The following is a 115343-nucleotide window of genomic DNA, read 5'->3' on the forward strand; positions in this document are numbered from 1 at the left end:
CAGGAAGAGTTAAATGCGTTAAGACTTCGGAGGCTGCATCTACTTTACAGGCAATTCCGCAATAGAAAGTAATTTGTCTAATAAACTGCTGCTAATGTAGCATTCAATGTTGTTTAAGAATATGGTATATTTTAGAATAAATAGTTACATGGCTGACGCCACTCAGCCTTGTAACTTATTTTATATTGATTACTCATAAACCTTTTTACATAAAGGCTTTTTTCCTATATAATATAAATAAAATCTATATACAGAAGAGGAAAAATAAATGGAAATTATTTTGCTTATATATGTGACAGTTATTGGAGTAGTTATTGGTTCCTTTTTAAATGTATGTATTTATCGTATTCCGAAGGAGGAGAATATAGCTTACCCTCCATCACATTGCGGCAGTTGCGGTAAGAGACTGACGGCAGTTGACCTTGTTCCTGTTTTCAGTTGGTTATTTCTTAAGGGTAAGTGCAGGTATTGCGGCAGTAAGATATCGCCAAGATATGCCATTGTTGAGTCTTTAACGGGACTTACTTTTGCGCTTTTATATAATAAATTTGGAATTTCAGTAGATTTACTATGTTCCGCTTTTCTTATGTCAATTCTCATAGCAGTATTTTTTATTGATATAGACCACAGGATAATACCTGATGAACTGGTTGTTGCAGGACTTGTGGCAGGAGGTATTACAATTATATATAACGCTTTTTTCCCTATGAAGATATTTGGTGAAGGGGGAAAGTGGTGGGATCCTATACTTGGAATGTTTGCCGGTTCGGTTACGTTGTTGGTTGTTGGGTTAATAGGAATGTTAATTTATAAAACTGATGATGCAATGGGGGGCGGAGATATAAAGATATTTGCTCCGATAGGTATTTTCCTGGGATGGAAAATGACCTTTATTGCTTTGTTGGCATCTATTGTTCTAGCAGGGTTAATAAGCCTTATTCTGGTTATCATAAAGGTAAAGGGCAGGAAAAGTACTATCCCATTTGGACCATTTATTGTAATGGGCACTCTAATTACGTATCTTTATGGCTGGGATATTTTGAAATGGTATGTCAGCAGTTTGCTTTTCTGATATTAAAGCTTTCAATAAAATGGCTATATAGATAACGAACACCGAAGGTAAATCTATATAGCATTTAAACGTTATCTAATTTATATGAAAAACATCCTTTAAATTTAGTTTTAGAGTTTTTCGTCTATATTATTTTCAAAAAATTATTATTTAAATTATTAATTTGTACGATATAGTTTTTAGAGATTGAGGAGAATATAGTTTTTTTGAGAGATAAAAAGAATAATCGGCAGGAGGATTATACTATGCCCCAAATTAAAAATTATATGGAAGAAATAGTCTTTTCTTTAATGAAGGAAGTTTTGGATGATATAAATGTCTGCAGCTGTGAAAAGTGCATTCTCGATATAGCAGCAATAGCGTTAAATGATCTGCCTTCAAGATACATTGTAAGTGAAAGAGGCGAACTGTATTCTAAAGTAAATTCTTTGAAACAGCAGTTTGAAGTGGATGTAATAGCAGCTATTACAAAGGCTGCTGTGCTTGTCAAACGTAGACCCAGACATGAGTAAATTAAGGCCCAAAGTAAATGAAAGCCCAAAGTAAATGAAAGCTGTGAACTTAAAATGAGGAGCTATTTTATCTTTCAGTTTGGAGTGAGAGCTTATGTTTATGAAGAAATACCTTGCCATTGATATAGGAAACAGGAAAACTAAAATTGTCCTTGGCGGTATTGAGAAGGATAAAATAGTTGTGGATAATTATTTTATTACAGATACACCAACAGGAATAATGGAAGATGGAAAAATCACAAATCTTAATGGCCTCATTGCTATGCTTAAGGATTCCCTTAAGAAGGGGAAGATAAGAGGTAAGCATTTGGTTATGAGTATAACAGGTACAGGGATTATTACAAGGGACATTCAGTTACCTAAGTCTACAGATGAAGAATTGGAAAAAATTCTGGGGTTTGAGGCCCAACAATATTTTCCGGTTGAACTTGATAATTATATATTGGACTTTAAGGTTCTAGAAGAAATAGATAGCGGGGATGGTGTCTTCAATAGGGTTCTGCTGGTAGCTGCTCCTGTAAATCAAGTGGATGAGTTTATGAAAGTTCATAAAAGGCTTAATAAGGAAATTGAAGCTATAGATATACCTGCTAATAATATTTGCAAGGTACTTTTCGGTGAAGCATACGTGGGAAAAGAGCTTAATGGTAAAGAATTACCTCATGAATTTGCAGTTTTAGATTTGGGAGCTAAGACTACAGGCGTGTACATTTTCTCATCCGGTAAGTTAAAATTCAGCAGGATTTTATTAAATGGAAGCGGTGACATTGACGACCTGATTGCAAGTCAATTAAATGTCGATTTTTCTAAAGCGGAAGAAATAAAAATCATGGTAGGGAATCTAATTGCCGATGATGACCTTATCAATCCTAATAGTGAAGATGCTAAAATAAGCAACTTAATCAAGCCAGCTGTAAATAATCTAATGAGTGATATTAATAGATTCATAGAATTTTATAACAGCAGAAGTACCGGAAACAGGCTTGATAGGATTTTTCTTTGTGGAGGAGGAAGTAAGTTAAAGGGGATAGATATTTATTTCAGAACTTATTTTAATATTCCCGTTGAATTTTTAGACCCTCAAAAATTTGTACTTTACAAGGGACATAAAAAAATGGAGGAGTTTAGTGAAGATTTTGTTTTACTTGTAAATGCATTAGGATGCCTTGTGAGAAGTTAGGAATGTTTAGAAATATAACTTTAGGTGTTTCTTAGTCTTCTATCATGTAATTATTTTCGGGATGAGCGTAAAAAATATATTTAGTGTAGGGATGTATCACTATGAAGAAAATAGGGAAAAAAGGTACAACATTAGTTGAGGTCATCGCTTCACTTGTTATTGTTGGTATTATACTAACTCCGATTACAAGCATATTTTATATGGGTTACAAAAATTATTTTGTAGAAAATGACAGAATGACAGCCCAACAGGCAGCAAAAGATGTTTTGGAGATAATAACCAAAGACTTGAGGTTTTATGAAAATAAATATACTGAAGTAGATGCGATAACTGGGAAATCTTTGATAATAAAAGATGGTACTAATTTTCCAGGGGACGAGATAGTGTATTCCTTTGATGAAGGGCAAAAAATGATTTTAAGAAATAATGTTGCTTTATTAGAAGACAACACTATTTTGATAACTAATTTTTCAGTACAGGAAATAAAATTATCAGACTATGATAGTAGTTTGATAAAAATCAGTGTTACTGTTAAGTCTGGAAAAAGCGATGAAATTAATATGGAAGGCAGTTATAGAAGAAAATATAAATAGCCTAAAGTCGGAATTTGAGGGTGTGAGGATCATTTGAAGGACCTAAATCTTGTTCCTAAAAGTTATATCCTTAAAAGAAAAAAGCGCAAAAAAATGGTTTTCTATGGTCTTTTTAGTGTGGTTATTGTTGCTGCAATAATTGTTATAGTAGCGATACCTGTATTAAAAATACAGAGCTTGAAAAGTAGACTGGCTTTTTTGGATCTGAGTGAGAAGGAGGCAAGCAAGTACATAGAAACCGAAAATGAGTTTAATGTGGTTAGGAATATGTATTTGCAAAGGGAAAATGAGGCTAAAAGGCTTTCAAAGTCCGGCGTAGATATGTTAAAGATAATTGAGAAGCTGGAGAGCTACCTGCCAGATAGAATTTTTATACAAAGTATGGTTGCGAACAAAGCTGGAGATGGTCAGGTTGAGATCACTATAAGAGGGATTGCTGAGTCCGAAGAAGAAATTGCTACATTTTCCGATTATATATCAAAGGATGAATATTTTAGCGGTATAAATATCGGGTCTGTGAGTAATATGTATACCGCCGGCAGCAAAAAAGGTGATAATGAATTGAAAAACGACGGGCAAAAAGATAGTAAATCATCTTATAGTTTTGATGCAATAATATATTTAACAGCCGGGAAGTGATAATTGTGAAAATTTCTTTGAACGATAAAAGGGTTTTTATTATACTTGGCTTTTTAGGATTGGCTGTAATTTATTATAACTTTTTTTATTTAAACCAGCAAAAAGATATAAAAGAGTATATCAAAAATATCGAATACTATGAAGAAAACAGCAAAGGTAGTGACGGTGCTGCGTTAAGGGTTGCAGGAATTGACACTGAACTTAAGATATTTAACGAGAAGATGAAAATTCTGAGGAGTATGTTTCCCCCAGAAATTACCCAGGAAAATGTATTGATTTTAATAAAAAAGTTTTCAGAGGAATCGGGGTTTATAATTAATAATATAGCTTTTTCAGAAGTCAAAGCAGTCAGTGGAGATACGGCTACTAGTGCTTCAAGTAATACTGCTTCGAGTACTGTTGCTGAATCAAATACGGATACAAAATCGAAGGCTGATGATAAATCAGAAGCAAGTGCAGGGTCAGAGACGAATACCCAATCTACAGGTATCATAACGACCCAAGCAGCTAGTGTTGTTTTAAATGATAAAAGGTTTATAAGTGCCCTTGATTCATTAGGCATAGCTTATGGACAAACTATAGAAGCTAGCTCAGCCAGGGTTTCTATTCCGGATGGAAAAGGATTTTCATTAGGTATTAGTATTAGTGGGACAAGCAGTAATAAACAATTGAAGGATTTTCTAAATAAGATGAAGAACTTTAAAAACACGATTTCTATAAATAATGTTCAAATTAACAGCAATAGCGAAGATGAGCTTTTGGTTAATATGGAAATTGAGTTTTTTGGAATTGCAGATAAAAAAGCTGCATTGCAGGAGGATTTCTTTGATGTTAAATGGACTCCTTTGGATCCTGGAGGCAAAAATGATATTTTTAAACCTTATGAAGGATATATGGCACCTGGCGATAAATCAGCAACCACAAACGTAAACGACAAAAATGAAGCGCAAAATATTGAAGAACAGTTGGAAGGTTATGACTTTTCGATGAGAGTACTATCTTTTGGTGCTGATATGGCTCCTCCAACAGTATCTTTTGTTGGGAAAAGTGTACTTTCAAATGAAAGTACGATGCCAATCGTTTATGGTGATAATAGGGATAACGAAAATGTAGATATATATCTTGAAACTAAGGATGGAAAGTTTTACTGTAAATTTAAAACGGACCATGAGGCGTTCCCTGAAATGACCTACGTGAACCTTGCGCAGTTTAAACCATCGGGAAATGAAATAAAGATGCTTATTGATTCAAGCAAAAGAGTGTCAACTAACGATAATGCTGGGGTCACAATTACAGTAACAAACAAAACTCAAAAAAATATGGTTATTGATGTTGTAAATGATGATGATAATAGGCCTAGAGTCGTTATCAATAAAAGTGGAAATAATTCTATAATTAATTATAAGTAAGGAAGCCCATTTGGGTCAAATAAGGCTGGAACGTGAGATTATAGCCGAAGTTATGTTTTCAGCATACCAATAAAAACGTCTTTATATATTGATATCTTTGATGATAGGGAGATGGAAAATGAAAGCTAAAGGTATTTTCACACACCTATCTAAATTATCCGCAAATAAAAAGGGCTTAACGTTGATTGAAGTGATTGTATCTATTGGGATACTGGCTATTGTAACCGGTCCTTTTTTGGGTACAATTATTCTTTCAACACGAAATAATGCTTATTCCGAGCAGGTTCTTAAGGCTTCGGAATTATCGCAAACAGTAATGGAAGAAATCAAGTCAAAGCCTGATTTTTTAGATATTGAGGCTGTTTCAGAAGCTGATGCCAAAACTACGGATTATAAAGAATACTTGATGGAAGATGATTATAGGGTGATGTACAAAATTATAAAAAAAGAAGGAACTATATCATCGTTAAGTGGGACATACAATTTTCCAGAAATAAGTGATATACCTGATAGCAATTTAAACTTTTCGGTAAACTCGGGAAATGTTTATTTAAACCGTGTATCTTACAACTTAAACTTTGAGCTTGTTCCTGTAAATTACTTTATTGATATAAGCGAAGCAAGCGGAATATGCACTTATAAGTTTTATGATGAGAAGGGGTCTTATTTTCAGACAGCAGAGCTCTTGAATGTGACTGAAACAGACCCGATAAAAATCAAGATTGAATATTTAAATGGCAGTGAGGATATTTTTAAGTTAAATGTAAACCTGAATAAGGTTAGTGAGAATAGAAAGGTTATTTTTTACGTTGTTAATGATGAAGGAGATAGCCTGCAAATAAAGAATGTGGGGACGAGACCATTTTATCAATTTGATGAGGTAGGTACCAACTGTGAAGAATACTATAACGTACTCTTTAAGATTGAATTGATTGTAGAGTATAAAGGCCAGGAGTTAAATAAAATGTTATCATATGTAAAGAAAATCAGGTGATTTATATGTATGTCAGGTATTTGCTCAAGTCCAAAAAGGGTTCAACACTGATACTAACCATTCTGATAATTATAGTGATGTCTTTACTTGGAATTTCTCTTATGGCAGTAACTCTGAGCTCAATGAAAATGAGCATTTTTCATAATGATCTGGAAAAGGCTTACTCCCTAGCCGAAGCTACTGCGGAAGAAATAATCAGTAAAGTTGATCAAAAAGTTGCTGATATTCAGGAAGCTTCAAGGATTCAGGCTTCTGATGACTTGAGGGAGCAGATAAAGTATAATCCGATTTCCTTGAGAGATCCAGAAGGAAATATATCTTTAGAAACATCTGACCCTAATAATGTGTCAAAACTGGAGCAAGAATACGAATTAAAATATTTTACATACTTTAAAGATAGCTTAGTTACACAATTTGGTGCAGTAAACAATACTGACAAGATGAAAGAACTTCTTGGCACAGAAGAAATTGATGCTGATGGAATCACTGTTTTTAAGGAGTTAGCAACTGGCGATGGCAGGTTGATTTTTAGATCGGCCCAATTTGATAGTGCAAACTACACTTTAAGCATAAGGGTTGGCGGTTTGTATAACGGCTATGAAAAGGACATTGATGTTGTTTTGAACCTTTTGGCAGAACCTGATGATACACCGTACCAGCCGATAGTACAGTCAAGAATAAAAAATCCTGTTAAGTACGATATTTTAAAGAAGGCTATTGTGACAGAAAAAAATCTTATTGCTACAGGTGGAAATGTTACTGTTACAGGAGATGTTCTGAGCTTTGGAACAGTTCCGGTAGTTGATGACACACTTCTTCCAAAGGATAGATTTGAAGATTGGACTGCAAATTGGAACAGATATGGTGGAATTATGGTTGGAATGTGTCAGGATGCAGCGGATGTATGTGCTGAGATGGGGTTTGATTCAAGTAGGACAGGTACTAATAACTATGGTTCATTGACTATAAACGGTAATGCTTCTACCATGGGTTATATACATTCTCTCTATAGTACAAGTATTAATCCTTCAAGTATATCAATCACTGGGGACTCTTATGCAAGGTCTTTAAGATCAGAGAAAAATTCAAACTATTCGACTCTTAATCTAAACAACTTATCGACGCTTGACAACCTTCAAATTGATTCAAATGGTACAGTGGTAAACATAAATGGCGTATATAAGGGCCTGGTAGATACATCACATGTTATCGACGGAAGCGGCAGTTATACAGTGGCAACTGAGGATGAACTTGTTCCTAAAAGGACAAGCAGTGTAATTGTTAATGGGGACTCAATTTTAAACTTTATGGATGCAATATATATTGGTGGAAGTACTTTTTTTAAGAATCTGTTAGATGGCAGTGAGTTCCCTTATATGTCTGGAATATCTGCACTTAAATCAACTATGAGGATAAGCAATGCCTTTACGAAAGATGATCCTTCAAACCCGGAAAACAAAATATTCTGGTATGAGGGAGGGAGTTATATTGATCCTTCAGAAACAGCTAGTTTTAAGTCTTATTCAAATGGTTCTGTGCAAATGATTTCAGGAAGAGCATCCAGGCCAGACTATTTTCCACTTATTAACCGTGCGATGCATTTTAAAAAAGTTTGGACTGATCTCTGGTTGACTGACATTAATGGAATTTTTCCTACATATGTAAATGCTGACAGTATAAATATAATGGGTAATGGGATTACTGCTGATGGAAAACTTAGAGGTTACTCAAATGGAGTAATTATTGCAAATGGGACTGTATATGACAGCTATCAATTTGAGGAAATACATGATCCGTCATTATTTCACATAAATGTTCAAAAACCTGCTATTAAAGCATATTATAATCAGATTAGCGGTCTCTTAAGTGACTCCTACAATTCTGAATACACTAGGCTGAATTTTGCGGCACCTACCAAAAACATCAATAACTACATAGACAGCAACTTTGTCGGGACAAACATGATAGTTGCCAACAAGCCCTATGTAAGTTCAAATTCTGATTTGGGGTTTGTCTATTATGGAAATAAAGATGTAGAAATTAAAGAGTCCGGAGGAAATTGGTACATAAACAGTGAGATTATGCCGATAACCAAGGGGATAATTTATGTCGATGGAAATATTTATATCGACGGTGGTTTTGACTTTACAGGTACTTTATTAGCTTCAAAGAACATTATATTTTTGGGCGATGCAAATGTTACATATGATGAAAGTGCAATAGATGCACTACTTAAAGCAGATGTAAACATAAATGGCTTCTTTGGTTTGCTTACATATGAAATACCTGATGAGACACTTGAAAGTCAGAGGATATCTACAAAGAATACCAGGATAGAAAAATGGAATGAAATTAAGTAGGTTAAAGGTGATGGTTGCATGTTTAAGAAAACAAAAGTTGTAATTGTAATTTTAGTTTTTGTACTGCAGATGGTGATGCAGTTTGAATTCATTGGTACAACATCGTATGCTGCTAATACAGGAATTATAAGGGTTGAGTTTTTTAATAGCAACACATCTGACTCGATAAACACTATATACCCTAATTTTAGGGTTACAAACTTAGGGAGTACTTCTTTAGATCTTTCCAAAGTAAAACTGAGATATTACTACACAATAGATGGTGATAAAAGTCAAAACTTCTGGTGTGACTGGTCATCAGTTGGCAGTTCAAATGTTACAGGGACATTTATGAAGTATGTTACACCATATACTAATGCTGATTATTACATTGAGATAGGATTTAAAAGTGGAGCGGGATATCTGACTTCTGGGTCTAACATTGAGGTAAAATCAAGGATTGCAAAAACGGACTGGAGCAATTATAGTCAGAAAAATGATTATTCATTTAATTCGTCCGCTTCAAATTATGTTGAGTGGAATTATGTAAGTGGTTTAATTGATGATATAGAAGTATATGGAATTGCACCGGGTGAACTTTCGTCAACGTCAACACCTAGCATAACACCAACGCTAACATCAACACTAACACCACCAACAACAATACCGACCGTGACTCCAACTTCATCTTCTACGATTTTAAAGGTTGAGTTTTATAATGGAAATACCAGCGCAACTATAAATACTATATATCCTAATTTTCGGATAACTAACTTAAGCAGCTCTTCAATTGATCTTTCCACAGTAAAACTTAGGTATTATTATACAATCGATGGTGAAAAAAAACAAAGCTTTTGGTGTGATTGGTCAACAGTAGGAAGTGCAAATGTAAATGGTACGTTTACGAAACTAGCAACATCATATACTACAGCAGATTATTATATGGAAATTGGATTTACTAGTGGAGCTGGATATCTGACTTCAGGGTCGAGTATTGAAGTTAAAACAAGGTTTGCTAAAACAAATTGGAGGGATTTTACACAGACGAATGACTATTCATTTAATGGAACTATAACATCTTATACCGAGTGGAATTATGTAACAGCTTATGTTGATAATTCTCTTGTGTGGGGAATTCCACCTGATATATTTTATGCCACTCCAACACCAACAGCTACTCCAACGCCAATACTTACGTCAACACCAACAGCCACTCAAACTCCAACCCCAACTGTAACACCTATTGTGACAACAGCACCGCAAAGAGAAGCTGGTGCATGGTATATGTTTGATAGTACAATCACTGGTTCCACTACCTTATCCAAAGATTATAAAGGAAATTATGGAAATGCAACCTTGAATTCAGGTGCTATTATTACTTCTGGGCGGAATAGAAATGGTTTGTCTTTAGATGGTGTTAATGATTATGCCAGCCTTCCTTCAGGTATTGTTAGTTCGTATGGTGATTTTACCATAGCTACATGGGTTAAGCTTGATACTAGTAGCAATTGGCAGAGGATATTTGATTTTGGTAATAATACAAGTTCCTATATGTATCTGTCTCCCAATTGTCCTGATGTATCTGCTAAAGGGGTTAAATTTGCAATAACCACAGGTGGAGGATGGTCTGAACAGACTATTTCATCAGGATACAATCTGCCAATAGGTGTGTGGAAGCATGTTGCAGTGACTTTGTCTGGTAATACAGGTATTTTATATATTGATGGAGTTGAGGCCGGAAGAAACAGCAGTATGACCTTAAAGCCATCCAGTTTAGGCAGCACTTCAAATAACTATATAGGAAAATCACAGACTAGCTCCGACCCATATTTGGACGGAATGATAGATGATTTTGTAATCTATAACAGGGCATTAAGTGATTCTGAGTTAAAGACCCTTGCAGGTTCTGCAACAAGGATAAATGACTCGGATTCAGGAATAGTTTACAGCTCAGGCTGGAGTTATAAATCTGGCAGATCAGGCAGTGATTATCTTTATGACGTGCATGATTCTGATTCGGCAGGCGGAGAAGATTATTTTGAGTATACATTTAGAGGTACAGGTGTAAATTTTATTGCTCCGAGATATAATGGGAATTCAGATGCTGCTATATATATTGATGGAGTATATAAGAAAACCATGTCAATGAGCGGTGCTTCAAATTATATTTCTCAAACGGTAACTTATAGTATACTGGATTTGACCCCCGGAACACATACAATTAAGGTTTCATGTTATAACAATACATGGGGAGTTGCTGATGCCATTGATATCTTGTGCAGTAACCAAACACCAACGGATATAGTGCTGCCAAATACAACTATAGAGGAAAATATTCCGGCTGGTACAATGGTTGGTAATTTAGGTACCATTGACTTTAATTCTGAAGATACATTTACATATGCACTTGTATCGGGAGAGGGGTCAACTGATAATGCGAGTTTTAGTATAGCTGGCAACCAACTTATGATTTTGGGCAGCCCTGATTACGAAACCAAAAACAGTTATTATATAAGGTTACGGACTACTGATGCAGGTGGGCTTTACTATGAGAAGGCATTTATAATATCAGTTACAGATGTAGTTGAGGCAACACCAACGCCAACAACAACTGCAACACCTAAGCCTACAGCAACTCGTACACCCGGACCAAGTCCTACGATTGGACAAGGAAGCGGTCTAAGAGGGGAATACTATGACAATATGGATTTTACGAATATAAAAGAAGTCAGAATTGACCCTGAGGTAAATTTTGACTGGGGTGCAGGGTCACCAAGTTCATACATCGATAAAGATACCTTTTCGGTAATATGGATAGGCAAGGTACAGCCGTTATACTCGGAAGAATATACTTTCTATACAATTTCAGATGAAAGTATAAAGCTATGGGTAAACGGTGTTCCTCTGATAGATAACAGTATAGATCATACATCAACGGAAGACTTTGGAATTATAGACCTTGAAGCCGGGCTAAAATACGATATTAGAATTGAGTATCATGAAAAAACTTCAAATGCTGTGGCACAGCTTTTATGGTCAAGCCCAAGCCAGGAAAAAGAAGTTATACCTAGAACACAATTATATCCACCTAAAATGTTCACTGCACTGGAACACTCAGTCAGAACTGTTGGCAATGATTTTGCCATCGGGGACTATGTACCTGTACGGATGAAGATACAAGTTTTATGGTCTATAGATAATCCTGTGATAGGCCTGGATTTGAATGTGCGCAAACCGGATGGCACAGCTAGCGGATTTATTTTAAAAGAAATTATGTCAGGGTCTAGTATCAATAAAAATATGTTTAGAGTATATGTGAACGGATCAATTGTGGGCCAAACAGGGTTTACTGTCTGGACTGAAGGAACAGGAAGCGATAGAAAACTTAAAGTTAAGGTGTTAAGAAGTTTTACACAAAATAATGTGCTCCAAATAGATTATATTGTTAAAGCTACGGCATCTACTGCTGTGTTTAATATGGGAATAAAAGAATATTTAGATGCTAATTCACTGAACAATGTTAACATGAAAATTTTCTATGAAATAAGCGAATGGGATGATTTAGGCCTTGTAATTTCTGAAGCTTATTCCAAAGACTCAACACTAGATTCTAGTGAAAAGAGTAAATTCCAAGCTGATATAAAACTGGAAGATCCGATACTTCTTGAATAAAAAGCCGAAGTAATATTTTCAGCTTGAAGACTACTATCTAGAGTTTTGAAACCGCCTTATATTGGAGTATGTGATTACAGTACTTAAACCAGTAATGTAATCACTCTACTCCTTTTCTATTGTGCATGATTTTTTAAATATAGAATATTAAAATTCTCCTTAAGTTTTATTAAAATTAAATATTCTGTTTTAAAAGTATATAAGTTTAGTTATAATAAGCTTATAATTCTTAAAGCAGACAAAAAGGTGGATGCAAATGATAAGATTTGGACCTTCAGGAAATTCGGAAAGTTTTTATGAACAGGGATACAAATCCTCTGTTCAAATGCCTGCGTGGCTTTGTGATATGGGCCTTAATGCTTATGAATATCAATGCAGCAAAGGAATAAAAGTTAGTGAGTCCACAGCGAGAAATATTGGAGAAGAAGCATCTAAAAACGGCATATACTTGAGTATTCACGCTCCTTACTATATAAATATGGCAAGCGAAGAGGAAGAAAAGAGAATTAATTCCAAGAGGTATATTCTTGAAACTTTAATTTGTGCTAAATGGATGCGAGCAAAAAGAATAGTAGTACATACAGGTTCTTACAGCAAGGTGGACAAAAAGTGGGCGCTTAAGATGGCTTGCGAAGTTATGAAAGAGGTTTTGGGAGAGGCAAAGGAAAGCGGTCTTGATGATGTGGGTATCTGTCCTGAAGTTTTGGGAAAGCAAAATCAGCTAGGTTCGCTTGAAGAAATAATTGAAATATGCAAAATTGATGAAAGCCTTATCCCAACTGTTGATTTCGGGCATATTCATGCGAGAGGGCTTGGGATTCTTAATTCAATTGAAGATTTTGAAGCAGTATTGAATACAATTGAGAACGCGTTAGGCTTTGAGAGACTTAAGAATCTGCACTGCCATTTCAGCAGAATTGAGTTTACCAAGGGTGGAGAAAAAAGACATTGGACTATCGATGATATTCAATTCGGCCCTGAATTTGAATATTTGGCTGAGGCTATATATAAAAAGAAAATGGAGCCGGTTATAATTTGTGAGTCCAGAGATAATATGGCGGAAGATGCGCTTAAACTAAAGAAAATATATGAAAATGTTGCGGGGGATAGAAAATGAAAAAAATATTAATCATTAACGGGCCGAATTTAAATCTATTAGGAACCAGAGAAAAAGCTGTATATGGAAACGAAACACTTGAAGATATAGCTAGAAAGACAAACCTTGAGGCTCAAAAGCTTAATGTTGATGTGGACTTTATCCAGACAAACCATGAAGGTGAAATCATTGACAGGATCCATGAGGCAAGGGGAAAGGTTGATGTTATAATAATCAATCCTGGAGCATATACTCATTACAGTTTAGCAATACGAGATGCTATAAAAGCTGTTGAGATACCTGCAATTGAAATTCATTTGTCAAATATTCATGCAAGAGAGGAATTCAGGAGTCATTCGGTTATTGCTCCGGTTTGTGTGGGGCAAATCTGTGGCTTTGGAAGTATCAGTTATATTTTGGGACTAAATGCGGCAGCAATGTTATAAAAACAAGAATCTAATTTAGGGTGATATAATGGCTAATCAAATTCAAATTGAAAAAAGACTTAAAGAACTACGCAGCAAATTAAAGAAAATGGGATTGGATGGTGCATTGATTACAAAGAGGGAGAATTATATATACCTGTCCAATTTTACTGGAACATTTGCAAATTTGCTTATTACTCAGGAAAAAGCAATGCTTGTTACCGACTTCAGATATGTTGAACAGGCAAGAAATGAAGTTCCGTCATATGAAATAATCCAATTTCAGGGGAATTTGGCTACAACTTTAAATGATCTGTTAACATCACACGGCGTCAGAAATCTTGGATTTGAAGAAGATTATATGACCTTTAAGACCTATGATGATCTCGGAAAGAAGCTTGGTAGCAGCAAACTTGTACCTTTAGACGGAGCTGTTGAGTTACTGCGGATTATTAAGGATCAGGATGAGGTTGAAGTAATCAAGGAAGCGGTGAGGGTTGCAGATGGTGCTTTTTCTCATATTTTAAAGTTTATAAAGCCTGGAGTAACTGAAATAGAAGTAGCTTCCGAGATCGAGCATTACTTTAAAAAGCAGGGTGCAAGAGGTCCATCCTTTGATACAATTGTTGCATCAGGTGTAAGGTCAAGTCTTCCTCATGGAGTTGCATCCTCAAAAGTCATTGAAATGGGAGATGCTGTTACTTTAGACTTTGGAGCTATTTATAAAGAGTATTGTTCAGACATGACGAGGACGGTTTTTGTTGGACAGCCGAAGGACGAACTAAAAAAAATATATGGCATTGTATTAAAAGCGCAGAAAGCCGCGCTTATTGGTGCTGCAAAAGGTCTCAAAGGCAAGGAAATTGACCGGATTGCAAGAGAGGTTATAGCCGAAGCCGGATTCGGTGAGAATTTCGGTCACAGCCTTGGTCATGGAGTAGGTATTGAAATACACGAAGAACCAAGACTTTCACCGCAAAGTATTACCGAAATGAAAAACGGCATGGTAGTAACTGTTGAACCGGGAATATATGTAAGTGGTCTGGGTGGCGTGAGGATAGAGGATATGATAGTAATTAATAATGATAAGCCATTAGTATTAACAGGTTCTACAAAGGATATGATAGTACTTTGATGCTTATCAGTATTACAGATTTTTGAATATACGTAGTATTAAAATGTATTTTAGTTGCTTATGGTCTACAAACTGGAATTTATAACATTTTCAGAACGTTTTTGTGACGAAATTAGCATTATTTTTCTTCATAAGAAACTTTTTCTTGAAATTAGCTTGATTTTATTTTAATATAAACTAGGAAATAATTATTTTGTATTTAATACTGATATAATATTAAACATTTATTGATCTAATAATTTTTGGAGGGATAATTTAATGATTACTGCTGGTGATTTTAGAAACGGCGTGACTTTTGAACTTGACGGAAATATCTTTCAAATAGTTGAGTTTCAACATGTTAAACCAGGAAAGGGAGCAGCTTTTGTTAGAACAAAACTTAAGAATATTGTAACAGGAGCTACAGTTGAAAGGACTTTCAATCCAACTGATAAAATGCCTAAAGCTCACATTGAAAGAAAGGACATGCAGTATCTTTACAGTGACGATGATTTTTACCATTTTATGGACGTTGAAACTTTTGAACAGATGCCGATAGGAAAAGCTAATGTCGGGGATGCTCTTAAGTTTGTAAAAGAAAATGAAGTTGTAAAAATATTGTCTCATAAGGGAAATGTATTTGGTATTGAGCCTCCTACATTTGTTGAACTGAAAATAACTGAAACTGATCCAGGTTTCAAGGGTGATACTGCTACAGGTGCTACAAAGCCTGCAACTGTTGAAACAGGAGCAGTAATAAAAGTTCCTTTATTCGTTGATAACGGTGATGTTATTAGAATAGATACCCGTACTGGGGAGTATATGGAAAGAGTTTAATGGGTATAATAAATCAGGAAGTTGAAGGTTCAAGACTGTTCTGATTATTGATGTGTATTATGCTTAAACAGAAATAAAATTTCTTGCTAAATAAAAAGTAAAGGAGAAAACCTATGAGCTTTATTAAAGAAAGGGTTGCTTACCTAAAAGGATTAGCAGAAGGAATGCAGATAAGTGATGCAACAAACGAAGGCAAGCTATTGAGCTCCATAATTGACGTATTGGATGATATGGCTCTTGCTATCGATGATATGGAAGAAGTTCAGGAACAACTTGGAGAACAGGTAGACAATATGGATGAAGATCTTGCAGAAGTAGAAAGAGTTCTTTTTGATTGTGAAGAAGAGGATGAAGACTACGATGATGGTATTCTTGCAGAAGTTGAGTGTCCACATTGTGGTGAGATAATCGAACTTGACGAGGACATGCTTGATGAAGAAGCAGAATCCTTCGAGTGTCCGCATTGCGGAAAAGATGTAGCAGTTGAATGGGATTGTGACTGTGATGATTGCTGCGATCATGATCACGAATAGTACTTATAAATAAAAAAAGATATGTTAAGCAACTTGCTTAACATATCTTTTTTTAATGCCTAAGAAAGTGTATTTCTTTCTGGCATCAAAAAAGTCTACCGAAAGGCCGTTTGCTACAGAGGAATACCCCAGCTATAAATCGGCGAAGCCGACTTTTTTATATTAGGAAATTGCAAAGCAAATGTCTTATAATCTCGAGGGCTGAATGCCTCTCGGGATTTTTTTACGACTCTTTCGAACAAAGTGAAAGAGGCAAAAGCGAAGGTGTTCGATAAGATACCCCCGAGCTTTTATTTTTTTTGTCATACAATTGGACAAATTATAATATTAATTTATATAGGTATTTAAGAGCGAATGGTATCAGGCGAAAGTCAGTATATTAGGGAGGGAATCCGTTATGATTACCAAAGACAAGCAAGTTATCAAAATGGACGAAGTTAATAATTTTGAGAGGGACATATTGAAGTTTATTTCACAGGACTTGAGAGGTATGATAAGAAAAGTTTCCATAAAGGATTTGATATGCCTGGAAGAGATAAGATTCAGGGTGAACAGGCCGGTAATGCTTCAGAATTCCAGAGGAAACTTTTTTTTGGATTCAGAGGGTGGGTTGACAAGCAAACCAATCAATCCAGTACTAGTAACACAGGAACAGATAATAAAAACATTGGAGCTTATAAGTGAAAACTCCATATATGCTTTTCAGGATGAGATTCGAAACGGATTTATTACCCTAAAGGGAGGTCACCGTGTAGGTATAACCGGAAGGGTAGTACTAGAAGGAACTCAGATAAAGAATATAAGGGATATATCAGGACTTAATATGAGAATATCTAGGGAAGTATACGGATGTTCATCGAAAATCCTCAGATACATCGTTCAAGGGGACAATGATGTCTACAATACACTGATTGTATCACCTCCAAAGTGTGGTAAGACTACAATATTAAGAGACTTGGCGAGGAATTTAAGTGATGGTGTAGATGGATTTGCAATTAGAGGTTTAAAGGTTGGAGTGGTTGATGAACGGTCGGAAATTGCAGCATGCTTTAAAGGATCGCCCCAAAAAGAGGTTGGTGCTAGAACAGATGTACTGGATGCATGCCCCAAACAGCTTGGAATGTCTATGATGCTAAGATCAATGTCTCCTGATGTTATTATAACAGATGAAATAGGATGCAATGGTGACAAAGAAGCTTTAATGCAGGTCCTAAATGCAGGAGTGAAGATTATTACTACAGCCCATGGGTTTAATATTTCGGAGCTGAAGATGCGCAAAGAAGTTCTTGGCATGATGGAAGAAAAGGTATTTGGAAGATTGATTGTGCTAAGCTGTAAGGATGGCCCTGGGACCGTAGAGGAAGTGCTGGATGGAAGCAGTATGAAGTTTTTGTATAGGAGAGACCAATTATGTTGCTAAAGTTAGTTGGTAGTCTGATTGTATTGGTAGCTTGCAGTCTTTTGGGATATTCACATGCAAATACTTACGCCAAAAGGCCGGGAGAACTTAAAGTCCTTCAATCACTGCTTCAGATTTTTGAAAATGAAATAAGTTTTTTATCAAATGTGCTTGAGGATGCTTTTTTGAAAGTACATAAATGTACTGACAAAAGTGTGGGCGTTTTTTTTGAAGCAACGGTTCGGAACCTGAACGATGGTCTTTGCGCCAGCGAGGCATGGACAAAGGCTATTAAGGAAAATATCAACAAGACTAACTTGAATTCTGAAGATGAGAATATAATTATTTCCTTTGGCAATATGCTGGGAAGCTCTGACTTAGAAGGACAGATCAAAAATATTCATTTAACAGTGAGTCAACTGAAAATTCAGGAACAAAAAGCTGAGGAACTAAAAGTCAAGAATGAGAGCATGTATAAGAATTTAGGTGTCCTGGGAGGTCTGGCAATAATTATACTATTGTTCTAAATTAAAAGTTTTTCTGAATATATATAACTTGTACAAAGAAAAAACACAAGGAGAAAGATTAAATTATGGATATAGAATTAATTTTTAAAATAGCAGCTATAGGAATACTGGTTTCTGTGTTAAATGCTTTGCTTAACAAGTCAGGAAGAGATGAACAGGCAATGATGACAACACTGGCAGGCCTTATAGTAGTACTTATGATGATAGTCAAGGAGATAGCAAATCTATTTGATACGGTCAAGACGTTATTTCAGTTTTAAAGTTAAAGGTGATGATGCTAGTGGATATACTACAGATAATTGGGTTGGCGATTGTGGCAACGGTAATTATAGCGATACTTAAAGTGCAAAGGCCTGAGATTGCAATACAGATAAGTATAGCGACAGGAATAATTGTATTTACCATGATTTTGGGGAAGATAACTGCAGTGATTGAGCTTTTAAACAGCTATGCAACAAAGGTTAATATAGATACTATTTATTTCTCAACACTACTGAAAATTATAGGGATAGCGTATATTGCTGAATTTGGAGCAGAAGTGTGTAAAGATGCAGGAGAAGGTGCGATAGCGTCAAAAGTTGAGCTTGCAGGTAAAGTAGTAATTATTGTTCTGGCAGTTCCAATAATAACTTCTCTGATGGACTTAATTATAAGTATCATGCCATAGAAAATCGTATACAGTGAACGGATGGGATAAAATGTTAACAAACAAAAGCAAAACTATTTGTGTGGTTACAAGAATAATTATTTTATTGACATCAATATTTATACTCTGTGCTTCTTTTCCTATTGTGGTTTATAGTGAGGAGGCAATTACAGAGGACGAAATAATTGAACAGCAGGCGGGGACTGATGAAGTGAAGTCTGTTGAAGACAAGCTTGAGAATATTGCAGATGAAGACTTTAGTGAAATAATGCCTGGATATGATCCGGAAAATCTGATAAAGGATGTTGCAAAGGGAGAGTTCAAATTCGATATATCAGGCATTTTTAACAGGGTTTTGATGTTTTTATTTAAAGAGATATACATAAATATTGATATATTGATAAAGCTCGTAGTCTTAGTAATTATATGTGCCGTTCTTAAGAACCTGCAGGCATCCTTTATGAGTAAAAGTGTTGGGGAACTTGCATTCTATGTGTGCTATATAGTTATGGTTTCTGTATTAATGGTTAGCTTTAGCAGTGCGCTCAAGACAGGTATGGAAATAATCAATGCAATGGTGAATTTTATGTATGCATCCATACCTGTACTTATAACCTTACTGATATCAGGGGGGAATATAACATCGGGAGGAGTGCTGCAGCCTGTACTTATAATGATTGTACAATTTACTGCTACAATCATCAAAACCGTTTTTATTCCTCTTATAGTTCTGTCAACCATTATATCAATAGTTGATAATATTTCGGAAAAAATGCAGGTTGCAAGGCTGGCTGCCTTTTTAAAACATATTACTACATGGTCTTTAGGATTTATACTTACTATATTTGTTGCAGTTGTATCACTTCAGGGCTCATTAGGGGCAGTAGTTGATGGCGTCACAAGTAAAACAACCAAGTTTGCAATAAGTGCTTTTATACCTGTAGCAGGAAAGTATCTCGCAGATGCAGCTGATGCTGTTATTGGATGTACTTTGCTTATAAAAAATGGAGTTGGGGTTGCAATTATGATTGGGATAATATCAATTAGTGTTATACCAATAATAAAAATTTTAGCGATTATAGTAATGTATAGGATGGCATGTGTTCTTTTAGAGCCTGTATCTGATAGCAGAATTCTTAAGTGCATTGGAGAAGTAGCTGGTTCAATGACTTATATTCTTGGTATTGTGGCTTCGGTAACATTTATGTTTCTCATAACAGTAACAGCTTTAATTACTGCAAGCAATTTAAGTGCCATGATGAGGTAGTTGGATATCAATAAAATCTTAGGGAATTAGAGTAATTCTGTTGTATATTATTTTACTTTCAAATTCCCTAAATAAAACTCTTTGCGGAGGATACAATGATAGATTTTTTAAAAGACTGGTGCCTAAATATAGTAACTCTTGTAATCTTTATTGTACTTTTGGAAATGCTCTTGCCGTCCGGCAAGATGAAAAAGATGATAAATCTGGTTTCCGGGCTGATTCTTGTAATTGCGCTGATAAATCCTGTTCTTGGTCTCCTGAAAAAAGGAGTTGACCTCGAAGATTTTCAAATGGCAAACAGCAATTTTATCGATAAAAAGGAGATAATGGTAAACAGCGAAATGATAAAGGAAGAACAAACAAAGCAGATTACAAATGTATATAGAAACAAGGTTATAAACCAATTGGAGGGTATAGTAAAAGAGGTTAAGGGAGTTTCGGATGCAAAGGCTGATGTTATTATAAATGAGGATTATTCAACAGAAAATTTCGGAGAGGTAAAAAAGGCATATATTACTTTAAAACTTGGGGAAGATGATAAAGATGCAAAAACTGTTAAAACTGTAAAAGTTGTTAAAACTATCGGTAAAGTTTCAGTTAATACTAAGAAAACTGACGACAGAGAAAAAACATCAGAGAAAAGAATTGATAATGGGTTGAAGGCACAGATTGAAGAAAAAATTGAAAAAATATTAAATATACAGAAAGAGAATATAATAATTTCTCTAGAGGAAAATTAAGGAGGGCAAAATGGATAAAATTAAAAATATCATCGAATATTTTAAGAAAATGTTCAAGGCTGAAAACAACAGTAAAATTGGAGAAAATCTGGTTATTGTGATAATAATCGGAGTTATAGTTATTATAGCCGGAAGCACATTTTTTGGAGGAGGAAGCAAATCCAAAAAGGGTAATACTGGCCAGAGTACAGAGGAAAATAACCCTGGGAATGCCAAGGAGGTTTCAAAGCTAGGTGTGACAGATGAAAAGACAGATATTGAGAAGAGTATTGAGGGAATTCTTTCACAGATAGGCGGGGCCGGAAAAGTAGATGTATTGGTGACTTATGTATCAGGCAAGGAAATAGTTCCCTATTCTGATATTAAGAAAAGTGATGACGTAACGGATGAAAAGGATAGCACAGGGGGGACACGAAAAATAAATCAGAGCTCTTATGAAAGTGAAATTGCTTATGAGGATAATGGTAATGGAGAGAAAAAGCCAATAATTGTGAAGGAACTGCTGCCAGAGGTTAAGGGAGTGGTAGTAGTGGCAGATGGAGCCAGTGATGCGGTTGTTAAAGAAAAGCTAGTAAATGCAGTAAAGGTGCTTCTTGGAGTACCTATACATAAGATTCAGGTTTTTGAAAGGAAAGGAAATTAAACCTATACATAAAAAATTTCAAAAAATAGATATAAATGAGACAAAATTGCAATATATATTATAAAAAACTTAAAAAATGAAGGGGGATTCCTTGATGATGGTTTTTAAAAGAAAGCAAATTGTGGTTTTATCATTGGTTATGATGATAGTAATAGCAGGGTATTTACAATACAGCTATAAGAAAAGCAGTATTTCTGTGAGTGAAATAGCAGACAGCGATTCTCCAAGACTTGGTGAAGCAGTTTATGTAGATAACACTGAGGTGCTAGATAATGAAGTAGCTGAAACAACTGGGGATACAGCTAACAAAGATATCAAAAAGGAAGACAATAAAAAAGAAGACAATAAAAAAGAAGACAATAAAAAAGAAGATAACAAAAAAGAAGATAACAAAAAAGAAGATAACAAAAAAGCAGATAGTAAAAAAACTGTTCAAGCATCAAAAGTGGCAAATGATTTTTTTGCACAGGCAAAAATGGATAGAGATGTAACAAGAGGTAAAAATAAAGATGAACTTCAAGGTATAATAGGAGATCCTGAATCAAGCAAAGAGCTTAAGTCGCAGGCTAATGATAAGATGTTGGCGATAATAGATAGCTCTGAAAGAGAAATGGCAATAGAAACACTGATTAAAGAAAAAGGTTTTAGTGATGTAGTTGTGTTTGTGGCAGATGATGGAAGTCTTGATATCGTTGTAAAAACACAAAGTCTTACAGATGCAGAAGCAACACAGATTGCAGATATTGCTGCAAGACAGGCAAATGTATCGATTGCTAATATTCATGTAAGAGATATTTTTTGATTCGAGAAATTTGTAAATAAGTGTTAAAAAATAAACTTCGGCTATAATTTGTTGATATCAATGCACTGTGGTGATATAATATCTGTGTATCAGGCTTCTTACATGATACTACAGGGAGGGAAACCGGATGGAAGAAATTGTCCAAGGTAATAATGATGAAATAGGAAATGTTAAAATATCTGAAGAGGTTGTTGCTATAATTGCGGGGCTCGCTGCTATGGATGTACCAGGTGTTGCAGGTATGAGTGGCGGAATTGTCGGCGGAATTGCAGAAATCCTTGGACGAAAGAACTTATCAAAGGGAGTAAAAGTCGAGGTTGGAGAAAAAGAAGCTGCCGTTGATTTATATATTATAGTTGAATATGGTTGTAGGATTCCTGATGTTTCTTGGGATATACAGGAGAAAGTTAAAAATGCTGTTGAGACTATGACAGGACTTGAAGTAATAGAAATAAACATTCATGTTCAAGGTGTGAACATAGAAAAGGACAATAAAAAAGAGATTGTCGAGGAAGTTTCGAGGGTTAAGTAAATTCTACGCGACTGTATGTAATTATTACCTTTTTTTAATATTAGAGGAAGTTGCGGTTTACTTACCCTAAAATTTAAATTAATAACCCTTCTAGGGTTTATTTTTTTCCAAAAATAAAATATAATATTATTGTATAAATATATGCTATTGAGTGTTATTTTGTATTGTTTGAATTTGGTAATATAAATGTATGAATAGAATATTGCTAAAAAATGTAGTATAAAAGTTTAATTTTTTATTAACAATTGTAGTATTACTGTTTTCTAAAACAAAAGAAAAATGTGAAGAGGTGACAGATTACTTATGAATATTATTTTTAGGACGATTTTGGCAATCTATGCTTTTTGCCTGACAGTGGTATCTGTGATATTAATGGCTATGACATTAAGGCATGATTTGTTTACAAGCATAACAAGTTATATCAATGAATATGTTCTACCAAACAGGGCTTCAAATATTCTCATGTTTATGATTGAATTGATATTCTTTTCACTAAGTATAGTTTTCTTGTTATCGGGAGTCAAAAGTGAGAAAGAGAAAAAATTTATCAGCAAGGTTAACAATGTAGGAGAAATCAGGATATCACTCAATACTATTGAAAACATAGCTTTGGCAGCGTCTCGCAAATTCAATGGTGTAAAGGAGACGAAGGCCTATGTTAACAAATTAGGAGAAGATGTTTCAATATATATCAAGGCAGTTGTATTAGCTGATATTCATATCCCAACCCTGTCAGAAGAGCTTCAAAACAAGGTGAAGAAAGCTGTTGAAGAAACTTCCGGTATCAATGTTACAGGAGTAAAAGTTTCTGTAGAAAATGTATATACCGGGTACAAATCGAGGGTTGAATAGGAGAGGTATATATTATGAGTTGGGAAAAGTTGCTTGCTTTCTATAAAGCACATTTTGGAGAAATAAACGGTGCCTTAGGCGGATTAATATTTGCATTGTGTACTCTTATTGCTGGATTTTTTCAGACATTGTTTATTGCATTATGTGTATTAATAGGTTATTATATTGGAAAAAAGATTTCGCAGGACAAGGACTATTTAAGAAATTTGTTGGATAGAATATTACCGCCGGGTACATATAGGTGAATTTATGGTAAAATGAATTAATAATATCTATCATAAATTTGCTCACACTAATTGAGGAGGTACAAGGTTAATGGGAAGAAGGGCAGCCAGGGAAATTGCAATGAAGCTCGTGTATCAGTTGGAGATTCAAAAGGACTCCAGGGAAGAGCAGATAAGGCAGACCCTCGAACAAGAGAATGTAACTGAAAATGATACAAACTATATTACTGATGTTGTAGAAGGTGTATTTAAGAACCTCGAACAGATAGACAAAACTATTGAGATGTATTCAAAAGGCTGGAAACTCTCAAGAATTTCAAAGGTTGATTTGTCTATTTTAAGGCTTAGTATATATGAGATAAGTTTCAGGAATGATATTCCGTTTAATGTATCTGTAAATGAAGCAGTTGAGTTGGCTAAAAATTATAGTGGCGAAGAAAGCAGCTCATTTATTAATGGAATATTAGGTAAGGTTTCAAAAGTAAGTGTTTTGCCTAGTGAGACAGACAATATGTAAAAATATTAGAATTTTTACAACCCACCTTATTAAGGTGGGTTGTTGTGATAGAAATTATCTTAAGAGTGCATTTTTGACATTGTGAAGAATTAAAACTTGTAATGTTGAAAAGTATTAGATACAAAAAATTATATTAAAACGGCTTTAGGTGAGCGCATGCTGGAAACTTTAACTGGTGCTTTTGAAAATATATTATCAGTATCTTTGGTAAACAGGTACATTAAGGAAATCATATCAAGGGATATGATCCTTTCAAACCTTTGGGTAAGAGGTGAAGTTTCCAACTTCAAAAATCATTCCTCAGGGCATATGTATTTTACACTTAAGGATGAAAACAGTCTAATTAAGTGTGTTATGTTCAGGACACAAAACTCTTATTTGAAGTTTATGCCCGAGAATGGTATGAAAGTTATAATAAGAGGGTATGTTTCACTGTTTGAAAGGGATGGTCAGTATCAGCTTTATGCCGAGGAAATGATCAGTGACGGTGTAGGCAATCTTCATATTGCATTTGAACAGTTAAAAAAGAGACTTTCCGAGGAAGGCCTTTTTGACAACAGTTTTAAAAAGCGCATACCTTTCATGCCGGGTTCAATCGGAGTAGTAACTTCATCAACTGGGGCAGTTATCCGTGATATAATTAATGTTCTTGATAGAAGATTCTATAATGCCAATATTAAAATATTTCCTGTAAAAGTTCAGGGAGCAGGTGCTGCTAAAGAAATAAGCAGGGCTATTAATAAACTAAATGAGCTTAAATGTGTTGATGTTATAATAGTTGCAAGAGGTGGGGGATCTTTAGAGGAGCTCTGGCCTTTTAATGAGGAAATTGTTGCAAGAAGCATATTTAACTCTAAAATTCCTGTAATATCGGCAGTAGGCCATGATACAGACTATACAATTTGTGACTTTGTTGCAGATGTACGTGCTCCAACTCCATCGGCAGCTGCAGAGATAGTAATGCCTGAAAAGCATATGCTGGTTAACAGGATAAGTGAACTTGAAATTAGATTTCGAAGTGCATTATTAAGAAATGTTAAAATAAAGAGAAAGAGACTTGATGAACTTAAGAATGCAGCCGTTTTCAGACAACCCTATGACCGGGTATATCAGGAGAGAATGAAGCTTGATATACTGAATAAGGACCTTAAAAAGGCATTCTTAGTAAAAAAGGAGAGATCAAGGTCAAGACTCCAGTTTCTTATAGGAAAGCTTGATGCCTTAAGTCCTCTGACCATATTATCAAGGGGTTACAGCATTGTGAAAGCTGCGGATGATAAACACGTAGTTAAGTCTATAAATGATGTAAGGGCAGGGGAGCAAATAGAGGTTAACTTGGAGGATGGAAATTTGGAGTGCACAGTAAATAGTGTGAAGGGTAGGTAGGAGTTAGTTATGGCTAAGGAAAAGAAAAATTTTGAGAAGTCTCTAGGTGAACTTGAAGACATCGTTGAAAAGCTTGAACGAGGTGAAATGTCACTTGATGAATCTATAGAGATATTTCAAAAAGGTGTTACCCTTTCAAAAGACTTAAGTAAAATGCTCGATGAGATTGAGAAAAAAATAACCGTACTCGTGGAAAATGAAAACGGTGAAGTAAAAGAAGAAGATTTTATTAAGTGATATTTTAGGTATTCCTAAGTATTAGCTTGATAAGACGGGGGATAAGGATGAATTTTAAAGAAAATCAGCAACGTTATGCAGACCTTGTAAACGCATTTTTGGATAACTACGTAAAGGAAAATGACTTGTTGGAAAAATCGGTTTACAGTGCAATGAGGTACAGTCTTTTAGCAGGAGGAAAAAGGCTTAGACCAGTTCTTGCACTTGCAGTATGTGAATTACTTGGCGGGGATATAAACGAGGTTATGCCGTTTGCCTGTGCTATTGAAATGGTTCATACATACTCACTTATACATGATGACCTTCCAGCAATGGACAATGATGACTTCAGAAGAGGGAAACTGACAAACCACAAGAAGTTTGGTGAGGCAATAGCTATTTTGGCTGGTGATGGTCTTTTAAACCTTGCCTTTGAGTTGATGATTGAAAGCACGGCAACAGATAATTGTAATAATGCTGTACAAAAGGTAAAGGCTATGTCCTATATTGCAAAATCATCTGGAATACATGGTATGATTGCGGGTCAGGTAATAGATACAGAATCAGAGAATAAAGAAGTTGCCTACGAAACTCTTGAGTATATGCATAAGTGTAAGACCGGTGCATTAATAAAAGCTCCTGTTGTTTCCTCTGCAATTATTTGCAATGCGTCTGAGGAGGACCTTCGAAGTTTGGAAGCATATGCCGGGAATTTGGGTTTGGCCTTCCAGATAAAGGATGATATACTGGATGTTGAAGGAAGCACAGAAAAGCTTGGAAAGAAGGTAGGCAGTGATGAGTCCAATAAGAAGACAACTTATGTAAGCCTTTATGGACTTGAAAAATCAAAACAAATGTTAAGGGAAACTACTGAGGAAGCAATAAAAAATATCGGAAAATTTGGTCCAAATGCTAATTTTTTAAGAGAACTTGCAGAATATCTAATTGTGAGGGAAATGTAATTATTAATTAAGGAATTTGAAAAACAAGTGTCCTATTATCGAGAGGGGTTAAATGCCCCTAGGTTTTCATTTTTGGGTTACAGGGGGATTTGAACAGGTGGAGATAGTAAATGCGATACTGCACAACAAAGCTATAACAGTACCGGCTTTTGCTTGGTTTTTGGCACAGCTTCTAAAAGTTATTAATGTCCTTTTAACTAGTAAAAAGATTGATTTTACCAGATTTGTAGGTTCTGGAGGTATGCCCAGTTCACATTCGGCATTTATTGTATCACTTGCTACTGTTATTGGTAAAATTAAAGGATTAGGTTCAGCGGAGTTTGGTATGGCAATAGCGGTAGCTTTGATAGTTATGTATGATGCGGCTGGGGTTAGAAGAGCTGCAGGCAAGCAGGCAAAGGCATTAAATCAGCTTATTTACTCACATAACGATAATATTAACTTTGATGAAAAATTGAAGGAGTTATTGGGGCATTCTCCTTTCGAAGTAGTTATGGGTGCGTTTTTAGGAATTATTATGGGAATTTGGCTTGGATAGTATGGATAAATATTGTATTTCCTTTGATGAAGTAAAATTAAAGAGTTTATAATACAATTAAATACAGGAGCATATGGAATAAAATCAGGGCATTAATAACTATAATACTATTGCCGCAAAATAAAAGCTTTTATTTAAGGTTAAAGGGGATATATAGATTATTGCGATTCTTTATCCCACAAAATTTGTATGGTATAATAATTACTTGTTATACAAATTATTCAATTTTTTCGGTCTAGTACTTAAAAAATTGCTTAATAATCAGGGTGGCGCAGTATTCTAGTCAGTACTGCCGGTTCTGAAGACGGGCCTAAAAATCCGTTTAAGGGCACATCGATGAAGTTCCTTGTGTTGGCTTGTTACGCCCAGTAGTGGGCTGATGCTGGGAGTTAAGGTTTAGGGGCGATCTGCAATGGCATGCGGGCGTTGACCCCTCTACCGTGGAGACCCTACCTTGTGGAAGAAAAGACACTGTGAGCATTTTTGCTCATTAATGTGCCACCTCAACCACGAGAAGGGAGTAAACCTGTTAGGCGGTTCCGTTAAGGTGCTGTGAACAGAGTAGCCTGCCTTGAGTGAAGTTGGTGGATAATGGTCAGGTGTACAAGTATTGGCCGATACAAGTACACTAAAGCAGTTTGAAACCACCTTTGCAAAAGAGGCTAGGAATCGGTCAGACTGTCGGGGAAAACTCCTAGACTGTTCTGTTAAGAGATACACTGGGGATTGCAGTGTGGACTAAGTGGTAATCAGGCCCCACTATTGGAAACAATGTGGCGGTTGGTTTAAAGGGAAACCGCTGATTTGGCGACATTTCAGCACCAACTGTGGAAACCATGCCTGACCTAAGCCGCAAAATTTACTCAGTGTATTTCCACCCTGTATTTAATTAGGATATCCAAATGTAAAGCAAATACAGTTGGTTATCTATATATGTATTTTGTGAGGATTGTAGTGAATCTATTCATTTACTTGACATTCGGAGGGAAGCTTGGTGGATGACAATTATAAACATCCTGCAAATGAAAGAAAAGTAAAGTTTCGAGCCAATGTTGTAGGTTCAAAAAAAGAAAACAGAAGATGGGTCATTTTTGTAACATTACTTACGTTTGTACTATCTTCAAGTTTATCGATTATATCCTCAACACTTTTAGAAGATGCGCATATATACATATCGTTTCTTATAGTGCTTATTATAATACTGATTGGTATTGTTTTTGATATTATAGGCATAGCGATGACGGCCGCAGATGAAACTCCATTTCATGCCATGGCATCGAGGAAGATGTATGGAGCAAAACAGGCTATTAAGCTAATAAGAAATGCCAACAAAGTTTCCAGCATATGTAACGATGTTGTAGGTGATATATGTGGTGTTATCAGCGGTGCTGCCAGTAGTTTTATAGTGGTAAAAATTGCGATGGGATCAAGCAGTACGGCAGAAACACTTGCAAGCATTGGAATTACCGGTACAGTTGCATCTCTGACTATTGGGGGAAAGGCCATCGGCAAGACAGTAGCAATAGAGAAAAGCAATTATATCGTTTATAAAGTTGCTGTAATATTAAAGTTTTTAATTGGAAGAATAAGCTATATAAAGTTTAAGCCTAAGGCGAAAAATAACCGAAAGTGAGATGAAACCTATTTGGCTAACTTTTTGGACAAAGTTAACTCACCAGATGATGTAAAAAAGCTCAATCTGGAAGAACTAAATGAATTGGCTGCTGAGATAAGAATGTTTTTGATTGAAAAGGTATCGAAAACAGGGGGACATCTTGCATCCAACCTGGGTGTAGTAGAGCTGACTTTAGCTCTTCATCGTGTATTTAATTCACCTACTGACAAGATTGTCTGGGATGTTGGTCACCAGTCTTATGTTCATAAAATAATTACAGGAAGAAAAGATAAATTTGATACGTTAAGAAAACTAGGAGGGCTATCGGGTTTTCCAAAGGTAAATGAAAGTGAGCATGACTCATTCAATACGGGCCACAGCAGCACTTCTATTTCTGCTGCTCTCGGAATTGCAAAGGCACGGGACTTGAAAAAGGAAAATAACTCGGTAATTGCTGTGATTGGAGATGGAGCCCTAACTGGGGGGATGGCGTTTGAAGCATTGAATAATGCAGGGCGTTTCCCTAATAATTTTATTGTAGTTTTGAATGACAATGAAATGTCTATTTCCAAGAATGTAGGTGGGCTATCCAAATATTTAAGCAAGATAAGGACTGAACCATTTTACTTTAAGGTTAAAGAGGATATTGACCTTATGTTAAACAAAATACCTGCAATTGGAAAAAGTGCTGCGAAAGCACTTGGCAGGGTTAAGGGATCAATTAAGTACGCAATAATGCCGGGAATAATTTTTGAAGAACTGGGATTTAAGTATTTAGGTCCTGTCGATGGGCATAATATAACAGAACTTGAAAAGCTGTTAACAGTGGCAAAGGGAATTAAAGGTCCTGTGCTTTTACATGTATCAACTCAGAAGGGAAAGGGGTATACATATGCTGAAGAAAACCCTCATGTTTTCCATGGAATTGCTCCTTTCGAGATTGAGACGGGTGAAGTAATTTCACACGGGGGACCAGGCTATTCTGAAATCTTTGGTCGCGAGCTTTCCAAGATAGCCCAAAATGATGAAAGTGTCGTAGCAATTTCAGCAGCAATGCCGCATGGAACAGGATTGGAGCTCTTTTCTAAGAAGTTTCCGGAAAGGTTTTTCGATGTAGGTATTGCAGAACAGCACGCGGTTACTTTTGCAGCTGGACTTGCCAGAAGTGGTATGAAGCCTGTTGTTGCACTATATTCTTCATTTTTGCAAAGGGCATATGATCAGGTACTTCATGATGTTGCAATACAGAATCTCCATGTTGTATTTGCTATAGACAGAGCCGGAATTGTAGGCGAAGACGGAGAAACTCATCAGGGGATATATGATATATCCTTTTTAAGTCATATTCCTAATATCACTATTTTGGCTCCATGTGACTACAACGATTTTACTCAGATGTTAAAATATGCATTAGAAGAGCATAATGGGCCGATTGCAATAAGGTATCCAAGAGGGAGAGGGCCGGAGAAGCTTATTGATACACCCAACGTTAAGTATGGACAATCCGTTCTTGTACGTGAAGGCAATAACATAACCATTGCTGCAATTGGAAATAAGCTGGAGACAGCACTAAATGTAGCTGATATGCTTGAAAAGCTGGATATTTCTTGCGATGTAATATATTCGAGGTTTATCAAACCTATTGATACAAACCTTCTTCTAAATTCTGCTATCAAGACAAGGCGTGTCATAACCATTGAGGATAATGCTATAGCGGGTGGATTTGGAAGCAAGGTGCTTGAGACAATGAATCAGAAGGGAATAAATATAAAGACTAAGATGTTTGGATATCCTGATCAATTCATACCTCATGGTTCAAAAAACGAACTTCAAAGCATATACAGGCTTGAAGAGCAGTCAATAGTGAATGATGTACTCAAGATAGTAAACAAGAGCAGAGTATAATATAGAATGCCTATTTTTTAGAAATTTGGAGGTTTGATTTTGAAAAAGGAAAGACTTGATGTCTTGCTTGTAAGCAAGGGACTTTTTGAAAGTAGGGAAAAGGCAAGAAGTTCAATAATGGCAGGTGTTGTTTTTGTATGTGGCAACAAAGAGGACAAGCCTGGGGTAAAGGTTGATGTGGATTCAGAGATTGTGATAAAAGAGAATGTACATCCCTATGTAAGCAGGGGAGGCCTGAAACTTGAAAAGGCGATAAGATCTTTTAATATAGATTTAAAAGGCAAGACAACAATGGACATAGGAGCTTCAACAGGAGGATTTACCGACTGTATGCTAAAGAACGGGGCAGCAAAGGTCTTTTCTGTAGATGTAGGATACGGCCAGTTGGCGTGGGAGCTAAGGAACGATGAACGCGTCGTATGTATGGAACGTACCAATATCAGATATGTTGAACCCCAACAATTGGGGACGTTGGTTGATTTTGCATCAGTTGATGTTTCGTTCATTTCACTAAAGAAAGTAATTCCTGTGGCAGTTAAGCTGCTAACCGAGGAAGGCGAATTGATGTGCTTGATTAAGCCACAGTTTGAAGCAGGCAGGGATAAAGTAGGCAAACATGGTGTTGTAAGGGATCCGAAGGTTCATGAAGATGTTATAAAGGATATTATCAATTTTTCTTTGGGAATCGGGCTTAAGGTAAGGGGATTGGATTTCTCACCTATAAAGGGGCCTGAAGGGAATATTGAGTATCTTATTTATCTTAGTAAGAAAGATGGCAGAGATGATTTAGAAGGTTTATATAATGATTCTGTTTATGTTGTTGAGAAGTCTCATGAGTTGTAATTAAGTATGAAAAAGCATTAGTGTAAAAAACTGCATCCTAAAGTGCAGTTTTTATTTTTTTTATAAGGGAGTAGAAATAAAAACAGTGAAAAATATAATTCAAGATAGGAATATAATTTCAGTAAATAAGCTAAAGATCTTTATAATTAACAGTCTTTTTAACTGTTGTTAATTTAGGCTTAACCAATAGCTTTTAATATAAGTGCATGAAATGTAGAGTTGATTATAAGAAGGAGGAAGTATATGTATAGGTTTGTAACAATGAGGTGCAGGTGCTGTGGTACTGTAATGTACAACTTGCCAGAAAATGAAATTAAAAAGATTAGGCATATAAATTTAGTTTGTGAAGATTGTGTTGAACATAATAACACTGAAATTTCCAACATTATAAATGATTCAGAATGTTTAATATACAATGGCAAAGGTTCTAAATGTAAACTTTTAGTTGATTAAAATTTCACTTATTGAATGCGCAAAAGTCTTATCCAAAACATTTCAGGGAATTTTCGATTTTCATCGTCCGAAATTATGAATTTTTTATTTCAAGTTTTATTCTAATCTATTATCATATTCCAAAAAAGTATTAATGCCAAAATATTATAGATATAGCAAGTATTCAGAGCAATTTTACAAAGATTTAAAAGTAACTTAACAAATTCTAACAGAAAACCAATAAGTTTTTTATAAAGAAGTAGTATTATGCAAATAAATAATTAATAAGGAGGCAAAACAATGAAAAATGAAACTAAGAAGAAGATAGGAGCTGTAGCGATTGGAAGCATATTGGTGATTTCAGCATTCGGAGCGCCTGGTATATATGCACAAAGAAAATCAATAGATTATACGGGCAAATGGGTAACTGGTGATTTCCATACACATACCTTTCTGACAGATGGCAGTGAAAAGGAAGAAGAAGTGGTAAAAAATGCTTTTAGCAAATATGGTTTGGATTGGATGGCTAATTCTGAACATGGTGGAACTTCTAAAAATGATCCATTTGGAAATGCTTTTCCTTCACCGGTTTCACGTTGGATTACACTAAGCTACTATTCTTATCCTATTATTAGCGCGCTTAGAGAAGAATACTCCAATAAAAAGCTTATACAAGGTGTAGAGTGGAATGTTCCATCCCATGAGCATGCTAGTGTGGGAATCATCTCCACCGGACCAGCAGCGATTAGTAATTTTGAATACATTTTTGATGCGAGTGATAAAGATACAAGCAGATCAAATGAAGGAATAACCAAGAATAATACAACTCATGAAGATGCAGTTGAAGGAGCAAAATGGCTGGAAGATAATTATAAAGATTCAAGCTATTTCATTCTAAACCACCCATCGAGGAAGCTTAAGTACTTAGTAACGGATATTCGTGATTTTAATGATGCTGCACCAAATGTGGCTTTCGGATTTGAAGGAATCCCTGGACATCAAAAGGAAAGCAGTCGTGGCGGTTACGAGAGTAGTGATAATAAGGCAAAGACTTATGGCGGTGTAGACTATATGGTAGCAAAAGTTGGCGGGCTATGGGATTCACTTTTAGGTGAAGGCAGAAATTTTTGGGTATTTGCCAATTCTGATTTTCATAATACTGACGGTGATTTCTGGCCTGGTGAGTATGAAAAAAACTATACTTTTGTTACAGGCAATGACTATAAGTCACTGGTTTCAGGATTTCGCTCAGGTAATTCCTTTGCTGTTGAGGGAGATTTAATCAATGGATTGGAATTTAGTGTTCAGAAAAATAAGAAAAAAGCGGTAATGGGAGAGAATTTGAAAGTATCAAAAGGTGACAATATACAAATCACAATAAGATTCAAAAGCCCGAAGTGTAATAACAATGGTGATAAGGTCAATGTGGATCATATTGATTTGATTGCAGGTGATGTGACGGGTAAAGCTAGCCCAGGTACTTACGGATATAGTAAGGATACTAATGAAACAACTAAAGTTATTGCAAGGTTTAGTGCAAAGAATTGGAAAAAAGACGATAGCGGATGGATTACTATTAAATATAATGTGAATAATATTGATAACAGTAAGTACTTTCGTTTAAGGGGGACCAATCTTGGTGTTGGGGTGGCTAATGAAACAGATGCTGAAGGTAATCCATTATGTGATGAGTTAGTTGGTGCAAATAATGCTAACAAAGCTTATGCTGATTTATGGTTTTATTCTAATCCAGTTTTCGTTTCAGTAAAGTAATAATATTATATTTAAGCTATGTGTTTGCTCAAGGGGAGGATAATATGATAAGCAAGTATTTAGAGAAAAGAGTTGAATTGGACTTATGTGAATTAATGAGGACTTCAAGCAAGATTCAATTAGAATACTATTTGGTTGAAAGTGAATATGATCAGAGATATGGTTATAGAGAAGACAAAGCTTATGGGGTAGAGATCAGCAAGAAAGAAAGAGATAGCTATGCTGAAAGTGAAACAGTTACGAATCTGTCCAATAGCAAGGAAAAGACTCAGGGGATATTAAGTATATTGGCAAGGAATACAGTAACACCTGTTCAACTTTTGTTCGTATTGGACGAGCTTATTGAATTATAAAAAATATGCACATTGAAAAAAGAGCGAAATGCTCTTTTTTTAGCTAAATTTATATAAAAGGAGAGGAGTGAAGAGTATGAAAGATTATATGGTGATTAATGCCAAAATTGTAACACCCCATGAGGTTATTAATAACGGGTGCGTTCTTATTAGAAATGGAATTATAGAATGTATAGAAGAATGTTGCAGGTCATATGTTCGGTCAGGTTCAACTGTATTTGATGCAAAAGGTAAGTGGCTTTTGCCTGGAATAGTTGATTTGCGCAGTGATGTAATTGAAAAAGAAATGGAACCTAAACGGGGGGTTTTTATGCCTCTAAAAATTGTGCTTTTTTCTCTGGAGAACAGGTTCTTATTACACGGAGTTACTTCAATTTATCACTCCTTAACAGTTAATGATGTAAGTTCAAGTTCAGATGTTCACAATACTGATGGAGTTTTTTCCAATATAAAAGGAATTAATAATTTAAAAAGGTATGGACTTTTAAGGCATTTTGTAAATGCAAGATATGATATTACTGGTAAGAAGTTTTGCCCAAAACTAATGGAAGTGGTAGATACTGGGAATGTAAACGTAATCTCGTTTGTTAATCATAAGGATGAATATGAAGAAAGAGTCAATAAAGATGTGGAAAAAACAAACGATCCACAACTATTGGATTTTATTGATTTGTTGGCTGAGAAGGCAAAAAAACATAAAATACCTATTATGACATACTATGATGATTCGCATGAAGAAATTGTATTAATGAAAAGCGATGGGGTTACAATAAGTGAGCTACCGCTTGATTTCAAGTCTGCAGAAAAAGAAGGGCAGTATGTAGTTGTTGGAGCACCAAACATTGTCAATGAAGATATGAATGCTGGAAATATGCGTTATGTTGATGCAGTTAAGAGTGGAGGTGCAAATATTCTCTGTTCTGATTATGTTCCTTCATCAATTATTCATGCAATATTTGTTTTGCATTATAAACATGGAATTAATATGTATAGTGCAGTAAATATGGCTACCCTAAATCCGGCTAAAGCCGCAGGTATTGATGATAAATTAGGCTCTATTGAGTGTGGAAAACAGGCTGATTTAGTCCTTGTAGGTGATAGAATACCTTTTGTTGAACAGATGTTTGTAAACGGAAAGAGAATTTTATGTATGGAGCGAAATAACATGATAAATCGACAATTATGGGCTACCGTTTAATCATTATTGTTTTTTTGCATTGCCAATCCGTGAGAGACTGTAGTTAGGATATGGGCACTAAAAATTATTGGGATTAACTTGCAGATATACTAGCAATTGAGTTGAACATATAATATAATTTAACTGTAATTCCATAAATATTTATTTATAAAACTAGGGGGGTATTTTTATGTGTAAAGTGTTAAAGGTCGGGTCTTTAATACTAACTGTCGTCATGCTTTGCCAACTTTTTGCGTCAATTCCATTATGTGCAGAAGGGCTTTACGGTGATTTAAACAGTGACGGTTCAGTAAATTCAATTGATTTTGCTTTACTAAGAGGATACTTGGTTGGAACAAGCAATGGCTCGCAGGGAACTGACTGGGAAAAATACGCTGATATATATCAGGATAACTCTATTAATTCACTTGACTTTGCAATTTTAAGAAGATATTTGTTGGGGATGACTAAGGTATTACCATTTATACCGGGTACATCTAACGTTACACCGAGCCCTACTCCAACAATATCATCAAGTCCTACTCCACAAGAGGAATGGATTCCTTATATCCCACAACCGGAAGATGTTGCTTTAAGTCTTGTAATAGATTGTTCATCCGGATCATATTTAAATGCCAAAAGATACATACAGGCAAACATAACCTTCCCTGATGGAGGATACAGAATTGCGGATGAAGGTCAACTTGTGTCTTCCACATCGGATTCTTCTCAATTTAATTACACAACATCAGGAGTAAAAATCGAGAAATATGTTGGACCTAACCCAGTAACACATGCTCTTATGAGTAAACAAATAAAGTATCAATTAGACGATACACTGAGTAAAAGAAATTATTTTAATTTCATAGTATATGATACAAGTGTTACTGAGTTCTATTTCACCAGTGATTCAGTTATAGCTCCAACACCTGTTCCGTTTGGTGCAACAGTTAATAAGAACTTTGTAGATGGAAATACCAAGTTTGCTGCAGATCTTTTTAAGAAATTCAGTGAAGAAGATTCGTGTAAAAACGTATTTTTCTCACCATTTAGCATATCTATGGCTTTATCAATGGTATACCAAGGTGCAGGTACTACTACTAAGGATTCTATTGCAAAAGCGCTTAATTACACGGGAATGAGTAATGAAGAAATTAATCAAAGTTATATAGATCATTTGAAATACTTCAAAAACTTATATCCTCAGGTTGAACTGAATGTTGCCAACTCAATATGGCTCAGGGAAGGCTTTGAAGCAAAAGAGAGCTTTATATCAAAAAACCAGGAAGTCTTTAATGCACAATGTTCTTACCTTGATTTCTCCGATCCTTCTTCATGTGATGTTATGAATAAGTGGATTTCTGATGCAACAAAAGGAAAGATAAGCAACATGGTTGAACCACCTATCCCTGCAGAAACTGTAATGAACCTTATAAATGCGATATATTTTAAAGGTAACTGGACAGATCAATTTGATATCAGTCAAACAACAGAAGGCACTTTTACGAATATCAATGGTAAAAAAGAGACAGTACAAATGATGCATAAATTCGATGATTACAATTATGCTGAAAACGATGAATTCAGAGCTATTGAACTTCCATATGGTTCAGGAAGTATTTCGATGTACTGTATTCTTCCTGAAGCCAGTAATGTAAACGATTTTATTGCTGAATTTGATAATAATAAGTGGACTGAAATAAAGAGTAAGCTTTCACATGGGTCAGATATTAATTTAAGTATTCCGCGCTTTAAGTTTGAATACAAACCTCAAAATGTGAAACAGAAACTAGCGGATTTAGGCATGGGTGAAGCGTTTTCAAGAAATGCCGATTTCTCCGGAATTGGCGAAAATGTTTGGATAGACAGTGTAACACACAAAGCTGTAATTGATATAAATGAAAAAGGAGCAGAGGCTGCAGCTGTAACAATAATAGGATTATTTGGCTCGGGAATGCCAAACTCCTTTATCGCTGACAAGCCATTTATGTTTATAATTGCAGATAACGTAACCGGTACTATTCTCTTTATGGGTAAGGTTGTTGATTTTTAGGAGAGTGCCTTTGATTTAGAAAGGACACATTGAATTTATCAGTGTGTCCTTTTACTTAAATTTGATGCAATGCTTCCAAACTTGATAAAAATATATTTGATACGACCTAAAAGAAGCTTGTTAGGTGGGGAGTTGAATTATAAATTCTGTTCCCTTACCAACCTCACTACTGACTTTAATGTCTCCATTATATAAGTTAACAATGTGCTTTACTATTGAAAGTCCTAAACCTGTGCCTCCCATGTCTCTAGACCTTCCTTTGTCAACCCTGTAAAAACGTTCAAATATTCTCGGTATATGATCAGGAGGTATACCAATTCCGGTATCTTTAACGGAAATTACAACTTTTCCTCCGACCCTTTGGGCATCAACTGTTACTGAGCCGGTTGGAATATTGTATTTAATTGCATTATCAACAAGGTTTAATACTAGTTGTTTCATTCTGTTTCTATTTGCTTTAATTAGTATTTTTTCATCTACAGTGTTATTGAGAAGTACATTTTTCTCAATTGCTATATTTTCCATAACTTCAAACACACCATCAATAATAGATTTTAAACTAAAGCTTTCCAGGTCAGTGTCGCTAAGTTTGTTCTCAATTTCAGACAAAGACAGAATATCGTTTATTAATTCATGAAGCCGCTCGGCTTCGATATCAATAATATCTAAAAATCTTTCAGATACATCAGGCTTATTGATAGCGCCGCTTTTTAGAGTTTCAATAAATCCCCTTATTGAAGTAATCGGAGTTTTGAGTTCGTGTGTTACATTTGAAACAAATTCAGTTCGTAGCTGCTCAAGCTTTCTTATCTTTGTTATGTCTTGAATAGATATAATCCATCCGGAGTTGCTAAGACTATCGTTTTTAGGCCTTATAGGTGATGTTTTAATGAGTAGAACTTTTTCGTCAAATGTAATTTCGGATTCAAGAGGAGAGTTTTGCTCTACAGATTCTTTTAAAATAAGGTTTAACCGGTTATTTCTAATATGGGCTGATAGGATATCACTGGTAACTTTGGCGTTTTTGTCCATGTTAAAAACGTCAAAGGCAGCAGGATTAATTAATATAATCTTATTGTTACTATCAACTGCAACGATGCCATATGTAATGTTTTCAACTATGGACTCAACTTCAACTTTTTTATTGTTAAGGTTAAATATTGTTTTTTCAAGTTTTGAAGCCATTTCATTAAATTGAAGAGCAAGCTGGCCTAATTCATCATTTGAAGTCAATAGTATTCTCTTTGAATAGTTTCCGTTAGATATTTCTTTTGAAGCATGGACTATATCATTAAGCGGCCGTATCAATGACTCTGCTATTCTTGAAGAAATGAATACAGTTAAAATCAGCGCTGATAAAATTATCAGGATGGAATAGAACCAAGCCATTCTGTCGATAATATTTAGCTGAATGAGTGGGACGGAAACCCGAACGATGACTTTTAATTGCTTAACCGGAATTGTCATATATAATAAATCAGAGTTTATTGTTGTACTGCTGCGAATATCCTTTCCAATACTTCCTTTTATAGCTTCTTGAATTTCTTTTCTAGTAGAATGGTTCTCCATTTTAGTATAATCAGCTTCAGAATCTCCTAAAACATTTCCGGAATAGTCTATGAAAGTCACTCTAAGATTATTATCTGGGTAACTGCTATTTTGATTTTGATTGCTCGCAAAGTCTTTTGCGATAAAGTTATAATCAATCATAGATTCATCACTTAAGTTCAACAAATAGTATTGTATTGAAAAGCCTATATTTTTAAGCTTGTTTTCAACCTCAGATTTGTAGTACTTTTTAGAAATTTGAGAAGTAAAAATAACTGTAAGGGTTAAAACAATTGCTATCAAAATCAAATAATATTTAAAGATTTTCTTCTTCATACTTTATCCTCTTTATCGCTAAATCGGTATCCTACACCTCTGACGGTTTCTATATACACAGGTGAATTGTCGTCATCCTCGATTTTTTGTCTTAGATATCTTATATGTACATCTACAGTTCGTGTTTCGCCATAATAGTCAAAACCCCATATTTTCTCTAAAAGCAATTCACGTGACAGGACTATTCCTTTATTTAAGATCAAAAGTTTCAATAGTTCAAATTCTTTATAGGTCATTTCAATGAGTTGTTTTTCTTTATAAACTTCATGTCTTGCAACGTCTATTGTTATTTTGCCAACTTTAATTTTTTCAGGGTTAGTTTCAACTGAATCTGCTTGCCGTCTGAATATAACTTTTATTCTTGCAATAAGCTCTCTTACGCTGAAGGGTTTTGTAATGTAATCTTCGGCACCAAGTTCTAGGCCTAAAACCTTATCAAACTCATCATTTTTTGCAGTCAACATAATGATGGGTATTTTTTTTAGTGAAGAGCTTTCTTTAATTCTCCTACAAACCTCAAGACCATCAATACCCGGCAGCATTATATCCAAAAGAAATAAATCCGGTTTCATGTTTTGACATTCACTGAGCATAGTCTCGCCACTATCAAAGCATTTAACATCATATCCGTTTTCTTTTAAATTAAATCCAATTAATTCCTGAATGTGTTTTTCGTCCTCAACAACATAAATCAACTTTTTTGACATATATCCACCATCCTGTTATCTATGCGTATCAAGAAAGTTTCTTGATACGGCAATTGACAAGTCTTTATTTACAGATATCCCTATTTCGTAGTTGAATTATTTCATTCAGCTTGATGAGAATCCCTGGCCAAATGATCATGTTCGCCTGTTACGTTATAAACAACCCATTCTCCGATGTTTGTAGCGTGATCAGCCATACGTTCAAGATATTTTGCGATTAGTATGAAATCTATAGCCTGTTCAACTGATCCAGGATCATTTTTAATAATATTTATAAGTTCAAGTGTTATTTTCATAAACAAATCATCAACCTCGTCATCACTATTGCATACAAATTTAGCGAGATCAATGTCCTGCTTAATATAGGCATCAATTGATTTGTTAACCATATGTTTTGCAAGCTCAGCCATTTTGGGAATATCTATTAACGGCTTGATATATTTTTCATTGGCCATCCGTAAAGTTATTTCAGCAATATCTGCTGAATGGTCAGCAATTCTCTCCATATCGGTAATAATCTTCAAAGCAGCACTTATAGTCCGTAGATCTTTAGCCAGAGGCTGTTGACGGGCGATAAGGTTCAGACAGCGCCTTTCTATTTTTTTCTCAAGATCATCAATAACATCATCATTCATAAATATTTTTCTTGCCAGCTCTATATCCTGCTTTTTTAAAGCAATTATGGTGTTTTCGATAGATTCTTCTACAAGGCTACCCATCGATATCATATCCATATGCAATTCTTCAAGCTCTCTATCAAAAAAACTTCTTGTCATAAACTTTCACATCTCCTTAAAATGTTATGTATAAAGGGGTAAATGAAATTTTACTTCCGATCTTTACAGGGCCTATTTGGAATAAATCTTGAGGAAGTTGTTATTTCATTATCCTAGCCGAATCTACCTGTAATATAATCCTCAGTTCTTTTATCTGCTGGAGTACTGAATATCTTTTCCGTACTGTCATATTCCACAATTTCTCCAAGCAGAAAGAACGCTGTTTTGTCGGATATACGGCCTGCTTGCTGCATATTATGTGTAACAATAATTATAGTATAATTACTTTTTAGTTCTTCTATTAAGTCTTCAATTTTCAAAGTTGACAGGGGATCGAGTGCTGAAGTGGGTTCATCCATCAACACTACATCAGGTTCTACTGCTAACACTCTTGCTATACATAGTCTTTGCTGCTGTCCTCCCGATAGTCCTAAAGCACTTTGCTTAAGACGGTCTTTTACCTCATCCCAAAGTGCCGCACCTTTTAAACTTTTTTCAACAATTTCGTCAAGCTTTGATTTTGACTTTATACCATGTATTTTAGGCCCATATGCAATGTTTTCATATATTGACATTGGAAACGGATTGGGTTTTTGAAATACCATGCCTATCCGTTTTCTTAATTCAACTATATCATATTCCTTATACACGTTCAAACCATCGAAGTAAACATCTCCCGTAATTTTAACACTTGGGACCAAATCATTCATTCTGTTGAGTGACTTCAAAAATGTAGATTTACCACAGCCCGAAGGCCCAATCAAAGCAGTGACTTGCCTGTCAAAAATATTTATATTTATGTTTTTTAATGCGTGACTGCTCCCGTAAAACAGGTTTAGGTCTTTGGCAGATACCTTTATTTTATTATTAACCATCTTGCTGACGTCCTTTCCTTGCTTTATTATGTTCCTATAGTAGATTTTTTTATTCTTTTTGCTATTAAACTGGTAATAGAATTGATTATTGCAACTGTAATTATAAGAATTGTTGCAGTTGAAAAAGCTTCTTCAAATGAAAGCCCTTCTTTTGCCAGCATATACAAATGGACAGACAGCGTTCTGCCTGAATCCATAACACCTTGTGGAAATTTTGCAACCATACCTGCAGTAAGATATACAGCGGCTGTTTCGCCAACAATTCTACCTATGCTAAGTATAACTGAGTTCAGTATACCTGGAATTGCACTTGGTAGTACGACTCTGATGATAGTTTGAAGTTTGGTTGCACCTAAAGCAAGACTTCCTTCCCTAAAAGATACGGGTACAGTTTTGAGTGCTTCTTCCGTTGTTCGAATTATTGTTGGAAGAACCATAATACTTAAAGTTAATGCTCCCGCTAAAAGTGAAAACCCGAACTTTAGGGAAGTCACAAAAAAGATAAATCCGAACAGTCCGTAAATTATCGAAGGTATTCCTTGTAGTGTTTCTGTTGCAAAACGAATCAGCTTGAGTATCTTGCCAGGTTTTGAGTATTCTACAAGGTAAATGGCAGAAAATATACCTATAGGTGTTGAGATGATTACAGACAATAAAACTATATATAGAGTATTTACAATCATTGGCAAGATTCCGTGTTTAGTTCCTTTGTATTGGGAAAAAACAAAATCGAGGCTCAGGTGGCTAATTCCATTAATTAAAATGTATATAAGAATCCAGGCCAATATGCCTACTGTTATAAGCCCACAGAGCCAAATAAGTGCTTTTAAAAATCTATCTTTTATCTTCCTCATCTTCAATTGCTTTCACCTGCCTTGCGGATAAATACATTCAGGATAATATTCAAGATCATGATAAATATAAACAGTACAACTCCTGTAGCAAAAAGTGATTCCTGGTGTAGTCCCTGTGCATATCCCATTTCGATTGCAATGTTTGAAGTAAGGGTCCTGGCGCGGTCAAAAAGGGAATTGGGAATTTGAGGTGTATTTCCGATAACAAGAATTACAGCCATTGTTTCGCCAATAGCTCTTCCCATGCCAAGTACAATTGCTGCAAAAATACCAGATTTTGCAGCCGGTAGAATAACTTTAAAAATAGTCTCAATATGTGAGGCTCCCAATGCCAGAGAACCTTCTTTATATTCTTTGGGAACAGCTCTTATTGACGTTTCTGATATACTTACTATTGTGGGGAGTATCATTATTCCGAGAATAATAATTGCTGCTAACAAGCTGTTACCCCCGCCTCCAAAATTTCTATCAATTAAAGGTACTAAAACAATAAGTCCAAAAAATCCATATACTACAGATGGAATTCCTGCCAACAGATCAACTGCTGGTCTTATTATTCCAGAAAGTCTTTTAGGTGAAATTTCTGCTAGAAGGACTGCTGTCATTAATCCAATTGTAACACCTATCAAAGTGGCTCCAAGAGTGACCATCAGAGACGACAATATCATTGGAAATATGCCAAACTTACCTTCAAGTGGTTTCCATTCCATACCGAAAATAATGTCCGTTAAACCTACTTTAAAAAAAATAGGAATACCGTTTGCAAAAATAAAAACAGTTATAATAATAAGTGATAGTATAGAGATAAGAGAACATATTAAAAATGTTTTTTCTGTCAGTGTCTCAAATATTGATTTGTATTTTTTATTTTTGTTTTTAACGCTGGCATCCTTATCTAGGTACATTGGGGCATTTATTGACTTGTTATCTGAATGTTCAGCTATTTCATTTATTGCCATTAATATATCACCAACCAATCTAAAGCTTTATTGCACAACTAATTCTTAGTTTTTTAATTGTTAAAAATATTTTACCAAAGATAAAGTGTATGGGTTCTACCAATCTATATTCGAATACCCCCTGACCTTTAAATTTGGAACAGGGGGAGGAGGTATTTAATTGATTAAATTGACTTATTTAACTGAAATATAGTCCTCTGATACTACTTTTTGACCTTCTTCACCAAGAATGAAATCTAAGAACTCTTTTGATTCTTTTTTTGCCTCACCCTTAGTTAACATAAGAAATGGTCTTGATATTGAATATTTACCTAATTTGACGTTTTCTTCAGTGGCTTCCACACCATCAAGTTTTAACTTCTTAACCTTTGTTTCATCTACCATACCTATGGACATATACCCGATTGCGTTGTCTTTACCTGCAACATTTGCCATAACAGATCCATTACCCTCTGCTACAAGGGCATTAGCAACTACTAAGGATATTGTTTTATCGCCCTCTTTTTTCTCAAGTTTCAAAAGTTCTTCGAAAGCTCCACGAGTTCCAGAGCCTGCTTCACGGCTTACAACAATAATTTCCTTATTATCACCGCCAACTTCACTCCAGTTTTTTATTTCACCTTTGAATATTTTTACAATCTGATCTTTTGTTAAATCTCCAACTTTATTATTAGAACTAGCTATAACGGCAATACCATCAAGTGCGATTGTTGTTTCAGTTAAGTTCCATGCTTTTTCTTCAGTTTTAAGCTCCCTGGATGATGTACCGATATCACAAGTACCATCATTTACTGCTTTAATTCCAGCCGTTGATCCGACACCTTGTATTTCTATATTTACTTGAGGCTGGCTTTCATTATATTTTTCTGCCAACTTTTCAGCTAATGGCTGGACAGATGTTGAACCAACAATAGATATTTTTGAAACATTGCTTTTGCTTTGGCCTGCACATCCTGTGAGAACCAATGTACTGCATAGTGCTGCTACAGCTAATTTACAAATCACATTTCTTTTAATAATATTGTTCATTATTTCACCCCTGATATTTTCTGATTTTATAATAGTATTCATTATTTCCTCCCATTTATTTTTTATGATTTTATATTAATAAAGCGAGGTTAATGCTAAATTAAGGTACTGTTAAATTTATGTTAAGGGTTTTTAGTGATTCATTTTTAGTATTGAATAGAATCAATTGTTTGGCGGGGTAAAAGAGTAAACATAATAAAAATGAGGTGGCTAAATGCTAAATGCCACCTCATTTTTGAATAATCTATTTAGAATTCAAAGTGCTGGTTGGTTTCTTTCTTGAAAACTCTGGAGCTTCTTTAATAGCACCCCCTAGAACTTTAACTGCTTTATGAAGCATTTTGCTGGATTCTTTAGATAATTTCAGGGGTTTATCACCAACATCATTCCAGCCTTTTATTGACAAATCATCCGGTGGTAACTCAAGCTGTTCCCAATTTGCAAACAGGCGGCCCCAGTCGGAATTCAAGATTTCCCTGACTCTGCTGTAATGACTTGGATACCAGTAAAAATCGTGATAAAGAACACTTGCAATATAAGACCATGGAGCTAGTACAGTCTTCAAAGACCATTCCATAGGTTTTTTTAGAGGTCCCCAATATATAAGGTGCTGACCTTTGCTAGCTAGGGTCATCTTCTCAAATGGTCCTACAAAGTTCCATTTTTCATTTAAAGCATCAAGATCACCAACTATTTCAATATCTTTTACATCGCCGCAGCCAAGCCCGGCATCGTGAGCAAGACGAATAAACTTACAATCCTTTAGGGGATCAAATCCCATTAATTTTGCTGCAACAGCATCGATTGCCACCTGGTCAGCTGAGGCCAGTGTAACATTTTTTACATGGGGGATCATGCAGCGAGGTCCCGGGCCATCACCGGCAAAGGTTCCATCCATAACAGCAAAAACGCCGCGATGAATCTTTTTTTGTATCATTAACAGATCTACCAAAGTCTCGTGGATAACGGGGTGAGTCCAATGCCTGCGTTCGTTTAACAGTCCTCCGAAAGCATTCTTCATAGCACCTGTAGTTGTTGTGAAAACATGAGTTTTTACAGTAGGAAGGTGTATGATGTTTTCGCCAATAAATCTCTTAGGAATCGAAAATCCCTTAGGATAAACTTCATTTAGGCACAAAAATTTCTTTGTAAGGTCACCAACAGCTTCTCTTATATCAATCCATTCTTCACCTTCATATAAATGGACATTTCTAAGCCCATGCGATTCTATTACATTAATCTGTTTATTTTCTCTTTCTCCCAGATGAGAGTCGATTACAACAGTTCTATTGTGGCAGCCATGAATCAGATCTTTGTTAAAGCCATCCTTCTTCATAGCACGAATAACACCTTCAAGCTGCCAGGGTGTAGTTGAACTGCCGGGGTAGAAGAAATGCCAGCTTATATTGATCTTCAGTGCAGTATCAACTTCTTTGTCAATATAGTCCTGATAGTTGGCAAGATTCATCAATCTATGATAGTCATCAATAACAGTAGCAGGGTTTGTTTTTATTATAGCAACACGTGACTTTTTCATTTGTAATTCCTTTCATCTACTTTTTATAATACAACTATGTATTATATCATATCCTTTAGTCTGCTGGTACATGTAAAAGCATGGATTTTTAAAATTTAAAAAACAACTCCCGCTATTTTTGTCGGGCTTATCAAATTCTATAAGCCCTAAACAAAATAGTGGGAGTTTCTTGTCATAACAGAAGCTATATTTTCAGCATTCCTAATCTTCTAAAAAGGTTTGTAAAGTGTAACTGGATCCGCTAAAATCCGAAGTTGAATCTTTTTTTGCAGGCGTTCCTTTAACTAAAATATAATATGTACCTTCTTTTAAATCACTTGTGATCTTCTGAACAACAGTATCAACTTCAGTAGCTTCCGAGCTTACGCATATTTCATTTCCGTCCTTATCTAAAAGGGTCATGCTTATCTTACAAGAATCCGAGCCTGAATACATATAGTCGAAAGATAAAGCAAAAAGAGATATCTTTCCGGCTTTGTTCAAGGTAAAGGAATAATAGTCTATATCCTCATTATCAATAAAACTGCCCTCTAAAGACTGGTTTGGAATGACTTCGTTAGCTGTCCCTAAATTATTATTAGGTTCAAATTCTTCAGCAGAGCTTTCATAATAGTTTAGACTGTCTAATGGAATAACACATGCTGAAGCGAAAAGCTTTTTAACACTATTGATTGGTACTGCAAAGTTGATATTCTGTGAATAAAGAATAGTCATACTGGTAATACCAATAACATCCCCATAGGAGTTAAATAGAGGACCTCCGCTGCTGCCGGGAGATATTGAAGCACTTGTCTGTATATAGTCAATTCCAAACATGTTTCTTATACCACTCACAATACCGGTTGTTACAGTATTCTGAAATTCCAAAGGATTACCAATTGCTACTACATCTTCGGCTAATTCAATCTTGTCAGAATCACCTAATCTCACAACAGGTAAGTTGGTAGCGTCTTTTAGCTTCAAAATTGCAATGTCTTTCAATATATTATAGTTGAGCAAGTAATCTACTTTATATTCTGTATTGTTGTTCAAGGTACATGTTATAGATGAAGCACCTGAAATTACATGAAAGTTTGTTACGATAATTCCGTTGCTCTTAATATTAAATCCACTTCCGGAGGCAAGTTGTTCGCCATTTTCATCAAAAGTTTTTATAAATGCAACGGCATCCTTGTTTTTAGCAATTTCCTTAGCACTTAAGGTGGTAGTACCTGTAGCTGTAGAAGACAATACAATTGGTTCTGCCGGATAAGTTTGATTTTTAGGCAAAGTTATTAATATATCTTTCAAAGGTGCCTCAGCATCAAGTCTTTGTTTAATAGATCCTTCAGTGTTTACCCTATATTCCTTTCCACTTTCAGTAAGAATTTCGCTATAATAAACCCAATTGTCAGTAACTTGGAAACTTCCTTCAACTCCGCTACCTATAGTTTTTCTGGTGCTTAAATCTTCCTTTAACTTGTAGAGGTTTTGAATAGTACTGTTATAATAGAGCCAACCGTCATAATAGTTTATACTGTCGATTGAACCACTGACAATTAACTCTTCATTCTGTCCATCTATTCCAACCTTATAGATACCTGAATCATAGCCCTCGCCGATAAAATAGAGCCAGTTTCCAGCCTTAGTTATGTGCATATCTGATCCGTATACATAAGAAAGTTCTGCTGAGTCTGAACCATTTGTTCTTATTTTCCAGAGTGTGTCAGTACTGGTCTTTTGGAAATATATCCAGCCGTCATCGACAATCATATACTTCATTGGGAGGTCGCTTATCTTACGTTCACCTTTACTATCAAGCCTGATTTTATAGGGCTTGTTTCCATCGCTGACATTTATGTAGTATATCCAATCGCCAACGACATTAACATATTCTACGATATCTTCGGAGAGCCTTGTAACTGAGCTTCCGTCTAATTTCATTTTGTAAAGCCTTAATTTATCTTTTTCAGGAAGATAAAATGAGCTGGAATAATATATCCAATCACCCACAATATTAAGATAGTTAACAGAATTTTCACTTATTTGAACTTTCTCAGAACCATCTTTTTTGATCTTCCAGAGACCTTTTTTATACATAGAAGTATAAATCCAGTCATCTTTTTCGCATATAAATCCACCATTGGAAATGTTTCCTGTAGTATTACCACGTAATTCTTCACTGCTGTTTGGTGATATGGTAACGGTTTTAGTGCTGTTGTTCCAATCAACATTAGCACCTAAAGATTCACTAATAAACCTGATAGGAACAAATGTTTTACCATCAATTATTTTAGCAGCTACTTCCAATTGAATGGATTCATCATTTAAATATGCTGTTTTATTGCCAATCTTCAGCTTTATAGACGTATTGCCTTTTAAAGCAGTCACTGTTTTAGTATTGCCATCCCACTCTATGTATGCATCAAGACTTTCAAATATATCTCTCATGGGAACCAAAGTACGGCCAGATTCAATAACTGGAGGATTTGAAAGAGTAAGAGCTTCCCCTCTCACAATAACCTGTATTTCAGATGTAGCTCCAAGAACAGGTAGATTAAATAGGCTGGTTACTAGTAAAAAAACTAGAAAGAAGGAAATATTAATTTTTCTCATGTGTCACCTCTATAAAATTTGTAAAAAAAATAGTGCTAACTATATTTTACCACACAAATTTATGGTATACCAGTATAATATAGATTATAAAAAAATTGTATGAAGAATTTATTTACATTGCTTAAAGGTTTTATGTAAATGTGTTAAATTATTACAAATATAAACCGATTGTAGCTAAAATATAATTTTGGGAATTATGCAGGTTCAAATTTTTATAATATAAAAGCCGGGGTAACCGGCTTTTATATTATAAAGTAGTTGTAGAAGTATATTCAACCTTTATTGTGTCGTCTTTTTGTCTGGCCAACTTTGCTTTATTACCTCTTCCGTCTTCAATATTGAGCTTTTCAAGTTTACAATCAATAAAAAAGTTTACTACTGTGCTTTCTACAAAAGCCGACCAGTTTTGCTTTCTTTCAGTATGATTTTCATCCTTTGTTGCTTCAATAAGTGCATCAATATTATTCACTTTATCGTTTGTAGCCATGATTCTTCCACCTTTCAGCTAACTATATTTTTTAAAAACATTTTATATAATAACATTTTTAATACATCAATGGAAGATAAAAAATTATTTCCAATCGGTCAACGGTAAAATACATCTACCTTAACAGGAGAACCACAGTAAATACATGTATCTGTACCTTTTTCAACAGTCTTATTGCAGGAACTGCACTTTGAAGGAGGAAGAAGTACTCTGCCATCTTCTCTGCCGTCCTTTAAGTCTACGATTTTAAGCTTTTCAATAAGCTTTTCATCGGAATAATTGTGTTCCTCTTTTAGAATTTCCCATAATGCCTCTGTTATTAGCATTAATCTCTCATATTGGTTCTTTGATAACTGCTTTTCAGCACTTGCTTCTTTTTCTAAGGCGTGTAATAATTCATTCACGCAACGTCCCTCCCCTTTTTTATCCAATATACACCATTATATTGCTAATTGACATAGGAATCAAGAACTTCAATAGACTAACAGGAAATAATATTATTATAAAAAGGCCAAACTATATTTCAAAAGAGGAAGGAGTGGATTTAATGGGAAAGAACAAAACAAAAGGTATTAACTCAGATCCAATGAAGGAGAAAACCCAGGAACTTGAAGACACAAACAGAATATCAAAAGGCTATCACAAAAATAACCCTTCTAAGCCGAAGTGAGACAGACTTTTAGTAATACAACAAAATCAGTTGCCCCCTAAGGTAACTGATTTTGTTGTTAGGTGAAACTTTAAAGTATTCGACAAGAATTCCTTAATTATATTTTCTGGATTGCCAATAAGAGAATAATATTTTCTGTTATAAAGTAATGACAAAATGTTATAAAAGATATGACAACTGTAACTTGTTTATGTGGAGTTAAATAAATATAATGGATGTATAAGAGAATGTTGTTGGGAGAATTAAGCAAACAGCACTCAGTATGGGCTACTTTTAAACCATAAATCTCTAATTGTTTTGTAAAACTTTTGAAAGTTATAGAATATTGCTGGTTTTAAAATTTATTTACATAGGGAGGAAAACAAAATGCGCAAAAGTAAAATGTCACTTATTATTATGGTGGTCTTTGTTATTTCAACATTTTTAGCCATCTGCGTTTCGGCACAGACAGTAGAGGCAGCAACGAATAAGCCTTATAGTAATGTGCAGTTTGAAGTAAAAAATGCTGGTGATAATAATTATGTAATGGAAGTAACATTCACGTTTCCAACGTCAGGTTATGAAGTAGAATATGATGACCAAGTAGCCTTAGCTGGTATGGTAAATCCTGACGGCTCAACTTCTATGTCCTTCAGGGCTTCTGTAAATGAGATTATTGAACCTTCGGGTGAATGCCTCCAGGTAGAAACAAAGGAAACAATAACTTATACCCTGGGTAAATTGTCGAAAGGAAAACACCTATTTATCTTGGGTTTCGATGATGGAACTGAGATTGGAAATTACACCATTGAAATTGACGCCTATGAAAAATATCTTCCAACTCCAGATCAGGTTGAGATTAAGGTACAGCCGGACACATTTTCCTGGTCTGCTGGTAATCATTACAAAGCGTTGGTAAATTTAACTTTCCCGGATTCAGGTTATAGAGTAGATTATGAAGATGCACTAACTACATCAACAGTTGAAAATCCTGATGGATCGGATTATACATCCCATGTGGCTAATGCTAATATCACAAAATATACAGGTCCTTCATTGACAGTAATAACGACTAAAACACTTGAATATGATTTAGGATATCTTCCTTTCAATAGCTTACAACAATTTGTATTTTATGTAGATGGACTGAAATACTATGTGCAATTTATATCTCCAAAAGTACTTCCTGTTACAGGCAGCACACAAACCACATCCAGTATACAAGCGGCAGAAAGTTATACTCTTGAATGGGTTGAATACAATCCTCCGATGAATGATATGGAAGTAAAAATAGTAAATGATTCTGAAGCTAATTATATTGCCTATGTTGATATTGCTGTCAGGAACGAATCTGGGTATAGGATAACAACGGATGGTGAAGTTGCAGTATCGGCAGGAGTCAATCCGGACGGGTCAACATTAAAAACATTGCAGGCTTTAGCAACTGTTGAAATGTACGATGGCCGTGTGACAGGTACGCAAACAATGAAGCAAGCCAAATTTGATTTAGGCAAATTGTCATCAGGGAAATATAGGTTTGTTTTTGCAGGTAAGGCATTTAATTTTGATGTAGAATCAGGAACTGTACTTCCAGGGTTATATGGAGATTTGAATAATGACAGTAACGTAAACTCTATTGACTTTGCAGTATTTAGAAAATACATGCTGGATGGAAACAGCGATGGAATATCTTTGAAATTTGCAGATCTCAATGGAGATGGAGTTGTAAACTCAATAGATTTTGCAAATTTGAGGCTTTATTTACTTGGCAAAGTCAGTAAATTGCCCGTTAGTTTTTGATTAGGCATATTTGTTGCATAGAATTTTCAAAATAAGCATACAGATATGCTAATTAGTGGTATAATAAGATGATTACAAAAATAGGAAGTACTATTCGTTTTGATGATAGATTTGCTTATGGCTTAACTATAATTCAATTAATACTTAATTGTAACGAAGAGAGGATTACTTTTGTATCCACTCTTTTTTTTATAATCCAAGGTGCATTAAAATTTGTTCCAATGTTAAAAATAAATATAAATGGAGGCGTTTTCTATTAAAAAAAATGAGCTGCAAATGAATGATGAGATAAGGGATCGTGAGGTTCGACTTATTGACAATGATGGAGCTATGTTAGGCATTATGTCATCAATGGATGCACAAAAAATTGCAATTACGAAAAACCTTGATCTTGTAAAAGTTGTGCCGAATGCAGCACCACCGGTATGTAAGATTATGGACTATGGTAAGAGTATGTTTGAACAGGCTAAAAAGGAGAAAGAAGCTAGAAAAAACCAAAAGGTGGTTTCGCTTAAAGAAGTAAGATTATCTGCTACGATTGAAGAACATGATTTTGACTTTAAAGTAAAAAATGCCTGTAAGTTTCTTCAAGATGGTGATAAAGTCAAAGTTAGTATTAGGTTTCGAGGTAGAGAGATGAAATATACAGTAACTGGGAAGGAAGTTCTGGAAAAGTTTGCTGAAGCAGTTAATGGTGTTGGGATAGTTGAAAAACAACCAAAGCTTGAGGGTAAAAGTATGATGATGATACTTAATCCTAATAAGGAGAAATGATATAGTTTGTTTGAGTGGAAAGAGCTTAAATATTAGAATTGGAGTTATTTGTATAGAAGAAATAGGTGAATTCTCCAATAGAAGAGTATGACAATTTTACTTTAACTTAAATATTTTTGTATAGATATGTAAAATTAGTATAGAATAAGTTGAATATTGGACGCTTGTTCTTAACAAAATATATATAGAATTGAGAATATAATATTTATTATATACCTAAATCTCAATGCATTTGAGGAGGTGCAGTACTGAATGATTGGAAAAGTTAAATGGTTTAATGCTGAAAAAGGTTTTGGTTTTATTGAAAGAGAAGGCGGAGACGATGTGTTTGTGCACTTCTCTGCAATTCAATCGCAAGGTTACAAGTCACTGGATGAGGGGCAAAGAGTGGAGTTCGATCTGGAAAAAGGACAGCGTGGGCTACAGGCCACAAATGTAAGATTATCATAGTTAAATAATACCAGAACGCACTAACACAAAGTTTTAAACACCACTGCGCTAGCGGTGGTGTTTTTTAAGAAGTTATTTACTGAGTCAATTACCCAAGTTTCCAGTTGAATTAAATTTTATAAGATTGTATTATAAGGTTCTTTGAAATACAAGCTGCAATTTATGCTAATAAAACTTGATTTTATGATAATTCTGCCGATAAATACTGAGTAAGTAATTGATTTAAAACGTATTATACATTATTTGGATATTTGAATGTTTATATGACGGTTTAGAATGAATACAAACAATTTAGAGTTAGTAAAGAGAGCGGTGAATGCACAAATGACTGAGATAGACATAAATAAATTCAAGGATGAACTTGAAAAAACCGAAGAGGGCTTCTACTTCAAAGAGATAAAAAGAGTTGTCAGCAAAAATGGGCAAAGAAAAGATGTTATGGGCAAAACACAGGATAGATTCAAATTTGATGTTATTATAGGACATGATGGGGGTTCCTTTTTAGTTGGTGCAGACGATAAAATTGGTTTACCTGAAAGTACCAAAATTTTTATGACAGAAACAAACTCGTTTGTTATAAAGAAAGATGATGGGATGATATTTCTTAATTCGAAGCTTTAATTATCATGATTTATATAAAATATAATCTGTGATTTTCATGTGCCTGTTTGAAACAAATAAGGTTACGTGAAGATATCCCCAAAATTATTATTCAACTATTTTCAAAAAAATTTTCAAAAATTTTTTATATTACCGTCAAAAAAAGTTACTTGGTTTCGTATAACTATTATGTAAGAAAAGGGATTGAGTTTAGAAGCTAAAACTCAATTTAAAATCAGTGTAATAATATATAGATATAAGGTAACTCCCTTGAAAGTACCAAAAGCTCTCTATAGAAAGAAACTGCGAAGTTTAAAAAGCAGGAGAGCACGAAAAAGTATCAGTGAATAAAGGTAATTACTCACTATTTAACCCGAACACCTCTAACTCCCTAGGGTGTTCTTTTTTTTACATAAACACCGACTTAAAAAAAAATCTTACACGAACTATACTATAAAAGGGGAGTGATATGTGAGTGGACATGTGGATTTTGGGTGTGCATACACCCGAAAAGAGATCCTTTATCGATATATTGCATAAAATTAAAAATGGGGATAAGCTCCTGAAAGATAGGTTTATTAGTGATTATAGGCCATTTATTATTAAATCCGTATCTAAGGTGCTTAATAATAAATTTATTGATATAGAAAATAGTGAAGAGTACAGTATTGGGCTGATTGCTTTTAATGAAGCTATTGAAAAGTATAATGAAGATAGGAAGTGCTCTTTTAAGAAATTTTCATATCAGGTTATACAGCGAAGGCTGATTGATTACAGGAGAAAAAACCAGAAGAGTTCTGTAGTCTATCCATTTTCGTATTTCGAAGGGGACGAAACATACGATTTTGAAGAAAAGTTTTTTAAGTCAGAGTATTCAGATCATGTATATAATTTTGAGATTCGTGAAGAGTTTTCTTCTTTTGTTAAGAAGATGGGCGATTTTGGAATATCAATGAATGATCTTGTGAACACTATGCCCAAACATAAAGATTCTAGAAAAACATGTGTTAAAATAGCTAAGCATATAGTTGAAGACGAAAATTTATATGACAAGCTTACTATAAAAAAGACAATTCCATTTAAAAGCTTATCAAAATATATAGATGTAAGCCAACGAACTGTTGAACGAAATAGAAAATACATCATCGCATTGGTTCTAATTCTAAAGAGCGACTTGGATATAATAAAAAACTACATTAAACATCTGGAATAAGCGGGGGTGAAATGAAATGGTGGAATATTTAGGGGTAGTAATTGAAGTTAAAGAGAATAAAGCTTTTGTAATGACAGATAGCTGTGAGGTTGTCTGTATTAGAAAACAACCGGGTATGTATGAAGGATTGGAAATAATATTTGAACCCTCAGAAATAGTAAATAAAACTAAAACAGCAGCAAAATATTCTGCAATAATAGGCAGTGTAGCAGCTGTTTTTATAGCTGTGCTGTTTTATATTAATATTTTCTATACAAATCAGATTTATGCTTATGTAGATATTGACATAAACACAAGCTGGGAGTTGGTGGTTGATAAAGAAAACCGCGTAATAGATATAAAGTCTCATGACAAAAATTCTGAAACTATATTCGATGACCTGGACATAAAGAAAAAGCCATTGGAAGTTGCGCTGGTAGATATGGTTCAAAAGCTTGATGAGAAGGGTATAATCGATTTGGATTCTGATAATAAAGTCTTAATTACAGCTTGTCTAGACGATAAGGACGGAGGAAGCATTGATGAAAAAGGATTGAAAAATCTTCATATTTCTTATAACAAAATTAAAGACGAGCTTTCAAGTAGAAATATCGAGCCTTACTTTATGGAAATCAAATCAGATGACAGGAAACTGGCGGCTGATAATAATTTGTCCATGGGCAGATATTCAGTTTTTAAAATTGGTAAAGAAAAGGGACTTGACTTGGATATTGAGAAGTTGAAACAAAGTCAGATTGGAGAAATTGTTGAAAAGATAGATATTAAAGAGGAATTTGAAGATATAAACAAGGATACTGACAATATTTTAAATAACAATGAAAATGCTTCTAATCAGAAAGCAGATGGAGATAAAGTTGACCAGGAAAACAAGAATGAGAATAGCAGCAATATAGTAGACGATGGAGGAAAAAACTTATCTATCGATGGAATTAGTGATATCGATAACATTGAAGCTATTGAATCAGCAAATAAAGAAACTCAAAAGGTAATCGAAAGAATTCAGCAGCAAATAAATAGTGATGTAGTGTTTGAGACAGAAAAGGCAAACAAGGAAATATCCCAAATTAAAATAAATAGCAGTCTTAGCTATGAAGAAAAAACTAAAAGAATAAGGCAAGTTGAAAACGATTTAAAGTCCAGAATCGATGAAATAAAGAGGATTGGAAATGAGAAAGCTCAAATAGAATTAAACCAGCTTTACCAGAAATCGAATGATTTATTACCGGAACAAAAATAATGTGTATTATTTTTGTTAGACTAGTTTAATGGTAAATTAAATGTTATAATTGATTTTAAGTATTATTAGTTTTCGATATTATTTATTTTTAGATGGGGCATTGGGGGGATTAGAGTGAAAAGACTTGGCGTTATAACAATCTTAATAGCAATTCTTATTAACACCATTGGTAGTAACGTTATGGCCAAGGATACTGAGAGAGAGTTTTCGCTATGCATGGCTGAAAAAGATCAAGCATATGGTCATATTGGTAAAAAGTCTATCCAAAGTACTGAAGAAACAAATCCTGAAACTATTCAATTGGATGATGAAGTTTCACCCGAAAATAACACATGTGATAAAGATGATAAACAATCGTACTGGTTATCTGTTCATAATACATATAAACCTGAGGCAACGCCTTCATCTACTGGCCATAATTTAACAACTCGGACACATGCTTCTGCAGATATACAGCAAGAACAGATCCCTTGTAATAGTAATAGACCCAAGATGTGGGCACAACCGTCTTCACAGGCACATATACCTGAGGTGACGCCATCTAATATTGCTTGTAGACCTGAGGCGGCGCCAACTTTTAGTGGGTGTGATTCCGGTGGATGGCAACATCATTCTTGGAACGAATATAAACCAGAAGCAACGCCATCCAAAATTGATTGTAAACCTATTACAACACCATTTTCTGGTGGATGTGATTCCAGTGGATGGCAATATCATTCCTGGAACGAATATAACCCAGAAGCAACACCTTCAAATAATGGATGTAATCCATTGGTACCACCTTCTAACACGCATAAGCCAGTAATCGCTTCAAGTGATAGAGAGAGACCAAGAGTATGGGTAACCCCACCTACTAATACATATAAGCAGGATCCACAAACTTATAACAACGATAAGCCTAAGAATGGGTTTGTACAACAACCTAGTGAAATTGAAAGTCGCAATTTTGATAGTACGGTTTTGCTTACAAAACCAAATTCAAGTAATGAACTTAGTTTGATAAACGCTGAACTTGAAAAGGCTAGGCAGAAGTTATCTGATATTAGGAATAAGGCACAGGGGCAAATTAACGCTGAGATAAAATCAACACAGGAAAAGATAAATGAGATTGGTAATAGAAAGGATATAAATTCAAAACAAAAGGATTCAAAGATTAAGAAATTCAAAGATGAGCTTGAGCTAAAGGTAAAACAAATTGAGAAAGATGCAACAAAACAGGTAAAGGATGTTATTGAAAATCAAAATTCAAAAATTAGATCCATTCTTAATTAGAATGAAAACTTTATAGTAAATAACTGACGCCCCTATTTTAGAATTAAATCTCTAATAGGGGCGTTTTTAATACTTTGAATGATTGGAAATTTGTAATATTAGAAAGTACTAGTGAATAAAGACTGTTGTCTTTTCAGGGATATTGTTTGTGAACCACTCACTTTCTTCAACTGGCATTCTTATGCAGCCTGCTGAAGCTACTGTTCCAAGAGTGCCGTCATATAATTCTCCATCCTTTTTTACTTTTACTGAATGAAAGAAATATGACGAATAGAAGCCGACATAGTTTTTTACCCAGACACTTCCACCCGCATGCATCCATTTTCCTCGGTTACTGCTAATAGAATATGTACCTTTTGGGGTTGGTGAAATGTTTTTACCTGAGGCACAGGGGATTTTTTTTTCAACTTCCCATTTACCATCATTACGAGTAAAGATATTAATAAGCTGTTTCTTAAGATCTACCCAAATAAGATAATCGGTTGGACTGCTTAATTTGAAATAGTTGTTTACAAAATACTCGGATTCTGAATCGGTAAGTCTTTCTTTCGAAGGCTCAAATTTAGTATCTATAGATAGATATTCTCTTTTGGTCCACCCTGATATATTACCACTTTTAACATAGTACCATTTATAGTCCTTATCTCTTACAATTTCCACCTTTCCTTTTGGAAGATTGGTATTAACCTTTCCACCTATAGAGTAATATAGCGGCGTACGGTCATTAATAGAGCCATAAACAAAATGCTCTGGGACTAACTCTTCAATATTTCTTTGTGGTTTTACTGAGAGATTATGGTGATAAATATGTACGGTTTTGGTATTTGCACCCCAGAATATTTTCATTCCCAAACCTTTAGATGCAGTTGACAGAGGAACATATATACGGTTATCTATATATTCTGTTTTAGTATCAATATATGTTGCACTTCCGTTAACATTTAAGATCCGGCTGTCGGGGAAGAATTCCAAATCCACTTTATGCTGAGTGAGTAAATCAAAATCGACAGAATTAACATAGGTTTTGTTATCTATGACTTTAATATCTTTTAACTTAATAGGCTCTGAATTTGCATAATAGTATACGCTATTAGAAACACTCGTGGCTTCTTCGGTTGAGGATATGCTATCAATTTTAATTGTTTTATTGCTTGAATCAATAAAGGTTTCATAGCCAAATGTTTCTGCAATAAGACTCAGAGGCACAAAACTTATACCGTTTTTTATAATAGCTGTGTATATAAGATCAGTTTTTCTCCCATTCATAAATGCTTGTTTTTTGCCTACTGCCAGATGAAGGTATTTGCCGGCTTTTTCAAGCATTATAGTCTGATCTTCTGAAATCCAATCGATATTTATTTTGAGTGCTTTTGCCAATTCCTTTATAGGCACTAAGACTGCATCTTCTGAAACGATTGGTTCAGTTAATAAAGCACGGTCACTGACCATAACCTTATACGGCGCGTTTTTTTGATTTTCATCCTTGCCAAGGGGAATTTCTCCTGAGGATGACTCAATCACAACGCTGGAGTCTGCACTGTTCAATGCGTCTTCCAAATTATCTACCGACGCATAAACGATATTCAGAGGGGAAATCAACAAACAAAAAATAAGGGATGCTAGAGTTACAATTTTCTTCATGCAAATAAACAAGGCTATACCTTGTTGTCCTCCTTTCGTGCATTTGAAATGCAATAAATAAAATACATAGAACCATATGCTTGAAGATTTGGTTTTATGCATAGTTTGTAATTTATTAAAATGTTGTGAAGCGATATTTAGATTCTGGTATTTCTCTTTGGTAAGAATATGTAAGAATGTTTTTACCAATCTGCTAGACTGGTGGATATGCGAAACAAAATGATGTATAGAAAAAATAATAGTTATAATGTAATAATATAATATTCTACACGTTTTTAAAGAAATCCTGCTTAAGTTATTCATTTATATATATTAGAAATAGTTTAAATGTAAGAGAATAATACTGCATGTCAAAGTACACTGCAAGATAAAGTTACTTTGTATGAGTTTTTTGTAGTGCAAATAATATTAATAAGTAATATTACAAACAATTGTAATAATAAAAAACCATTAATTAATATTATTTATGGTGCAATTTGTTAGGTTAAGTGATATAATAAGTAAAGATATTATTCACACAAGACATTGAAGTAATTCATTTCAGCACAACATATCTATATTCGATTTATATGTCGCCACGCATCCAATGTACGTTTATATAATTTATTATATAAATATATTTTCAAATTATTGTGGGAGGGAATAATAATGAAAAAACTATGTTTTATCCTAGCAGTTATTACGTTACTGGCTGCTTCGATTCCGTCTTTTGTATTTGGAGAAGATCAATATCCTGGATTTAGCGTACAGGGAAGATTTCTTTATGACAAGGATGGCGAAAAGGTAATTCCTTATGGCGTTAATGAAATGTCCATTTGGGGAGATATCGATGGAGATGTAAAGCTTCCAGAGATAAAAAAGACTGGCGCTAATACTGTTAGACTTGTTTGGAGTATTACAGCGCCTGCAAGAAAGTTGGATATTTTGATTTATAATTGCCGGATAAATAACATGATACCTATGATTGAGGTTCATGATGCTACTGGTGATTTTAGCAAACTTCAGACACTTGTAGATTATTGGACAAGCCCTGATGTAGTGAACGTATTAAAGAGACATCAGGAATACCTCCTTATAAACATAGGTAATGAAGTTGGACAGGATGTATCGAAAGCTGATTTTATCGCGGGTTATACAAAAGCAGTTACAAGAATGAGAGAGGCAGGAATTCACGTACCATTGGTAATTGACGCCTGCAAATATGGTCAGGATATTAATATGCTTCAATCAGCAGGTCCGGATCTTATTAAAGCTGACCCCGATCAAAATCTTATGTTCTCTATACATATGTGGTGGCCTTACATGTGGGGACACACTGACCAGGAAGTAGTTAATGAGATTAAAGAATCTGTTGATATGGAATTGCCGTTGATAGTTGGTGAATTCGGACATCAGTGGGAAGCTTCAACATCAGGAGCAATACCTTATAAGACAATTCTAGAGCAGTGTCATTTGAATGATGTAGGATATCTTGCATGGTCATGGGGACCAGGAAACACTCCGCAAACATTCTTGGACATGACAACGGATGGTACTTTTGCTACCCTCGTAGATTGGGGTAAAGAAGTTTGTATAAATAATACACATAGTATAAAAAATATTTCTGTGCGTCCTGCTTCTATGCTGAAAGAGCCTTCAACAACCCCTCCTGAAGTGAATATACCTGCAGGCAGCGTTGCAACTAATAAGAAGGTATATGCTTCTTCTGTTGAATCAAACAGCACCAATGCAGCAGAAAATGCTGTAGATGGAAACATAGCTACAAGATGGGCTTCACAGTATAGTGACCCTCAGTGGATCTATGTAGATCTTGAGAAAGAATATGAAATAGAAAGAATATACATTGAATGGGAAACAGCGTATGCAAGTCAGTATAAGATTCAGGTATCCAACGATGCAACCAGTTGGACTGATGTTGTAACGCAGTTTAATGGAGATGGGGATATTGACGATATCACATTGAGTACTACTGCAAAAGGAAGATATGTAAGAGTTTACTGTACGCAAAGGAAGACATCTTATGGAGATTCGATATTTGAATTTGGTGTATATCCAAAGGGTGGAAGTGTTGTAACACCAACTCCAACAAGCACTGTAACACCTACTCCAACCAGAAATATCTTGCTTGGAGATGTAGATTTTAATGGATTTGTCAATTCACTTGACTTTGGTAAGATAAGAATGTATTTGTTGGGAATGATCCAACTTACACCGGAAGAGCTAGAAGCTGCTGATGTAGATAAAGATGGAAAGGTTACCTCGATAGATTTTGGTAAGATAAGAATGAATTTGTTAGGTTTGCGATCTGCATTCTAAACGTATATACAAAACTTAATTTTAAGTTAAGAAAACTTCTGCTTATGATAGATAATTAAGCGGAAGTTTTTTTGTGAAATTCTGTTTTATTGAAGAATAAATGATGAAGTAATATTTAAGCTATTCCTTAATAACTTGCTTGGGACTTTTTGTTTACTACAGTAAATATTTTGTTTTGCGAATAAAATTTAGTCTTATTTGTCATAATATTACTAAAAATAGTTTGGAGTATATCTAAATGAAACTCCCATTGCCCTTAAAACAAGGGTATAAGCAGATAATGTTGTGACGAAAAAAGAAAAGCAAAACCCGGAATTTAGGTGATATATAATGAAAAGGTTATTATTAGTACTTACTATACTGGCAAATATGTTTTTAGGCGGATGTATATCGGAAGAATTGACTGATATTGGGATAGCCGTTTCTGTAGGAATTGATAAGTCAGAGGATGGTTATTTAGTTACTTATCAAGTAATGAATCCAAAAGCAATTTCATCAAAGGCTCCCAATGAGGCGCCTGTTGTGTTATATACAGAAAGTGGAAAGGATCTGTTTCAGATAAAGAGGAAGATTACGCAACAATCTCCAAGAAAAATGTACCATTCGCACTTGAGAACTGTTATTTTTAGTGAAGAAATTGCAAAAGAAGGTATCAAAGACATGATGGACTTTTTTGTCCGTGGACACGAATACCGTACTGACTTTTATTTTCTTATAGCAAAAGGAACAACCGCACATAATATTTTGAAAGTCATAACGCCTTTTGAAACGGTACCACAAATGGAAGTATACAATGCTCTTGAGAAGTCTGAGAAAAATTGGGCCCCAACAAAAACCATTAAAATTTATGAACTTATCAACAAGATTATTTCTGACGGAGATAACCCGGTAATACCTGGTGTTGAGATTATTGACCCCAAAGATAAATCCGATTCCAATGACAACTTAAAACTGAGTGATGCTACTAAATTAAGGGTAACAAGCTTGGGTGTATTTAAAAAGGATAAGTTTGTAGGCTGGCTGGCTGAGGATGAAAGCAGGGGTTACAACTATATACGTGGAAATGTAGAAACTACAGCGGGATATATTGAATATGAACAAAACCGTATATCTTTTGAGGTTGTTAAAGCAGACGAAAAAAGAAAAGTTTATATGTTAAATGGTAAACCAGCTATAAATGTTGAAATTAATTTGACACATAATATTTCTGCCATCACAGGTAATTTAGACTTAACAGACGAAGATATTGCTAAAAAAGTGAATGATGCGGCGGAAAAAAAGTTGAAAATGGTTATAAATAGTTCATTGAAACGGGCAAAAGAGGATTTTGGGTCAGATATTTTCGGTTTTGGTGAAGATATACACAGAGCTTATCCAAAACTGTGGAACGATATAAAGGATGATTGGAATAATGAATTTATTGAGCTTCCGGTAAATATTGACGTAAAAGTCAAATTGAATGGTTTGGGTGCTAGCACTAAATCTGTTTTTTCGAAAGGGGATTAAAAGTGCAAAGATAAGATTGTATTTGTTTGGAATGACTACTGATTTTTTTGTTCATTTACGTCCATTCCAAATATGTTAAATATGAATAAATTTTAGTAAAATTTGTGATACTATTACTAAAATTTGAGTGGAGCATATTTGGATGAAACTATTTAAAAATAGTAAGGGAAGAAGAAATTCAACAGATAGCACCTGCACAGCCAATTGTATAAGTGAGGGGCTAGATGAGAATGTTGATAAAATTAAAAAAGAATTTGGAAATCCGAGTGACCTGGTTATAAAAATTTTTGAACCGGATAATTATGATGGCTTGAGATATGCAAATATATATATTGAAACTCTTATAGATAAGGTAAGTATTAATAGCCTTTCGACTAGTATGAATGAAATTTTAAAGCCAAAGAATACTCTTGAAAATTCAACACCCGAAGAGTACTTTAGAATATTTAGAAATTATTTTTTAAGTTTTAGAAAGTCAGAAGAAGGTTCTGATTTTGATAATTTATTTACCAATCTATTATCGGGAAAAACAATACTTTTAATTGATGGGTATGACAGGTTTATTTCTATCGATATTTTTTCAACGGAGAGCCGCTCTGTTGAAGAGCCTACCACTCAAAGCGTAATTAGGGGACCAAAGGAAGGATTTATAGAAAAAGTAGATGTAAACATTTCGCTGGTCAGAAAGAGACTTAAAACCAAAGATTTAAGAGTTGAGAATTTGATTTTGGGAAGTGTAACACATACAAGAATTTCGTTAATGTACATTGATAAAATTGCAAAAAAAGATATTGTTGATGAAATAAGACGCAGGCTTAATAAGATAAAAATTGACGCTATCTTAGACAGCGGAAATATAGAAGAATTAATCAAGGATGATAGGTGGTCTGCTTTTCCGGAATTATTAAACTCAGAAAAACCCGATTCTGTTGCTGCGAATCTGCTAGAGGGAAGAGTTGCCATTTTTGTGGATGGAAGTCCGTATGTTCTTACAGCACCGGCACTGTTTGTTGAATTCCTTCAGGTGAGTGAAGATTATTACCACCATTTTTTAGTTTCTACATTCATCCGCATATTAAGGTATTCTGCTACTTTTCTTACACTATTTGTTCCGGCACTATATATTTCATTACTTACATTCCACCAGGAGATGATTCCAACACCTTTGCTGATAAGCATTGCTTCACAGCGTGAAGGCGTTCCGTTCCCTGCTTTTATTGAAGCAATTTTGATGGAGTTGGTGTTTGAAATCCTAAGAGAAGCGGGAATAAGAATGCCAAGGGTTATTGGTCCTGCTATTTCAATTGTTGGTGCCTTGGTTTTAGGTCAGGCTGCCGTTGAGGCCGGGATAATATCTGCGTTTATGGTAATAATAGTGTCAATTACTGCTATTTCAAGCTTTGCAATACCAAATTACTCGTTGGCTAATGCTATAAGGCTAATAAGGTTTGCGTTAATGGTGATGGCAGGGATTTATGGATTATATGGCGTTTTTATGGGATTTATTGCATTACTCCTTCATTTGTGCAAGTTGAAATCAATTGGGATTCCCTATATGACTCCAATTGCCCCTAAAACAAAATATGCCACAAAAGATACCATTATAAGGTATCCTTTATGGTCGAATAAAACAAGGCCAGCAGGAATTAGTGGGTTAAACGTGCCAAGGGTAGAAGCAGATAATGTTGTGACGAAAAAAGAAAAGGAAAATCCGGAATTCAGGTGATATACAATGAAAAGGTTATTATTAGTACTTACTATACTGGCAAATATGTTTTTAGGCGGATGTATATCGGAAGAATTGACTGATATTGGGATAGCCGTTTCTGTAGGAATTGATAAGTCGGAGGATGGTTATTTAGTTACTTATCAAGTAATGAATCCAAAAGCAATTTCATCAAAGGCTCCCAATGAGGCGCCTGTTGTTTTATATACAGAAAGTGGAAAAGATCTGTTTCAGATAAAGAGGAAGATTACGCAGCAATCTCCAAGAAAAATGTACCATTCGCACTTGAGAACTGTTATTTTTAGTGAAGAAATTGCAAAAGAAGGTATCAAAGACATGATGGACTTTTTTGTCCGTGGACACGAATACCGTACTGACTTTTATTTTCTTATAGCAAAAGGAACAACCGCACATAATATTTTGAAAGTCATAACGCCTTTTGAATCGGTACCACAAATGGAAGTATACAATGCTCTTGAAAGATCTCAGAAAAATTGGGCACCAACAAAAACCATTAAAATTTATGAACTTATCAACAAGATTATTTCTGACGGAGATAACCCGGTAATACCTGGTGTTGAGATTATTGACCCCAAAGATAAGTCCGATTCCAATGACAACTTAAAACTGAGCGATGCTACTAAATTAAGGGTAACAAGCTTGGGTGCATTTAAAAAGGATAAGTTTGTAGGCTGGCTGACTGAGGATGAAAGCAGGGGTTACAACTATATTGTTGGAAATGTGGAAAGTACAGCAGGATATGCTGTATATGAAGAAAACCGTATATCTGCTGAGGTCTTTAATGTGAAAATGAAAAGAAAAGTTTATATATTAAATGGTAAACCAGCTATAAATGTTGAAATTAATTGGATACAGGATATTTCTGCCATCACAGGTGATTTAGATATAACAGACGAAGATGTTATTGAAAAATTTAATGTTAAGGCTGAAGAAAAATTGACAAATCTTTGCAAAGATGTATTAAAAGCGGCGAAAGAGGATTTTAGAACAGATATCTTCGGCTTTGGTGAAGATATACACAGAGCTTATCCAAAACTATGGAAGGATATGAAGGATGATTGGAATAACGAATTTACTGAGCTTCCGGTAAGTTTTAAGGTAAAAGTCAAGTTGAATAATTTGGGAGCTAGCACTAAATCTGTTTTTTCGAAAGGAGATTGAAAGTGAATATTGTAACTATCTTGGCAGTATTGGTTTTTGCTGTAATATTGTCTTTCATAGAAGTGCCTAAAATGCTTAAAAACAAATCCTACAGAGAGTTTTGGAGTTTTTCAATTTTGCTGCTTTTGGGTGTTACTCTGACCATTCTAAAAAGTCTGGGTGTGCCGTTGTCCAACCCATCCGACTGGGTAGCATGGGTATTTTCACCGGTATCGGATTTGATAAAGCCGATTTATAAATAGATATGAAGGGATATTACAGATGAATAAAATTATAATATCAAGCCGCCAATTGGGGATTTTACTGTCAGGTGTTATGTTTGGTTCTGCTCCACTTTTAATTTCATCGAGTGTTGCAGCTTTGGCAGGGCCTGATTCATGGATATCTATAATTATTGCAACCGTTGTTGGATTGCTTGTTGTTTGGATCAATACTATTCTAGCTCAATTGCATCCTGGGAAAACAATTTTAGAGGTTATACAGATAGTATTGGGTAAATGGCTTGGCGGTTTTATGGCTGTTTGCTTTGTCTTAATAACCTTTATCACAGGAACTCAAGTTGCATGGTATGTGGGAGACTTTTTTACAACAATGTATATGGCAGGAACATCGAGTTATTATATAAATATTTTATTTGTAGCTGTATTGGCAATTGCACTACTATATGGTTTGGAAGCAATGTTTAGGGCAACTGAAATTATTTTTATGCTTGGTTTTCCACTCATGACTATATCTCTGATTATGCTTGCTCCTCAAGTTAAAGTAGATAACCTGTTGCCAATTATGGAAAATGGAATAGGTCCTGCAATTAAGGGTGTAATTCCAATTATGAGCTTTGTTATCATGCCAATTATATTGTTAAATATGGTTTTTCCAGCTAATATAGTGGATTTCAAAAAGGCCAAAAAAGCAATGTTTGTAGGTTATTTTTTGGGGATAATTGTTTCGGCTTTTGCAATTATGTTTTGTGTTTTAGTCTTAGGTAGCACTGTTACTGCAAATTTACGTTTTCCGCTGTTCACGGTAACAAAGGAAATCAATGTAGGTACTATATTTTCAAGAGTTGAGGCCTTAGTTGTATTTGTCTGGATTGTAACTAATTTTATTTCTACTTATGCTTTTTTATATGCAAGTATTAAAGGGTTATCCCAACTTTTAAAGCTTAAGGATTATAAAACACTGGTTTTGCCTTTTTGTTTAATTGTAGCTGTCTACTCAGGAATTATATATGATAATGTTCCATATGAGATAAGGTGGGACAGTGAGGTTTGGACTCCTGTGTCGTTTACTTTTGGCCTTTTTCTGCCGTTATTGCTGCTGATTGTTTCTTTGATAAGAAAAAAGTTTAATAAGCAGCAAGAAGGTTGTAGTAGATAGCTTTATATGAAAATTGTTCAGATAAGACCGCTAATTGTCAAGAAAAGGTGCAAAGTGTATTGGTTTTGAACACAGTGAAAGGGTGAGTCATGAATGAATAAAATTAAAATATCAAACCATCAATTAGCAATTCTAGAGTCTATTATAGTAGTTGGTGCTACACCACTTATAATTCCGTCCCTTGTTGCATCTGTAGCGGGAAAGGATTCCTTGATTTCTGTAATTATTGCAATTGCAGTAGGATTGCCGATTGTTTGGATTTATACTTACTTAGCAGGATTATATCCGGAAAAAACTTTTGTAGAGATTATGCAACTATTGCTTGGCAAATGGTTTGGAGGTTTTATAGCACTTAATTTTGTCTTTATAGCACTATTGTCAGCTGCTCATCTTATATGGTACATAGGCGATTTTTTTACAACTGTGTATATGACTGGAATATCTAGTTATTATATTAATATTTTATTTATAGTTGTTATGGCAATTGCTCTTATATATGGTCTAGAAGTTATAGCCAGGGTTAGAGAGATACTATTTTTATTTACTTTTCCTCTCTTTATTGTAGTTATATTATTTATTATTCCAAAGTATAAAATTGATAACTTATTACCAGCTTTGGAAAATGGCATAGTTCCTGCAGTTAAAGGCATATTCCCAATACTGAATAGTACTGTTTTTCCTAGCTTGTTTTTATTGATGATTTTTCCCGCTAACATCAAAAATATAAAGGCAGCAAAAAAATCAATTTTTAAAGGTTATCTGTTAGGAATGTTTGAATTACTTGGTATCATTATGATGTGTCTTTTAGTTATGGGAGGTGAACTTACTGCAAACTTGCGATATCCACTTTTTACCGTTACAAAGGAAATAGATGTTGGCACGATATTTTCACGGCTTGAAGCCTTAATCGTAATTGTCTGGTTGGCTGTTGGTTTTTATGCGGCACTTATTGGTTTTTATGCCGGGGCTTTTGGTTTATCACAGGTTTTAAAACTTAAGGATTATAAGAAAATTGTTCTGCCGCTATTATTAATAGTAGCTGTTTATTCAGGGTTTATATATAAGAATGTACCTTATCAAATCAATTATGACCAGCTGGTTAGGACTCCTTCTTCCATAGCTTTCGGGTTTGTTCTGCCCGTAGTGCTGTTGATTATTGCATTAATAAGGAAAAAGCTAGAAACTAAAAAAGCATCCAATAAAAAATAACTTCCGCTATAATTTTGCTACAACACGCATGCTTTGCATGAGTGCCGCGCAAAAAAGTGGAAGTTATTATTCATTCATGCCTTAATACAATTAGAATAGCAACGAAACTGTTAAAAACGTGGAGTTACTTCTGGATATATGTGGAACAAATGTCCTGGGGTTTTTATTCCGTGGGTTTTGCTTTTTCATGTCCATACTTTGCCTTACCTTGAATTTCCGGAACAGGCGGTAAATCGTTTTTGGGTATGTGCAATTTGTGGTTACTTTCTGTACCATGCGGTTCCTTTGGGTCAGGCCTTCTCATACCAGCTTTAGCCATTTTTTTCACTCCTCATAAAAATCAACTATTTGTTGTAAAATAGTTTTCCATATCTAAAAAAATATATTCTTCATCTCTAAAAAAGGATGGGGTTTCTAAATATTTCAGCTACTCCGTAACTATTTTGTAACCTAGAAATTTTTGGTGGGATTTATAATTATGTTGTTCAATATTTTTATTGTTTTTATCTTTCAACTAGTAGTTAGTCCGGGGTAAGTGTGGTATAATAAAAAAATGTTTATTGCAAGATATAATAAGTTTGGATAGGAAGCCAAATTATGAACTTTTGACTCAAGAAATTTGCGAAGCCAATATTTGTTATTACCAATACTGCATTTACAGGAGGAAGTCATATATGTTTGGACAAATGAAAGCCGAAATTTTGTTTTCGAAAGCTCAGAAGCTTGTAAATCAAGAAAAGTTTGATGAGGCAATTGATTTATTTGATAAGGCCATAGCATTAAACGAAAAGGATAGTGCTGTATATATCCATAAAGCTCTTGTTATATCAGGAAAAGATCGTTACACTGAGGCGGTTGAACTTGCAGAAAAAGCAATTTCTTTAAAGCCTGACAGCCCTGTATATCATGCGTTTTTGGGAATGATACATTATGATAACGAAAACTATGTGGAAGCTTTAAAGTATTTTAAAAAGTCGAATGAAATGGATTCTGAGAATGCGCAGACTTTGTGCCTGGAGAAGGTCGCAAATATTGCTTTAGGTGAGATTGAAGAGCCGATTTCCGTGTTGAAAAAGAAAATTCTTCTTACTAATTCAGAATGCAAAAGCAGGCTGCTGGTTTTACTTGAAAGAAAGCTTTTAGAGCAGGATGACAATGACGAATATAATGTTTTAGCCAAAAAACATTTTGAGAATGAGACATTGACTATGTCAATTCTATTTGGAATTATGTATTTTGAAATGAAAGAGTATCAAAAAGCAGAAAATAACCTTTTGGCATCATTGGAAACTACACCAGGTGTTATTAATTATTATTATCTGGGGTTGTGCAATATTAAAAAATGCGATTATAAGAAAGCTCAATACTGGTTTAAAAAGGCCATGGCCTTTAAGAGTATTTTCAATATGAAGCAGCGTTTTGATTATTTGTTTGAGGAATTTGCGAAGCAAATGTCCTAAAATCGAGGGGACTAAATGTCCACGAGATTTTGTCTGGAGGAATTTGCGAAGCAAATGTCCTAAAATGACTGTAAAGGAGCAGTGTGATGTTTTTACTTTTCGGATGGGGAAAGCAAACCATAAAAAGTCATGGTCCGGTGTTTAGAAGTCACTGCGACCGTTGTAATAATGAAGAGTTATGGCAATTGTATACAAGGAGAACGTGGTTTACTTTGTTCTTTATACCTGTAATTCCGTATTCGACTGAACACCTGGTAGTTTGCCCGGTTTGCTCGTATGGTGCAGTGATAACCAGTACTAAGTTTGAAGAGTTGAAGGCTGTTGCGGAGTGCAATATGGATTTGGTAAACAAAAAGATTACTGAAGATGAGCATAGGAATAGGATAGGTCATTTAATGCAGGAAAAAAACAACAAGCATATTGCAAATAACAGTTATGAGTTATCTGGAAAGACTGAAACACAGATCAATTATTTAAGGCAGATGGAAGAATTAAGACGTGCTAAAGAAGAAGCTGCACATCTTGATAACAATCAGTCTGTAGAAAGCAACATTGATGATAGAAAGAATAATAGCGGTCAAATTCAATAAATAGCTATGGTTTTTAAATCATAGCTATTTGTAAAAATCAGAACACTTTTCTGGAAATTATTTTAGATGTCCTAATATTTCCCTTCAGAGATAAAAAATTTATTGAAATAGTTTTTTCTACACAGTAACTCTTTTCTTGGTTTTATTATATATTAAGTATTACTTTAAAAAAACAGTATCACTGTAAATGAATTTAGGGGATAAAAGAAACATAAGTATTTAAATGATTGTAAAAGTTTAGAAGAGTCGGCAATTAAGTTGAAGTTTGTAGAAAAATGTGGTATATTGAACAAAAATATGTATGTATATGAAGGGAGGAAATTTTATCAAATGTATAAAAGCAATATGATGTATGAAACAGTATACAAATCCCTTTCGCTTAAGCATGCAATAATCTTTGTTTTTATTATAATGACTGTACTTCAAAGCACACCTGTTCTTGCCTACAACATTATAGATTCAGAACAGGAAAACGATAAATCAACGATTAGAGTAATTAATGGACTTATAGATATAAATGATAACGTTGAAGATGATAGCTCAATGGACGAGGCTGGCAAAATTTTGACTAACCAATTGGGGCTTAATCGTATAAACGAGGATAGAAGAAAAAAAGGTTTGTCTGAATTCAGCTCAAAGGATGTTTGTAAATTTGGGGACGAAATTGTAAAAAAGGATACAGGCAGTACACCTTCAATAAAAGCGGGTATTTCGTTTGCTTCCAAGTACGAAGAGATTACGATGGATTCTTTACCATCTTCTGTAGACAACAGCCAGCTTCAAGCTTTTCCCCCAATTGGCGACCAGGGACAATTAAATTCCTGCGTTTCCTATTCAACTACTTACTATCAGATGACGCATATGTTTGGACTGGCTTTAGGGTGGGATGTCAAAAATGATACTGAAAATATAAGAAAGTTTTCACCTCAATGGACTTTCAATTTAACAAATGCAGGAGAGAACTGCGTATATGGCCTTGACAGTACATTTTTGCTTTTCTCAAAATGCGGAGCAGCTTTATGGAACGAATTTCCCTACTACTCTATGGATAGCAGTCAGCAAAACTACATGAGGTGGCCAACGGATGCTTCTGTTTGGAGAAACGCATTAAATTATAGGATTGAGGACTTTGGATATGTAAGAATATGGGACGGTTCACAAACTCCGGTTAAGGATCCTCATGACCCTGATCTAAATAAAGTAAAACAGCTTTTGAATAACGGTTATGTTCTCACTTTCGAAACCAATATATCGAAATGGAGATTCTCCCAAATTAGTGATGACAAGTCTATAAATGAAGATGATGCTTTTATAGGTGAGAATATTGCCCATATGACGGATATAGCTACAGTGAAAGTGGATGGCCATGCTATGACTTTGGTTGGGTATAATGATAACATATGGGTAGATATTAATAAGAACGGCTATGTTGAAGAGGGAGAGAAAGGAGCCTTTAAGATAGCAAATTCATGGGGGACATCAGAAGAACTTATATCGAGTGACGGCAATTTTTCATGGTATTCAAATGAAGGATTTATCTGGCTATCATATGATGCCTTAAATAGTGTATCGTCTGTGCCGGATTGCCCTATTTCTGAACGTAGAAATGCAATTAATGGAGGAAATAAAGCTTACTGGATTTCTCCAAAGCAGGTATCTACTCCAAAGCTGTTGATAGAGTACACGTTGAATCATGCAAACAAGTATGAAATTGAGACTTTGTTTGGTTACTCAAATTACAATAAAAAAAGTCCTGATTCATTCATTGATCCTTACAATATTAATCTGCTAACTTCATCGCCTTCTATAAAATCAAGTTTTGATGGAACTTCTTATGCATGTGATGCAACTCTGGTGTTTGACATTAGTGAACTATACGACAGGTATGATAGTAAAAAAGGGAATTTATATATTACAGTGCGGGATAAAATTGAGGGCAATCCATGTACATTGAAGGATATAAAAATAATTGATAACGTTAGTGGGCATACATATAATTATGGTGGGAAACTTCCGGTAAGTTTTGATAACACTTCAATTACGATTGGACCTTTTAACTTTAAAAAGGAAGTATCATCTCTAAAAGGTTTTAAACTGAGTTCGTCAGATATGCAAACAAAGCGCAATTATCCGGCTGTTGCTTCAGCCGATAACATGGTTTATGTGATTGGTGGGATTGATGATATAGGTAATTTCTTGAATACTGTTGAAGTTTATAACCCTGAAACTGATACATGGACAAAAAAGGGTGATATGAACGGTGAACAATTTGATGTGCCTTATGCAGTTTCTGTTAATAACAGGATATTTGCAATAAGAAAGCTTTCTGATGGTGAAGGCGTAATTGAAGAATACAATAGTGATTGCGATAAATGGAAGGTTAAAAGCCAGATAAGTTATTGGGAGAGTATGGATGTAATACAAACAAACGAAAAAATCTACATTGTCGGAGCAAATGACATTTATTCTAATGAAGACGTAGTATTCAAAATTGATGAATATGACACTTCTACCAATACGGTATCAGAAGAAACCTATATGGAAAAAGGATGGATACCAATTTCTACAGCTGCTTTAGATGGTAAAATATATGTATTCGGTTGTAGGAGATATAATCCTCAAATAGCTTTACAGGTAGGGGATAGCCCTTATGAGTATGATATGAGATTAAGGGTCTATGATACACAGAATAATAGTTGGGATGTTGGTGAAGAGGTGGATTTTAATGCCAGTAGGGGTATTGTTGAGCTTAATGGCAAGTTCTATGGATTATATTATGATTTGAGTGAGAATGCGGTAAGAATTTGTGAATATGATACCGCAAGAAATATTACAACATTTCTCTCAGGTAATTGTATGAATAGGTCAAATTTTGGGTTATGCTCCTATAAAGACAGTATTATTCTTGTCGGGGGCAAAGCAAATACTTCTGCAACTGAGATAGACAGCATTACAGATATTGTAGAAATAATTACTATTGACCCGAAAAAGATACCACCTGTTCTTGAACCGCCCGAAAATTTGATTTTAGCTGCAACCGGACCAAGAACTGCTACAGACCTTGGATTGGTAGACACAATCGGAAATTCTGATGTGATAGTTACAAATAATGCTCCAGAGGCGTTTCCGATTGGTACAACATATGTTCTTTGGAGGGCAGAGGATTCAGAAGGAAATATTACAAAGGCTATTCAAGAAGTTACTGTGGTTATTGATATGAATGAACCTGACTTGATCGTTCCTTCTGATATTGTCGTTGGAACAAATGCAGATAAAAAATATGTGAATATTGGAACAGCAACTGTTAGGAATGAAGTTGAAGTTACTATTATAAATGATGCTCCTCAAATATTCCCGATAGGAAAGACAATTGTAAATTGGACTGCTGTAGATAATTTTGGAAGGATGACTTGCGAACTCCAGACAGTAAACGTATATAAATATGGTGATGTGGATGGAAATGGCGTAGTAAATACAATAGATTTTGCATTTTTAAGGATATATTTACTGGGGCTTGTTTCTAAAATACCTGGAGAGCTTGGAAAATATGCTGCGGATGTAGATGGAAGCTCAGATATTACTTCAGTAGATTTTGCTCTGATGAGGCAGTATTTGCTAGGGTATATAAATAAGTTTCCAATTGGGGATTAATAAAAAACTCATATTTGTTTTACATAAAAAACAGGTATTTTGCAAAAAGTGTAGAATATATAATTGATTATAATTATTATTTCTAACGCTTTTCTTTTTTTACTCAATTGTATATTTAGGCGGTTATAAATGGTAAATGGGTGTTTTGAATTTCTATCTCAGGAGGATAAAACCTATGAAAGATAATATATCTAGAGGTAAATCCGATCTGTTTCGCGAAAATGAGCTAAATTCTAATAGATTTTTATCAAAATATATAGCAATTGCAACTACAGTTGCAGCAATAGTTACTGTTTTGTTGTTTATTGGGGTTTTACCTAATGAAATTCAATTTTTTAAAACAGCAATGATCATTATTGTCGCACTGGGATACAGTATTCCATTGATTGTATCTGTATTTAAAATTAATAAATTAAGTATAAAATATTATGTTATAAATATTATAATATTTTGTCTTGGTATTTCTAATGTTTATTCAGGTGGGGTTCAAGGAATTATATGGGCTGGACCGCTTATGTTTGCAAGCTTGTTCTATTCAATTAGATTTACAGTGTACTCGTCATTCTTGACGATTGCGGCCATAAATATCAGCTTTTTGCTTGGTAATATGTATTATCCTGAAGTTTTCGGTAGTTCGTGGTATATAAGGTCTATCGAAGTAACAATTGAGTATTTAATTTGTGCAGTAGTTGCTATTGGAATGACAAAAAGGGTAAGAGAACTTATTACGGATCTAGATAAAAATCAAAATGAGCAGAGTAATGTTTTAGAGAAGATTATGGGGATAACCAAGAAGTCTTCGGTAGTTTCATCTGAATTGGGCCGCTCGGTTTTAGAGCTTAATGGAATTACTTACGAGACAGTGCAAACTAATGAGCAGATAGCATCTACATCAACACAAATAGTATCAAATTCCGGACAGACTTCTGACGATATAAACGGAGCAGTTGAGGCTGCTGTTAATATATCGAAGGACTTAAAAAGAGTTGCTGATGAAAATATTTTTATAGCAAGTGTTTCACAGCAGGTTTGTATTATGACCGAGAGCAAGAGAGAGTTAATTAAGACTGCTGTTAACGAAATGAAGATAATCGATAGTACTACTCAGGACAGCAGAAATATTATATATAATCTAAGGGAAAAATCCAGCAGGATTGGAAGTATAATTGAGGTTATTACAGGAATAGCGTCACAAACTAATCTCCTTGCATTAAATGCGGCAATAGAATCAGCCAGAGCAGGAGCGGCGGGAAAGGGTTTTGCTGTAGTGTCTGAAGAAGTACGAAAACTTGCAGAACAGTCGCAGAAAGCTTCTAAAGATATTGCAAATATGATTAAGGAAATTCTGGAGGACACTGAGAGAGCTGTAGAAACTATTGATGAAAGCTCAAGGCTGGTTGAAAAGAGTAATCAGGTTATAACTGAAGCGGGAGAAGCATTTGAGATGGTAACAGTTGCAAATAGAGAGGTTAGCGACAAGATCCAGGCTGTAAGTGAGCTCACACAAAATGTCTCAAATAACGGAGAAAAGATTGTTGAACTTGTTCAGAATGTAAAAGACATGAATAGCAAAAATCTTGAACAGGTAAAGGGAATTGCATCTTCTGCTGAAGAACAGCTTAATACTATGGGAAAAGTAACTGCTGCGGTTCACAAAATAACGGATATTACACATGTATTGGAAGAGATTTCGAGCGATGAAGAATAGAAAATAATATGAGTTTTTTAGAATTGGCAAGCCCTGGATGAGATCTGGGGCTTTTTGATTAGCCTCTTGGTTTGAAATGAAAGAGGCTAAAAACACAGGGAATCTATGTCCCGGAGTTTTTATTTTAAGGAATAAGAGAGCATGTTACTTCAGATTTCTCAGCTTTAATGATTTATAACTTTTATTTTTGTTACGGAATATGTTAAAATTACTTAATAGTTGAAAGAATTTTGAGATAAATAGTGTAAGCTTTAAAACATTATTACATATTAAATAATTGGTGGAGGTAATTTGTTCTACTGTTTGTATTATCTGTAAAATGTTGTGCTTTGTCTATTTATTTTATATAATTATTTCGATAACAAAGACTTAAATACTGCGAGGTACCAAAATGGTAAAAGTAGGCATAATTGCAAATAGAGATAAGGATATAGGACTTAAGATTACTTCAGTGCTTTTAGAGAGTTTACTGGCAAATGGAGCAGAACCTGTAATGGACGACAGTCTGGCAGCCGATATTGGGTTTACGGTAAATAATCTTAATGAAGATGAAGTTATTTTAAAGTCAGACATAATGGTGTGCCTTGGCGGTGATGGAACTTTTCTTAAGTCGGCAAGAAAGGTTTTTAGCAAGAATATTCCTATACTGGGGATAAACCTTGGTAGTTTGGGTTTTTTGCCCGAGGTTGATAAAAATGAAATAGATCCTGCGGTAAAACGTTTAGTTAAAGGTGAATACGATATTGAAGAGAGAATGATGCTCGAAACGACAATTATCAGGGATGATAAAGAAATTATGAAGGACATTGTCTTAAATGATGTAGTTATTTCAAGAGGTTGGATGTCAAGAATACTTCACCTGAAAACTTATATAAACGACCAGTTTGTTGACTTATACCCCGGAGATGGATTGATTATATCTACACCGACAGGGTCTACAGCTTATTCTCTTTCAGCAGGAGGACCTATAGTAGAGCCTGACGTAAGTCTTATTATAGCTACTCCGATATGTCCTCACCTTCTTTACTCCAGATCAATTATTACAACGGGAGAGAGAGTACTTAAGGTGCTGGTTGTGGAAAATAACTGTCATGGGGCAATGGTGACAGTGGATGGACAAAATGGATATGAGTTGATGGGTGGAGACAATATAATAACAAGAAAGTCTTCTAGATGCTTAAAAATGGTTAGACTAAGTGACAGGAATTTTTTTGATGTATTAAGAAGCAAAATATATGATAGAGGAGAAAAAATAAAATAGTATGAAGTATAATAGACAGGCAAAGATTTTGGAGATAATAGAAGCAGAAGTAATTGAGACACAGGAGGAAATAGCTGATAGACTGAAAGATCTGGGGATGGATGTTACACAGGCTACAATATCCAGGGATATAAAGGAGCTTAGGCTTATAAAAGTCATGGCCTCGGATGGTCGTTACAAGTATGCGCCTTTTTCTAAAACCGAGAATGTTGTTTATAACAGGCTTATGACTATCTTTGCTGAATCTTATGCTTCAAGTGACTATGCAAATAATATTGTAGTGGTAAAAACATTGCCAGCTATGGCGCAAGCTGCAGCATCAGCAATTGATTCTTTAAAATGGCCTGAAATTGTTGGATCAATAGCCGGAGATGATACTGTAATGATAATATGCAGGGCGGAGAAAATAGCAGAGGAGCTTGTAAATAAGTTCAATAAGATGGCGAAGGATATGGGACGTAATTAGCTGCTTTTTCTCGTGGACTAAAGATATACAAATGTGAAATGGATAAATTTAATGAGTTCTGATGATAAGTAGTTTGTTTACATAGCGTTTTCAATTAATTGAAAAAGTGAGGTAAAATTTGTGCTTCAACAATTACAAATACAAAACATAGCTATTATTGATAAGGTTGAAATTGAACTTGGAGATGGTTTGAACGTATTAACCGGTGAGACTGGTGCGGGAAAGTCAATTATAATTGACTCCATAAATGCTATATTAGGTGAGCGGCTTTCCAAGGATTTGATAAGGGCTGGTAAGGATAAAGCTGCAGTTGAAGCTGTATTTACAATTGATGACGATAGGCTAAGCGGTTTGTTGGGGGAATATGGAATAGAGCCTGAAGAAGATGGAACGTTAATTATTTCCCGGGAATTTACTTTGAGTGGTAAGAATACTTGCAGGATTAACGGGAAGATTGCAACTGTTTCTATGCTAAAGCAGATAGGGGAAATGCTGATTGATATTCATGGGCAGCATGACAACCAGTCTTTGCTTAGAACCGAAAGCCATATAGATTTATTGGATTCATTTGCAGATGAAAATATCCATAATTTAAAGAATAACTATTTGGAAAAGCTTTCACAATACCAGGAAATAAAAAATAGACTAAAAAGTCTGTCAGGAGATAAAAATGACAGGGAGAGAAAAATTGATTTCTTAAAGTTTCAGATAGATGAGATAAAAAAGGCAAGGCTTAAACCTAACGAAGAGGAGGATTTGAACAAACAGAGAATAATCCTTCAGAATGCAGAAAAGATTATCAATACGTTGTCTAGAGTATATGAATTGGTTGGAATAGGCAACAAAACGGAGAAATCGGCTTCAGATACCATTGGAGATGCATTGTCTCTTATGGGTGAGATCTCTAAGTTAGATGAAAGGTATGCAGCGGTTTTAAAAAGGCTTGAGGGCGTATCATTCGAGGTTGAAGATATTGTCTGTGAGATAAGAAGCAACAGGGATGAGGTTGAATATAATCCGGAACTGTTGGAACAGATTGAAGAAAGGCTTGACCTGATCTATAAGTTAAAAAAGAAATATGGGGTATCAATAGAGGAAGTCTGTGCATTTATGGCAAATGCGCAGAAAGAGCTTGATGAAATATTAAACAATGAGGAACTGGTTAATAAATTGAGTGCTGATCTAAAAAGGGCAGATGATGAGCTATATAGCCTGGCTGAAGAGATCAGTGCAAAAAGGAAAAATGCTGCGGGACTATTGGAGAATAAGATAGGTTCAGAATTAAACGACCTTGAGATGAAAAATGCAAGGCTTAAAGTGAATGTTGAATTTGATGATACCACTGGTGAAAGTGGTGCTAGAAAGTATAACCAAAATGGATTGGACAAGGTTGAATTTTTAATTTCGACAAACGCGGGTGAGCCACTCAAACCTTTAGCGAAGATAGCTTCAGGCGGTGAAATGTCACGTATTATGCTTGCGATTAAAACAATCCTTGCAAAGGTAGATAAAATCTCTACTTTGATATTTGATGAAATTGACATTGGTATCAGTGGAAAGGCTGCTCAGAAGGTAGGAGAAAAGATGTCTTATATATCAAGAAACCATCAGGTCATTTCCGTTACTCATTTAGCGCAGATTGCCTGTATTGCAGATAATAACTATTATATTGAGAAATCAACAAACGCTGAGAGCACAAGTACAATGGTAAGAAAGCTAAACGAAAATGAAATAAAAACCGAAGTTGCAAGAATAATTGGTGGTGCAAACATTTCGGATATAACAATAAAGCATGCGGAAGAAATGATCAACTATGCAAAGAAATATAAGAATGATAAGGTCACGTGAGCACATCACATCCACGAGATTTTGATTCATAAGTAAATTCGTATTATTAGGGCTGGCGAATGTCAGCTCTTTTTGTATTTGAGGAATTTGCGAAGCAAATGCTCAACAAATCTTTTAATCATTTCAAAAAGGTTCGTAAAATACTTCTTTTTTACTGATTTCAAACTATTAATGCAGTTTTTGGGTGAATAAATAAGTTTATATTAGGTTAATTTAAGATTAGCGTTTTATAACAAACTTAATGTTAGGATAATGCACGGTAAGAACATATGAATTGTATTTTAAATATTATAAATTATCAGAAGTTTGTAAATATTTTAGTTTATAAAGAAATATTCATCACGCTTTAAGGGCGCTTGACAATAAATAATACCTCCTTTTCTTGTGGATTATTTCGAAGGAATAAGGCTTGAAGAGAAAATTTAAGAGGCGGTTGTTATTTAAAGTCCCTCTATTACAAGGCGTGATATTTATTTGAGTAAAAAGAAGGTCTTTCCAAGAAGGAAATCAGGGTACAGTTAACATAAAAAGGCAGCAGGAGAGTGAATCGCTATGAAATATATAAGGTCTACAAGAGGAAAGTTGAGTATATTCCTTGCAATTTGTTTTATAATTTTAGCAGTAACATATATAAGAGCGGTATTGGATCTGCCAAACCAATTAACGCTATATGAAAGTCAGGGAAATGTATATAATTTGGAAAGTCCGTTTTTTATTGATATACAAGCCGACAAGAAGGATATTATCAAACTTGAGAATAACGATTCAACAAAGAAGATTCCAGTAAAACTGTTTAATCCAATATTGATAAAGCCCCAAAGGATGGGAACAGTAAATATAAGCATGAGGATTTTAGGATTAATACCAATAAAAACAATGCAGGTGGATGTGGTTCCATACCGTGAAGTTATTGCATGCGGCAATACAATAGGAGTAAAGCTGAAAATTGAGGGAATTCTTGTGGTCGGTATGTCTGATATTGAAACTATTGAAGGAAAAAAGGAAATACCCGCAAGGAAAGCGGGAATTAAGCCTGGTGATTTGATTCTGGAGGTAAGCGGAAAGAAAATTGATAATACGGAAGACTTGATAACAGAGATTGACAATAGCAATGGAGAGGGGATAAAAGTAAAATATAAGAGGGGAAATAAAGTAGCAGCTTTAACAGTAAAACCAATAAAATCGGTTGAAGACAATAAGTATCATGTAGGAATGTGGGTAAGGGACAGTACTGCAGGGATTGGAACATTGACGTTTTATGATCCCAAAAGTAATGGGTTTGGGGCTTTAGGTCATGGAATAACCGATATTGATACAGGTGCGCTTATGCCTGTTGAGAATGGGGAGATTGTAGAGTCTAATATTTTGACAATTATTAAAGGAAGGTCCGGAAATCCTGGGGAATTAAAAGGTGTACTTATTGAAGAAAAAAGGGAGTTAGGACTTATTAAGATTAATAGTCCTTATGGGATTTATGGAACTTTAAACAAAGATGCTCTTGGAAAATTCCCAAACAAATTATACCCTGTTGGGCTTCGGAGTGATGTAGAAGTAGGTAGAGCTACAATTTTAGCCAATATTGACGGGAAGACTATAGAAGAGTATGAAATAGAGATTCAGAAGATTTCAAAGAATACCACAAACAGGCAGAAAGGAATGGTCATCAGGATAAAAGACAGCAGGCTTTTAGAACAAACAGGGGGAATAGTGCAAGGTATGTCAGGGAGCCCAATTATTCAAAATGGAAAGTTGATAGGAGCTGTAACACATGTGCTTGTAAATGACCCCACAAGGGGATATGGAATTTTCATTGAAAATATGTTGAAAAATGTGGTTAATGATAGGCAATATAGCATGGAGCTAGCTTCTTAGAATATGGTAAAAGTAAATTCATATTTCCCGGAAATTCGTTTATTTCCGGGATTTTTTTTATTCCAGTTAAATGAGATTTACTTGAAATTGAAAAGTGAAAATGCCAGCTGTTGTAGCTATTGAGGGCAAAATTGTCAAAAAACAGATAGCTGCTTCAAAAGCGAATTGTTAAAAAATAGAATTTAAGTTCTTGTAATTTTGTCGAATGATAAATATAATATAACTATAGCATTTTGAGTTAGTTTTTTACAAAAGTTAAGGGGGAGAGGTAAATTGTCTTCAAAGAAAATTCAGGTAGTAATTGCAGACGATAACAGGGAATTTGGTGATATATTATATGAGTATCTTAACAACCAAAATGATATTGAAGTAGTTGGTGTGGCTAGGGATGGTTTAGAGGCTTTTGAACTTATTACATCCAAGATGCCTGATATAGCTATTTTAGATATTATTATGCCCCATTTAGACGGTTTGGGTGTACTTGAGAAGATAGGTACAACTCCAATTAGTAAAAGGCCATTGTTTATAATATTATCTGCCGTTGGACAGGATAAAATAACTCAGAGAGCTTTATCTTTGGGCGCTGAATATTATGTAGTAAAGCCTTTTGATATGGATGTTTTAGTGTCTAGAATTCGTCAACTGAAGAATGTTAATCAGGCTAACGTGATAAGAACCGATTATGGAAATGAAGTTAAGCCTCCATATCAGCCAATTGCACCAAGAAATCTTGAAGTTGAAGTAACGAGCATTATGCACGAAATTGGTGTACCTGCACATATAAAGGGATATCAGTACTTAAGGGATGCAATAATGATGGTTGTTAAAGACCTTGATGTAATCAACTCAATTACAAAGCTGTTGTATCCTTCAATTGCAAGGGAGTATAATACAACTCCAAGCAGGGTTGAAAGAGCTATAAGACACGCTATAGAAGTTGCCTGGAGTAGGGGACAAGTAGATACAATAGACTCCTTGTTTGGTTATACGGTTAACCTTGGAAAGGGAAAGCCTACAAATTCAGAGTTTATTGCAATGGTGGCTGATAAGCTGAGACTTGAAATGAAGATTGCAAATTAATTTTTTGGTTAGAATACCTAAGGAATGGCTGGAGTTGTATTCTTCGACATCTCTGCTAATATATTTGGAATTCAAAAAACACTCTAATTATTGATTAGGGTGTTTTTTCTTACTATAAGTCTTTTATCACTTCTGCAACATTAAATCCTGATTGTATTGCATAAATTCTTTCAAAGTTCTGGTCAAGGTGCATGCAACATATTTTGGACCTGAGTGAAGGTTTGACATATTCTATAAGTTTACCGATGTATAGATGTGGATTACCTGTATAATCTAAACTGCAGGTGTCTTGATATAAAATATCTATATAGCCGTTTTCGAGACTATTCAAAATTGAGTCGCTTATTTTGTTTGAATCTCCGCTGTAGAATATTGAGTGATTTTCGCATTTGATCAATATACTATAAGAGGGTATCCTTTCAACATGTGAAGATGGGATAAAAGTCAAATCAGCAGAACTTAAGAATTCATCTGATATCTTTATTTGTGGACTGGATAAAATTTCATAAAATTCAGCATTTACGCCCATGTTATCCAGAATTGAACTTAGTAAATGGGCATCAGGGAAAAATATTCTAGGCTTACAGTTAAGTGCATAATGAGAATAGAAAATTAGTTCTCCAAGACTCCCAATGTGATCCGGATGAGTGTGTGTTATAGCTATGTAAAGATAACTAACATCTGATAATAAACCAAGTTTTTGAAGTCTGCTAAATACTGTGCTCCCGCAATCAATTAAAAGAATACTGCAATGTTTCTTAATAAATGCGCTAGTATTACCTAAAGTTGTGTTAAATGCACTGCCGATACCAAGAAATTTTAGCATAAGTTATTACCTCGATAGAAATTATTTTTTGTGCAGCATTACAGAAGCTAATTTAAAAAAAGGGATGTAAATAAATGTATAACTTTTTATTAGACCTAATTAAAGTATAATAAAATTCTGTGCAAACTTCAAACATAATATTATTTTATTTAATATTGGCGTTAGTTCATAGTTTTGTTTACATATACCTATTAAAACTATGTTATATAATGGAAAACAATAAAAACTTTAATTTTACTATTCAGGATATGCTTTTTTTTTCCGATTAATAATTGAAAATATAAATTGCATTGGAGAGTGAATAAGATGAAAAGAGTTCTTGTTGCTGATGATGCAACATTTATGAGAACTTCCTTGAGAATGATGCTCGAGAGGAATGGCTTTGAAGTGGTAGGTGAGGCAGAAAATGGTTTGGTTGCCGTGAATAAATATAAGGAGATAAATCCAGATATTGTAACTATGGATATAACAATGCCTATTTGTGATGGAATAAAAGCTGTGCAAATGATAAAGGAATTTGATCCCAATGCAAAAATAGTTATGATCTCCTCAATGGGTCAGGAATGTTTTGTTAAAGAAGCTATTATATCAGGAGCTAAGGGTTTTATAGTTAAGCCATTTAAGGAAGAATATGTTGTTGAAACCCTGTCAAAGCTCTAAAAGTTTAATTATATTTATAGTCAAAATAACCCTCTTTTTTATGAAAGACCGCAATTTAAATACTAATATAACTGAGGTGATATGAATTGGCAGATAATATGGACCGTGAGCCAATGCTGGAAATGTTTATTTTTGAAACATATCAGTTGATTGATCAACTAGAACAGTTGCTTCTAAACTGTGAGAAGGAAAGTGGCTTTGAAGATTCGATTAATGAAATTTTCAGAATTATGCATACGATCAAGGGTTCAGCAGCAATGATGTTATTTGACAATATCTCAACTCTGGCTCACTCTATGGAAGACTTGTTCTTTTACCTGCGCGAAGAGCATCCAAAGAATGTTGAATCATCTAAAGTAATAGATACAGTATTTGAATGCGTTGATTTCATAAAGGGTGAAACTTCAAAGATTGAAAATGGTTTTGTGTCCGATGGAAATTCGGATGCGCTAAAATCAAAAGTTACTGAATATCTTGAATATCTAAAGGAATCGAATCCTTCCGCAAACAATTCCAGATATGGATCTCAGAAAAGTAAAAAGGATACAGAGACTTTAGATAAGAAATATTATGTCGCTTCAAGTAAAAGTTCAAAAAGTCCTATGAATAATAAGTATGAGGCTGTTTTTTTCTTTGAAGACGGATGTGAGATGGAAAACATAAGGGCTTTTTCGGTTATACATGATTTGGAGGAAATAGCGGAAGTTATCAGTTATGTTCCGGATGATGTAATGGAAAGTAATGAAAGTGTCCAGGTGATAAGAAATGAAGGGTTTAAAATCGTTTTTAAGACTGATTTAGGGATTGATGCTATTAAACAGCGACTTTATCAGACAGTCCTTTTAAAGGAATTACAGGTGTTTCTGACAGATGATTCTTTAGATGGTTTTGAAATCGAAAACAATAAAGATGATTATATTGATCAGGAAAGGGTAACTTCGAGTTCCCAAAAGCTGAAAAACATATTGCTTGAAGATATTAGCGAGATTCAATCACCCGAAGACGATAAAAAGCTGGAAAAAAGCCTTAATGAAAAAGAGAATGCAAAATCAACCGGAAAGCAAAGTGTAATAAGTGTAAATATTGGCAAGTTGGACTTGCTTATGGATCTGGTTGGTGAGTTAGTTATATCTGAAGCAATGGTTACACAAAATCCAGATTTAGCTGGGCTGGAGTTGAACAACTTTAGCAAGGCGGCAAGACAGCTTAATAAAATAACCACTGAGCTTCAGGATATAGTCATGTCAATACGTATGGTGCCTTTGTCAATGACTTTTCAAAAAATGAACAGAATTGTAAGAGATATGAGCAAAAAGCTTGATAAATCGGTTGAGCTTGAAATAATCGGAGAGGAAACAGAAGTTGATAAGAATATAATAGAACGATTAACTGATCCTTTAATACATTTAATAAGAAATTCAATAGACCATGGAATTGAAAAGGCGGACCAGAGGATCCAGAAAGGTAAGTCACCTACAGGTAAATTGGTTTTAGAAGCCAAAAATGCAGGTGGAGAAGTTTTGATAATTGTTAAAGATGACGGAAAGGGTTTGGATAAAGAGAAAATTCTGCAAAGAGCAAGAACAAATGGTCTTATATTTAAGCCTGAATCGGAACTATCTGATAAAGAAATATATTCCTTCATCTTCCTACCGGGTTTTTCAACAAAAGAAAACGTTACAGAGTTTTCGGGCCGTGGAGTTGGAATGGATATAGTTACAAAAAATATTGAAACGGTAGGAGGAACAGTAAATATAAACAGCGCTCCAGATGAAGGCACAACATTTTCCATAAAGTTTCCGCTGACACTTGCAATTATAGATGGGATGATAATAGAAGTAGGATGCAATAAGTATACTATTCCTATGGTATCAATATTAGAGTCTTTCAGAGTCGCTAATGAGGCAGTAATTGAAGATGAACAGGGAAATGAAATGATAATGGTAAGAGGCGAATGCTACCCAGTTCTTAGGCTACATAGACATTATCATATTGATACTTCAGTGAAAGAATTTACAGAGGGAATAATGATTATGGTAGAAAATGGGGATAAAAGAATTTGTATTTTTTCGGATGCACTTTTAGGAGAACAGCAGGTTGTTGTGAAAGCACTGCCTAAATACATCAAAAAGGTAAAAGGTATAGCAGGTTGTACTCTTTTAGGTGATGGGGACATAAGTCTGATATTTGACATGGATGAACTTATCGGTTAACAGCACAAAAACATTCTTTAAATTTAGTTTTAGAGTTTTTCATCTACGACATTATACATTTTAGGGTAAAGTTTAATTCTGATAATAAACAAAAAATGGAGGTTTGAGGAAATGGCGGATGTATTGGATGAACTGCATGAAATTGTAGAAGATACGCAAAAAGGTAGATTCTTGACCTTTGTAATAGGAAAAGAAGTTTATGGAATTGAGATAAAATATGTTACTGAAATAATTAATATTCAGAAGATAACGGAGGTACCTGAACTTCCCGACTACATCAAAGGTATTATCAACCTTAGAGGAAAGATAATTCCAGTACTTGATGTCAGGGTGAGGTTCAAGAAGGAACCAAAAGAATATAATGACAGAACATGTATTATAGTTGTTGACATAGCTGATATTTCGGTAGGACTTATTGTTGATAGCGTTGCAGAGGTGACGACGATAACAGAAAATGACATTGTACCTCCACCTGATGCAAATACGGGTTTTAACAACAAGTATATTAAAGGTATAGGAAAAATCGGCGATGAAGTAAAGCTTTTGCTAGATTGCAGCAAACTTCTCAGCGATGAGGATTGTGAGAGCTTAATAAAGATTTCTTAAATGTTTGCAAAGGATTTCATGATTCTAAAATAAATTATAAATGGTGAGAACTATGCTAACTATTACGGATAAAGAGTTTATACAGCTTTCTGAGTATATTAAGGCAAATTATGGTATTAACCTTAGTGATAAAAAAAAGGCTCTTGTTGTCGGAAGACTCCAAAATATCTTAATGGAAAAAAGTTTTGAAAGTTTTTCGCAGTATATAGAATATGTAATGAAAGATAAAACAGGTGAAGCAGTTAAAACACTTATAAGTAAGATTACAACAAATCACACTTACTTTATGAGGGAATCTGAACACTTCCAATATTTCAAAAACGTTGCGCTAAAATACTGGTACGAAAAGCTAAAGAACTCAAAGGACTTAAGAATATGGAGTGCAGGTTGTTCGTCCGGTGAAGAACCTTATACTCTTGCTATGATTATTGCAGACTTTTTTGGTAATGAGAAATCACTTTGGGATACAAAAATACTGGCAACAGATATATCATCAAGAGTATTGAGTGAGGCACAAAATGGTGTTTATTCTAATGAAAGTTTGGAAGCTGTGCCTAAAATATGGAGGAATCAATATTTTCAAAGGTTTGATAATCAGAACAGTATTGTTGTTGACAGCATTAAGAACGAGGTTATTTTTAGAACATTTAACCTTATGAATACAACCCTTCCATTCAAGAAAAAGTTTCATGTAATATTTTGCAGGAATGTAATGATTTATTTTGATTCTGAAACTAAAAGAGAGTTAATAAACAGGTTCTATGAACAGACTGAATATGGAGGTTATCTCTTTATTGGTCACTCTGAATCACTAAACCGTGAAGAAACAAAATTTAAATATATAATGCCTGCAGTATATAGAAAGGAATAGTTAACATGGAGCTTAAAAAAACAAATATTAAAAGGAAAATTAAAGTTTTAATAGTTGACGACTCCATTCTTTTTAGGGAAACGCTGGCAAAAGGAATCGGTCAGGATGCTGCAATTGAAGTCGTTGGAACTGCAGCTGACCCATACAGTGCAAGAGATAAAATAATAGAATATGAGCCAGACGTTATGACTCTTGATGTTGAGATGCCTAAGATGAGTGGAATTGAGTTTTTAAGGCGTTTAATGCCTCAATACCCTATTCCTGTTGTGGTTGTAAGTGCTGTAAGTGATAATGTATTTAATGCTTTAAATGCAGGTGCTGTTGACTTTGTAACAAAACCTAATGTGAGTAGCCAGATGAGTATGCAATCTTTTATAAACGAGCTCATTATAAAAGTAAAAATTGCTTCAACCGCCAAAGTTGGGCGCTGGAAGTTTGAAGCTCCGATAAACAGAGAGTTAACACGAAGTGATAGGCAGCAAACTGATAAGATACTTGCCATAGGTGCTTCAACTGGTGGAACAGAAGCAATATACAGTGTTTTAAAGTCCATGCCCAAAGATATTCCGGGAACGGTTATAGTACAACATATGCCACCGGTTTTTACCAGGATGTATTCGGAAAGACTTAATAATTCATGCTTAATGGAAGTAAAGGAAGCGGAAACCGGAGATAGGGTTTTACCTGGAAGAGTCCTTATTGCACCGGGTGACTTTCAGATGAGACTTAAAAAGGTAGGAAATATTTATATGGTTGAGTGCTTTAAAGGTGAAAAGGTAAATGGTCACTGTCCTTCAGTAGATGTTTTGTTTGAATCCGTTGCAAGGGTCGCAGGGAGAAATGCTGTAGGAGTAATACTTACAGGCATGGGAGGCGATGGCGCAAAAGGACTGCTAGCTATGAGAAAAAGTGGTGCGCGGACGATAGGACAGGATGAACAAAGCTGCGTTGTATATGGAATGCCTCGTGTGGCGTATGAAATAGGCGCAGTTGAAAAGCAGGTTACATTGGATTCAGTTTCAAATACGATATTTTCAATGCTTTAAGGAATAACCGAAATATTACTTTGAATTTTTCAGCATTCCTAAGCATATCACAGGGATTATTTTGTTCCGCTGCGATATGCTTAACTTTTTTAAATTGTTTTTTTCTTCGACAATACTCTAGAAAGGCGGCTGAAGAAACCTCCTTTGTTTCTTTCACGCCATAATCCCAAAGAACGGTCTACATTTTCAAAGTGCTTGTCCAGTTTACTTTCAATTTTTCTTATATTGTTTTCCATGCAAGCTCCGAGTTCAAGCTTTGTTTTAGTAAGCTCCCTGTTTATCTGATCCCTGGCATCAGCCACTTCATTAGAAAAGCTTAGAGTAAGGCGTTCACCAAATTCATTGAAAAAATTTTTAATATCTATAATGTTTTCACTCGATTCAACAGGAGTCATAGAGGTGAACCCGTTTTCTGATACAACAGGTGGAGGCTCATTTATGACGCTTTCGCACTCAAGTATTTTTTTAATTGCCTTAATTTCAAGACCATCATCCCGCATAGTCTTTATCTGAAACATTACATTGGCATATTCGGGTGTGTAATAACGCCTGCCTCTGCTATCCTTTGGGATGTTCATATTGAACTCCTTTTCATAATACCTTAAAGCGTGGTCGGTTATTCCAAGACGCTCACTTAATTCAGTAATGGTATACCTGTCTTTAAGAATTTCCACTTAAGACTCCCTCCAGTTTATTAATTGTAATGATGAAATAAACATCGAAACAATATTCCATCTACTCCTTAATTAAAAGCTTCAGACATGTTTAAATATACTTATCACGGCGCTTATGTAGCCTTGTATAAGTTGGAAAGCAAATACTATGATAGCACTATTATGAAATAGTGTAAATAACTTGATGATTATTTACGCAATATTTCCAGAGAGTTATTTATATCCTTTGGAATGGGCGCAACAAGTTGAAGATTTTTTTTAGTTAGGGGATGAATAAATTCCACTTTGTAGGAATGAAGTGCTTGTCTTTCAATAATATTAAGCTCTGGATGGAATTCTAAGTTTTGGGTAATAGAGTTCTCATTACTGGAAATGCTGTTTCCTATTTCATAATATATATCATCACCATCCGTACGACTCATGAGTTCTGGGGTTTGGGAAATATCTAAAAATGGGTATAGGGTATCGCCTATAAGTGGATGACCAATAGCCTGGCAATGTACTCTTATCTGATGAGTCCTTCCTGTCTCCAGACGGAATTTTAATAGTGAGGTATTGTTAAGAACTTCCAGCGTTTCGAAATGAGTTACAGATCTATCTCCTGACAGAGATACATGCCTTAACATAATACTACCCTCTTTGCGTTCTATGGGCAGATCAATGGTACCCCTTGTATTCTTAAGAATTCCGTAAACGATTCCGATATATTCCTTAACAAACGTTTTTGTATTCATTTGGCGTATTAGTGACTCCTGAGAAAAAGAGTTTTTGGCAAATATAATAATGCCTGAAGTATTCCTGTCAAGCCTTATTACAGGACGGATTTTTTTGGCTACACCACTTTTTTGAAGGTGGTATGCTACAGCGTTAGCAAGAGTACCATCAGGGTGGGAACAGGTGGGGTGAACGACAATATCGGGAGCTTTGTTTATAACAATAAGACAATCGTCCTCATAGATAATATCTATGGGGAGGTCTTGCGGAACTAAACCTTCCAGCTCTTCATCATATTCAATTTCGACTTCGATAACGTCGCCGCTTTTAACAACAGCGTTGACAAATACAGGTTGTTTGTTGCATAGTATCTTGCTTTGGTATTTGAGCTTTTTTATCAATCGTTCGGAAATATCCAGCTTGCTTTTTAATATGTATTTTACAGCTTTGCCGTTGTCATTATTATCAGCGGTATATTTTATAATCAAGTTTAATCACCCCGTTAATAATATTATAGCATTGTGCATTATTCAAGTCCTAATTAGGCAAATTGATTTTTATATAGTATTTGCTTATAATGCAATGTATTAGTATAATGAAATAAGAAAATTCATGTATTGGATGGTGTATTTTTTTGAATCATAACTCAGACGAAGATAAAAAAGGGATATATTTGTATCCTGACAGGAATGAGTCGATTACATTAAATCTTATTCGAGAGAGTGAACCTTATCATAATTACTGGGATAAAAGTGAAGGTAAAATACTTGATATCGCAATAAAAAGAATTAAGCAATTAGGGTTGGATGGCACTATGCTTGATGCTGGATGTGGTATGGGACGATTGACTTTAAAGTTTGGTAAATACTTCAGAGAAATACATGCTTGCGAGCCAGATACAGAACGTTATAGCGTTTTTTGCAAAAATATAAACAAGTGGGATATGTCTCATAAGGTAAAGCCATATTTGGGTGGCGCTGAAAAATTGGAATTTAGCGAATACTTTGACATAATTATTTGTAGTCATGTTATTCAGCATATTCAGGAAGATATTGCGGAGAAAATGATGGCCTCATTTGGAAGAATGCTAAAGGAAAATGGCTTATTGTTTATTACAACAACGCATTCTCTTGAAGATAGGGTAGTATTTTGTGAAAGTTATATGAGTCAGAGTGGAGAGCGTATTGAGACAGAAATTAGTCAGGAAAGATTTAATAACTTAAATAATGAGGCGGGAATACTGCCTATCAAGTTTTTTGCATGTGATAATATTAAAGAGCTTATTGAGAAGCATGGTTTTGATATGATTGACTTTAGAGTATATCACAATAGCACAAGTAGCAAACTTTTAGACAGTATTTTTGGTATAGATTCTTTGATAAATTTAAATAGTGGTTTGAGGAAGCGCTACGGGAGGGATTTGTTTGTCTGGGCAAGAAAAACAACAAAATGACATACTAAATAAAGAATTGATTGATGCACAAATAATCTTTCTGCAAAGTGCAAATATTAACTTCAGACTCACAGATAAAGAAAAAATCGAGAATAAGCTGAAAAAGTTTTTTTGCGATCCCACATGGAAAAACGAAAGTAATTATAGTAACTGTTTTGAAGATTACAAAAATATACTTTTTAAAAATAACTTGAACCCACATAACTTGATAAAACTTAGATTAGGGTGTTTTAAATTTTCTATTGAGTATTTTCAAGCTAACAAAAAAATGAAAAAGTAAATAAAAAAGAGGATAAGAGTTTTCAAAATATAAACGAAGTATATAAAAGAGTGTATGAAGTAGAGATTTTTGCCTTTATTTATCCCGATTTAGATATTATTAACCTGCTTTATAGTATTCCAATTAAAAAGATATCAATAGATGAGTTTATATTTGTTCGAAAGGTAATCCAGTTTGATAAAAAGCCAATAACTTTAATAAATAAAGATTTTTTTAAAGAAGAAAATAAAGAAGAAAAGTATACTTTTTCTGATTTTTCTGAAATATCTAAAAAAATTTATATAATATTTATGGAAATATCAGAGTATAAAAAGTTCGGAAATAAATACATAATGTCAAATCGCGCTAAGTCAAAGTTTGCTTTAGAAAAAGAAGAGTATTACAAGCAGGCCTTTGAAGAGATAAAAAAATTTAGTTTGATGATGATAGAGGTTAGAGACTTAGAGGGAATTGATAAATGTGATTTGCATTCAGAAGATTTCATGAAAAAGTTCTCTAGGAAAATATACGGATTGATGGTTTGTGATGAGGGGTGGCGTTTTGTGCCTTTGCAATGTTCATCAAGTGCTCTTGAGAAGTGTTTTTGTTCAAGAGATTATTTTTGTGTTTTTGCATCTAATGTAGGAGTGTTGGAGATAAATTTAATAGAATCTGATAATTATAAAAAGTATAATGCTTCACAGAAGAAGATTGGAGAAGTATTTAACGATAAGGATACGATAAAATTATTAGAACCAGCAAATTATGCAGGTTTGAATAGTGGAGCATTGCTTGCAATGGAGAGAGCGACAATGTTGCATGTAATTATTGGAGCAAACATGACAAAAGATTATTGCAAAGCAAAATTGGGTGATAGGAAGATAATCTGTAACAGAAGAAAGATGATTGAAGCAATTGATTTGGTTATGAATATAAATATAAGCGAGATGTCTACCTTAACTGATATGATAATGGACAAGCTTGGAATATACAAATATGTTGAAAGGGTAAAGGAAAGATTAGATCTGGAAGAAGATGATAATATGATAATTTATCAGAAAAGTATTAATAGTTTTATGAAATTACTGACTCTTGTTGGCTTGATTATTGCTTTTTTTAGCTTGGTTGTTTCTTTACTTAGTGCGGATATGATAAGAGACAAATTGATTGAATGTTTGAGCTATATTACATCAAGTAAATAGTATTCAACAAAGTATGGCAATAAAATCAAAGGTAGAATTTGTATTAAGAAAAGTCAAAATAGCCCATAAATGATTGGACGAACTAAGACAAAATTCAATAGAACATTGAAATGGAGGATTTGTTAAGTTCGTGGCGAATTATAAATACAGTTTAGTCATAAGCTTTTATTTTTGCTTTAAATGGATATTGAAATATAAAAAAATATGTTAATATAAAATACAGTTTTGTGAAAAGTAAACTGAAATGTGAGGAAAAATAATGATATCTAGGATTGCAGATTATTTAGCAAGTGAGTTTAATATATGTGATAAAGTGCTTGAAATTACAAAGGATGCTGAGAAGATAATTTCACTTGAGTTTCAAAAGATTGACCGGGTGAAGGAATATAACCAGTTAAAAGTAATAAGGGCAATGCAGGTAAATAATTTAAGTGACACTCATTTTCCGGGTACGACGGGATATGGTTATGATGATAAGGGCAGAGATGTTTTAGATGACGTATACAGAGATGTGTTTAAGGCTGAAGATGCGCTTGTGAGACATCAGATAGTGTCTGGAACTCATGCTCTTGCTCTGTGCCTGTCTGGAATTCTAAGGCCGGGTGATGAACTCCTTTGTGCAACAGGTAAGCCTTATGATACGTTAGAAGAGGTTATAGGCATAAGAGGAGAAGGCGGAGGATCACTTAAAGAATTTGGAGTTACATATTCACAGGTTGAGCTTTTGGAAAACGGTAAGCCTGATTTGGAGGCAATTGGGAAGAGCATAAATGATAGAACCAGAATGGTACTTGTTCAAAGATCAAGAGGCTATGCATGGAGACAGTCACTCTTGATTGAGGATATTGAAAGGACTATAAAGTTTATAAAAGGCATTAAAAATGATATAGTTGTAATGGTTGATAACTGTTACGGAGAGTTTGTTGAGGAACGCGAACCCATAGAAGCAGGTGCTGATCTGGCTGCGGGATCACTCATAAAAAACCCCGGGGGCGGACTTGCTCAAACCGGAGGTTATATAGTTGGAAGGAAAGATTGTGTAAGTAAAGCAGCATACAGGCTTACTACACCTGGTCTTGGGAAAAAGGTAGGTTCATCTTTAGGGCACAACAGGTTAATGTTTCAAGGACTTTTCATGGCACCTCATGTTGTAGGCGAAAGTTTGAAAGGGGCAGTGCTTTGTTCTGCGGTTATGAAAAGCCTTGGTTTCGAAACCAGTCCAGGTATAAGTGATGTTCGCGGCGATATTATCCAAGCGGTGAAGTTTAATAATCCGGACAGCCTTATAGCATTCTGTCAAGGTATTCAGAAAGGTTCTCCTGTAGATTCGTATGTTACTCCAGAACCGTGGGACATGCCCGGATATGATAGTCCTGTCATAATGGCGGCAGGTGCATTTATTCAGGGATCTTCTATCGAACTCAGTGCCGATGCACCAATAAAGCCTCCATACATTGCATATATGCAGGGAGGTCTTGTGTACGAGCATGTTAAGCTTGGTATTATGATAGCCATTCAGAAGATGCTTGATAAAAAGCTGATTTGAGGAAATTGCTAAGCAGAAGTCGTGAAATAGATAACCAACTATAAGATAGGAGGGAGCAATATGGCTGAAATTGAGAAGTCTGTCACTACAAGAAGGATAAAGCTTGGAAGTATTTTGATAGTATTGTTTTTGCTGTTATATATCCCTTCTGTGATATTTTGGGTTTATGGTAAGAATGTAAGTACTGATATTGTAAGAATGGGTGAAATTGAGGACTCTGTAAGTATAGATGCTGTTATAGTCAGGGATGAGGTTGTTTTGAATTCACCTGTAGGAGGAAAATGTATCAAGGAAATAAACGAGGGTGAAAAGGTAAAGTCTAATGCAAGGATAGCTACGGTGCTTAACGGTTCTTCAGAAAAGCTTCTCCAAGAATTAAAGCAGCTGGATTTGAGAATAATAGATGCACAGGAGAAAAGAAATGAGAATTTGGAACTTTTCTCAGACGACTTAGAGAAGATTGAAAATGAAATTGAGGAAAAACTGAAGCAGGTAATCTTGCTTGGCAATACTAATGAATTATCGGAAATTGAAGGAATAAAAAAGGAAGTTGATGAATTAATTCAAAAGAAGGCTGCGATTGCAGGGGGATTAAGCTCACCAGATGCACATATAAAATCACTTCTGGATGAAAAAAAATCTTTGCAGCAAAGAATAAGTGCGAATACAAAGGACATTACTACATCCACGTCGGGTGTGGTTTCCTATATGGTTGATGGCTATGAAGGTATACTAACTCCTGACAAGATAAGTGATTATACATTAGATGATATTGACAATATTGAAGTAAAAGGAACCCAAAAGGATATTGAAGAATTGGGTGTGGAAGCAAACAAACCCTTTGCAAAGCTCATAACAGGCATCGAATACTATCTGGTAATGCCTGTCGATACCAAAAAGGCAAATGGATTTAAGGTGGACAATGTTATAAACATAAGACTAAACGAATTTGATAAGGTCATTAAGGGAGATGTCTTTTTTAGGTCTAATAATCTTAATGGAAAGAGCATACTTGCAGTGAAGGTAAGCAATGCACTTAGTGAAACTGCCGCTTTAAGAAAGGTAAACATTGATTTGATAAAGAGTCAATACAGCGGCTTTAAGGTACCTTTGCGAAGCCTGACTAATGTAGACCTTGACAAAAAGATTGCAGAGCTTTGCTTGGTAAAGGCAAACCACGCAAGGTTTGTAAAAGTGAAAATTGTCGGTAAAAACGAAGAATTTGCAATAGTCGAAAATGCGGATTTGGCAGGAGAGTACAGTGTTAGCTTGTATTCTAGTTATATAGTTAATCCGGTTAATATTGAGGAAGGGCAGACAATAAACTGATGAACGAGGATTTTGAATATATAAAAAAGAACCTGGACATTATCAGGGGAAAAGTTGAAAGAGCTGCAATTAAGAGCGGAAGAAAGCTGGAGGATATCACAATAATTGGAGTATCCAAAACAGTTGAACCTGAAAAGATTATTAGGGCAATTGATGAGGGAATAACTGAATTAGGTGAAAATAGGGTTCAGGAATTGACAGAAAAGTACGATATTATTAATAGGAGTTGTAATTGGCATTTAATTGGACATCTGCAAACAAATAAGGTAAAATATGTTGTGGATAAAGTAAAAATGATCCATTCAGTTGATAGATATGATCTTGCTCTTGAAATTCATAACAGGGCTAAAAAGATTGGAAAAGTAGTCGATATATTGGTGCAAGTCAATATTTCCGGTGAGAAATCAAAATTTGGAGTTTCTCCTGATGGCGCTTTAGAACTAATCAAACAGATAGTTACGCTGGAAAACGTAAGGGTTAGAGGGTTTATGACAATGGCCCCTTTTGCATCAAATCCTGAAAAAGTAAGAAATGTTTTTTCGGGTTTGAGAAAATTGTCTATTGACATTGAAAAGGAAAATATTAATAATATAGTTATAGATTATCTTTCCATGGGTATGAGTAATGATTATGAAATTGCAATTGAAGAAGGTGCGAATTTAGTGAGGATAGGTACTGCATTGTTTGGACAAAGGCAGTATCTTTAGATATGTTTTATAAAAGTATTTTACAAAAGATAAACAGGAGGTAATTTAGTATGTCAAAATTATTTAACAAGGTTCTCAATTTTGTTGGTTGGGAGACTGAAGAAGACGAAGAAGAGTTAATTGAAAAAGAAGAGGAACTTAAGGAAGAGACTGAAAAGCCACAATTTATTCAGACAATAAACAAAAGGCCTTCTCCAGGAAAGGTTGTGAACATTCATTCTTCAACACAGTTTAAAGTTGTTGTTGTGCAGCCGGAAAATTTTAATGATGCACAAGACATCTGTGATCATTTGAAGAATAAGAAGCCTATAGTTATCAACCTTGAAGGACTTGAAAAGGATCTTGCTCAAAGAATTATAGATTTCTTAAGTGGAGCTGTTTATTCTCTCGATGGAGCAATTCAAAAAGTTTCTAATGAGATATTTATTATTGCTCCGTATAATGTTGACATTATGGGAGATTTTAAAGGAGAGATAGCAAATAAGACAGCTTTCCCATGGGCAAAATAATGGAGGATTTAGATGTATACTCTTATAAAAGCACTTGATACATTACTTTATGTAATAGAAATGGCATTAGTTATACGTGCTGTTTTATCGTGGATTCCAAACTTATCAAGAGAGAATCCGTTTGTTAATCTTTTGAATCAGGTTACCGAACCGGTTTTGAATCCAATTAGATCGTTGATTGAAAAGTCTTCTTTTGGTAGGAATTCAATGATAGATTTATCACCTTTGATTGCTTTTTTGATTATCGAAGTGTTAAGAAGGATATTGTGGGGTCTATAGCATACATAAGTTAAGTATTAACTTATCTAGGTAGTGCATTCTATTACAATAGATATTGGACGTTTGAATATGAATAGGGAAGAAATACTAAAAAGGATTTCAAAAAGTGAAGATAAACTGGTTGTAGCAAAAGTACTTGACAAGTTATTGTTATCTGAAAAGACTAACAAATTGGCGATTACGGATTTTTTGGACCCACACCTTCAAAGTGTTGTGTCAAAGTGTTTGGAATCTAATAATGTCGGTAATTATTTGTTTTATGGAGGCTATGATGGGGCAGAGAGGGCTGTAGTGGCTTTCTGCCCCAGTAATATGCCATTGATTCAGGAGCCGGAGTTAGCCGGCCTTTTTAAAGTTCTGAAGATAAGTTTAATGCATAGAGAAAATATGACTCACAGAGATTACCTTGGTTCTTTGATGGGATTGGGAATTAAAAGGGAGAAAATTGGTGATATTCTTGTTAAGGACGAACACTCTCTGGTAGTTGCACTAAATGATATTGCAGATTTCATCAGGCACAACTTGGATAAAGTAGGCAATGTAAAAGTTGAAGTTGAATATTTGGATGTAGAAAGCCTTAATACTTATGAGCAAAAAGTTAAGGAGATCCGAACGACAGTAGCATCCCTGCGGCTTGATTCTGTTGCAAGTGCAGGATTTGGAATGTCGAGAAGTAAAATTGCCGACTTTATAAAAGCAGAGAAGGTCAATCTAAACTGGGAAACCACTCCAAGCTTGACTAAATTGGTTAAAGAGGGAGATTTGATTTCTATCAGAGGGAAAGGCAGAGTTGTACTGCAAGAAATAGGTAAGACCACTAGAAAAGACAGAATAAGTGTATGCTTAAAGAAATTTATATAAAGAGGTGTTTGGAATGAATTATACTCCTAATGATTTACAAAACCTTACTTTTAAAAAGAGTGCAGTTGGCGGGTATAAGGAAGATATGGTCAATGAAGTGCTGGATAAAATTATTGAGGACTATACCGGCTATATACACGAAAACAGGGAACTTAAGGATAAGTTGGAGGCCTTGAATCAGGCTATTCAGCACTATAAAAGTATCGAAGAATCCCTGCAGAACACTTTGATAGTTGCGCAGCAAACCAGCGAAGATATTAAAAAGAACGGATACCAGAAAGCTGAAAATATAGTTAAAGAAGCGGAAATTAAGGCACTTAAAATAATTAGCGATGCAAACCAGGAAGTTGTAAAGATAAAGTATGAATATGAAGATACAAAAAAGAAGCTGCATATTTATAAGAGTAAGGCAGAGTCACTGCTGCATTCTCAACTTGAAGTGTTAAGATCAATAATTGATGACCATGAGGCTTAGAAATATAGGGCTTTGAAACGTTATAGTGAAAAGTTTTAAGGGGTGAAAGAAAACAGTGATTAAGCTAAACATAAACTTAAGTGAGAGAAGTTATCCCATATACATAACAACTGATTACAGTGAGTTGGGAAAAAGTTTGCATAGCGCAAGATTAACTGGAAAGATGGTTTTGATAACCGATACAAATGTTGAGAAATATCAGGCTGATTTATGCCTTGAAGCCTTAAGGGGGTATGACTGCGAAGTACATAAATTTGTCATACCAGCAGGTGAAAAGAGTAAAAAACTCGAAACAATCAGTGAAATCTACAAGTTTTTAATAGATTTAAAGCTGGATAGGAACGCTACTCTTATTGCACTTGGAGGTGGAGTAGTGGGCGATATAACTGGATTTGCTGCCGCTACATTTCTAAGAGGAGTTAATTTTGTTCAGATTCCAACATCACTTCTGGCTCAATCTGATAGCAGTGTAGGTGGCAAGGTTGGTGTTGATTTTAATGGCAGCAAAAATATTATCGGTGCATTTTATCAGCCTAGGTTTGTATACATAAATGTAAATTCACTTAAAACTCTGCCAAAAAGAGAACTTCAATCGGGACTTGCAGAGGTAGTAAAGCATGGAATTATACAGGATCCGGATTTCTTTGAATATATAGATTATAATACGAATAAGATATTTAGCTTTGATGAAGGTGTGTTACAGTATCTTGCAAAGATAAACTGCTCAATAAAAGGAAATGTAGTTGAAAAGGATGAAAAGGAAAGCGGAATAAGAGCAAACTTAAACTTTGGACATACGATTGGACACGCTATAGAAACGGTTATGAATTTTGAATTGCTTCATGGTGAGTGTGTTGCTTTAGGTATGGTAGGAGCTTTTAAAATGGCGCAATATCTTGAAATCGTTGAAGAGGATTTAGTGGATAAGGTTAAGGATACGTTAAGAAAGATAGGTCTTCCTGTAAGACTTGATGATATAGATGCGGATAAGGTATATAATCAAATGTTCTTCGACAAGAAGGTAAAGGGAAATAAACTTACATTTATACTTCCGAGAAAAAGAATCGGAGAAGTAATCCAGTGTACTGTTGATGACGAGAAACTCATAAAAAAGGTGATTTCTGATCTGGCATAAATAAACTTTAGTTACATATTTTTGTTTTGATGTAAAGGTATATAATTTGGTTAATTTAGTACTGAAACAAAACTAAAATTCTTTTGAAAATTGGAAGTTTAAATTATTAAGCGGCTTTGGAAAGATGAATTTTCCAAAGCCGCTTATTTTAATGTTATGGAAATTATGATTGTTTTATATTACTTATGCCAAATAGTTATGTGTGCAAAATATAACTTTGGTCATAATTTTTCAGCTATTCTCTAATTAAAAATAAAAACAGTTGAAGTAATATTTCAATCAATCCTTATACTTAGGTATGTTTTCATTAAATGGAGGATAAATAATACCTTTATCTGTTATTATCGCAGAGATATATTTATTAGGTGTAACATCAAAAGCCGGATTTCTGACTTTGATTCCTTCTGGTGCTATTCTGACGCCTTTTATATGAGTTACTTCATCGCTGTTTCTTTCTTCTATTGGTATTTCATCTCCGCATTCTATTGAAAAGTCAATTGTAGAAATTGGAGCCGCGACATAGAAAGGAATATTATTTTCTTTCGCAAGAACTGCCACAGAATATGTTCCGATTTTGTTTGCCGTATCCCCATTTAACGCTATTCTGTCTGCACCAACTATTACGCAGTCAATTAAACCTTCTTTCATGAAATGGCCTGCCATGTTGTCACATATGAGTGTAACAGGTATATTGTCCTCCATAAGCTCCCATACAGTCAGCCTTGAGCCCTGGAGATATGGTCTTGTCTCATCAGCGAAGACATTTATGTTTTTGCCTGCTTCATGAGCAGAACGTATCACTCCGAGTGCAGTGCCGTGATCGCATGTAGCCAATGCTCCCGCATTGCAGTGTGTAAGTATGGTGAAATTCTCTTTTATCAATTCATTTCCGAATTTGCCTATTGCTCTATTCGAATCGATGTCTTCCTTTTCCATAAGGCATGCTTCAGCTTCAATAATTTTTATTATTTGGTCAATAGGCTTGTCCATATTGAAAACAGCCTTGTTATATACCCTGTCAACGGCCCAAAACAGGTTTACTGCTGTTGGACGAGTGCTTTTAATTAAATCACAAGCTTTTTTCAGTTCGGTAAAAAATTGTTCGGTTGAGCTGATATTTATTGAATTGGCTGCGACAACTATTCCATATGCAGCAGTAACACCAATAGCTGGAGCACCCCTTACTATCATGGTTTTAATTGCATCAGCTATCTCTTCATATGTTGAAAGCTCAACTATTTTATGTTCTGTAGGCAGCTTTGTCTGGTCGACAAGCTTTAACACTCCGTTACAAAATTCCAAAGTTTTCATACTTTTTCTCCTAACTCCTTATTTACAGCATTTGCAGTTGATGTTGGATGGATCAATTCTCTTAATCACTTCAAATAGAAGCTTTTTAATTCTTTCATTGTTGTCTGCAAATACCTTTAATACCTCTTCCTCGGTAACCGGAGCAATGTCGTCACGACCTTCCAGACCCGCATCATAATCAGTTATTAAAGATATGTTTGCATAACAGATACCCATTTCTCTAGCTAAATAACATTCGGGATACTGTGTCATGTTTATAACTTCCCAGCCCATCTTATTAAACCAACGGCTTTCGGCTACTGTAGAGAATCTAGGACCCTGTATTACTACTACTGTTCCTTTTTCATGTATTGTTATTCCGAGGTCTTTTCCGGCTTGAATGGCCAATTTTCTGAGTTCAGGGCAATATGGGTGAGCCGGACTTGGATGCTTTGTCTCAGGACCGTCAAAAAATGTATCCTTACGGCCAGACGTTCTGTCTACAAATTGATCGCACACAACAAAGTCTCCTGGCTTTATTTCAGCCTGAAGGCTTCCTGAAGCTGTAGGTGCTAAAATCTTTTTTACCCCCAGTTGTTTCATAGCATAAATATTTGCTCTGTATGGTATCATATGGGGTGGAAGATGATGTTTTTTGCCGTGGCGTGGCAAAAATGCTATTTTCTTTCCTTCAAAGGTTGCAATTGCAAATTTGTCACTGGGTTTTCCATAAGGTGTATCAATTTCAACTTCTTCTACGTTTTCCAAAAAAGAATAAAAGCCCGAACCGCCAAAAACTCCTATATCGACATTGTATTCCATGATAAACCTCCTATAAAAATTGATGTTTTGTATAAAGATAATGATGTGAAGATTATAACTTCCACTGTTGTTTTTTCTTTAGTATTATTTGATACCAAATAGTCACTTTGAAAAAGTGGAAATAATATTTTTCACTTTCCTTAATTATATTATAAATATTTTTAGTTTCAATTAATTTAAGCATTATTTTGAAATTTTATAACTTGATTGTGTATAAATAATTATGCTTAAGGAGGATACTAGAGATGGATAACATGCAAATGGAATTTTTTAAAAAAATGCTTATGACTCAAGGCAAGGACGTTGAAGGTACGATAAACTCAATGAAAGAACATGGAATTGGAGAGCAGGAGGGGGATGAACCTGACGAACTGTCAAGCTATGATAATCATCCCGCGGAACTTGGAACAGCTCTCTTTGAAGCAGAAATAAACAACGCGCTTAAAGTTCATGAGGAACATTTATTAAAGGATATACATGATGCTTTAGGAAGAATATATGATGGAACTTATGGAAAATGTGCTTTTTGCGGAAAGGAAATTGACAGGGAAAGACTTGAAGCGCTGCCCTATACAAGATTATGTATAGGGTGTGAGACGAGCAAGGCGGTAACCATGGAAAATTTGGACAGACAGAGGCCGGTAGAGGAATTGATATGGGATGCACCACTTGGAAGAAAGTACCTCAATAAAAGAGAAGATGATGAATTTGAAGGCCTTGATCAATTTTTTGATCTTGTTAAATATGGGTCTTCGGATACACCACAGGATATGGGCGGCTACCATGATTATGAAGAGTTTTATACCAATGAAATAGACAGGCAGGGAATTGTAGATGATATGGATAGAGTATCGAATGAAGCTTATAAAAGACAACTTCCCGATTAGAAAAGGAGGTGATTTTATTGGGTGAAAAGGATATATTCATTGAAATTAATAGACTTCTAGAGGATCAAGGTATGGATTTAAGGATAAATGACATGGACGAATTGACAGATTTTCTGGAAGAATATGAGGCGGATGAAAGCGAAGCCAGTGAAGTTTATGAAGAAATTCGCGAATTATATGATCAACTTCTTATGGGAGCAGGTATGTGGTAGGAAGTAAAAAGCAAAAGGCTGAAAAGTGATATTAAATACTTTTCAGCCTTTTTCCATTTCAATAAGTACTACATTGTTCCACTGAATTGGTTTTTAACCTGTGTTATATCATTTGGATTTGCTGGTTGTGCAGGTTGGTAAAAACCTTTTTGTTCCGCCAATTTAAATAAGTCATACTGGAATGTTTCGCAGTTATTTCTGATCTGCTGTATAGCTTGACGGAGCTGTGGATTTTGGGTTTGAGTAATTACGTTTGCATACCCTGTAACGCTGCTGTTAATCTGTGATAATAGGTCATTCACCATTTCTTTTTCTTGCATATTTAATTCCTCCTTAGCTTAAGAATGACAATAATTGTTGTTTAGTGTTTCTTGCATCTTGTGCGGATTTTTGAAACATCTGCTTTATCTGCGGATCTGTGGCTTGTTGAGCATAAGTGTCCAGTTTTTTAGCTGATGTTTCATGAGACCCTATAAGGTGTCTCAAATTTTGAAGTTCCTGTTGGTTTAATTGGTTCATAGATAATCTCCTCCTTATCAGATCGTAGTACTTTTCAAATTCTCAAGCACCATAGTTATTTTCTTTAAATCAACAAAAAATATACAGAAAATATTTAAACAGAAAATAATATTTTCGTCATTTGCTTCACAAAATTCGTCAGATAGGCTATTCCAAAAATCAGAAGTTATATTTTAAGTGGATTGATTTTTTGACATATTAATATATAATAGTTACTACATAGTAAAATACGGGAGATACATAATAATGAATGAAAGCAATAAAATCAAGTATTTTGAGTATATTCCGTCAAAACCAAATGAGAGTATGATTCTTACAAGGCTTGGTTATCAGAAGACCACTACAGTTTTTAGTGATGAATATAAAGAAAAGCTAAATGAGATTATAAAGTCAGGTATTTTACTCTGCAATACCAAGGGTGTTTTCGGAAGATATGAGATTATCGAAAAAAGCGAGAAATATGTGAAGCTGGAAAATGGCGTGGTTTTTGAAAGCGCTAGTCTGGCAAAACTTTTAAATAAAAGTATTGAGGTTGTTTTGATGGCCTCTACTGTTGGTAAGGAGATCACAGATAAAATACATTTTGAAGTTGAAAGCGGAGATGCTTCGCTTGGCGTTATCCTGGATTCTGTAGCATCACAGACTGCGGATGCGGCGCTTAACTGGATGGTTGACTTCATAAATAAATTGATAAGAAGAGAAGGAAAAAGCCTTACCAGGACAAGGTACAGCCCGGGATATGGAGATCTTCCGTTAATAAATCAAAAAAAGATTTTTGACACTTTAGGTCTGGAGAAGCTTGGACTTAATATTACTGAAAGATATATGCTGCTACCTGAAAAATCTGTAATTGCAATAGCTGGAATAGAAGGGATTGATTCTGATGAATAAGATACAATTTTTAGATTATTTAAAAGAGAATATAATGGTTCTTGATGGAGCTACGGGAACTGAACTTCAAAAGAGGGGAATGCCTAAAGGAACATGTCCTGAAAAATGGGCAATTGAAAACCCTGAGGTTATTGTAAACGTGCAAAGGGATTATATAAAAGCAGGATCTAATGCTGTATATACATGCACTTTTGGGGGCAATAGAATAAAACTTGCAGAGTTCGGGCTGGGTGACCAGACTGTAGAGATAAATACAAAGCTGGCAAGACTGGCCAGGGAAGCTGTTGGAGATAACGGTTTTGTTGTAGGAGACCTTGCTCCAACAGGACGTTTTGTCAGACCTTTTGGAGATATGCCTTTTGAGGAGTGTGTTGAAGCATACAAGGAACAGGTTAAAGGCCTTTTAGAAGGTGGAGTGGATTTCTTTGTCATTGAGACTATGATGGATATACAGGAGGCGAGAGCTGCGCTTCTGGCAGTTAAGGAAAGCTGCGATCTGCCCGTATGTGTAAGTATGACGTTTGATGAAAACGGACAGACGCTGACAGGTACGGACCCAATAACTGCATTAATAACTTTGCAAAGTCTTGGCGCTGATGCTGTAGGCTGCAATTGCTCAACCGGTCCTAAAGACATGATTAAGATCATTAAAGCAATGAAGCCCTATGCAAAGGTTCCATTGTTGGCAAAACCAAATGCCGGACTGCCAAAGCTGATTGATGGTAAAACTGTTTTTGATATGGGGCCGGAAGAATACGGGACATATGTAGAAGAGTTTCTTAATAGCGGAGTTAACCTTCTTGGTGGATGCTGTGGCACTTCGCCTTTGTATATTGAGCAGATACGTAAAAACATAAATGGTGCAAAGCCTATTGAAATTATAGCAGAAAAAATAAGTGCGGTTACATCTGCAAGAAGAACAGTTTTTACAGGATTTGGTGAGCCAACTGTTGTGGTAGGTGAAAGAATTAATCCTACCGGCAAGAAGAAGCTTCAGGAAGAGCTAAGGGATGGAAAAACCTCTGAGGTCAGGAGGTTTGCAGTAGAGCAGTTGGAAAAAGGTGCAAATGTACTTGATGTCAATGTTGGGATGCCAGCGATAGACGAGAGGGAGACAATGGTTAAAATAGTCGAGCTTCTTGTGCCTATGGTTGATGCCCCGCTGTGCCTTGATTCATCTTCGCCGGAAGTACTTGAAGCTGCTCTTAGAATATATCCCGGCAGGGCTTTGATCAATTCGATATCTGCTGAAAAAGCAAAATTGGAAAAGCTATTGCCTGTAGCTGCAAAGTATGGAGCTATGTTTATCCTTCTTCCGTTAAGTGATGAAGGAGTACCTGCAACTGCCGAGGAAAGATATGAGGTTATTAACAGGGTATATGATATAGCTTCGAAGTATGGATATGGAAAGAACGATATAGTAGTGGATGGTCTCGTTATGACGGTTTCTTCGGATCAGAAGGCTGCCATTGAGACTTTAAAGGTAATAGATTGGTGTACGAACACTTTCGGATGCGGTACTATTTTAGGCCTTTCAAATGTATCATTTGGCTTACCGGAAAGGAACTGGGTAAACAGTGCTTTTCTTGCTATGGCGATGGGAAGAGGACTAACAATGGCTATAATGAACCCTTCAAGTGATATTCTTATGAGTATCAAAATGGCGGGAGACGTTCTTACGGCAAAAGACAAAAACAGCTTAAGATATATTGAGTATTTCGGCAAAAGTTCTCAAACCAAACCTGCTGAAGCTGTAAAAAAGGCAGAACAAAGCTCAAATCAGAAGATTTACGAGGCTGTTGTAAGAGGAGACAGGGAAAATGTAAGAGCTTATATAGAAGCAGGACTAAAAGAAGGACTAGAACCTTCATATGTGGTAGATAGTTGCTTGATTCCGGCTATCACTCATGTTGGTGACCTCTATGACAAAAAGGAATATTTTTTACCACAGCTTATTCAAAGTGCTGAGACTATGAAGGAAGCTTTCGGATATATTGAGCCTATGCTTAAGAAAGACTGCAATGGAGAAAATGCTAAAGCCGGAATTGTTATTGCAACTGTTAAGGGTGATATACACGACATTGGTAAGAACATTGTAGGGTTGATGTTAAAGAACTATGGATTTGAAGTTTATGACCTTGGAAAGGACGTTACAGCTGAAGACATAATAAGTGCTGCAAAAGAGAAAAATGTACGTATAATCGGGTTATCAGCTCTGATGACTACAACAATGATGGAGATGAAAACAGTAATAGAACTGGCTAAAAAAGAAGGCTTAAGTACAAAGTTTATGGTGGGTGGAGCTGTTGTAACCGACAGCTTTGCGAAAGAAATAGGGGCGGACGGCTATTCGGAAGATGCTTATAGTGCTGTAAAGCTTGCCAATAAACTTTTGGAATGCAATAAATAATTCTGTTGAATTCTTGGTAAAGACATATTTTTTCTATATTGAACGCACAAAAAGTTTACATCAGAAATTGTGCGTTCAATATTTTACTCCTTGCTTTTTGATTTTGGAATAATTCTTGCTTTCTTCAATGAATAAAAATCTATGGGGCATTTAGCCCCTATCGATTTTAGGACATTTGTTTCGCAAATTCCTTGAATAAAAAATATAATTTTTCAAAAAATAATTTCAAACGTTGACACTATATATTGTGTGTGGTAAAATTAGCTATAACAAAATATAGTTAAAACATAGGTGACCAAAAACATTTGGTTGAAAAGGGAAGCAGGTGAGATTCCTGTGCGGTCCCGCCGCTGTAATGAGGAGTTGTTTCATTGATACCACTGGTTGAGCAACATTAACTGGGAAGGGATGAAACACCGATGATTCTAAGTCAGAAGACCTGCCTTTGTACCACGCCTTTAACTCTACGGATGATAGGGGGTGTATGGATTCGATTTTCAAATTGGCCTTAATCAAGGCTTTTCAAGTTTTCATATCTTATTATCTATTTTGGGGATAAAAGCGTATTTTTGTGAAACCAGTATCATTTAGTACACTTGATTTCATTGTGTTTAATATAAATTGTCCCAGCTACACCAGAAAAATAAAAATAGGAGATGTTCTAATGATTAAAACAATTATTAAAAGGAACGGAAGAGAAGAAAAATTTCAGCCGGAGAAAATTACATGGGCAATTTTCAAGGCTGCATCAGCATGTGGAGGAGACGATTTTACTAAAGCGGAAGGCATTTGCAGGCAGGTTATGGATTTGGCTGAGCTTACATATAAAGATACGACACCAACAGTAGAAGAAATACAGGATACTGTTGAGAAGGTTTTAATAGAAAACGGTCATGCTAAAACAGCGAAGGCTTTTATATTATACAGGGAAAAGAGAAAAAGTGCCAGGGATCTTAATGCTCTTGTAGGAGCAACAATAGATATGTTTTCGGACTATCTTGGAGACAGGGATTGGAATATAAAAGAGAATGCCAATACCCAGAAAAGTGTCAATGGCCTTAATAACTATGTAAGAGAGACCTTTACCAAAAAGTACTGGCTGCATGAGATATACCCTTCTGAAGTCCGGGAAGCACACGAAAATGGTGACTGCCATATTCATGATCTGGGCTTTTTCGGTCCGTATTGTGCCGGGTGGGACTTAAGACAGCTTTTACTTGATGGATTCGGCGGGGTTGAAGGAAAAGTAGAGAGCAAACCGGCCAAGCATCTAAGGTCGTTTTTAGGCCAAATCGTAAACTCGACTTTCACTACACAGGGTGAAACAGCCGGGGCTCAAGCATGGTCCAGCATTGATACGTATTGTGCGCCATTTATACGTTATGATAATATGACCTATGATCAGGTAAGACAGTGCCTTCAAGAATTTATATTTAATATAAATGTTCCTACAAGAGTAGGGTTTCAGTGTCCTTTTTCCAATTTGACCTTTGATATAACTGTGCCATCCACACTCAAAGATGAACCGGTTATAATTGGAGGAAGTTACATGGATGAAAGTTACAAGGATTTTCAGAAGGAAATGGACATTTTCAACAGGGCATTTTGTGATGTAATGTTAGAGGGAGATTCAAAGGGCAGAGTATTTACTTTCCCGATTCCTACTATTAATATCACAAAAAGTTTTGACTGGAACAATCCTGTAGTTGATGAATTTATGAAAATAACTTGCAAATACGGCATTCCTTACTTTGCAAATTATGTAAATTCGGATCTTTCTCCGGAAGATGCTGTTTCAATGTGCTGCCGTCTGAGACTTGATACGACTGAACTGAGGAAAAGGGGCGGAGGTTTGTTTGGAAGTAATCCGCTTACAGGTTCGGTAGGAGTCTTTACAATAAACCTTGCTAGAATCGGATACCTTTCAAAGTCAGAAAGTGAGTTTAAAGCAAGGCTATGGAAGATTGCAAATATAGGAAAGACATCTTTGGAGATTAAAAGAAAAATTATAGAACAGCAATCGGAAAAAGGCTTGTACCCTTATTCCACGCATTATTTAAGACATGTTAAGCAAAGAACAGATGAATTTTGGTACAACCATTTCAATACAATCGGTATTATTGGGATGAATGAAGCACTGTTGAATTTTATGAATAAGGATATAACTACAAAAGAAGGTCAGGCGTTTTCAATTGAAATAATGAATTACCTTAGAGAAGTACTTGTAGATTTCCAAAATGAGACCGGGCATTTTTACAATCTCGAAGCTACTCCGGCAGAAGGTACTTCTTACAGACTTGCTCAACTTGACAAAAAGAAGTATCCAAACATTATCACAGCCGGAAAAGATACGCCATACTATACAAATTCGACGCAGCTTCCGGTTGAATATACTGATGACATATTTGAAGCATTAGAACTCCAGGATGAACTCCAATCGCTCTATACAGGCGGAACAGTCCAGCATTTGTATCTTGGCGAAAGCATAGAGGATATTGAAGTTTGCAAAAAGCTTATTCAAAAGGTATTTGTAAATTATAAAATGCCATATATATCTATAACACCAACATTCAGTATATGCGCAGACCATGGTTATATAAAAGGTGAGCATTATACCTGCCCTGAATGTGGAGCAAATACGGAAGTATGGTCAAGGGTAACAGGATATTTAAGGCCTGTAGCTAACTTTAACATCGGAAAGAAAGAAGAATATACAGGTAGAAAGAAATTTGTATTGGCGGAGAAGATATCATGAGAATAGCCGGATTACAAAAGAATTCCTTTGTAGATTATCCGGGTAAGATGTGTGCTGTTCTTTTTACTCCCGGCTGCAATATGGATTGTTTCTATTGCCATAATAGGGCTTTGGTAGAAGGTGGACATGAAAATATAACTGATGCAGACGAAGTTTTATCATTTTTAGAAAAAAGAAAGGGGTTCCTTGAAGGAGTTGTTGTGAGCGGGGGAGAGCCGACACTCCAAAAGGGGCTCCTGCCCTTTTTAAAAGATGTAAAAAGGCTGGGATACTCAATAAAACTTGACACAAACGGAACTAATCCGGATGTGGTTGAGAATGTTTTGCATAAAGGACTTATTGACTATATTGCAATGGATTTTAAGGCACCGTATGAGAAATATAATGAGATCTGCAGAACGGAAGTTGATATTGGAAATGTTATGAGAAGTGTGGATTTATTGATCAACAGCGGCATAGATTATGAGTTCAGAACAACTCTTGCACCCGGACTTGATTCTAAGGATATCGTAGAGATTGCGGAGGAAATAAGCGGAGCAAGGCTTTATGTCCTGCAAAAATGCCGAAATGGGAGCACTGAGGGAATCGGGTACAGTGCAGAGTCTGTTGCTTATCTGGTTGGAAGGATAAATCGAATTGTTAAAAGAGTTGAAACAAGGGGCATAACTTTTTGTGCATAGTGTTTGGAAATTTTTTTTATTAAATTATTAATTTTGTTCTAAAACAGATTTATACTTTTATTATAACGAACAAATGTTTGGGTAGTAAAGTGTAGGTGTTAGTTTTATGTTTGTGCATGTAAAGAAGTATTCAGAAGGTTTTTTGTCTGTTAAGTTTCCATATTCAGTGGAGAATGTTGAAAAAATTAGAAAAGTTGATGGACGGAAGTGGATTGAATCTGATAAAATATGGGTAATTCCAGATAATGAGGATAGGATAAAATTATTATACAGGTTATTTGGTAAGGATAATGTCTTTTTCGAAAATTATGAGTACGACAAAGATACAATGATAGCATTGAAAAATGAGTTGAAAATTAGAAACTATAGTGTAAAAACACAAAAGGCTTATTTAGGGCATGTAAGAAGATTACTACAGTTTCATAAGAAATGTATAGATAATATAGATAAAGATGATATAAAATTGTATCTATTGAGATTAGTTGATGCAAATAAATCAGCGGCTTATATTGACCAAGCTGTAAGTGCATTCAAATTTTTGTATATCGATTTAAAAAATATTGATGACGTTGATTTTGATATCAAACGACCAAAAAGAGAACAAAAGTTACCTAGTGTATTGAATACAAATGAAGTATTTAAGATTATTGAATCAGTTGATAATTTAAAGCACAGGGCAATTATTATGCTAATTTATTCAGCGGGATTAAGAGTGAGCGAGGCTGCTAACTTGAGGATTGAAGATATCGACAGTAAAAGAAATTTGATTCATATTAAGGGTGCAAAAGGTAAAAAGGACAGATATACTCTTTTATCAAATGCGATGTTGGAATTATTAAGACAATACTTTAAGATATATAGACCAGAGTGTTGGTTGTTTGAAGGACAAAACGGAGAAAAACATATAACGGTTAGGAGTATACAGAAGGTTTTTGAAAAAGCAGCATTTAAAGCAGGTGTAAAGAAGAAAGTGTCAGTTCACACTTTAAGACATTCTTTTGCAACTCATTTACTTGAGAATGGAACTGATTTGAGATATATACAGGAATTGCTTGGTCATGCAAGTCCATCAACGACGGAAATATATACACATGTTAGCGAAAGAGATTTTGCTAAAATTCAAAGTCCATTAGACCGGATTATGAACAAAGTTAAGTTATAGTTACATATACGAAAAAATTTTCGCTAATGCAAGGGGAAATTTTGCATAGACGTAATTGATACGGATATGGAACGTTATACAAAACCACACGAAAAGGACGCGCATCCATGCGCTAAATTTTTGAGAAGTTCTTTGTAGATTTCATTCAGGAGGATGTGGCATGGAAGAATACTATAAGTTTGTATTTATTTTAGACAGTAAAGAATACTATTGCATTTGGTTCTCAGGTGAAAAAGATGGTTTTGTAACTGATGGGGATAAGTTAAAATGCTTTTATGATTTTGACCAACTTCAGACTTTTGCATTAGATAATAATATAGAAGTTTTTGACGAAGGATCAGAATTATCTATAAATCTTGCCCAAAAGTGGGATGATCAAAAAGGGGAAAACGTTGACTGTAAATATTTTTTGCATTATTGGAATATGATGTCTGATTTATCATATTCGGTGAAAGAAAGCTTTTATGGAGATAACAAAAATAGTACGTTAAACAAATTATATGATAAACTATTTTGGGGTAGTAATCTTCCAGCAGTTACTCCCGAAGGAAAGGAATATATTCCAATATGGTCAAAAAAAGAGCTCGATGAACTAAATAAAGTTGTTAAAGATGGGTTGCGTTTAATTAATTCATATTTAGAGATTAAAGTATAGTCGTAACAACTTTAGGGAATGACATCCGTGTCATTCTCCGGCTTCGCGGGTCGTGTGGCTTCGTATAACAAGTCCATTTGAGTAAAGGGCATGCTTACGGGTCATCCTGCCCACATCGATTCATCGGGCTTACGCCGCTCACGGGTATTCCTTACGGGTCCGATTCATCGACGTCTCAAATGGCGAACGTTATACAAAACCACACGAAAAGGACGCGCATCCATGCGCTAAATTTTTGAGAAGTTCTTTGTAGATTTCATTCGGGAGGATGTGGCATGGAAGAATACTATAAGTTTGTATTTATTTTAGACAGTAAAGAATACTATTGCATTTGGTATTCAGGTGAAAAAGATGGTTTTGTAACTGATGGGGATAAGTTAAAATGTTTTTATGATTTTGACCAACTTCAGACTTTTGCATTAGATAAAAATATAGAAGTTTTTGATGAAGGATCAGAGTTATCTATAAATCTTGCCCAAAAGTGGAATGATCGAAAAGGGGAAAAAGTTGACTGTAAATATTTTTTGCATTATTGGAATATGATGTCTGATTTATCATATTCGGTGAAAGAAAGCTTTTATGGAGATAGCAAAAATAGTACGTTAAACAAATTATATGATAAACTATTTTGGGGTAGTAATCTTCCAGCAGTCACTCCCGAAGGAAAGGAATATATTCCAATATGGTCAAAAAAGGAGCTCGATGAACTAAATAAAGTTGTTAAAGATGGGTTACGATTAATTAATTCATATTTAGAGATTAAAGTATAGTCGTAACAACTTTAGGGAATGACATCCTTGTCATTCTCTGGTTTCGCGGGTCGTGTGGCTTCGTATAACAAGTCCATTTGAGTAAAGGGCATGCTTACGGGTCATCCTGCCCACATCGATTCATCGGGCTAAAGCCGCTCACGGGTATTCCTTACGGGTCCGATTCATCGACGTCTCAAATGGCGAGACGATCTCCGACATATCCTGATTTTTTCGCCATCCATGGCGAATGTTTTTAGGGAAAGGCTTCGGAGATGAACAAACTTTAGGAGTTGGTGTACTTGAAAAAAGAAATAACAGCAATTTACATATGTTGGGTTTTTGTATCTGTGCTATTTTTAACTTATTTAGTTGTTAAGTTTTATCCTACTTACAAAGATAATGAGATTCCGTTATCTACAGATATTACAATGATTGTTTTTTTACCTGCATACTTTTCAATGCTATGGTTGGTAGTACACTTAAAAAGCTTTTTTATAAGAAAGCAGAGGATTGATGTGATAATAAGTATTATAATATTATTAGTTGCTTTTATATATTCTATATTAATAATGGATTTTAGTTTTATAACAAATGTTTTTATTTCATTTATTGGACTTACAATAGGATTTATACATTATTTTATAACGGAAGTTTTATTTAGGAAAAGTGTTTTAAATACACGTTTAGCCTAAAAGGTTAATAAGAAGTTATCTTAGGGGTTTTATGAGGAATTTCCGTCCGTGGAAATTTCTGAATTACGGGTCAGGATACATCGGAGATCAATGCATCTCAGTAAAGGCTGCGATAGTAAGAGCAAGAAGTATTCCTCTGCAGTAAATTCATGTAGTAAGGCTCCGCCTCATCCTCTCATGGGCGCAGTTGCGCGCTGACGCGGGACATCCTTACGGGACCATTCGAGGACGACTGAGATGCCGACGATATATGGAATTCCCTGCATTGCCGCCCCATCCGGGGGCGGGTTTTTAGGGAATTGCTTTGAAGATATAAAAATGTATTTGAATCTGAGCTATAATAGTTGGTTAGCAACCGACAGTGATTATTTCTATGATAGTAGAAATCGATGGTTATTATAATAGTTCGATTGTATATGGTAGAAAGTGTACAAAAAAGGCTTTAAAAGAAATGTATTTAAAAGCATTAAGCTTAACTGTAGATATTAGAGATTTACCAGGGATTTTTTGCAGGCTATATAACTTTGAGGAATTTCCATATACTTCGGAAATATTTGTAGATTATGTTATTGATACTGATACAAATTTAATATATAAACCAAGATACTGAATTTGTATAAGAAGATTATTATTTTTTGCTTACTGATTTAAGGAAGAGTTGCTACAAATTTGTTGAAAAAAGTTTTTGTAAGGCTCGGACATCCGTGTCCTCGTCTGGCTTCGCGGGGCAGGGAACTCCACATATCAAAGCGTATTCGCAAGGGTGCGGTAGAGAGAGGACATGAAGCAGGGCTCTGTAAGTCATCCCATGTAGTATGCCGCACCGCAGCTCTTCACCGGCACAAGTGCACCAAGGAAGAAGGGCTTTGAGGGTCCGGTTCAGAGCCGCCGCATACGCCAGACGTTATCGGAAATGCGGTGCTTTTTCACCTGTATCAAGGTAGCTGCAAAATGAAAAGGAAATGAGGCGTTCTAAGGATGAGTGAAAGAAAGGAAATGATAAAATATTTAAAAGATGAAGTTGTTCCAGTTTTACGAAATAAGGGATTTAAGGGAACATTTCCACATTTCAGAAGGCCGACAGAAACGCATATTGATTTGATGACTTTTCAATTCGATAAATGGGGCGGCGGCTTTGTTATTGAACTTGCAGTTTGCCCGTTAACAGGAGTTACTTTATACTGGGGAAAGCAGATAGCTCCATCAAAAGTTACAGCACATGATGTAAATAAAAGATATAGATTAGGTTCAAGCAACTTGAATTCTGACTATTGGTTTCGGTATGATGAGGGTGTTTTGTTTGGAAATAAATTCTTGAAAGTCACAAAAAGTGTTATTGATAAGCTAGAATTGGCAGAGCAGTGGTTTAATGAGTTAAGTTCAGAGATAAATTTTCAATAACACCAGTAAAAATAGAATGAGGGCAGTTTTTTTCGGGTATGCCTCTGGGGGCACCGCACATCCGATAACAAGTCCATTTGCGTAAAGGGCAAAGCATGGAGAATGTTCGATGAAGTAGGAGCATGAGGTCATCCTGCCCTCATCGAAGAATCGGGTGCAAGCACCGCCTACGAAGAAGGGCTCTGTAAGTCCGATTCTTCGACGACGCAAATGGCGAGACGTTCTACGACATGGGAGGAAGACGGCACATCCATGTGCCGATTTTGAAAGCAAGGCTTTGGAGATTTTGCTAATTCACTTATGTTATATTATCAACTTAAGATTAAAACTGTGAAGTTAGAAAATTTATATACTATGAGGATTGAAAGTAATGAAAAAATTGATTAGTTTAGCTTTAATTGTTGTAATTATGCTGACGTTTACAGCGTGTAAAAGTGCGGAA

At 35.1% G+C, this 115343-nt stretch carries 112 protein-coding genes and 1 riboswitch (2 of these 113 cut by a window edge); of the genes, 92 read left to right on the plus strand and 20 right to left on the minus strand.

All coding sequences use genetic code 11. From position 1 onward, the window contains the following. The 39 genes from ACECE_RS29860 to ACECE_RS0225560 all read left to right on the plus strand — a co-directional run. Positions 1-65, plus strand: the end of a protein-coding gene (locus ACECE_RS29860; protein WP_010252561.1) for a type II secretion system protein. 322 nt of this gene lie to the left of the window's left edge; the window shows 65 of its 387 coding nt (coding positions 323-387); its start codon lies beyond the left edge, outside the window; its stop codon occupies positions 63-65. Positions 66-268: 203 nt separating this feature from the next. Continuing rightward, a complete protein-coding gene (locus ACECE_RS0225375) occupies positions 269-1072 on the plus strand; it encodes a prepilin peptidase (RefSeq protein ID WP_010252562.1) in 804 nt (267 codons plus the stop codon). 245 nt (positions 1073-1317) lie between these two features. Further along, positions 1318-1584 (plus strand): late competence development ComFB family protein, encoded by a 267-nt coding sequence (locus ACECE_RS0225380; RefSeq protein ID WP_010252563.1) that lies wholly within the window; start codon positions 1318-1320, stop codon positions 1582-1584. A gap of 94 nt (positions 1585-1678) precedes the next feature. Next, a complete protein-coding gene (gene pilM, locus ACECE_RS0225385) occupies positions 1679-2764 on the plus strand; it encodes a type IV pilus assembly protein PilM (RefSeq protein ID WP_010252564.1) in 1086 nt (361 codons plus the stop codon). A 101-nt stretch (positions 2765-2865) separates the two neighbouring features. After that, the gene (locus ACECE_RS0225390) at positions 2866-3357 is read left to right on the plus strand and encodes a type IV pilus modification PilV family protein (RefSeq protein ID WP_010252566.1); all 492 of its coding nucleotides are present in this window, start codon (positions 2866-2868) and stop codon (positions 3355-3357) included. 33 nt (positions 3358-3390) lie between these two features. Then, positions 3391-3996, plus strand: a complete 606-nt coding sequence (locus tag ACECE_RS0225395) for a PilN domain-containing protein (RefSeq protein ID WP_010252568.1) — start codon at positions 3391-3393, stop codon at positions 3994-3996. Between the two features lie 5 nt (positions 3997-4001). Continuing rightward, the gene (locus ACECE_RS0225400; RefSeq protein WP_010252570.1) at positions 4002-5405 is read left to right on the plus strand and encodes a hypothetical protein; all 1404 of its coding nucleotides are present in this window, start codon (positions 4002-4004) and stop codon (positions 5403-5405) included. 118 nt (positions 5406-5523) lie between these two features. Beyond that, entirely contained in the window at positions 5524-6399 is an 876-nt protein-coding gene (locus ACECE_RS0225405) for a type IV pilus modification PilV family protein (protein ID WP_010252572.1), read from the plus strand. A 5-nt stretch (positions 6400-6404) separates the two neighbouring features. After that, positions 6405-8759: a PilX N-terminal domain-containing pilus assembly protein gene (locus ACECE_RS0225410; RefSeq protein ID WP_010252574.1), complete on the plus strand. Its 2355-nt coding sequence runs from the start codon at positions 6405-6407 to the stop codon at positions 8757-8759. An 18-nt stretch (positions 8760-8777) separates the two neighbouring features. Then, positions 8778-12410 carry a cellulose binding domain-containing protein gene (locus tag ACECE_RS29865; RefSeq protein ID WP_010252575.1) on the plus strand — a complete coding sequence of 1211 codons (3633 nt, stop codon included), beginning with the start codon at positions 8778-8780 and terminating at the stop codon, positions 12408-12410. A gap of 256 nt (positions 12411-12666) precedes the next feature. Further along, positions 12667-13527, plus strand: a complete 861-nt coding sequence (locus ACECE_RS0225420; protein WP_010252577.1) for a TIM barrel protein — start codon at positions 12667-12669, stop codon at positions 13525-13527. After that, positions 13524-13952: a type II 3-dehydroquinate dehydratase gene (gene aroQ, locus ACECE_RS0225425; protein ID WP_010252579.1), complete on the plus strand. Its 429-nt coding sequence runs from the start codon at positions 13524-13526 to the stop codon at positions 13950-13952. Before ACECE_RS0225420 ends, aroQ begins: the two co-directional genes overlap by 4 nt. 28 nt (positions 13953-13980) lie before the next feature. Continuing rightward, positions 13981-15066 (plus strand): M24 family metallopeptidase, encoded by a 1086-nt coding sequence (locus ACECE_RS0225430; RefSeq protein WP_010252582.1) that lies wholly within the window; start codon positions 13981-13983, stop codon positions 15064-15066. 258 nt (positions 15067-15324) lie between these two features. Beyond that, the gene (efp, locus tag ACECE_RS0225435; RefSeq protein WP_010252584.1) at positions 15325-15882 is read left to right on the plus strand and encodes an elongation factor P; all 558 of its coding nucleotides are present in this window, start codon (positions 15325-15327) and stop codon (positions 15880-15882) included. 113 nt (positions 15883-15995) lie between these two features. Beyond that, positions 15996-16415, plus strand: coding sequence for a CD1247 N-terminal domain-containing protein (locus ACECE_RS0225440; RefSeq protein WP_010252586.1), 420 nt, complete (start codon positions 15996-15998; stop codon positions 16413-16415). A gap of 397 nt (positions 16416-16812) precedes the next feature. Then, a complete protein-coding gene (spoIIIAA, locus tag ACECE_RS0225445; protein ID WP_010252588.1) occupies positions 16813-17835 on the plus strand; it encodes a stage III sporulation protein AA in 1023 nt (340 codons plus the stop codon). Next, the gene (gene spoIIIAB / locus ACECE_RS0225450; protein ID WP_010252590.1) at positions 17826-18341 is read left to right on the plus strand and encodes a stage III sporulation protein SpoIIIAB; all 516 of its coding nucleotides are present in this window, start codon (positions 17826-17828) and stop codon (positions 18339-18341) included. Before spoIIIAA ends, spoIIIAB begins: the two co-directional genes overlap by 10 nt. A gap of 65 nt (positions 18342-18406) precedes the next feature. Beyond that, a complete protein-coding gene (gene spoIIIAC, locus ACECE_RS0225455) occupies positions 18407-18601 on the plus strand; it encodes a stage III sporulation protein AC (RefSeq protein WP_010252592.1) in 195 nt (64 codons plus the stop codon). Positions 18602-18621: 20 nt separating this feature from the next. Then, a complete protein-coding gene (gene spoIIIAD / locus ACECE_RS0225460; protein WP_010252594.1) occupies positions 18622-19008 on the plus strand; it encodes a stage III sporulation protein AD in 387 nt (128 codons plus the stop codon). A 31-nt stretch (positions 19009-19039) separates the two neighbouring features. Then, positions 19040-20254, plus strand: coding sequence for a stage III sporulation protein AE (spoIIIAE, locus tag ACECE_RS0225465; RefSeq protein WP_010252596.1), 1215 nt, complete (start codon positions 19040-19042; stop codon positions 20252-20254). A gap of 95 nt (positions 20255-20349) precedes the next feature. Then, entirely contained in the window at positions 20350-20994 is a 645-nt protein-coding gene (gene spoIIIAF / locus ACECE_RS0225470) for a stage III sporulation protein AF (RefSeq protein WP_010252598.1), read from the plus strand. 10 nt (positions 20995-21004) lie between these two features. Further along, complete coding sequence (locus ACECE_RS0225475; protein WP_010252600.1) at positions 21005-21637, plus strand: stage III sporulation protein AG; 633 nt, start codon at positions 21005-21007, stop codon at positions 21635-21637. A 94-nt stretch (positions 21638-21731) separates the two neighbouring features. Beyond that, positions 21732-22439, plus strand: coding sequence for a SpoIIIAH-like family protein (locus ACECE_RS0225480; protein ID WP_010252602.1), 708 nt, complete (start codon positions 21732-21734; stop codon positions 22437-22439). A gap of 127 nt (positions 22440-22566) precedes the next feature. Further along, the gene (locus ACECE_RS0225485) at positions 22567-22971 is read left to right on the plus strand and encodes an Asp23/Gls24 family envelope stress response protein (protein WP_010252604.1); all 405 of its coding nucleotides are present in this window, start codon (positions 22567-22569) and stop codon (positions 22969-22971) included. Between the two features lie 303 nt (positions 22972-23274). Further along, positions 23275-23823 carry an alkaline shock response membrane anchor protein AmaP gene (gene amaP, locus ACECE_RS0225490; protein ID WP_010252606.1) on the plus strand — a complete coding sequence of 183 codons (549 nt, stop codon included), beginning with the start codon at positions 23275-23277 and terminating at the stop codon, positions 23821-23823. A gap of 14 nt (positions 23824-23837) precedes the next feature. After that, positions 23838-24068 carry a DUF2273 domain-containing protein gene (locus ACECE_RS0225495; protein WP_010252608.1) on the plus strand — a complete coding sequence of 77 codons (231 nt, stop codon included), beginning with the start codon at positions 23838-23840 and terminating at the stop codon, positions 24066-24068. A gap of 70 nt (positions 24069-24138) precedes the next feature. Then, on the plus strand, positions 24139-24564 hold the full coding sequence (gene nusB, locus ACECE_RS0225500; protein ID WP_010252609.1) for a transcription antitermination factor NusB: 426 nt from the start codon (positions 24139-24141) through the stop codon (positions 24562-24564). Positions 24565-24720: 156 nt separating this feature from the next. Continuing rightward, complete coding sequence (gene xseA / locus ACECE_RS0225505; protein WP_010252611.1) at positions 24721-25950, plus strand: exodeoxyribonuclease VII large subunit; 1230 nt, start codon at positions 24721-24723, stop codon at positions 25948-25950. 9 nt (positions 25951-25959) lie between these two features. Beyond that, positions 25960-26187 (plus strand): exodeoxyribonuclease VII small subunit, encoded by a 228-nt coding sequence (gene xseB, locus ACECE_RS0225510; protein ID WP_010252613.1) that lies wholly within the window; start codon positions 25960-25962, stop codon positions 26185-26187. A gap of 47 nt (positions 26188-26234) precedes the next feature. After that, positions 26235-27128 (plus strand): polyprenyl synthetase family protein, encoded by an 894-nt coding sequence (locus tag ACECE_RS0225515; protein ID WP_010252615.1) that lies wholly within the window; start codon positions 26235-26237, stop codon positions 27126-27128. Between the two features lie 97 nt (positions 27129-27225). After that, positions 27226-27666, plus strand: a complete 441-nt coding sequence (locus tag ACECE_RS0225520; RefSeq protein ID WP_026074005.1) for a divergent PAP2 family protein — start codon at positions 27226-27228, stop codon at positions 27664-27666. Positions 27667-28660: 994 nt separating this feature from the next. Beyond that, positions 28661-29299, plus strand: a complete 639-nt coding sequence (locus ACECE_RS0225525) for a hypothetical protein (protein WP_010252620.1) — start codon at positions 28661-28663, stop codon at positions 29297-29299. A gap of 24 nt (positions 29300-29323) precedes the next feature. Beyond that, positions 29324-31186 carry a 1-deoxy-D-xylulose-5-phosphate synthase gene (gene dxs / locus ACECE_RS0225530; protein ID WP_026074006.1) on the plus strand — a complete coding sequence of 621 codons (1863 nt, stop codon included), beginning with the start codon at positions 29324-29326 and terminating at the stop codon, positions 31184-31186. 39 nt (positions 31187-31225) lie between these two features. Further along, a complete protein-coding gene (locus tag ACECE_RS0225535; RefSeq protein WP_010252624.1) occupies positions 31226-32029 on the plus strand; it encodes a TlyA family RNA methyltransferase in 804 nt (267 codons plus the stop codon). Between the two features lie 243 nt (positions 32030-32272). Continuing rightward, on the plus strand, positions 32273-32482 hold the full coding sequence (locus tag ACECE_RS28835) for a hypothetical protein (RefSeq protein WP_010252625.1): 210 nt from the start codon (positions 32273-32275) through the stop codon (positions 32480-32482). A gap of 279 nt (positions 32483-32761) precedes the next feature. Further along, positions 32762-34234, plus strand: coding sequence for a CehA/McbA family metallohydrolase domain-containing protein (locus tag ACECE_RS0225545; protein ID WP_010252626.1), 1473 nt, complete (start codon positions 32762-32764; stop codon positions 34232-34234). Positions 34235-34278: 44 nt separating this feature from the next. Next, positions 34279-34587 carry a DUF6514 family protein gene (locus tag ACECE_RS0225550; RefSeq protein ID WP_010252627.1) on the plus strand — a complete coding sequence of 103 codons (309 nt, stop codon included), beginning with the start codon at positions 34279-34281 and terminating at the stop codon, positions 34585-34587. Between the two features lie 76 nt (positions 34588-34663). Further along, a complete protein-coding gene (locus ACECE_RS0225555) occupies positions 34664-35785 on the plus strand; it encodes an amidohydrolase family protein (RefSeq protein ID WP_010252628.1) in 1122 nt (373 codons plus the stop codon). A 169-nt stretch (positions 35786-35954) separates the two neighbouring features. Next, entirely contained in the window at positions 35955-37817 is a 1863-nt protein-coding gene (locus tag ACECE_RS0225560) for a serpin family protein (RefSeq protein ID WP_010252629.1), read from the plus strand. Positions 37818-37937: 120 nt separating this feature from the next. On the opposite strand, the gene pnpS is transcribed toward ACECE_RS0225560, so the two are convergent. The 11 genes from pnpS to ACECE_RS0225615 all read right to left on the minus strand — a co-directional run bounded on the left by pnpS (position 37938) and on the right by ACECE_RS0225615 (position 49924). Next, positions 37938-39701, minus strand: coding sequence for a two-component system histidine kinase PnpS (gene pnpS, locus ACECE_RS0225565; RefSeq protein WP_010252630.1), 1764 nt, complete (start codon positions 39699-39701; stop codon positions 37938-37940). Next, the gene (locus ACECE_RS0225570) at positions 39698-40408 is read right to left on the minus strand and encodes a response regulator transcription factor (RefSeq protein WP_010252631.1); all 711 of its coding nucleotides are present in this window, start codon (positions 40406-40408) and stop codon (positions 39698-39700) included. The genes pnpS and ACECE_RS0225570 overlap by 4 nt, the downstream gene beginning before the upstream one ends. Positions 40409-40509: 101 nt before the next feature. Next, positions 40510-41184 carry a phosphate signaling complex protein PhoU gene (gene phoU / locus ACECE_RS0225575; RefSeq protein ID WP_010252632.1) on the minus strand — a complete coding sequence of 225 codons (675 nt, stop codon included), beginning with the start codon at positions 41182-41184 and terminating at the stop codon, positions 40510-40512. A 113-nt stretch (positions 41185-41297) separates the two neighbouring features. Next, positions 41298-42059 carry a phosphate ABC transporter ATP-binding protein PstB gene (pstB, locus tag ACECE_RS0225580; RefSeq protein ID WP_010252633.1) on the minus strand — a complete coding sequence of 254 codons (762 nt, stop codon included), beginning with the start codon at positions 42057-42059 and terminating at the stop codon, positions 41298-41300. A 26-nt stretch (positions 42060-42085) separates the two neighbouring features. Then, positions 42086-42913 carry a phosphate ABC transporter permease PstA gene (pstA, locus tag ACECE_RS0225585; protein WP_040429022.1) on the minus strand — a complete coding sequence of 276 codons (828 nt, stop codon included), beginning with the start codon at positions 42911-42913 and terminating at the stop codon, positions 42086-42088. Positions 42914-42915: 2 nt separating this feature from the next. Beyond that, a complete protein-coding gene (gene pstC, locus ACECE_RS0225590; RefSeq protein WP_051033607.1) occupies positions 42916-43818 on the minus strand; it encodes a phosphate ABC transporter permease subunit PstC in 903 nt (300 codons plus the stop codon). A 228-nt stretch (positions 43819-44046) separates the two neighbouring features. After that, complete coding sequence (locus ACECE_RS0225595; RefSeq protein WP_010252639.1) at positions 44047-44943, minus strand: phosphate ABC transporter substrate-binding protein; 897 nt, start codon at positions 44941-44943, stop codon at positions 44047-44049. Between the two features lie 202 nt (positions 44944-45145). Next, on the minus strand, positions 45146-46438 hold the full coding sequence (locus ACECE_RS0225600; protein WP_010252641.1) for a DUF362 domain-containing protein: 1293 nt from the start codon (positions 46436-46438) through the stop codon (positions 45146-45148). Positions 46439-46639: 201 nt separating this feature from the next. Continuing rightward, entirely contained in the window at positions 46640-49033 is a 2394-nt protein-coding gene (locus ACECE_RS29870) for a DUF5050 domain-containing protein (protein ID WP_010252644.1), read from the minus strand. A 247-nt stretch (positions 49034-49280) separates the two neighbouring features. After that, the gene (locus tag ACECE_RS0225610) at positions 49281-49520 is read right to left on the minus strand and encodes a hypothetical protein (protein WP_010252647.1); all 240 of its coding nucleotides are present in this window, start codon (positions 49518-49520) and stop codon (positions 49281-49283) included. Positions 49521-49618: 98 nt separating this feature from the next. Then, positions 49619-49924, minus strand: coding sequence for a hypothetical protein (locus tag ACECE_RS0225615; RefSeq protein WP_010252650.1), 306 nt, complete (start codon positions 49922-49924; stop codon positions 49619-49621). Positions 49925-50067: 143 nt separating this feature from the next. On the opposite strand from ACECE_RS0225615, the gene ACECE_RS32150 reads away from it, so the two are divergent. From ACECE_RS32150 to ACECE_RS0225660, 8 genes are all read left to right on the plus strand, one after another. After that, positions 50068-50190 carry a hypothetical protein gene (locus ACECE_RS32150; protein WP_268871032.1) on the plus strand — a complete coding sequence of 41 codons (123 nt, stop codon included), beginning with the start codon at positions 50068-50070 and terminating at the stop codon, positions 50188-50190. A 366-nt stretch (positions 50191-50556) separates the two neighbouring features. Continuing rightward, entirely contained in the window at positions 50557-51969 is a 1413-nt protein-coding gene (locus tag ACECE_RS0225625; RefSeq protein ID WP_010252654.1) for a dockerin type I domain-containing protein, read from the plus strand. A gap of 240 nt (positions 51970-52209) precedes the next feature. Further along, a complete protein-coding gene (gene infC / locus ACECE_RS0225635) occupies positions 52210-52743 on the plus strand; it encodes a translation initiation factor IF-3 (RefSeq protein ID WP_010252660.1) in 534 nt (177 codons plus the stop codon). A gap of 252 nt (positions 52744-52995) precedes the next feature. Then, positions 52996-53193 (plus strand): cold-shock protein, encoded by a 198-nt coding sequence (locus ACECE_RS0225640; RefSeq protein WP_010252662.1) that lies wholly within the window; start codon positions 52996-52998, stop codon positions 53191-53193. 276 nt (positions 53194-53469) lie between these two features. After that, positions 53470-53814, plus strand: coding sequence for a hypothetical protein (locus ACECE_RS0225645; RefSeq protein ID WP_010252665.1), 345 nt, complete (start codon positions 53470-53472; stop codon positions 53812-53814). 460 nt (positions 53815-54274) lie between these two features. After that, positions 54275-55006, plus strand: coding sequence for an RNA polymerase sigma-I factor (sigI, locus tag ACECE_RS0225650; protein WP_026074009.1), 732 nt, complete (start codon positions 54275-54277; stop codon positions 55004-55006). A gap of 16 nt (positions 55007-55022) precedes the next feature. Continuing rightward, positions 55023-56243 (plus strand): anti-sigma factor domain-containing protein, encoded by a 1221-nt coding sequence (locus tag ACECE_RS0225655; RefSeq protein ID WP_010252672.1) that lies wholly within the window; start codon positions 55023-55025, stop codon positions 56241-56243. Between the two features lie 114 nt (positions 56244-56357). Continuing rightward, the gene (locus ACECE_RS0225660) at positions 56358-57515 is read left to right on the plus strand and encodes a hypothetical protein (RefSeq protein ID WP_010252674.1); all 1158 of its coding nucleotides are present in this window, start codon (positions 56358-56360) and stop codon (positions 57513-57515) included. Between the two features lie 108 nt (positions 57516-57623). Here the strand turns inward: ACECE_RS0225660 and ACECE_RS29875 are convergent, their stop codons facing one another. Then, complete coding sequence (locus ACECE_RS29875; protein ID WP_051033596.1) at positions 57624-59156, minus strand: stalk domain-containing protein; 1533 nt, start codon at positions 59154-59156, stop codon at positions 57624-57626. Positions 59157-59804: 648 nt separating this feature from the next. On the opposite strand from ACECE_RS29875, the gene ACECE_RS0225670 reads away from it, so the two are divergent. The 7 genes from ACECE_RS0225670 (at position 59805) to ACECE_RS0225700 (ending at position 68472) form a co-directional block, all read left to right on the plus strand. Further along, positions 59805-61472, plus strand: a complete 1668-nt coding sequence (locus ACECE_RS0225670) for a discoidin domain-containing protein (protein ID WP_010252681.1) — start codon at positions 59805-59807, stop codon at positions 61470-61472. 330 nt (positions 61473-61802) lie between these two features. Beyond that, positions 61803-62978, plus strand: a complete 1176-nt coding sequence (locus tag ACECE_RS0225675; RefSeq protein ID WP_010252684.1) for a Ger(x)C family spore germination protein — start codon at positions 61803-61805, stop codon at positions 62976-62978. A gap of 142 nt (positions 62979-63120) precedes the next feature. After that, positions 63121-64704, plus strand: a complete 1584-nt coding sequence (locus ACECE_RS0225680) for a spore germination protein (protein WP_010252687.1) — start codon at positions 63121-63123, stop codon at positions 64702-64704. A 6-nt stretch (positions 64705-64710) separates the two neighbouring features. Further along, the gene (locus ACECE_RS0225685) at positions 64711-65886 is read left to right on the plus strand and encodes a Ger(x)C family spore germination protein (protein ID WP_010252690.1); all 1176 of its coding nucleotides are present in this window, start codon (positions 64711-64713) and stop codon (positions 65884-65886) included. 2 nt (positions 65887-65888) lie between these two features. Next, entirely contained in the window at positions 65889-66128 is a 240-nt protein-coding gene (locus ACECE_RS0225690; RefSeq protein WP_010252693.1) for a hypothetical protein, read from the plus strand. 19 nt (positions 66129-66147) lie between these two features. Next, positions 66148-67263: a GerAB/ArcD/ProY family transporter gene (locus tag ACECE_RS0225695; protein WP_010252694.1), complete on the plus strand. Its 1116-nt coding sequence runs from the start codon at positions 66148-66150 to the stop codon at positions 67261-67263. Positions 67264-67356: 93 nt separating this feature from the next. Continuing rightward, on the plus strand, positions 67357-68472 hold the full coding sequence (locus ACECE_RS0225700; RefSeq protein ID WP_010252697.1) for a GerAB/ArcD/ProY family transporter: 1116 nt from the start codon (positions 67357-67359) through the stop codon (positions 68470-68472). Positions 68473-68635: 163 nt separating this feature from the next. Here ACECE_RS0225700 and ACECE_RS31405 read toward each other — a convergent pair whose 3' ends face one another. Then, the gene (locus ACECE_RS31405) at positions 68636-68791 is read right to left on the minus strand and encodes a hypothetical protein (RefSeq protein ID WP_010252699.1); all 156 of its coding nucleotides are present in this window, start codon (positions 68789-68791) and stop codon (positions 68636-68638) included. A 355-nt stretch (positions 68792-69146) separates the two neighbouring features. Here ACECE_RS31405 and ACECE_RS0225710 point away from each other — a divergent pair, with 355 nt between their 5' ends. From ACECE_RS0225710 to spo0A, 9 genes are all read left to right on the plus strand, one after another. After that, positions 69147-69932 carry a tetratricopeptide repeat protein gene (locus tag ACECE_RS0225710; protein ID WP_010252701.1) on the plus strand — a complete coding sequence of 262 codons (786 nt, stop codon included), beginning with the start codon at positions 69147-69149 and terminating at the stop codon, positions 69930-69932. An 86-nt stretch (positions 69933-70018) separates the two neighbouring features. Beyond that, the gene (locus ACECE_RS29880) at positions 70019-70522 is read left to right on the plus strand and encodes a zinc-ribbon domain-containing protein (RefSeq protein WP_010252703.1); all 504 of its coding nucleotides are present in this window, start codon (positions 70019-70021) and stop codon (positions 70520-70522) included. Positions 70523-70852: 330 nt separating this feature from the next. Then, positions 70853-74173: a dockerin type I domain-containing protein gene (locus tag ACECE_RS0225720; protein WP_010252705.1), complete on the plus strand. Its 3321-nt coding sequence runs from the start codon at positions 70853-70855 to the stop codon at positions 74171-74173. Between the two features lie 175 nt (positions 74174-74348). Then, a complete protein-coding gene (locus ACECE_RS29885) occupies positions 74349-75881 on the plus strand; it encodes a methyl-accepting chemotaxis protein (protein WP_010252706.1) in 1533 nt (510 codons plus the stop codon). 391 nt (positions 75882-76272) lie between these two features. Next, complete coding sequence (locus tag ACECE_RS0225730) at positions 76273-77142, plus strand: NAD(+)/NADH kinase (RefSeq protein WP_010252707.1); 870 nt, start codon at positions 76273-76275, stop codon at positions 77140-77142. Between the two features lies 1 nt (position 77143). Next, positions 77144-77608, plus strand: a complete 465-nt coding sequence (locus tag ACECE_RS0225735; RefSeq protein WP_010252708.1) for an arginine repressor — start codon at positions 77144-77146, stop codon at positions 77606-77608. Positions 77609-77728: 120 nt separating this feature from the next. Further along, positions 77729-79456 carry a DNA repair protein RecN gene (gene recN, locus ACECE_RS0225740; protein WP_010252709.1) on the plus strand — a complete coding sequence of 576 codons (1728 nt, stop codon included), beginning with the start codon at positions 77729-77731 and terminating at the stop codon, positions 79454-79456. A gap of 552 nt (positions 79457-80008) precedes the next feature. Next, positions 80009-81328: a SpoIVB peptidase gene (spoIVB, locus tag ACECE_RS0225745; protein ID WP_010252710.1), complete on the plus strand. Its 1320-nt coding sequence runs from the start codon at positions 80009-80011 to the stop codon at positions 81326-81328. A 273-nt stretch (positions 81329-81601) separates the two neighbouring features. Then, positions 81602-82408, plus strand: a complete 807-nt coding sequence (gene spo0A / locus ACECE_RS0225750; RefSeq protein ID WP_010252711.1) for a sporulation transcription factor Spo0A — start codon at positions 81602-81604, stop codon at positions 82406-82408. 112 nt (positions 82409-82520) lie between these two features. Here spo0A and ACECE_RS0225755 read toward each other — a convergent pair whose 3' ends face one another. Next, positions 82521-83234: an MBL fold metallo-hydrolase gene (locus tag ACECE_RS0225755; protein WP_010252712.1), complete on the minus strand. Its 714-nt coding sequence runs from the start codon at positions 83232-83234 to the stop codon at positions 82521-82523. A 306-nt stretch (positions 83235-83540) separates the two neighbouring features. On the opposite strand from ACECE_RS0225755, the gene ACECE_RS0225760 reads away from it, so the two are divergent. The 5 genes from ACECE_RS0225760 to ACECE_RS0225780 all read left to right on the plus strand — a co-directional run bounded on the left by ACECE_RS0225760 (position 83541) and on the right by ACECE_RS0225780 (position 88630). After that, the gene (locus ACECE_RS0225760) at positions 83541-83894 is read left to right on the plus strand and encodes a response regulator (protein ID WP_010252714.1); all 354 of its coding nucleotides are present in this window, start codon (positions 83541-83543) and stop codon (positions 83892-83894) included. Between the two features lie 86 nt (positions 83895-83980). Beyond that, the gene (locus ACECE_RS0225765; RefSeq protein ID WP_010252715.1) at positions 83981-86107 is read left to right on the plus strand and encodes a chemotaxis protein CheA; all 2127 of its coding nucleotides are present in this window, start codon (positions 83981-83983) and stop codon (positions 86105-86107) included. A 111-nt stretch (positions 86108-86218) separates the two neighbouring features. Further along, positions 86219-86713, plus strand: coding sequence for a chemotaxis protein CheW (locus tag ACECE_RS0225770; protein WP_010252717.1), 495 nt, complete (start codon positions 86219-86221; stop codon positions 86711-86713). Positions 86714-86765: 52 nt separating this feature from the next. Next, on the plus strand, positions 86766-87584 hold the full coding sequence (locus ACECE_RS0225775) for a CheR family methyltransferase (protein ID WP_010252719.1): 819 nt from the start codon (positions 86766-86768) through the stop codon (positions 87582-87584). A 5-nt stretch (positions 87585-87589) separates the two neighbouring features. Next, positions 87590-88630, plus strand: a complete 1041-nt coding sequence (locus ACECE_RS0225780; protein WP_010252721.1) for a protein-glutamate methylesterase/protein-glutamine glutaminase — start codon at positions 87590-87592, stop codon at positions 88628-88630. An 89-nt stretch (positions 88631-88719) separates the two neighbouring features. Here the strand turns inward: ACECE_RS0225780 and ACECE_RS0225785 are convergent, their stop codons facing one another. Beyond that, positions 88720-89304: a MerR family transcriptional regulator gene (locus ACECE_RS0225785; protein ID WP_010252723.1), complete on the minus strand. Its 585-nt coding sequence runs from the start codon at positions 89302-89304 to the stop codon at positions 88720-88722. Positions 89305-89492: 188 nt separating this feature from the next. Continuing rightward, positions 89493-90506: an RluA family pseudouridine synthase gene (locus tag ACECE_RS0225790; RefSeq protein WP_010252725.1), complete on the minus strand. Its 1014-nt coding sequence runs from the start codon at positions 90504-90506 to the stop codon at positions 89493-89495. A gap of 146 nt (positions 90507-90652) precedes the next feature. Between ACECE_RS0225790 and ACECE_RS0225795 the strand changes: the two genes are divergently transcribed. From ACECE_RS0225795 to aroB, 11 genes are all read left to right on the plus strand, one after another. Beyond that, complete coding sequence (locus ACECE_RS0225795) at positions 90653-91471, plus strand: class I SAM-dependent methyltransferase (RefSeq protein WP_010252728.1); 819 nt, start codon at positions 90653-90655, stop codon at positions 91469-91471. Further along, positions 91443-91751: a hypothetical protein gene (locus ACECE_RS0225800; protein WP_010252731.1), complete on the plus strand. Its 309-nt coding sequence runs from the start codon at positions 91443-91445 to the stop codon at positions 91749-91751. Before ACECE_RS0225795 ends, ACECE_RS0225800 begins: the two co-directional genes overlap by 29 nt. A gap of 50 nt (positions 91752-91801) precedes the next feature. Beyond that, positions 91802-92932 carry a hypothetical protein gene (locus ACECE_RS0225805; RefSeq protein ID WP_010252734.1) on the plus strand — a complete coding sequence of 377 codons (1131 nt, stop codon included), beginning with the start codon at positions 91802-91804 and terminating at the stop codon, positions 92930-92932. Positions 92933-93191: 259 nt separating this feature from the next. Further along, complete coding sequence (locus ACECE_RS0225810; RefSeq protein ID WP_010252736.1) at positions 93192-94478, plus strand: methionine gamma-lyase family protein; 1287 nt, start codon at positions 93192-93194, stop codon at positions 94476-94478. Positions 94479-94538: 60 nt separating this feature from the next. After that, positions 94539-95807: an HlyD family efflux transporter periplasmic adaptor subunit gene (locus ACECE_RS0225815; RefSeq protein ID WP_010252739.1), complete on the plus strand. Its 1269-nt coding sequence runs from the start codon at positions 94539-94541 to the stop codon at positions 95805-95807. Beyond that, positions 95807-96514 (plus strand): YggS family pyridoxal phosphate-dependent enzyme, encoded by a 708-nt coding sequence (locus ACECE_RS0225820; protein WP_010252742.1) that lies wholly within the window; start codon positions 95807-95809, stop codon positions 96512-96514. The genes ACECE_RS0225815 and ACECE_RS0225820 overlap by 1 nt, the downstream gene beginning before the upstream one ends. A 50-nt stretch (positions 96515-96564) precedes the next feature. Next, positions 96565-97023 (plus strand): cell division protein SepF, encoded by a 459-nt coding sequence (locus tag ACECE_RS0225825; RefSeq protein WP_010252745.1) that lies wholly within the window; start codon positions 96565-96567, stop codon positions 97021-97023. Positions 97024-97035: 12 nt separating this feature from the next. Further along, a complete protein-coding gene (locus ACECE_RS0225830) occupies positions 97036-97302 on the plus strand; it encodes a YggT family protein (protein ID WP_010252748.1) in 267 nt (88 codons plus the stop codon). A gap of 69 nt (positions 97303-97371) precedes the next feature. After that, entirely contained in the window at positions 97372-98163 is a 792-nt protein-coding gene (locus tag ACECE_RS0225835) for a YlmH family RNA-binding protein (protein ID WP_010252751.1), read from the plus strand. Positions 98164-98176: 13 nt separating this feature from the next. Then, a complete protein-coding gene (locus ACECE_RS0225840) occupies positions 98177-98638 on the plus strand; it encodes a DivIVA domain-containing protein (RefSeq protein WP_010252754.1) in 462 nt (153 codons plus the stop codon). A gap of 55 nt (positions 98639-98693) precedes the next feature. Continuing rightward, the gene (aroB, locus tag ACECE_RS0225845) at positions 98694-99773 is read left to right on the plus strand and encodes a 3-dehydroquinate synthase (RefSeq protein ID WP_010252757.1); all 1080 of its coding nucleotides are present in this window, start codon (positions 98694-98696) and stop codon (positions 99771-99773) included. 279 nt (positions 99774-100052) lie between these two features. Here aroB and mtnA read toward each other — a convergent pair whose 3' ends face one another. Together mtnA and ACECE_RS0225855 are read right to left on the minus strand one after the other, a co-directional pair. Continuing rightward, positions 100053-101084 (minus strand): S-methyl-5-thioribose-1-phosphate isomerase, encoded by a 1032-nt coding sequence (gene mtnA / locus ACECE_RS0225850; RefSeq protein ID WP_010252760.1) that lies wholly within the window; start codon positions 101082-101084, stop codon positions 100053-100055. Positions 101085-101102: 18 nt separating this feature from the next. Beyond that, positions 101103-101885: an S-methyl-5'-thioadenosine phosphorylase gene (locus ACECE_RS0225855; protein ID WP_010252763.1), complete on the minus strand. Its 783-nt coding sequence runs from the start codon at positions 101883-101885 to the stop codon at positions 101103-101105. A gap of 245 nt (positions 101886-102130) precedes the next feature. Here ACECE_RS0225855 and ACECE_RS0225860 point away from each other — a divergent pair, with 245 nt between their 5' ends. Together ACECE_RS0225860 and ACECE_RS0225865 are read left to right on the plus strand one after the other, a co-directional pair. After that, complete coding sequence (locus ACECE_RS0225860; RefSeq protein WP_010252766.1) at positions 102131-102772, plus strand: TraR/DksA C4-type zinc finger protein; 642 nt, start codon at positions 102131-102133, stop codon at positions 102770-102772. Between the two features lie 8 nt (positions 102773-102780). Next, positions 102781-102984 carry a hypothetical protein gene (locus ACECE_RS0225865; protein WP_407636681.1) on the plus strand — a complete coding sequence of 68 codons (204 nt, stop codon included), beginning with the start codon at positions 102781-102783 and terminating at the stop codon, positions 102982-102984. A gap of 68 nt (positions 102985-103052) precedes the next feature. Here ACECE_RS0225865 and ACECE_RS0225870 read toward each other — a convergent pair whose 3' ends face one another. Together ACECE_RS0225870 and ACECE_RS0225875 are read right to left on the minus strand one after the other, a co-directional pair. Next, entirely contained in the window at positions 103053-103304 is a 252-nt protein-coding gene (locus tag ACECE_RS0225870) for a spore coat protein (protein ID WP_010252771.1), read from the minus strand. A gap of 13 nt (positions 103305-103317) precedes the next feature. Next, positions 103318-103503, minus strand: coding sequence for a hypothetical protein (locus ACECE_RS0225875; RefSeq protein WP_010252773.1), 186 nt, complete (start codon positions 103501-103503; stop codon positions 103318-103320). Positions 103504-103749: 246 nt separating this feature from the next. Between ACECE_RS0225875 and ACECE_RS0225880 the strand changes: the two genes are divergently transcribed. From ACECE_RS0225880 to ACECE_RS0225930, 11 genes are all read left to right on the plus strand, one after another. Then, the gene (locus ACECE_RS0225880) at positions 103750-104394 is read left to right on the plus strand and encodes a vitamin B12 dependent-methionine synthase activation domain-containing protein (RefSeq protein WP_010252774.1); all 645 of its coding nucleotides are present in this window, start codon (positions 103750-103752) and stop codon (positions 104392-104394) included. Next, positions 104387-106804, plus strand: coding sequence for a homocysteine S-methyltransferase family protein (locus ACECE_RS0225885; protein ID WP_010252776.1), 2418 nt, complete (start codon positions 104387-104389; stop codon positions 106802-106804). The genes ACECE_RS0225880 and ACECE_RS0225885 overlap by 8 nt, the downstream gene beginning before the upstream one ends. A 272-nt stretch (positions 106805-107076) precedes the next feature. Further along, positions 107077-107265, plus strand: a riboswitch (cobalamin riboswitch). Positions 107266-107468: 203 nt separating this feature from the next. Then, positions 107469-109559 carry a ribonucleoside triphosphate reductase gene (locus ACECE_RS0225890; RefSeq protein ID WP_010252778.1) on the plus strand — a complete coding sequence of 697 codons (2091 nt, stop codon included), beginning with the start codon at positions 107469-107471 and terminating at the stop codon, positions 109557-109559. Continuing rightward, positions 109556-110239, plus strand: coding sequence for an anaerobic ribonucleoside-triphosphate reductase activating protein (locus tag ACECE_RS0225895; RefSeq protein WP_010252780.1), 684 nt, complete (start codon positions 109556-109558; stop codon positions 110237-110239). Before ACECE_RS0225890 ends, ACECE_RS0225895 begins: the two co-directional genes overlap by 4 nt. A gap of 106 nt (positions 110240-110345) precedes the next feature. Next, positions 110346-111401 carry a site-specific tyrosine recombinase/integron integrase gene (xerA, locus tag ACECE_RS0225900; RefSeq protein WP_010252782.1) on the plus strand — a complete coding sequence of 352 codons (1056 nt, stop codon included), beginning with the start codon at positions 110346-110348 and terminating at the stop codon, positions 111399-111401. Between the two features lie 160 nt (positions 111402-111561). After that, complete coding sequence (locus tag ACECE_RS0225905; protein WP_010252784.1) at positions 111562-112056, plus strand: hypothetical protein; 495 nt, start codon at positions 111562-111564, stop codon at positions 112054-112056. A 275-nt stretch (positions 112057-112331) separates the two neighbouring features. Continuing rightward, positions 112332-112826, plus strand: a complete 495-nt coding sequence (locus ACECE_RS0225910; RefSeq protein WP_010252786.1) for a hypothetical protein — start codon at positions 112332-112334, stop codon at positions 112824-112826. Between the two features lie 281 nt (positions 112827-113107). Continuing rightward, positions 113108-113500, plus strand: coding sequence for a hypothetical protein (locus tag ACECE_RS0225915; RefSeq protein WP_010252788.1), 393 nt, complete (start codon positions 113108-113110; stop codon positions 113498-113500). Between the two features lie 373 nt (positions 113501-113873). Further along, positions 113874-114110 carry a hypothetical protein gene (locus tag ACECE_RS0225920; protein WP_010252790.1) on the plus strand — a complete coding sequence of 79 codons (237 nt, stop codon included), beginning with the start codon at positions 113874-113876 and terminating at the stop codon, positions 114108-114110. Between the two features lie 368 nt (positions 114111-114478). Next, complete coding sequence (locus tag ACECE_RS0225925; RefSeq protein WP_010252792.1) at positions 114479-114901, plus strand: DUF4304 domain-containing protein; 423 nt, start codon at positions 114479-114481, stop codon at positions 114899-114901. Positions 114902-115271: 370 nt separating this feature from the next. After that, positions 115272-115343: the 5' portion of a hypothetical protein gene (locus ACECE_RS0225930; protein ID WP_010252793.1), read on the plus strand. 507 nt of this gene lie beyond the right edge of the window; only the first 72 of its 579 coding nucleotides appear in the window; the start codon lies at positions 115272-115274; its stop codon lies off the right edge, out of view.

Source organism: Acetivibrio cellulolyticus CD2 (genome assembly GCF_000179595.2).
Taxonomy (GTDB): Bacteria; Bacillota; Clostridia; order Acetivibrionales; family Acetivibrionaceae; genus Acetivibrio; species Acetivibrio cellulolyticus.

What these genes read in the sequence shown, in the direction of transcription:
- ACECE_RS0225595 (WP_010252639.1), bottom strand. Translation starts at nt 44,943, where the DNA reads ATGAATACTATTATAAAATCAGAAAATATCAGGGGTGAAATAATGAAC.
- ACECE_RS0225905 (WP_010252784.1), top strand. Translation starts at nt 111,562, where the DNA reads ATGGAAGAATACTATAAGTTTGTATTTATTTTAGACAGTAAAGAATAC.
- ACECE_RS0225825 (WP_010252745.1), top strand. Translation starts at nt 96,565, where the DNA reads ATGTCAAAATTATTTAACAAGGTTCTCAATTTTGTTGGTTGGGAGACT.
- ACECE_RS0225440 (WP_010252586.1), top strand. Translation starts at nt 15,996, where the DNA reads ATGAGCTTTATTAAAGAAAGGGTTGCTTACCTAAAAGGATTAGCAGAA.
- efp (WP_010252584.1), top strand. Translation starts at nt 15,325, where the DNA reads ATGATTACTGCTGGTGATTTTAGAAACGGCGTGACTTTTGAACTTGAC.
- ACECE_RS31405 (WP_010252699.1), bottom strand. Translation starts at nt 68,791, where the DNA reads ATGGCTAAAGCTGGTATGAGAAGGCCTGACCCAAAGGAACCGCATGGT.
- amaP (WP_010252606.1), top strand. Translation starts at nt 23,275, where the DNA reads ATGAATATTATTTTTAGGACGATTTTGGCAATCTATGCTTTTTGCCTG.
- ACECE_RS0225680 (WP_010252687.1), top strand. Translation starts at nt 63,121, where the DNA reads ATGAAACTATTTAAAAATAGTAAGGGAAGAAGAAATTCAACAGATAGC.
- pstC (WP_051033607.1), bottom strand. Translation starts at nt 43,818, where the DNA reads ATGTACCTAGATAAGGATGCCAGCGTTAAAAACAAAAATAAAAAATAC.
- ACECE_RS0225710 (WP_010252701.1), top strand. Translation starts at nt 69,147, where the DNA reads ATGTTTGGACAAATGAAAGCCGAAATTTTGTTTTCGAAAGCTCAGAAG.
- mtnA (WP_010252760.1), bottom strand. Translation starts at nt 101,084, where the DNA reads ATGAAAACTTTGGAATTTTGTAACGGAGTGTTAAAGCTTGTCGACCAG.
- ACECE_RS29865 (WP_010252575.1), top strand. Translation starts at nt 8,778, where the DNA reads ATGTTTAAGAAAACAAAAGTTGTAATTGTAATTTTAGTTTTTGTACTG.
- ACECE_RS0225890 (WP_010252778.1), top strand. Translation starts at nt 107,469, where the DNA reads ATGATTAAAACAATTATTAAAAGGAACGGAAGAGAAGAAAAATTTCAG.
- ACECE_RS0225720 (WP_010252705.1), top strand. Translation starts at nt 70,853, where the DNA reads ATGTATAAAAGCAATATGATGTATGAAACAGTATACAAATCCCTTTCG.
- ACECE_RS32150 (WP_268871032.1), top strand. Translation starts at nt 50,068, where the DNA reads ATGGGAAAGAACAAAACAAAAGGTATTAACTCAGATCCAATGAAGGAG.
- pnpS (WP_010252630.1), bottom strand. Translation starts at nt 39,701, where the DNA reads ATGAAGAAGAAAATCTTTAAATATTATTTGATTTTGATAGCAATTGTT.
- ACECE_RS0225685 (WP_010252690.1), top strand. Translation starts at nt 64,711, where the DNA reads ATGAAAAGGTTATTATTAGTACTTACTATACTGGCAAATATGTTTTTA.
- ACECE_RS0225830 (WP_010252748.1), top strand. Translation starts at nt 97,036, where the DNA reads ATGTATACTCTTATAAAAGCACTTGATACATTACTTTATGTAATAGAA.
- ACECE_RS0225855 (WP_010252763.1), bottom strand. Translation starts at nt 101,885, where the DNA reads ATGGAATACAATGTCGATATAGGAGTTTTTGGCGGTTCGGGCTTTTAT.
- phoU (WP_010252632.1), bottom strand. Translation starts at nt 41,184, where the DNA reads ATGACAAGAAGTTTTTTTGATAGAGAGCTTGAAGAATTGCATATGGAT.
- ACECE_RS0225480 (WP_010252602.1), top strand. Translation starts at nt 21,732, where the DNA reads ATGATGGTTTTTAAAAGAAAGCAAATTGTGGTTTTATCATTGGTTATG.
- ACECE_RS0225815 (WP_010252739.1), top strand. Translation starts at nt 94,539, where the DNA reads ATGGCTGAAATTGAGAAGTCTGTCACTACAAGAAGGATAAAGCTTGGA.
- ACECE_RS0225610 (WP_010252647.1), bottom strand. Translation starts at nt 49,520, where the DNA reads ATGGCTACAAACGATAAAGTGAATAATATTGATGCACTTATTGAAGCA.
- ACECE_RS0225380 (WP_010252563.1), top strand. Translation starts at nt 1,318, where the DNA reads ATGCCCCAAATTAAAAATTATATGGAAGAAATAGTCTTTTCTTTAATG.
- ACECE_RS0225860 (WP_010252766.1), top strand. Translation starts at nt 102,131, where the DNA reads ATGGATAACATGCAAATGGAATTTTTTAAAAAAATGCTTATGACTCAA.
- ACECE_RS0225625 (WP_010252654.1), top strand. Translation starts at nt 50,557, where the DNA reads ATGCGCAAAAGTAAAATGTCACTTATTATTATGGTGGTCTTTGTTATT.
- ACECE_RS0225555 (WP_010252628.1), top strand. Translation starts at nt 34,664, where the DNA reads ATGAAAGATTATATGGTGATTAATGCCAAAATTGTAACACCCCATGAG.
- ACECE_RS0225570 (WP_010252631.1), bottom strand. Translation starts at nt 40,408, where the DNA reads ATGTCAAAAAAGTTGATTTATGTTGTTGAGGACGAAAAACACATTCAG.
- ACECE_RS0225700 (WP_010252697.1), top strand. Translation starts at nt 67,357, where the DNA reads ATGAATAAAATTAAAATATCAAACCATCAATTAGCAATTCTAGAGTCT.
- ACECE_RS0225880 (WP_010252774.1), top strand. Translation starts at nt 103,750, where the DNA reads ATGAATGAAAGCAATAAAATCAAGTATTTTGAGTATATTCCGTCAAAA.
- spoIIIAE (WP_010252596.1), top strand. Translation starts at nt 19,040, where the DNA reads ATGTTAACAAACAAAAGCAAAACTATTTGTGTGGTTACAAGAATAATT.
- spoIIIAC (WP_010252592.1), top strand. Translation starts at nt 18,407, where the DNA reads ATGGATATAGAATTAATTTTTAAAATAGCAGCTATAGGAATACTGGTT.
- sigI (WP_026074009.1), top strand. Translation starts at nt 54,275, where the DNA reads ATGTGGATTTTGGGTGTGCATACACCCGAAAAGAGATCCTTTATCGAT.
- spoIIIAA (WP_010252588.1), top strand. Translation starts at nt 16,813, where the DNA reads ATGATTACCAAAGACAAGCAAGTTATCAAAATGGACGAAGTTAATAAT.
- ACECE_RS0225420 (WP_010252577.1), top strand. Translation starts at nt 12,667, where the DNA reads ATGATAAGATTTGGACCTTCAGGAAATTCGGAAAGTTTTTATGAACAG.
- ACECE_RS0225885 (WP_010252776.1), top strand. Translation starts at nt 104,387, where the DNA reads ATGAATAAGATACAATTTTTAGATTATTTAAAAGAGAATATAATGGTT.
- ACECE_RS0225770 (WP_010252717.1), top strand. Translation starts at nt 86,219, where the DNA reads ATGGCGGATGTATTGGATGAACTGCATGAAATTGTAGAAGATACGCAA.
- ACECE_RS0225730 (WP_010252707.1), top strand. Translation starts at nt 76,273, where the DNA reads ATGGTAAAAGTAGGCATAATTGCAAATAGAGATAAGGATATAGGACTT.
- xseB (WP_010252613.1), top strand. Translation starts at nt 25,960, where the DNA reads ATGGCTAAGGAAAAGAAAAATTTTGAGAAGTCTCTAGGTGAACTTGAA.
- ACECE_RS0225920 (WP_010252790.1), top strand. Translation starts at nt 113,874, where the DNA reads ATGATAGTAGAAATCGATGGTTATTATAATAGTTCGATTGTATATGGT.
- spoIVB (WP_010252710.1), top strand. Translation starts at nt 80,009, where the DNA reads ATGAAATATATAAGGTCTACAAGAGGAAAGTTGAGTATATTCCTTGCA.
- ACECE_RS0225550 (WP_010252627.1), top strand. Translation starts at nt 34,279, where the DNA reads ATGATAAGCAAGTATTTAGAGAAAAGAGTTGAATTGGACTTATGTGAA.
- spoIIIAB (WP_010252590.1), top strand. Translation starts at nt 17,826, where the DNA reads ATGTTGCTAAAGTTAGTTGGTAGTCTGATTGTATTGGTAGCTTGCAGT.
- ACECE_RS0225695 (WP_010252694.1), top strand. Translation starts at nt 66,148, where the DNA reads ATGAATAAAATTATAATATCAAGCCGCCAATTGGGGATTTTACTGTCA.
- ACECE_RS0225515 (WP_010252615.1), top strand. Translation starts at nt 26,235, where the DNA reads ATGAATTTTAAAGAAAATCAGCAACGTTATGCAGACCTTGTAAACGCA.
- ACECE_RS0225545 (WP_010252626.1), top strand. Translation starts at nt 32,762, where the DNA reads ATGAAAAATGAAACTAAGAAGAAGATAGGAGCTGTAGCGATTGGAAGC.
- pstB (WP_010252633.1), bottom strand. Translation starts at nt 42,059, where the DNA reads ATGGTTAATAATAAAATAAAGGTATCTGCCAAAGACCTAAACCTGTTT.
- ACECE_RS0225810 (WP_010252736.1), top strand. Translation starts at nt 93,192, where the DNA reads ATGATATCTAGGATTGCAGATTATTTAGCAAGTGAGTTTAATATATGT.
- ACECE_RS29870 (WP_010252644.1), bottom strand. Translation starts at nt 49,033, where the DNA reads ATGAGAAAAATTAATATTTCCTTCTTTCTAGTTTTTTTACTAGTAACC.
- ACECE_RS0225820 (WP_010252742.1), top strand. Translation starts at nt 95,807, where the DNA reads ATGAACGAGGATTTTGAATATATAAAAAAGAACCTGGACATTATCAGG.
- ACECE_RS0225560 (WP_010252629.1), top strand. Translation starts at nt 35,955, where the DNA reads ATGTGTAAAGTGTTAAAGGTCGGGTCTTTAATACTAACTGTCGTCATG.
- ACECE_RS0225410 (WP_010252574.1), top strand. Translation starts at nt 6,405, where the DNA reads ATGTATGTCAGGTATTTGCTCAAGTCCAAAAAGGGTTCAACACTGATA.
- infC (WP_010252660.1), top strand. Translation starts at nt 52,210, where the DNA reads ATGGAGGCGTTTTCTATTAAAAAAAATGAGCTGCAAATGAATGATGAG.
- ACECE_RS0225640 (WP_010252662.1), top strand. Translation starts at nt 52,996, where the DNA reads ATGATTGGAAAAGTTAAATGGTTTAATGCTGAAAAAGGTTTTGGTTTT.
- pstA (WP_040429022.1), bottom strand. Translation starts at nt 42,913, where the DNA reads ATGAGGAAGATAAAAGATAGATTTTTAAAAGCACTTATTTGGCTCTGT.
- ACECE_RS0225870 (WP_010252771.1), bottom strand. Translation starts at nt 103,304, where the DNA reads ATGCAAGAAAAAGAAATGGTGAATGACCTATTATCACAGATTAACAGC.
- spoIIIAF (WP_010252598.1), top strand. Translation starts at nt 20,350, where the DNA reads ATGATAGATTTTTTAAAAGACTGGTGCCTAAATATAGTAACTCTTGTA.
- ACECE_RS0225495 (WP_010252608.1), top strand. Translation starts at nt 23,838, where the DNA reads ATGAGTTGGGAAAAGTTGCTTGCTTTCTATAAAGCACATTTTGGAGAA.
- ACECE_RS0225375 (WP_010252562.1), top strand. Translation starts at nt 269, where the DNA reads ATGGAAATTATTTTGCTTATATATGTGACAGTTATTGGAGTAGTTATT.
- ACECE_RS0225910 (WP_010252786.1), top strand. Translation starts at nt 112,332, where the DNA reads ATGGAAGAATACTATAAGTTTGTATTTATTTTAGACAGTAAAGAATAC.
- ACECE_RS0225875 (WP_010252773.1), bottom strand. Translation starts at nt 103,503, where the DNA reads ATGAACCAATTAAACCAACAGGAACTTCAAAATTTGAGACACCTTATA.
- ACECE_RS0225645 (WP_010252665.1), top strand. Translation starts at nt 53,470, where the DNA reads ATGAATACAAACAATTTAGAGTTAGTAAAGAGAGCGGTGAATGCACAA.
- ACECE_RS0225600 (WP_010252641.1), bottom strand. Translation starts at nt 46,438, where the DNA reads ATGAAAAAGTCACGTGTTGCTATAATAAAAACAAACCCTGCTACTGTT.
- pilM (WP_010252564.1), top strand. Translation starts at nt 1,679, where the DNA reads ATGTTTATGAAGAAATACCTTGCCATTGATATAGGAAACAGGAAAACT.
- ACECE_RS0225835 (WP_010252751.1), top strand. Translation starts at nt 97,372, where the DNA reads ATGAATAGGGAAGAAATACTAAAAAGGATTTCAAAAAGTGAAGATAAA.
- xseA (WP_010252611.1), top strand. Translation starts at nt 24,721, where the DNA reads ATGCTGGAAACTTTAACTGGTGCTTTTGAAAATATATTATCAGTATCT.
- xerA (WP_010252782.1), top strand. Translation starts at nt 110,346, where the DNA reads ATGTTTGTGCATGTAAAGAAGTATTCAGAAGGTTTTTTGTCTGTTAAG.
- ACECE_RS0225895 (WP_010252780.1), top strand. Translation starts at nt 109,556, where the DNA reads ATGAGAATAGCCGGATTACAAAAGAATTCCTTTGTAGATTATCCGGGT.
- ACECE_RS0225390 (WP_010252566.1), top strand. Translation starts at nt 2,866, where the DNA reads ATGAAGAAAATAGGGAAAAAAGGTACAACATTAGTTGAGGTCATCGCT.
- ACECE_RS29885 (WP_010252706.1), top strand. Translation starts at nt 74,349, where the DNA reads ATGAAAGATAATATATCTAGAGGTAAATCCGATCTGTTTCGCGAAAAT.
- ACECE_RS28835 (WP_010252625.1), top strand. Translation starts at nt 32,273, where the DNA reads ATGTATAGGTTTGTAACAATGAGGTGCAGGTGCTGTGGTACTGTAATG.
- ACECE_RS0225405 (WP_010252572.1), top strand. Translation starts at nt 5,524, where the DNA reads ATGAAAGCTAAAGGTATTTTCACACACCTATCTAAATTATCCGCAAAT.
- aroQ (WP_010252579.1), top strand. Translation starts at nt 13,524, where the DNA reads ATGAAAAAAATATTAATCATTAACGGGCCGAATTTAAATCTATTAGGA.
- ACECE_RS0225430 (WP_010252582.1), top strand. Translation starts at nt 13,981, where the DNA reads ATGGCTAATCAAATTCAAATTGAAAAAAGACTTAAAGAACTACGCAGC.
- ACECE_RS0225475 (WP_010252600.1), top strand. Translation starts at nt 21,005, where the DNA reads ATGGATAAAATTAAAAATATCATCGAATATTTTAAGAAAATGTTCAAG.
- ACECE_RS0225840 (WP_010252754.1), top strand. Translation starts at nt 98,177, where the DNA reads ATGAATTATACTCCTAATGATTTACAAAACCTTACTTTTAAAAAGAGT.
- ACECE_RS0225780 (WP_010252721.1), top strand. Translation starts at nt 87,590, where the DNA reads ATGGAGCTTAAAAAAACAAATATTAAAAGGAAAATTAAAGTTTTAATA.
- ACECE_RS29875 (WP_051033596.1), bottom strand. Translation starts at nt 59,156, where the DNA reads ATGAAGAAAATTGTAACTCTAGCATCCCTTATTTTTTGTTTGTTGATT.
- ACECE_RS0225925 (WP_010252792.1), top strand. Translation starts at nt 114,479, where the DNA reads ATGAGTGAAAGAAAGGAAATGATAAAATATTTAAAAGATGAAGTTGTT.
- ACECE_RS0225485 (WP_010252604.1), top strand. Translation starts at nt 22,567, where the DNA reads ATGGAAGAAATTGTCCAAGGTAATAATGATGAAATAGGAAATGTTAAA.
- ACECE_RS0225755 (WP_010252712.1), bottom strand. Translation starts at nt 83,234, where the DNA reads ATGCTAAAATTTCTTGGTATCGGCAGTGCATTTAACACAACTTTAGGT.
- ACECE_RS0225735 (WP_010252708.1), top strand. Translation starts at nt 77,144, where the DNA reads ATGAAGTATAATAGACAGGCAAAGATTTTGGAGATAATAGAAGCAGAA.
- ACECE_RS0225670 (WP_010252681.1), top strand. Translation starts at nt 59,805, where the DNA reads ATGAAAAAACTATGTTTTATCCTAGCAGTTATTACGTTACTGGCTGCT.
- ACECE_RS0225675 (WP_010252684.1), top strand. Translation starts at nt 61,803, where the DNA reads ATGAAAAGGTTATTATTAGTACTTACTATACTGGCAAATATGTTTTTA.
- ACECE_RS0225760 (WP_010252714.1), top strand. Translation starts at nt 83,541, where the DNA reads ATGAAAAGAGTTCTTGTTGCTGATGATGCAACATTTATGAGAACTTCC.
- ACECE_RS0225655 (WP_010252672.1), top strand. Translation starts at nt 55,023, where the DNA reads ATGGTGGAATATTTAGGGGTAGTAATTGAAGTTAAAGAGAATAAAGCT.
- nusB (WP_010252609.1), top strand. Translation starts at nt 24,139, where the DNA reads ATGGGAAGAAGGGCAGCCAGGGAAATTGCAATGAAGCTCGTGTATCAG.
- ACECE_RS29880 (WP_010252703.1), top strand. Translation starts at nt 70,019, where the DNA reads ATGTTTTTACTTTTCGGATGGGGAAAGCAAACCATAAAAAGTCATGGT.
- ACECE_RS0225775 (WP_010252719.1), top strand. Translation starts at nt 86,766, where the DNA reads ATGCTAACTATTACGGATAAAGAGTTTATACAGCTTTCTGAGTATATT.